This window comes from Pseudarthrobacter quantipunctorum, from assembly GCF_045291495.1.
Lineage (GTDB): Bacteria > Actinomycetota > Actinomycetes > Actinomycetales > Micrococcaceae > Arthrobacter > Arthrobacter quantipunctorum.
The window spans coordinates 1-115343 of the sequence record NZ_CP148033.1 but is presented as its reverse complement, the minus strand read 5'-3'; the positions used below and the strand labels follow the sequence as shown (position 1 = coordinate 115343).

Here is a 115343-nt window from a genome sequence, read left to right as displayed (position 1 = left end):
CCCTGCTTTCCGGGGTTCTTGCCGATGCTTACGGCATCCCGGCGGCGGTGCTTGTGGTTGCCGCCATCACCGCAGCATCCGGCGTGCTGGTGGCCGTCCGGATGCGCCGGACGGACCATCACCGGCGCACCTAAGCCCAGTGCAGCTCATCCGGCAGGGAGCTGTCACAGCGCCGAAAGGATCCCGGCGATATCGTCCATGACGCCGGGCACCAGTGAGTAGTAGGCCCACGTGCCGCGTTTTTCCCGGTGCAGGATCCCGGCTTCCACCAGGATCTTCAGGTGGTGGGAAACAGTGGGCTGCCCCAGGTCCAAAGGCTCCGTCAGATCGCAGACGCAGGACTCCCCCGATTCCTCCGCCTTGACGATGGACAGCAGGCGCAGGCGGTTGGGATCGGCCAGGGCCTTGAAGACCAGCGCCTTCCGCTGGGCCTCTTCAACGCCCAGCGCCGGCTTGTCCGAGGGAACGCAGCATGACGCGTCGACGGCGGGAGCAGCAGTCTGCAGGAGGTTCATGACACCCATTATGCACATAGATTGACATCCATCGATATAGCTGGCAATACTTCCTATATCGACTTTCATCAATCTATTGCCGAGCAGCGCAGGAGACCCGTGAGCACCCGGACCCAGTTACCGCCCACCTCAGGGGAAGAGGCCGTCGTCGGCAAACTTTCCACCCTGGACCGTTTCCTCCCTGTATGGATCATCGCCGCCATGGCCCTCGGCCTGCTGCTCGGCAACCTGATCCCGGGCCTCAACACAGCCCTGGAAGCGGTGAAGGTAGGCGAAGTGTCGCTGCCCATCGCCGTCGGCCTGCTGGTCATGATGTACCCGGTCCTGGCGAAGGTCCGCTACGACCAGACCCGCCGCGTGATCGGTGACAAGAAACTCATGGTCTCCTCCCTGGTGGTCAACTGGCTCCTGGCCCCCGCTTTCATGTTCGTCCTGGCCTGGGTCTTCCTCGCGGACCTTCCCGAGTACCGGACCGGCCTGATCATCGTGGGCCTGGCCCGCTGCATCGCCATGGTGATGATCTGGAACGACCTTGCCTGCGGGGACAGGGAATCCGCCGCGGTCCTGGTGGCCATCAACTCCGTTTTCCAGGTGGTGGCCTTCGGTGCACTGGGCTGGTTCTACCTGCAGCTCCTGCCGTCTTGGCTTGGCCTGCCCACCACCAGCGCGGATTTCTCCTTCTGGGCCATCACGCTCTCGGTGCTGATCTTCCTGGGCATCCCGCTGCTCGCCGGCTTCCTCACCCGCACCCTCGGCGAAAAGGCCAAGGGCCGCGACTGGTACGAGGGCACCTTCCTCCCCAGGCTGGGCCCGTGGGCACTCTACGGCCTGCTGTTCACCATCACCCTCCTCTTCGCCCTGCAGGGCGAAACCATTACCGCCCGCCCGCTGGACGTAGCCCGGATCGCGCTTCCGCTGCTGGTCTACTTCGTGGTGGTGTTTGGTGCCGGCATGCTGATCGGCAAGTGGCTGGATCTTGGCTACGCCAAGACCACCACGCTGGCCTTCACGGCCGCGGGCAACAACTTCGAACTGGCCATCGCCGTGGCGATTGGCACCTTCGGTGTGACGTCCGGCCAAGCCCTGGCCGGCGTCGTCGGCCCCTTGATTGAAGTGCCGGCACTTGTTGCACTTGTATACGCCGCACTGTGGGCGCGAAAGCGTTTCTTCAGCCCCGCCACCGCTTCCCTCTGACCACCATACCCCGGGAGAACACCATGACCACCGAATCTGCCAAGAAGCCCTCCGTCCTGTTTGTCTGCGTCCACAACGCCGGCCGCTCGCAGATGGCCGCCGCCTTCCTCACCAGCCTCTCCAAGGGCGCCATCGAGGTACGCTCCGCAGGCTCCCAGCCCGCGGACAAGATCAACCCCTCCGCCGTCGAGGCGATGGCTGAGGTGGGCATCGACATGTCCGCTGAGGTTCCGAAGGTCCTGACCACGGAGGCCGTGAAGGAATCGGACGTCGTCATCACCATGGGCTGCGGCGACGAATGCCCGTATTTCCCGGGCAAGCGCTACGAGGACTGGGTCCTGGAGGACCCGGCCGGCAAGGGCGTGGAGTCCGTCCGCCCCATCCGTGACGAGATCAGGGGCCGGATCGAGGACCTGATCGCCTCCCTGACCCCCGCCGCCAAGTAACTTCCCAAGAGCATCAGGAGACTCCCGTGAGTGAGACCGCGAACGCAGAGAGCATGACGGCAGAGAGCGTGAACAAGGAACAGCTGATCATCATCGGCTCCGGCCCTGCCGGCTACACGGCCGCCATCTACGCCGCCCGGGCAGGGCTGCAGCCCCTGGTCCTGGCAGGTTCGGTCACCGCCGGCGGCGCCCTCATGAACACCACGGAAGTGGAAAACTTCCCCGGCTTCCCGGGCGGCATCCAGGGCCCCGAACTGATGGACGGGCTGCAGCAGCAGGCGGAAAAGTTCGGCGCCAAGGTAGTGTTCGACGACGTCACGGAGGTGGCGCTGGCGGGTCACCTCAAGCGCGTGGTCACCGGCGCCGGCGATGTGCACGAGGCGCCCGCCGTCATCCTCGCCACCGGTTCCGCCTACAAGGAGCTCGGACTGCAGGAAGAGAAGAAACTCAGCGGCCACGGCGTGTCCTGGTGTGCCACCTGCGACGGGTTCTTCTTCCGCGAGCAGGACATCATCGTGGTTGGCGGCGGCGATTCGGCCATGGAGGAAGCGATGTTCCTGACCCGCTTCGGCAAGTCCGTCACCGTCGTCGTGCGCAAGGGCGAACTGCGCGCCTCCCGCATCATGGCGCAGCGCGCCAAGGACAATCCCAAGATCAGCTTCGCCTGGAACTCAGCCATCACCGCCATCCACGGTGACAGCAAAGTCACCGGCGTCACGCTCACCGACACCCGCACCGGGGAGAGCCGGGAACAGTCGGCCACTGGTATTTTCGTGGCGATCGGCCACGTCCCGCGCACCGAACTGGTTGCCGGGCAGGTGGACCTGGACGACGAGGGCTACATCAAGGTGGACGCCCCCACCACCGTCACCAACCTCTCGGGCGTCTTTGCCTGCGGGGATGCCGTGGACCACCGCTACCGGCAGGCCATCACCGCTGCCGGCACCGGCTGCGCCGCAGCGCTCGACGCCGAACGCTACCTCGCGGCCCTCGAGGACGCGGACAGCATCGCCACCGCACTGGTGGAAGAACCAACCCACGCCTAGAAACACTGCCAGGGGAGGGGGTGAGCTGAATGGATACAGGATGCTGCGGCGATTCCGGTTGCTGCGACGACGGTTCCTGCACTGACCAGGACTGCTGCTAATCACAGCCCCCTCCCCCAACCAGGTAGCAGCAAGTGTCGTTATGAGCCCCCAAAACGACATCTGCTGCTACCTGGTTGGGCCGCCCAAGAGTAAACCTACGGATGAAACAGAGGACACCATGGATGCAGCACAGAATCTTGCAGCACAAGCTCTTCCCGTTGCCGTGATCGGCGCCGGTCCCGTGGGGCTGGCCGCGGCGGCCCACCTGCTGGAGCGCGGCCTCGAGCCGCTCATCTTCGAGGCAGGCACGACGGCGGGAGCGGCCATTGAGCAATGGCGGCACATCCGGCTGTTCTCCCCTTGGCGGTTCAACCTTGACGCCGCCACGGTGCGCCTCCTGGAGTCCGCCGGGTGGGAAGCCCCCCGGCCCACCGCGCTGCCCTACGGCGGGGAACTCGTGGACAACTACCTTGCGCCGCTGGCTGCGCTGCCCGCCATAGCCTCCCGGCTGCAGACCGGCGCCCGGGTCACCGCCGTGACCCGGGCGGGGCTGGACAAGACCCACACCCGCAACCGGGACACCACGCCCTTTACTGTCCGGGCAGAGCACGCGGACGGGGAAACCCGGGACCATACCGTTGCCGCCGTCATCGACGCATCCGGCACCTGGTCCCGCCGCAACCCCCTGGGCACCTCGGGCCTTCCCGCCATCGGCGAGGACACCGCCGCGGAGCGGATCTCCGCGCCGCTGCCGGACGTTACCGGCCGCGACCGGGCAGCCTTCGCAGGCCGCCGCGTCCTGGTTGTCGGTGCCGGCCACTCCGCCGCCAACACGCTGACCGGCCTCGCAGACCTCGCCAAGGACGAGCCCGACACCCGGATCCTTTGGGCCGTCCGCGGCGCCTCGGCTGCCAAAGTCTACGGCGGAGGGGACCTGGACGGGCTGCCCGCCCGGGGACAGCTCGGCGGCCGTGTCCGCCGCCTGGTGGAGGCGGGAAAAATCGAGCTCCACACCGGCTTTGGCATCAGCTCACTGAAGGCCCTCGATTCCCATGTCACAGTCGAAGCCGCCGATGGCCGCACCCTTGATGCCGACGTTGTGGTCCCCTGCACCGGGTTCCGTCCCGACCTTGACATCCTGCGCGAGCTCCGGCTGGAGCTCGATCCCGCCGTCGAAGCTCCCCGTGAGCTCGGCCCGCTGATCGACCCGGAGTTCCACTCCTGCGGCACCGTCCCTCCGCACGGCGCCAGGCTCCTTGCCCACCCGGACAAGGACTTCTATATCGTGGGCATGAAGTCCTACGGCCGGGCACCCACGTTCCTCCTGGCCACTGGCTATGAGCAGGTCCGCTCGGTGGTGGCCGCCCTGGCCGGGGACCGCGAGGCGGCTGACACCGTCCAGCTGGAACTGCCCGAGACCGGCGTCTGCTCCACGGACGCCGGCACCAGCTGCGACGTCCCGGCCGCATCCGCCGCCCAGTCCGATGCCGGCTGCTGTGCATCCCCCGAGCCCGTCCTGGTGGGCTTTCCCACGGGGCTTTCCCACGGCCGCTCCGGCAGCAACTAGATCCAGACCCTGAACACCGACCTCCGGAGCAACACCATGTCCAACCCCAGCCACCAGCCACCCGCGTCCAAGAAGCCGGCCGTCCTTTTTGTCTGCAGCAAGAACGGCGGCAAATCCCAGCTAGCCGCCGGCCTGATGAACCAGCTGGCCAACGGGAACGTCACCGTGTACTCGGCCGGCACCAAACCCGGGAAGTCCCTGAACCCCCAGGCCGTGGAGTCGCTTACCGAACTGGGCATCGACATCAGCAGCGAACACCCCAAGCCGGTCACGGAGGACGTCCTGGACGTTGTGGATGCGGTGATCGTGCTGGGAACGGAAGCGAAGCTCGAGCCCCGCGAGGGAACGCGCTTTGAGGTGTGGGAGACCGACGAGCCCTCCGAGCGCGGCATTGAGGGCATGGAGCGCATGCGCCTGGTGCGGGACGACATCAGGTCCCGTGTCCGGGACCTTTATGAGGATCTTTCCCGCGGTTAGCCGCCGCCTACCCCATCGCAGGAGCGGTGGAGGTGCGGCCGGCAAACTGCCGGCGCGCCCAGCGGGCCAACTTCTTGCCCTTGCCCTTCCACCAGTTGTCCTCGTCCTTGTCGTGGTGGAGGCGGAAGATGATGGCCACCAGCACGAACATGCCCATGACCACATCGATCCAGGACCACAGCACCAGGGCGATGAGCACCGTCAGGCCGTTCACCACGATGGACGGAATGGCCAGGGTGCGGAACACCGTGCTGGCCAGGTAGCGCCGGTGGGACCTCGGGACGGACAGTGCCCGCACCATGTCGAAGCAGACGCACACCACCACCACCGTTTGTCCGAGTGCCAGCAGCATCTGGCCGGGAAGCGAGCCGCTGAACGCTGCCACCGACTCCATCCCCGGGCTCATCGGTGAACCCCAACGGCAGGGCGGCTAAAAGCGAAACCACACATGGAAAAACCCCCAGAAACTTTGGAACCACTGCTGCTGATCCAGCAATGGTTCCATTGAAGTTTCCGGGGGCTCCGGGGGTCACGAGTAGTGGGTACTCTATTTCCTGCCCGTACCCGTGGCGTTGTACTTACCTGCCGATGGCGCGAGGCCGCCACAGGACCACAGCCTGCGACCGCGGGCGAGGACGCTGGCCGCGTGCCAGGCTCACGACGTCGCCCGCAGCGCCCGCAGCGAAGATCCGGGCATCCAGCGGCTGCCGGCGCCGGCCGAGTTCCTCGGTCAGTTCCGCAACCCTGCTCTGCAGCGCGGCCACCTGGTTCTCCAGTTCCAGGATCCGCTTGATCCCCTCCAGCGAGACGCCTTCCTGGGACAACCGCTGCACCTCACGGAGCATGTTGATGTCCCGCTGGGAGTAGCGGCGGGACTTGCCGGGGGCACGGCTGGGCGAGACGATGCCCAGGCGGTCGTACTGCCGGAGCGTCTGGGGGTGCATGTCCGCGAGTTCAGCCGCGACCGAAATCACGAAGATAGGCTGGTCAGCACTGACGTCCACAGCACACCTCCCCTGCTACAACCGGGCCTTGGCGGCCAGGCCCTCACGGACATCGGCTCCGGCCGTGGCCTCGGCAAATGCTTTGACCGCGGCTTCGGCTTCCTTGTTCAGGTTCTTGGGGACGGCGACGTCGATGGTCACCAGCAGGTCGCCGGTTCCCTTGGACGTCTTCACGCCTTTGCCTTTGACCCTCAGGGTGCGGCCCGACGGCGTACCGGCAGGAACACGGACCCGCACCTTTTCGCCGTCGATGGTGGGCACCTCGATGTCTGCTCCCAAAGCAGCTTCGGGGAAGGTGACGGGGACGTGGATCCGGAGGTTGTCGCCGTCGCGCGTGTAGAACGCATGCGGCTGGACAGCGACGGACACCACCAGGTCCCCGTAGCCGGCGGCGCCAGGCTGGCCCTTCCCCCGCACGCGGACCTTCTGGCCGTCCTTGATGCCGGCGGGCACCCGGACGTCAATCACTTCGCCGCTGGGCTCCCGAAGGCCGATGGTGGTGCCGCGGATGGCACCGGCGAAGGAAATACTCGTCGAAGCTGTACGGTCCGCACCCTTCTGCGGGGTCCGCTGGAATCCGCTCTGGCCGAAGCCGCCGCCGAAGAGGTCGGCGAACTCCGGCGGGATGCCGCCGGCGGAGGGGTTGAATCCGCCCGCATGCCGCCCGGTGTTGCCCGTGAACAGGCCGCCGAACATGTCCTCGAAGCCGGCGCTGCCCGCCCCGGCTCCGCCAGGTGCGAACCGGGCACCGCCGCCCATGGCCCGGATGGCGTCATACTGCTGGCGCTCATCGGGGTCCGAGAGCACGGAGTAGGCCTCGGAGATGTCCTTGAACTTCTTCTCCGAGGCAGCGTTCCCCGCATTGGTATCCGGGTGGTGCTGCCGCGCGAGCTTCCGGTACGCCTTCTTGATGTCGGCGTCGGAAGCGTCCTTGGCGATACCAAGGATCGCGTAAAAGTCCTTGTCCACCCAATCCTGGCTAGCCAATGGCGTTTCCTTTCAAGAATTTGTGCCGAGATGACAGTTCGCGCCAATGTTCTGTCGAATCACTGCCGCGAACTGTCATCTCGATGGGAGTAATGCTAAGCCGGAACCGCCACGATGACCTGCGCTGCGCGGAGGACCCGGTCGCCTGACTTGTAGCCGGAGCGGAGCACCTGGCTGACGGTGTCAACCTCGATGTCCTCGCCGGGCTGCTGGATCAGGGCCTCGTGGATCGTGGGATCGAACTCCACGCCGGTCTGGTCGATGCGGACCAAACCGTAGGTCTTCAGCGCGTTCTCCAGCTTGGTGGCGATCGCGGCGAACGGTCCGTCGGTGAGGTCGCCGTGCTGGCGTGCCGCGTCCACGTCGTCCAGGACCGGCAGCAGGGAGTTCAGGACGCCGATGACGGCCATCTCCCCTGCCACGGCGCGGTCCCGTTCAACGCGCTTGCGGTAGTTGACGTACTCGGCCTGCAGCCGGAGGAGGTCGTTCCGCAGCTCGGCGGCCTCGGCGTTGGCCGAGCCCGTTGCGGCAGCACCCTGCGCCACGGATTCCTCCGCCGGCACCTCCACGCCGTTGAGGATTTCCTCAGCCTGGGCCAGGGCGTCGCCGTCGGAATCCTGCCCAGCGGAAGCCGAACTTGCGCCGTGGGCGCCTTCGTGGTGGCCGCCCTCAGGGTGCCGGGCCTGCCCGGTCACCGGGTCAACCTTGCGGTTGTCCCGGATGACCGGCTCGCGGCTGTCGCCCTGCTGGCCCGCGCGATCGTGGTCGGTGGAAGCGTTGTGCTCTTCCTCGTTACCGTGATGGGGCATGGCTACTTCTTCGCTTCGTCTTCGTCGATGATCTCGGCGTCAACGATGTCCTCATCGCCAGCCTTGTCACCGGCAGCGGAACCCGCTGCGCCTTCAGCACCTGCAGCGCCGGTGGCGCCGTCGGGTGAGCCGGCCTGGGAGTAGATGGCCTCGCCCAGCTTGCCCTGGGAAGCCTGCAGCTTCTCGAAGGCTGCCTTCACCGCGGCGTCATCGGTGCCTTCGAGTGCCTTCTTAAGGTCGTCGACGTCGGCCTGGACCTCGGTCTTGACCTCTTCAGGCAGCTTGTCGGCGTTGTCCGCGATCAGCTTGTCCACGGAGTATGCGAGCTGCTCGGCGGTGTTGCGGGTGTCGGTTGCCTCGCGGCGGGCCTTGTCCTCGGCTGCGTGCTCCTCGGCATCCTTGACCATGCGGTCGATGTCTTCCTTGGAGAGGCTGGAGCCGCCGGTGATGGTCATGGACTGTTCCTTGCCGGTGCCCTTGTCCTTCGCGGAGACGTGGACGATGCCGTTGGCGTCGATGTCGAAGGTGACCTCAACCTGCGGGACGCCGCGCGGAGCCGGAGCAATACCGGTCAGCTCGAACGTGCCCAGCGGCTTGTTGTCGCGGGTGAACTCGCGCTCGCCCTGGAAGACCTGGATGGCCACGGAGGGCTGGTTGTCGTCCGCCGTGGTGAAGGTCTCGGACCGCTTGGTGGGGATGGCGGTGTTGCGCTCGATCAGGTGCGTCATCACGCCACCCTTGGTTTCGATGCCGAGGGACAGCGGGGTGACGTCGATCAGCAGGACGTCCTTGCGCTCACCCTTCAGCACACCGGCCTGCAGGGCGGCACCAACGGCCACAACCTCATCCGGGTTCACGCCCTTGTTGGGCTCCTTGCCGCCGGCCAGTTCCTTGACCAGTTCGGAGACGGCGGGCATACGGGTGGAACCGCCGACGAGCACGATGTGGTCGATGTCGGAGAGCTTGATGCCGGCTTCCTTGATGACGTCGTGGAACGGCTTCTTGGTGCGCTCCAGCAGGTCCTTGGTGAGGTCCTGGAACTTGGCGCGGGTCAGCTGCTCGTCCAGGTGGACCGGGCCGTCGGGGGTGACGGACAGGTACTGGAGGGAGACGTTGGTGCTGGAGGAGGAGGAGAGTTCCTTCTTGGCCTGCTCAGCTGCCTCGCGGAGGCGCTGCAGGGCGATCTTGTCCTTGGAGAGATCGATGCCCTTCACCTTGAGCTGGTTGAGCAGGTAGTCAACGACGCGCTGGTCCCAGTCGTCGCCGCCCAGGCGGTTGTCACCGGCGGTGGCGCGGACCTGGATGGTGGAGAAGTTGTCTTCGTCCTTGCCGACTTCCAGCAGCGAGACGTCGAAGGTGCCGCCACCGAGGTCGAAGACCAGGATGAGTTCGTCTTCCTTGCCCTTGTCCAGGCCGTAGGCCAGGGCTGCTGCGGTGGGCTCGTTGACGATGCGCAGGACGTTCAGGCCTGCGATCTCGCCGGCTTCCTTGGTTGCCTGGCGCTCGGCGTCGTTGAAGTACGCCGGAACGGTGATCACAGCGTCGGTGACCTTTTCACCCAGGTAGGACTCGGCGTCGTTCTTCAGCTTCATGAGGATACGCGCGGAGATTTCCTGCGGGGTGTACTTCTTCTCGTCAATGTTGACGGTCCAGTCCGTGCCCATGTGGCGCTTGACCGAGGCGATGGTGCGGTCGATGTTGTTGACGGCCTGGCGCTTGGCGATTTCGCCCACCAGGACTTCGCCGGACTTGGAGAATGCAACGACGGACGGCGTGGTGCGGCCACCCTCGGCGTTGGCAATAACGGTGGGCTCGCCACCTTCGAGAACGGAGACGACGGAGTTGGTGGTTCCGAGGTCGATACCTACTGCACGTGACATGTGTTGCTTCCTTCTTTCCTTGGAAACTGGTTGGCGCCCGCTATTGAGCGTTCTGCACTCAACTTTACTCAGCACGCTATTGATGTCAATCCGAAGTTGAGCGAAGTACGCTCAACTTCGGACGTGAACCACTTCCAGCGTCCGCCCGGATGCCAGCACTGGCGCGGGTGAGCACGCTTAAACGCGGACGACGGCGGCTCTCCGTTTTCGCTGTTGGAGAACCTGCCGCCGTACTGCCTTGTGTTGAGGTGCTACCGCTCGCTGTCGCGCCGGCTGTGGAGGGGATCCCGCTCGTCCCGGACTGCATCGGCTTCGCGGGCTGCGCCGGATGTACCGGCTTCGCCGTAGTCCCCGTCCGGGTATTCGCCGTCCTCAAGGTTCCCGGCCGGCTCTCCCACGGCCCCGGCATCGCCGTAGTCGCCGTCCACGTACTGGCCGCCCTCACCTTCCAGTCCGGGGGCGGTGCTTCCCTTGCGGGGCTGCTCGGCCGGGGATTCCTGGTTCTCGGTCATGGTGCATCTCTCCTTTGAGTTCCGCGTCCATGCGGGCGCATGTGCAGCAGTCTATCCAGCAGTCGTTTTGGCCAACAGGGTTTGATCCCGGTCCGGCCGTTCCACCACCTCCTGCCGCCCCAGCTTGCTGGGCCACCAGATGCGGGGGCCGATGTCGTACGCCAGGGCAGGCACCAGCAGGGACCTCACCAGCACGGTGTCCAGCAGCACACCGAAGGCCACAATGAACGCCAGTTGCACCAGGAACATAATGGGGATGACGCCCAGGGCGGCGAAGGTGGCGGCCAGGACCACGCCGGCGGAGGTGATCACGCCGCCGGTGACGCCCAGGCCGCGAAGGATGCCGGGCCGGGTGCCGTGCTTCAGCGATTCCTCGCGGACCCGGCTCATCAGGAAGATGTTGTAGTCCACCCCGAGTGCCACCAGGAACACGAAGCCGAACAACGGAACGGTGGCATCAGCGCCGGGGAAGCCCAGGATGTTGTTGAACACGAACGCCGAAACCCCCATGGCTGCCGCGTAGGACAGCACCACGGAGAGCACCAGCAGCACCGGCGCCAGGACGGAGCGGAGCAGCAGCATCAGGATGAAGAGGATGACCACCAGGACCACGGGGATGATGATCACCAGGTCACGCTGGGCAGTGGTGTTGGTATCCAGCGCCGTCGCGGTCACGCCGCCCACCAGGGCGTCCGGGTCCACGGCCTTCACGTCCTCTCGCAGGGCCTTGACCGCTTCCTCGGCTTCCAGGGAGTCCGCGGCAGAGTTCAGGGTGGCGTTGATGAGCACCCTGCCGTCGCGGACGTCAGGGGCGCTGGGAGCGCCGGGGGCTCCGGTGATGGGCACGGAACCCTGGGCAAGCAGGTAAGCCTCGCCCACGCCGTCGGCCGCTTTCACGGTGTCCAGCACCTCCTGCGCCTTGCCTTGGTCCGCAACCACGACGGCGGGGCTGCCGCTGCCGGCGTCGAAGTGGCGGGCCAGGGCGTCCTGGCCGTCGACGGCGTTGGAGGCTGTGAGGATCACGTCGGTTTGCGGGACGCCGTTGGCCTTGAGCTGCAGGACGCCTGCGGACGCCACCAGCAACAGGAGGACCGAGGCGATCCAGACTGCACGCGGACGCCGGGAGACCAGGGATCCGGTGGCGCGCCACAGGCCCTTCTGCCCCTCCAGCCCGGTCACCAGTTCGGGCTCGCGCTCGTCCTCCGGGACCAGCTTGGGGCGGAACGGCCAGAAGGCCGCCCGGCCCAGAAGCGCCATCAGTGCCGGAAGCAGCGTGAGCGCCGCGAACAGGGAGCAGAGAATTCCGGCAGCAGCCACGGGGCCCAGGGCCTTGTTGGAGTTCAGGTCGGAGAAAAGCAGGCACAGCAGGGCAATGATCACGGTGGCGCCGGAGGCCAGGATCGGCTCGAACGATGCCTTCCACGCGGTCAGGACGGCTGCGGTGCGGTTGGTGGTGTGGGTCAGGGCCTCGCGGAACCGCGCCACATAGAGCAGGGCGTAGTCCGTTGCGGCACCAATCACCAGGATGGACAGGATTCCCTGGCTTTGGCCGTTCAGTTGGATCCACCCGGCCTTTGCCATGCCGAAGACCAGCAGGATGGCCGCGCACAACGCAAAGACGGACGTCAGGAGCACCATGATGGGCAGCAGGAGGGAGCGGTAAACAATCAGGAGGATCACAAATACTGCGGCGAGGGCCACCAGGAGGAGGATTCCGTCAATGCCGGCGAAGGCGGCCGTGAGGTCCGCGGCGAGTCCGGCAGGCCCGGTCACAAAGGTCTGCATTCCTTCCGGGGCGGCCTCGGCAACGGTGTCCCTCAGCTCCTGGACAGCCTCTTTGACCTCAGCGGACGAGTCGATCGGCGCGATGAACTGGACCGCCTTGCCATCCTCGGAGGGGATCGGTCCGATGACCGCACTGCCAAGCTGCAGCCCCTCCAGCTCTGCCTTCAGGCCCGCCACTTCACCCAGCTGCGCGGGAGTGAAGGCTTCACTGCTCTCGATCACGATGACGCCGGGCACTTCGTCTGAATCCCGGAACTTCGCCTGCCAGTCCTGCGCGGCCGTAGCCTCGGCGCTGGCGGGCAGGAAGGAAGCCTGGTCATTGGATGAGACTTCTTCGAGACGGCCGAAAGTGGGGCCTCCGACGCCGGCGAGCGCCAGCCACGTCAGGACCAGGATGACGGGGACCAGCCAGCGTAGCCAGAACGGCACGCGTTCCGTTCTTTCGGATTTGTGTTTCATGACGCCTTCCGGACGACGGGCGGGAGTAACATTGTTTCCATATTAGAGTATCTCCACCATGGAGATAAGCGTCTGGCTAGCTTTTTCTGGATTTCCCGGATACTGGGGCGCGTGGGCCGCTCAAGTAATATCCGTCAGTACGCACCGCGCAAATTGCACTGCAGGCGGCCAAGCATCAGGAGGACCAGGAGGTGGACATGGCAGACGGCACCGACCCGGCACCGCAGGGAGGACCTCCTGAGCCTGCCGGCGGACCCCATCCCCTGGTGCGCCTCCTGCAGGAGTTCACGCTGGAGGCCAACCGCTATGTGGACACGGCAGGCGGCCGCAAGGACATGCACCGGACAGACCTCAACGCCCTGGCCGTGATTATGCGCCACACCGCCAAGGGAAATGTGGTTACCCCCGGGCTCCTGCGGAAGGAACTGCACCTCAGCTCCCCCGCTACTACTGCCCTGATCGACCGGCTGGACCATTCGGGGCACGTGACCCGTGAGCGGCACGGCTCGGACCGCCGGCAGGTCCAGCTCAGGATGACGCCCAAGGCTTTCCAGGAGGGGGGCGCAATTTTCGCTCCGCTGGCCCGCCAGATGGGCAGTGCCATGGCCGGATTCTCGGCCGAGGAGCTGGATACCGTCAGCCGGTTCATGACTGCCATGGTGGAGGCCACGGTTGCTGCGCGTGAAGAGTCCTCCGCCACCCAACCGGGCAACCCTGCCTGACCCGCTTGGCCCAACCGGCCCGTGCCCAACGCCCCCACCTCGCCCGGCAATCCCCACCACCCAACTCAGTAGCAGCAAGTGTCGTTTTGAGCCCTCAAAACGACACTTGCTGCTACCCAGTTGGGGGTAGCGTTTGGTTATGAGTGCGCAGCAGCCTGAAGACGACGTTTACACGCACGGCCACCATGAATCCGTGGTCCGCGCCCATGCCGCCAGGACCGCCGAGAATTCGGCAGCGTTCGTCCTGCCGCACCTCACACCGGGGGCCGGCGTGCTCGACGTCGGCTGCGGACCGGGCACCATCACATGCGACTTCGCCGCCCTGGTGGCGCCGGGAAAGGTGACGGGGCTGGACCGGTCCCCGGACATCATCGCGCAGGCAAAGGCGCTCGCCATGGAGCGCGAGGTTCCCAACGTGGAGTTCGTGGCCGGCAACATCTATGACCTGGACTTTGAGGATGAGACGTTCGACGTCGTCCACGCCCACCAGGTGCTCCAGCACCTCACGGATCCCGTGGAGGCGCTGCGGGAGATGCGGCGGGTGGCCAAGCCCGGCGGCATCGTCGCCGTGCGCGACGCCGATTTCCACGGCATGAGCTGGTACCCCGCCATTCCGGAACTGGACGAGTGGATGGAGCTCTACCAGCACATCGCCCGTCGGAACGGGGCGGAACCGGACGCCGGCCGGCGGCTGGTGAGCTGGGCGCAGGCGGCTGGGTTTACCGACGTGGCGCCCTCCAGCAGCAACTGGCTCTACGCCACCAGCCAGCAGCGCCGGTGGCAGGCGCGCGTATGGGGCGAACGCGTGCTTCATTCCGCGTTCGCGGAGCAGGCGCTGGAGTATGGCTTCGCCAACCCTGCGGACCTTGCCCGGATCTCGGCCGGGTGGCACCGCTGGGGGTCCACCGACGACGGGTGGTTCCTGATCCCCAACGGAGAGGTCATCGCCCGGGCCTGACCTTATGGCGCTTTGAGATGTGGTTTGTCCACCATGGACCACTGGGTGCACTCGCAGTACGGCAGTCGCGGCCCGCCAGCAGGGCAAACAGGTGATTAGGTGGCGCCAACGGCCACTAAACTCGAATGGTGCAATTCTCCCTTTGGCTCGCCCTGGTGGGCGCCGGAACCCTGATCAGCTTCACGCCCGGCGCCGGAGCCATCAACACGATGAGCAACTCCCTGAACGCCGGGTTCCGCCGGTCCATCTGGGGCATCCTGGGACAACAGGCAGCCCTGGTGATCCACGTGGTGATCGTGGCGCTCGGCGTCGGAGTGCTGGTGGCAAGCTCTCCCGTCGCCTTCAACGTCATCCGCTTCGCAGGAGCCGCCTACCTGGTGTACCTGGGCATCAGGCAGTTCCTGAGCAAGCCCGTTCTCGAAGAGCAGCAAACCGCCGCCCTCCGGAATGAACCTGCCTGGTCCATCTTCCGCCGGGGACTGTGGGTTAATCTGCTCAACCCCAAGGCCATCATCTTCTTCCTGGCGTTCATGCCCCAGTTCATCAGGCCCGAACAGCCGCTGCTCCCCCAGTACCTTGTGCTGACTGCCACGATTATTGCCATTGACATCCTGGTGATGTGGTTCTTCTTTGCGGCAGCCGCCCGGTCCTTCCACCGCTTTACGCGCTCCGCCCGTGGGCAGCTGGTCCTCAGCAAGGTTTTTGGCGTGCTCTTCATCGGCGTGGGCATCCTCCTCGCCGTCCTTCACTAGACCCAGCCATCCAGCGTTCGTGACGCGGAAAGAAAGTTTCTTTACAAGCTTGTCAAGCAATGTGAATGACTTCTCTGGCCAATCCGTCCAATAGCGCGCATGCTTAGTTTCATGAACTCAGCGTCGAGCCCATACCGCGTCATCGCCGTCTGCACCGGAAACATCTGCCGGTCCCCCATGGCTGAGCTCATGCTCGCCGCGGCCCTTGAACGCGAAGGCCTGGACGACCTGGTGGCGGTGGACTCCGCAGGAACCACCGGCTACGAGGCCGGACGCCCCATTGACCCCCGGGCCGCCCGCCGGCTCGCCACCACCCAGCTTGGCTCAGAGCAGCACGTGGCACGCGAGTGGGAGCTGGACTGGTTCCATTCAAGGGACCTGATCCTTGCCCTGGACATCGACCACTATGCCTGGCTCAGCCAAGCCGCTCCGGACCAGGAGTCACTGGACAAGATCCGTATGCTCCGCAGCTTCGATCCCGCAACGGCAGGCCTGGACCTGCTGGACCAGGGCATCGAGGACCCCTGGTACGGCGGCCACGCGGACTTCGACGCCGTCTGGCATCAGATCCACGCTGCACTCCCGGGGATCGTGGAGCACATCAAGTCGGCCGTACTCCGGGGCGCGGAACTGCAACGGCAGGCCCGTTAGCCCCCTGCCCGTTGTGCAAGGCCGGCGGCCGTAAAGGTACGCTCTACTCCATGAGCCCAGCCCCCGTCATCATCGCCATTGACGGACGCTCCGGCGCTGGGAAGACGACCCTCGCCGTCGAACTGGCCGCCAGGCTGCGCGCGCACCACAGGGTGTCGCTGTTCCACCTTGAGGACATATACCCCGGCTGGAATGGGCTGGCGGCGGGCATCGAGAGGTATGTCTCCACGGTGCTCGCTCCCCTGAGCCGCGGGGAGGCAGCCTCCTGGGTCTGCTGGGACTGGGAGAAGCATTACGACGGCGAATCCCGGGTGACGCTTCCGGCCGAGATCGTCCTTGTGGAGGGCGTCGGGGCCGCCGCTGCAGAGGCCCGGCCGCTGCTGAACGCGGTGATCTGGGCCGAAGCGCCGGATGACGTGCGCCGGACCCGGGCCCTGGACCGGGACGGCGAAACCTACGAGCCGTTCTGGGACCAGTGGGCAGCGCAGGAAGAGGCATGGCTCGTCGCCGACAACGTCCCATGCATTGCCGATATCCGCGTCCGGAACCCCGCGGACGGGTCAGCACCAGCGGACGTGCTGCAAGTCCTCCCCTACCTTCCGGCGCTGGCCCCGGCCCTGGCACCGGAACTGTCAGCACGGCGGGGGCTGCGCCTCCGCGCGGAACGGCTTGACATCCGCCCGGATGCACCAGGACTTTTCCGTTCCCTCTACGGCCGCTCGGCCAACGCCGTCTGGCTTGACTCCTCCAACGCGGGGGCCCTGCCGGAGCAGGACGGAGGGGAAGCGGCGGCTGCGCAGCGCAGCCGGTTCAGCATCATGGCGGACGACGGCGGCACCTTCGGCCAATCTGTAACGCACCGTTCGGGCCAGAGCCTGATGAGCGCGGGCTGCGCCACCGCCACCGTGCAGGGCGCCTTTTTCCGTTGGCTGGACACCGTGTGGGGCCTCCCCGCCGTTGAGAGCCCCGAAGGGTACCCCGGCGGGTTTACGCTCGGCTGGCTCGGCTGCCTGGGGTACGAACTCAAGCGCGAGACCGGCGGCACCGACGTTCCCTCCCCCACTCCCGACGCCGCGCTCATCTTCGCCGGCAGGGCCGTGGTCCTGGACCATGCGGAAGGAACCGCCTGGCTCCTGGCACTGGCCGCTCCCGACGCGGACGACTGGCTGGACCTGGCGCGGGCCGCCGTGGAAAACGCAGGGCCGGCCGCCCAGGCCGGCGGCAGCACCGGCGTCGTGCTCCCGGCAGCGCCGGAATTCCGCAGCCGGGACACCCGCGCTGAATACCTGGCGAAAATCTCTGCAGCACAGCACCAGATCGCGGAGGGGAACTCCTACGAGGTCTGCCTGACCACCGCACTTTCAGCGGACATTCCGGCGGATGCCCTGGATCCGTGGACCACCTACCTGGCGCTGCGCCGCAGGAATCCCGCCCCCTTTGCCAGTTACCTGCGCTTTGGCAGCCTCACGGTGGCCAGCACCTCACCTGAGCGGTTCCTGAAAATCGCGGCCGACGGCGGCATGCGGGCAGAGCCTATTAAGGGAACCCGCCGCCGGGGTGCAGACGCCGCCGAGGACGCCAAACTTCGAACCGACCTTGCCACGGCGCTGAAGGACCGTGCCGAAAACATCATGATCGTGGACCTGCTGCGCAACGACCTCAGCCATTTTGCCGTCCCCGGCTCGGTGACCGTCAGCAGGCTCTGCGCCATCGAAAGCTACGCCACGGTGCACCAGATGGTGAGCACCATCGATGCGCAGCTGAAGCCCGGTTCACCCCGGGCCGAAGCCGTGGCCGCCTGCTTCCCCGCCGGCTCCATGACCGGCGCCCCCAAAATCAGCACCATGGCCATCCTGGACAGGCTGGAAGGCGGACCCCGCGGGGTCTACTCGGGAGCCATCGGTTACTTTTCGTTGAACGGTGCCACGGACCTCGCCGTCGCCATCCGGACCCTGGTGACCAGCACCCGCGGCGACGGAACGGCGGAACTGACGCTCGGCGTCGGCGGTGCCATCACCGCGGACTCGGATCCGGAGGACGAATACGAGGAAATCCGCACCAAGGCGTTCGGCGTCCTCTCAACGCTCGGTGCGGACTTCCCCCACACCTGACACTTGGAGTTTTTGTCTAGATATGCAGGCTTCGCCACCGGCAAACCCTGCATAAGTGGACGAAAACTCCGGGGGTTTTACTGGACCGTTGCCGTCAGCCTCGCCACGTTGTCCACGTAGCGGGCCGCCAGGGGCCGGTTGATCCAGTCCGTCAGCTTGAGCTCGTGGGAGATGTCCCGGTAAGTGTCCTCCACGGCGCGCATCTTGGTGACGATGTCTTCGCCCAGCAGCATGACGGAGACCTCCATGTTCAGGGAGAAGGAGCGCATGTCCATGTTGCTGGAGCCGAGGACCGCCACCTCGTCGTCGATGGTGAAGTGCTTGGCGTGGAGCACAAACGGGGCCTTGTAGAGGTAGATCCGGACGCCGGCCTCCAGCAGGGCCTCATAGTAGGACCGCTGGGCGTGGTGCACCAGGAACTGGTCGCCCTTCTCGGACACGAACAGCTCCACCTCCACCCCGCGCTGGGCGGCTGTGGTGATGGCATAGAGAAGGGAGTCGTCCGGAACAAAGTAGGGGCTGCAGATGGAAATCCGGTGCTGGGCCGAGTAGATCAGGGTGTTGAACAGCCGCAGGTTGTTCTCGGTGATGAACCCGGGGCCGCTGGGAACCACCTGGGCGGTGACGTTCCCCGGTTCCGGATTGGCCGGAAGCTGCAGCTGGTGCTCCAGCGATTCATCGGTTTCGCTGAGCCAGTCGGTGGCAAAAACAACGTTCAGCGTGGTGACGATGGGCCCGCGGAGGCAGGCCATCAGCTCCACCCATTCGCGGCCTGCCTTGCGGTGCCGGGGGTTGTTGTAGGAGGGCTCGATCAGGTTCTGTGAACCCGTGAAGGCGATTTCGCCGTCGATCACCATGATCTTGCGGTGGTTGCGCAGGTCCGGCCGGCGCCACTGGCCGTGGATGGGCAGCAGCGGCAGCATCCGCTTCCATTGGATCTTGCCGGCGCGCAGCCGCTTCAGCAGTTTCCGGTAGCCCTGCACCCGGAGCGTGCCGATGTGGTCGAACAGCACGCGCACTTCCACGCCGCGCTCGGCTGCTTCCTCCATGGCCGTGAGGAGGTCGTCGGTGATGTGGTCCGTGCTCATGATGTAGAACTCGGCGTTGACGAACTTCTTCGCCTTGCGGACCGCGTTTGTCATCTCCAGCAGGGAGTCCGGGTAGCCGGGGATCAGGTCCACGGAGTTGCCGTCCACCATGGGCAGGGACCCCAGCCTGCGGTTCAGTTCCCCGGCGGACTTGACCCATTCGGGTCCCGGGTAGTCGCTTTCGACGTCGGCAAGCGACGAGATCCCGGCCCGCACCCGTTCGTTGACCTGCTGCTGCTGCTCCCGACGGCGGCTGGAGAGCTTGAAGTTGCCGAACAGGAGGAACAGGATGATGCCCACGAACGGAACGAAGAAGATGCCCAGCAGCCAGGCCATGGCCGTAGTGGGCCGCCTGTTGCCGGGAATGATGCCCACAGCCAGCACCCTGATCACCAGGTCGGCGATGCCCAGCACCACAACCACCCACCCTGGAGCGGTGCCGGCAAGCGAAAATGGCCACAACACGTGAGATGAACCCCCGGAAAATGAGCTCCCGGCGGACGGTTTCCAGCCAGGGCACTTCGCCCAGCTTATCGGTGGGACGCCGCACTAAGCTGGAGCCATGACCTCTCCAGCGCCCGTGGTTCTCGTTTTCCTCGACCCCACTTACCCTGACGGCCGGCTGGCCGACGCTTCCCAGCCGCAGCTGATGGTGACAGACCAGGGGGCCACCCGGGGTGACGGTGTCTTCGAGACCATGCTGGCCGTGGGCGGAAACGTCCGGAAAATCCAGGCCCACCTGGACCGTCTTGCCGGCTCCGCAGACGCGCTTGACCTCGCCATCCCCGGCCCGGACGAGTGGCGCCGCGCCATTGCCACCGCACTGTCCGAGCACCGGGTCCAGAACCCTCCCGCCGCCGGGGCCGGGGACGAACTGGTGGTGAAGCTTGTGGTGACCCGCGGTGTGGAGGGCGCGGCTGCCCCCACCTGCTGGGTGCAGGTCTCGCCCGTGGGCGCAGGCGCCCGGCGCCAGCGCGAAACCGGGATCGACGTCATCCTCCTTGACCGCGGCTATGACAGCGACGCCGCCGAGCGCGCACCGTGGCTGCTGCTCGGCGCCAAGACACTCTCCTACGCCGTCAACATGGCTGCCCTGCGGCACGGCCACAAACAGGGCGCGGACGACGTCATCTTCATTTCCACGGACGGCCGGGTCCTGGAGGGTCCCACCTCCACTGTGCTGCTGGCCCACGTGGAAAAGACCGACGACGGCACATCCGTGAAGCGGCTGATCACGCCCCAGCTGGACAGCGGGATCCTGCCCGGAACGTCGCAAGGGGCGCTGTTCACCGCCGCCAAGGCAGCAGGATGGGAACTGGGCTACGGCCCGCTGGAGCCGCAGGACCTGCTGGACGCCGATGCTGTGTGGTTGATCTCCAGTGTCCGGCTGCTGGCCCCGGTCAACCACATCGACGGTAAGCAGGTGGGCACGCCGTCAGTCCAGAAGGAACTCACCGCGGAACTGAACGAACTGTTTGCTGGCATCCAGTAGCCCGGCCTGCGATTCGGGCCGTTGCACTCTAGGTTCCGCAGGGACAGTGGCCGTAAGGTGTGGTTCATGGACTCGCAGACGCAGCCGGATGGCACCCTGACCTTTGACGAATGCTGGGACCTCCTGGCTAATGACACTGTCGGCCGCCTTGCCGTGGTGGTGGACGGCCACCCGGAGATCTTCCCGATCAACTACGTGGTGCACCGCCGAAGCATCGCGTTCCGGACGGCCGGCGTCACCAAACTCTGGAGCGCACTCTCCGAACGGCCTGCGGCCCTGGAAATCGACGGCTACGATCCCCACACCGAAGAGGCGTGGAGCGTGGTGCTGCGCGGGGATACCCAGCTCATCGAGGACCAGGCGGATAAGGATGCCGTGGACAGCCTGGGACTTGAACCGTGGCAGCCGGGCGAGAAGGCGAACTACATCCGGCTGTCGGCCCGGGCGCTGACTGGCCGCCGCTTCAAGGTGAACCGCCCGGACGTCTGGGCCACGCGCGCTCAGGACAGGCGCCGAGCTTCCTTCGAATAATTTCATCCCTGGCCCTGCGTCCGCAGGGAGCTTTCGACGACGTCTTGGCGGCTGGGGACGACGGCTAGCCCGTGGGGTTTCCCAGGCGGAGTGAGAGCTGCGCCTCGAGCCCGGACAGCAGGATGGTGACGCCCTGGTCCAGCTCGGCCGCGCCGTCGTACTCCGCCAGGGCGGGGGCCAGCGCCCGAAGCCGCGGGAACTCCTTGGCTGGCAACCGGTGCAGGCCAAGCCGCAGCAGGGCTTCGTTCTCCTCCGGGTCCACCACGAATTCCTGCAGTTCGTTGAGGATATGGCCGTAGAGGAAGCCGTAGTAGGCGCGGTAGACGTGGAGGGCATCGGCCGGGCTGAATCCTGCCCCGATCAGCAGGGAGAGGATCTGCTCAAGGGGACGCAGGGTGCCCAGCGGCCGCAGCCCCAGCGGGGTGGAAAGCGGCCTGGTCACGAGCAGTGGCACCACATTGGGGTGCTGCAGGGCCAGGCGGCGAAGATCGTGTGCGATCTGGCGCAGCTGGGCTTTCCAGTCGGGATCCCGGGGGTGGATGGTGAGTTCATTGAGCACCAGTTCGGTGACCCCGTCCAGCAGCGCCGCGCGGTTCTCCGCATAGCGGTAGAGGCTCATGGGGTCCCGGCCCAGTTCCTGGCCGAGGCGGCGCATCGTCAGCGCGTCCAGGCCGTCCGCATCAACCACTTCGAGCGCTTTCGTCAGCACGAGCTCCCGGCTCAGACGCTGCTTTTGGATCGGCCCGGTGATGGTTGCGGGGACTTTCGCGGAGGCCATGGTTTCCGTCCTGGATGGCGGCAAGCCCCTCAATATGGAGGGAAATTTCCTGCGCTTGCCTGATTGGTTGTCTACGGCTAAAGTCTACAGTGTAGATGCGGCAGTGACACCGCCCGGAACCAATAATTCGGTAGTCAGCAAATTCGTAGTGCCGCTGATCCAGCAGCCCACCTGTTTTGCGGCTTCATCCACACTCCATTGCCCTGTGCACGGCATTGAGGTTCGCTGCTGTAGCCGAACGGCAGTACCACCGCACTTAGCGAAGGGAAGCCGTCATGGCACATTCGCAGTTCGACCTCTTTCTCAAAGAAGCCACCTACCTCGACCAGGCCTCGGAATCCACGCTGGACCGTGACCGCCTGTACGGCCTGTACACCAGCTGGTGCTTTATCAACCAGCAGAAACCGGGACCTGAATCGGACTTCTGGGCAGCCATGAGCCACCGCAGGATTGCCTCCGGCCACAACGGGCTGCGCATGAAGGGCCCCGCTGCCGCCGATTACATCCTGGCGAGCTACCCCGGCCTCGTATAACAAGCCGCAGCAGACGGACAACGGCGTGGACCACGTGCTTTCGGGCACGGGGTCCACGCCATTCCTGCTTCTGCAGAGCTCCGCACCCCTGAGTCCCGCTAAGGCTCCTCGGAAGGGCCGTTCAGGCTCAGGTAGGGACGATCTTGAAGAGGAACCGCGTCCGCACCATCACCCAGAGGAGCCCCAGCACCACCGCGTAGGCCAGGGTGTTGATCAGGATGTTCCCCTGCTGCAGGGCAGGGATGTTGGCAACGACGGCTATGAGCACCACATGCATGATGAACACATAGAGGGTGGCGCGGCCCAGGGGGACCAGGAACCAGCCCAGGGCGCGCTGCACGGGTTTCCAGTACGCGGTGAGGAAGGCATAGGCCGCCACCACCAGGACCAGGACGTTCAGCAGCCGGCCCGGGGCAAGGTACGTGCGCCCGAAGAACAGGTCATACATGGTCCGGTACGCGGTATCCGGGATGATCGCCAGGCGGACGTCAAACCCGTTGGCCAGGTACGGATTGCCCCAGGACAGGAAGGCAAACGCGAAAGCCAGCGCGGTGCAGGCCGCCACCATCAAGGTATGCGCTGAAAGCCAGGCCACGATTCTCCGCCGGTGGAACCCGGCCGCCAGGCCAATGACGAACAGCACCTGCCACACCAGCAGGGGGAATGAATCCTCGAACTGCGACGGCAGGATCCGGAAGCGTGTCACCGTACCCACCGCGTACACAGCCACCGATGCCGCCAGCACCCACAGAGCTTTGCCGCGGTTCAGGGCGGCGAGGATCACCGGGCTGGCCAGCAGCAGCACCACGTACAAGCCCATCACGTTGAACTGCCACGGCCCGAACTGGAGCAGCAGGATGGCGGGAAGCACCTCTGGCGGCACGGGGAACTGGAACAGCGTTTCCATGCCCGCGTAGAGATCGTAGGTGCGGCCGGCGCCTTCGTGCCCTGCGCCGCCGGTGCCCTGGTCCACGAAGGTTGTGAGCGCATCTGTCCGGAAAACCGGCAGCAGCGACAGGAGGAAAACGCCCACCAGCACCACGAGCGCCGTGACGTAGAGCTTGCCTGCCCGGCGCGAGGTAAGGTCTACCACCGTCCCAAAATCATCTTTCGCCCTGGGCCCGTAGACCATGCCCACCACCAGGCCGGAGAACAGAACGAACAGCTCGGCGCCCGAAACAAAGCCCACCGCCTCCTGGGTCAGGAGCTGGAAGAGCGACACCATGCCCAGGTGGTTCACCACCACGAACACGATGGCCAGGCCGCGGAGCAGGTCCACGCGGGAGTCCCTGCTGGACGGGTCGCTGTAGCCCCACGCCGTGACTGCACTGACTTTGGCGGGGACTTGCCACAGCGCCACCAGGAGGAGGATGAGCGCCGCCCCCACGCTCCAGGCGGCCGCACCGGACAGTGTGTTGGACCTGACGAACGATGGACCTGCGGTGACCTCGGTAACCGGGCCCGTCACCACCGGGGATCCCTCAAGCCGGGTGCGGGCAGCGTCCGCAATTCCGGCGTTTCCGGTGAGGCGCCAGTCGATGCTGGCCACCCCCGTGTCCCGTGTACTGGTGCGTTCGTCCCAGACCACTGCGCCCGTCATTCCAAAGCCGGCTGACCCCGCAACGACCAGGACCTGGTCCCACCAGCTGTTCTTGATTTCCGATTCCGCAGCACCTCCGGCGGACGGGCTGTAAAAGGCCGAAGTCTGCAGCATCAGGGGCTTGTCCCGCCCCGAAGCATATGTCCCGTAGAAGTTTTCCCCGCCGGAGGCCGTCAGCATCTCCTGCAGCTCACCGGCGCGGGGAACGGTGTTAACTGCGGAGCCCCCTGCAGTGTCATCGTGGTAGGCCGTCAGGCCCACCCAGTCCACGGCGTCGTCCCCCGGGTAGTAGGGTTCGTAGGCTTTATCCAAGCCGTTCCAAACGCCGTCGCCATTGGTGTCCAGCAGGGAGAACCCTTCGCTTCCGGGCCCGGGCGCATTCCGGTTCCGGTCAAACGGATAGTCCTTGCCCAGGTACGGCTCCCACACCATGGCATAACCCCCGCCGGTCCCGGCATCCCGGAATGCCGCTGCCACCGCCTGGAACGACTGCCGGTAGGCGGCCGGCTGCTGGCCCCACTCCACCCAGCTGGCATTCATGTCCGGCGCAAAGCGGATGAGCAGCTGGCCCTTGAAATCCCCCTGCAACCGGCGCACTTCCCCGGCAAAGGCTGCAGCGGCGTCAGGGGTGACCTGGTCGAACGGCACAACAGGCCTTACCGTGAGCATCGCGTGGGCGCCCTGTCCGGCGGATTGCTCCAGGAAGCCCCGGATGTCGCTCTCTTCCGAGGCGCGGAACGGGAAGGCGATGTCGTGTCCGAAGATCGCGGGGGATGCCCCGAGCCGCTCGGAGAAACCCCCAGCGGTGTCCTCTCCCCATTCGAGGACTGCGCCCAGCAGCGGCTTGCCTTCCTCCGGGAGGTTTCGGGCCGCCTGCGCTGGCCCGGCGGACACCACCACAGCCAGGACGGCCATCAGCACGGCGGTGAGGACGGCAGCCATCCAATGAAGGGGCCGCGGGCGGCCGCTCGGGGCGGGACGTGCGGGAGCGGCGGCGGATGGCGTGCTGATGAAGACCCCCAGGGACTTATTCCTCAAGTGACAGGGCGGCGCCCATGGACAAACTTTATCCGGGCTGGCTCTGGTGGCAGGCACCTGGCACGTGCACGCCCAAGGTGGCGCCGCCGTCGTACGTTAAACCGAGGTGGCCGACGCACCTTTGGTGCCGCGCCTCCGCGCAGCATCCTTCAGTTACGCAACATGACGACGACGGCGGTGCGGCGCCGCGCGGCAAGTGTTACGTTTTTGGGGAGTAATGAGTACCGGCGCCAAGCCCTGACTGGCCGGTCGGCAACCCTCCTTCCACGGCGGGGTGCCTCAGGTGAATACTCGGCATATCGACCATTCGAGCTGCAAGCGTGAGAGAAGGAGATCCGTCGTGTCTGACGCACCTGCCCCTGAAGAAAAACTGTCCTACCGCCTCATCAGCGGCCCGGACAACCGTGAATTCTGCGAGCGGATCTCAAACGCCCTGGCAGAAGGCTATGTGCTGCACGGCAGCCCGGCGGCAACCTTCAACGGCACCAGCGTGATTGTGGCACAGGCCGTGGTCTTGCCGGCAGCCATCGCCTCCGCGGACGCGGCAGTGGCGGATGCCGTGGATGACCTCGAGTCCGCAGGCGACGACCTTGAGTTCGACGGCGAGGGCCACGCATGAGCTACGCAGGAGACCTGACGCCGCAGGAGGCCTGGGACAAGCTGGCACAAGGCGCCATCCTGGTGGATGTGCGCACCGAGGGGGAATGGGCCCACATCGGAATCCCGGACACCAAGGCAACAGAGAACGATCCGCTGTTCATCCAGTGGACCTTCCCCGGGGGCATTCCAAACCCTGATTTCATCAACGACCTCAACCAGCAGGCGCCCGAAGACCGCGCAACTGAACTGGTGTTCCTGTGCCGCTCCGGCCAGCGGTCCATCGCGGCGGCCATAGCGGCCACCCAGGCCGGCTTCACCTCCTACAACGTGCTGGAGGGCTTTGAAGGCGACCCCGACCGCTTCGGCGAACGCACCGTCAACGGCTGGAAAAACCGCGGCCTGCCAACAAACCTGGGAAAGATCTAAGTGACCTTCAACGAAGACGCCGCCGGCTGGAGCCCCGACACCCAGGCCGTGCGCGGCGGCCTGGACCGGACCAACTTCCAGGAAACCAGCGAAGCCATTTTCCTGAACTCAGGGTTCGTGTACGAATCTGCCGCTGCCGCCGAGCGCGCCTTCACGGGCGAGGACGAGCGCTTTGTGTATTCCCGCTACGGCAACCCCTCCGTTGCCACGTTCCAGGAGCGGCTCCGCCTCCTCGAGGGAACCGAGGCGTGCTTTGCGACGGCGTCCGGCATGTCCGCCGTGTTCACCGCCCTGGGTGCCCTGCTCGGTGCCGGGGACCGCGTGGTGGCCGCCCGTTCGCTGTTCGGGTCCTGCTTCGTGATCCTGAACGAGATCCTGCCGCGGTGGGGCGTGGAGACGGTCTTCGTTGACGGACCGGACCTGGATCAGTGGCGCGAGGCCCTGTCCCAGCCCACCACCGCTGTCTTCTTCGAATCGCCGTCCAACCCCATGCAGGAGATTGTGGACATCGCCGCGGTCAGCGAACTGGCGCACGCGGCCGGGGCGACCGTCGTCGTCGACAACGTTTTTGCCACTCCCCTGCTGCAGCGCTGCGGGCAGTTTGGCGCAGACGTTATTGTCTACTCCGGCACCAAGCACATCGACGGCCAGGGCAGGGTGCTCGGCGGGGCAATCCTGGGCACCAAGGAGTTCATCGAAGGCCCCGTGAAGCAGCTGATGCGGCACACCGGCCCGGCATTGTCCGCCTTCAATGCGTGGGTCCTCACCAAGGGCCTGGAGACCATGGCGCTGCGCGTCAACCATTCCTCGGCCACCGCGCTGCGGCTCGCGGAGTGGCTGGAGGAACAGCCGGCTGTCAGCTGGGTGAAGTACCCGCTGCTGAAATCCCACCCGCAGTATGAGCTGGCGGCAAAGCAGATGAGCGCCGGCGGCACGGTCCTCACCCTGGAGCTTGCTCCTTCCGGGGGCCGCTCGGGGAAGGAAGCCGCCTTCGCGCTGCTGGACGGCCTGCGGATCATCGACATCTCCAACAACCTCGGCGACGCCAAATCCCTTATCACCCACCCGGCCACCACCACGCACCGCGCCATGGGGCCGGAGGGGCGGGCCGCCATTGGACTGAGCGACGGCGTTGTGCGGCTTTCCGTTGGCCTGGAGGATGTGGACGACCTCATCGGCGACCTGGAGCAGGCGCTCAAGCAGATCTAGGGTGCCTGGCGCTGGGCCTCAGGCGCCTTGAACGGACAGGTGGACTTCCACCGCATCCCCTTCGCTGATCCGTGCTTTGGTTCTGATAGCCTTCTTGACCGGCAGGAGGTACGTCCCTGTTTTGGTGTCCGGGAAGAGCGAAGTCTGCCAGGTCTGGCCGGCAATTTCCGCACTCACCTGGACTGAGCCAAACGCCTTGCTGCGCCCTGCGTTTTGTGCGCGGACATCGTCCGCGACGTCCGGCGGCAGGGTGAGGAAATGCCAGCCGGCCTCGCCCGGGTACAGCCAGAGTTCCGCTTTGAACGAGTACGACGACGTCACGCGCCGAGTATGGCACGCCTGCGGTGGTGCCGCCAGGGCTGTGGATATCCAGCAGGCCACTAGTTATCCACAGCCCCTGCCGCATGGTCCTTTTTGTCAGACCCCGGCAGGATGATGTCTGTATGGAAACGGACCCGGCGGTTGACCAGGCGGAGGCAGCCGTTGTGGCTGCCGTCGCTGCGTTAGCTGCTGTACTGGATGGCAGGGACGCTGCGGTTGGCGCTGCTGAAGGGAACGCTGCCGACGCCGGCCCCGGTGTTGTTTCCGGCCCGGCTGGAGGGCAGGATCCCGCTGATGGGCCTGCCGCAGAAACGGGCCCAAGTCCTGCTGCTGGTTTGGATGATCCGTTGCAGCGGGTTGCTGACCGGGCGCTGTGGGTTCTGGCGGGAGTGGCACGGTCGGAGGCGAGGCTGGCGGCGTTGAAGGCGCAGGCGGTTCAGGTGCTCGCTGCCGCCACGAGCCTGCTGGACGGTCCGCCGTCCTCACCGCATGAGGCACGGCGCAGGAGCGGAGCCTGGTGGCGGAGGTGGGGTGTGCTCTGGTGATCGGTGACCGTGCCGCCGGTGCCCTGTTGGCTGAGTCCCATGCCCTGACCACGTCGCTGCCCCGGACCCACGCCGCGTTGGGGTCCGGGACGATTTCCTGGGCTCATGCCCGGGAAATGGTGAACCAGACAGTCGGTCTTGACCGGGCCGGGGCAGCGGCCCTGGAGGCCCACTTCCTGGACCCGGACACACCGAGGCCCGCCGGAGCGGCCATGATCGGGGAGATGGCCGCCTACCGGTTCAAGGCCAAGGCCAGGACCTGGCGCGAACGCCACCACCCCGAATCGATCGAGAAGCGCCACGCCAGGGGCGTAGCCGACCGGCGGCTCGAGTACCGGCCGGACCAGGACGGCATGGCCTGGCTTTCGGCCTACCTCCCCGCGCACCAGGCCATGGCGGGCTGGAACCGGCTCAACGCCCTCGCCCGGGCCGCACAGGGACCCGACGAGCCCCGCACCCTCACCCAGACCCGGGCCGACGAGTTCGCCGAAGCGATCCTCACCAGCGGCAGCAGCCGCGGCACCGGTCGCGGTAATGGAGACACTTCCAGCCTCCATGCAGGCAACAGCGACTGGGTGAGTACAGGCAACGGCGACGGGTTGGGTACCAGCGACGGGGCGGGTGCAGGGATGGGTCCCGCCGAGCTGTCGTCGGCGGTCCGGGCGCAGGTGCTCGTCACGGTCCCGATAGTCGCCCTGATGGGAGTGACCGATGAGCCGGCCATGCTCGACGGCTTCGGGCCGATCCCGCCGTCCATGGCACGGGACCTGGTCGCGAACGGTGCCGATTCCTTCCACCGCGTCCTCGTCGATCCGCGGGACGGGGCGCCGCTGGAGATCGGGCGGACCAGCTACCGGGTCACCAAAGCGATGCGGAACTGGCTAAGGATGAGGGACGGCAAATGCCCCTTCCCCGGCTGCAACAACCCGTCACTGGACAACGAGGCAGACCACCTCCTGGCCTGGCAGCACGGCGGAACCACCGGCATCAGCAACCTCGGACAACCCTGCCCGAAACACCACAAACTTCGACACAGCAGCGGGTGGATACCAACACCGGCCACCAAGGACGCACCCCCTGGCTGGACCTCACCCACCGGGCGGCACTACAAGAGCGAACACCAGGACTGGGAACCACCCCATTGGCCAGACTGGGTTACTAAAACGTGGAGTACGGCAACGAAATCGGAAGGACAACCGAGTTTGTCTGCGCTCGGAGGCCCGACCCTCCAGGGCTTTGTTGAGCGCTTTGGGATGCCCCAGGATCTGGACCTGCCCGATGACTTCGATCCGCCAGACGTGGACGTGCCGGAAGACCCCGGACCCACTGAGGATGAACTCCCCAAGGACCCGTTCCCGGGGTGGCACCTATGGCTGGAAGCGTCCCTTGCTGTCCTATAGGAGAGCAAGATCGCTGGACACCAAGGACTGCCCAGCGCCACCGAACACCATAATTGACGAGCTGCCCGAAGCGTATGACTTGGCGTAAGCGCAGGATCCTCGTATACCCAGGATTGCCTATGACTGCCGGACGCGCAGCAGGTCCGGGGCCGCTTCCACTTCCGAGAGGTCCAGGGCACCCCGCATGGTGATATTCACTGCGTGGTTTACTACGGCGCCCAGGCCGAGGTCCTCGGGCGGAGAGCCTGCCATAGCCTTGTCCCGGACCCGGCGTTGCTCAGCTGCCCCGGTGCCACGGGCGATGATGTCCTCCACACCCTGGCGAACGATCGAAAGCTCTCCCTGTTCGTCCAGGACTGGCGCGAGGTAGTCCACCAGCGAACGCACCACATCCGTGGCCCGGGCCGGCCGGAACGTGCCAAAATCCAAAAGCTCCCCGCTGAGCCCGCTGCTGCTTGCCTGCCATGCAGCCATGCGCAACAGCACAGTGGGCACCGGCGCAGGGTCCACACCGTCCCGCCACTCCCGGCTGGCTGACTCCACCAGTGCACGGACCAGGAGTGCGATGAGCGCAGCGTCCTCGGCCCGAAGGCAGACATCGGCAACGCGCACTTCCACAGTGGGGTGGTTCCGGGAAAGCCTGGCGTCGAAGTACAGCATCCCCTCGTCCAGCATCACCCCGCTGTCCAGCAACCTCGTGACAACCCGCCGGTACGCGGGGTAGGTGCCGTAGATGCCGGCGGGTCCGGACGTGGGCCAGCGGTTCCAGGCCTGCGTCCGGTAACTCTCGAAGCCCGTCGGCATACCGTTCCAAAACGGGGAGTTCGCGCTCAATGCGGTCAGCACGGCAAGCTTGTCCCGGATCCGGTCCAGGACCGCCACGCCCTCCTCCGGCGATTCGATATACGTGTGCACATGGAAGCCACACGTGAGCTGCTCCTGCGCCGTGAGGCCGAAGCGCTCCAGCATCAGGGCATACCGGGGGTCCGGCGTCGTATGGCTGGTGGAGGCCAAGGGCGAGGTGGCAAGCGCCGCCACCCGGGCACCGTTCTTTTGGGCAGCCCGGTCAGCAAGCGTCCGGCCGGCACGGATCTGGTCCAGCAGGACGCCGTACTCCAGGCAGGGCCGTGTCTGGGTCTCGATCTGCTCAAGCTTAAGCTCGGCACTCAAGCCCATCTCGTCGTCGTCGTAAACGGTCTTGTCTTCGGTTTCCAGCGCACGGGCATCCGGTGCATCATCGGCGGCCATCCTGTGCCCGGACAGCAGGGCATCGGCCAGTGCAAGCGGCTCCCCTGTTGCCGGGTCAACAATCAGGAGCTCTTCCTCGACGCCGAATGTACGCATACTGTCATTCTGCGGCAGGCAGGAAGATTTTGGAGAGACTCCGGCTTTCATGACGAACCGTGAAAGGTCAGTCCTGGAAGTACTCCACCTTCGCGCCGATAGTGTTCAGCCGCTCCGCCAGGTCCTCATAGCCGCGCTCAATGACATAGATGTTCCGCAGCTCTGACACTCCCCGCGCGGCAAGCATCGCCAGCAGCAGGCAGGCAGCCGGACGCAGCGCAGGCGGGCAGCCAACCTCGGCCGCACGCCATTTTGTGGGTCCGTTGACATAGATCCTGTGCGGGTCGAGCAGCTGCACCTGGGCGCCCAGCCGGTTGAGTTCCGTAAGGTAGATGGCCCGGTTCTCGTAGACCCAGTCGTGGATCATGGTCTGGCCCTGGGCGTTGGCTGCGATGACGGCGAAGAAGGGCAGGTTATCGATGTTGAGCCCGGGGAACGGCATGGGGTGGATCTTGTCCTCCGGAGCGTGCAGCTCCGAAGGCTTGGTGGTGACGTCCACCAGGCGCGTCCGGCCGTTCCGGGCCATGTACTCGCCTGAGATCTCCAACTGCTGGCCCATCTGGCCCAGCGTTGCGAGCTCAATTTCCATGAACTCAATGGGCACGCGCCGGATGGTCACCTCGGAATTGGTGACAATGCCCGCGGTGATCAGGCTCATGGCCTCGATGGGGTCCTCCGACGGGAAGTATTCGATCTCGGCGTCGATGGACAGGCGCCCCGTGATCTTAAGGGTGGTGGTGCCTACGCCCTCGATCTCCACGCCCAGCATCTGCAGGTAGAAGCAAAGGTCCTGCACCATGTAGTTGGGGCTGGCGTTCCGGATGACGGTGGTACCTTCACGGTGGGCTGCTGCCATGATCGCGTTTTCGGTGACAGTATCGCCGCGCTCTGTAAGCACGAACGAGCGGTCCCGGCTGTCTGCGGGCGGGGCCTGCACACTGTAGAAGCCCGAGGTGGCCTCCACTGAGAGGCCGAACTGCCGCAGTGCCTGCATGTGCGGCTCAACCGTACGGGTGCCGAGGTCGCAGCCGCCCGCATACGGAAGGCGGTATTTTGCCGACTCGTCCAGGAGCGGGCCCAGAAGCATGATCACGCTCCGCGTGCGGCGCGCGGCGTCAACATCCATGGCGTCCAGGTTCAGCACGGCCGGCCGCCGGAGCTGCAGGTCGGTGTCGTTAAGCCAGGTGCACTCCACGCCGATGCTGGTCAGGACCTCAACAATCCGGTTCACTTCTTCGATCCGCGCCAGGCGGCGAAGGATGGTGGTTCCCCGATTGATCAGGCTGGCACAAAGCAGTGCCACCCCGGCATTCTTGCTGCTGTTGACATCCACGGAACCGGAAAGGGTGTGGCCGCCCTCAACCCGCAGGTGGGTCATCTGCGGCTTGCCCACGTTTACGATGCTCCTGTCGAAGATCGCCTCGAGGCGCTGGATCATCTTGAGGCTCAGGTTCTGCTTGCCCTGCTCCATCCGGGCAACGGCGCTCTGGCTCGTGCCCAGTTCGGAAGCCAACTGGCCCTGGGTCCAGCCCTTCTCACTGCGGGCGTCCCTCAACATGGCGGCAACGTGTTCGGCGGTTTCCTGCGTCATAGTCAATTTTATATCATAGATGAGCTAGAAGGGAGGACTCGCAAGCAACTGACCGGAGCAAGGCCGGACTCGTACCCGTTCCATGCGATAGGAGCGGATGTCTGGCCAGCTTGACCTCCCCTGCCCCCGGCGGGACACTGGAGAAGATCCCTTCGTCCAGCGGCAACGGAGGCAACATGCGCCGCAGACCAGCCAGCGAGGCGTCGCCAAGCAGAAGACTGCGGGGCAGGGCACAGCCGCACTCGGCATCATCCGCCAGGAACACACGGCCCGTGCCGGGCATGTTGGGCTTCCTTCTGGCCGCGATGCTCTTGATGGCCGGCACCCCCGCCCTCGCCGCGCCCTCGCCCGGCGAGGGGCAGCAGTCGCTTCTGGGGAATGACATCTCCTGGCCGCAGTGCAACGGGTATTTTCCAATGGACCAGGCTTTCGCCATTGTGGGCGTCAACAACGGCCTGGCCAACACCACGAATCCCTGCCTGTCCGAGCAGCTCCGGTGGGCAGAGGATTCCGCCGGCCACCCCGGCCAGCCCACCGTCTCCCTGTACGTCAATACCGCCAACCCCGGCGCCGCCGGCTCCTGGTGGCCCGAAAACGACGAATACCCGTCCGGGCAGGCGGTCCACAACCCTTACGGCCCCTGCGAAGACGGGGATTACGGCAAGGCCTGCGCCTACATGTACGGCTATGCCAAGGCCTACGACGACGCGTACCTCCGCGGGATCAGCCACCCCGCCAGTTACTTCTGGTGGCTGGACGTCGAAACGGAGAACAGCTGGTCCCGCACCGACAAAGACGCCAACCGGACAGTCCTGGAGGGCATGACGGACTTCTTCCACAGCATCGGGGCCGAGGTGGGAATCTACTCCACCGGCCAGCAGTGGGAGCGGATTGTTGGAACAGTCAGCAGCTCGAGCAACCTCTATGCGCTGCCCAGCTGGCTGGCGGGATCGCTCAACGCCTCCGGCGCGGCGGACGCCTGCTCCAAGGAGCCCCTGACCGCCGGGGGCAGGGTGGTGCTGGCCCAATTCGTGTCCAGGGGATTCGACTACAACTATTCCTGCCAGTAGGCCCGCGCTGGTGTCAGTTTCCCAGCCACACCATGTTCCACGTTCCAAGGGACACGGCTGCAATCACCGCTGTTCCCGCCATCACCACGCCCCCGGCAAGCACCCAGGCATCCAGCGCGCTGAAGGTGGATTCGCGCGCCCACGTCCGGTGTCCGCCGCCGAAACCACGCGCCTCCATGGTCACTGCGAGCCGTGACGCCCGGCGGATTGCCTGGACCAGGAGCCCGAAGCTCTGCCCCAGCGTCGCCTTTAACCGCTGCACGGCGCTGCCGCGGGAACCCACACCCCGGGCCCGCCGGGCCATCCCGATGGTCTGCCATTCTTCCGCCATCAGGCCCACCAGCCGCATGGCCGCGAGCGTGCCCAGCACGAAGCGGTGCGGAAGGCGCGCCTTCTGCGCCAGGGCATCGGCGAGGTCCGTGGGGTCGGTGCAGCTCATCAGCAGCACGGCCGGAAGGGCGATCGCCAGCCCACGCAGGGTGAAGCCCGCCCCCAGCTCCAGCGAGCCTTCGCTCATGGTCCAGATGCCGACGTCGATCAGCGTCCTTCCGCTGTCCGGAGCCAGGATGGAGGTACTCCAGCCCCCCACGGCCGCGGCGAGGATCAGCGGCCAGCCGCGCTGCCACAGCAGGGTCAGCGTCAGCCCCGCGAGCGGAAACAGCAGGATTTCGAAAGCCAGGGCCACCGATGCGGAAACCCAGTCGATCGAAAGCGCCAGTACGGCGGTGATGAGGAAGACAGCGGCGAACTTGCTCAGGGGATTGGCCCGGGCCAGCAGGGCCTGGTTGCCGCGCAGGTTCAGCTCCTGCCTCATGGCGCCACCGGTTCCGCCGCAGCCATCCGCAGCTCAGTTCCACCCAGCGCGGCAGTGAACTCGGCGTCATGGGTTACGGACACCACGGCGGTGCCGGCATCCAAAAGCTCGGACAGGAACGAGGCCAGCTCCGCCCAGGTGTTCGCATCCTGGCCGAACGTCGGCTCGTCCAGCACCAGCACCTGGGGATGCGCTGCCAGGACGGTGGCCACGGATAGGCGCCGTTTCTCCCCGCCGGAGAGCGTATAGGGGTTTGCGTCCACGAGGTGCGTCAGCCGCAAACGCTCCAGCAGCTCGTCAACGCGTTCCTCACCATGGCCAAGGTGCCGCGGGCCGAAGAGCAGCTCATCCAGCACTTTCCCGGTGACGAACTGGTGCTCGGGTTCCTGGAACACAGTGCCGATCCGCTCTATGAGCGCCTCGGCTTTCCACGCGTAAGGGTCAATCCCGGCGCCGCGGCTGAGGTCCAGGGTTGCGGAAACCTTGCCTGCCACCGGCTCCAGGAGTCCACCGAGGGTCAGCGCAAACGTTGACTTGCCCGCACCGTTGGGACCCGTAATGGCCAGCGCCTGCCCGGCCCGGACCTGCGCGGAAATGTCCTGCTGGACGGGCACAGGGGGTATTTTCCGAAAGCCGCTGCGCCGGGCGCGTTGGCGGGAAACCGCAAGTTTCTCGGCCGCCAGCAGCAGGGCTCCGGAGCCGGGGGCCGGGCTTGCCGACCGGGCACGCGTCTGCGGAACGTACCCGGGCACCCACACGCCTGCCGCCGCCAGCATGGTACGGGCTTCGGCGAGCACCTGGTCCGGAGGGCCGTCAAGCAGCACGGCATTATCGGTGGCGCTGCCCGGCTGCAGCACCACGATCCGGTCCACCAGGTCCTTCCACACGGACACCCGGTGCTCCACCACAACCAGCGTGGCACCGGTTTTGTCCAGGCAGCGGCCCACGGCGTCGCGGACTTCCAGCACACCTGCCGGGTCCAGGTTTGCAGTGGGCTCGTCAAGCAGGATCAGGCCCGGACGCATGGCGAGGATCCCTGCCAGCGCCAGGCGCTGTTTTTGCCCGCCGGAGAGGGCAGACGTCGGATGGTCCAGCGGCAGGTGGGAGAGCCCGACGTCGTCCAGCGCCTCGTGCACGCGGGCCCAAATGGCGTCGCGGGGCACGGCGAGGTTTTCGGCGCCGAAGGCGACGTCATCGCCAACGCGGGAGAGGACCACCTGCGTCTCCGGGTCCTGCTGCATCAGTCCGGCCCGGCCGCGCTGCTCCCGGGGCACGGCGCCGTCAACCAGCAGCGAGCCCGTCTCGTCGGAGTCCCCGGCGTCGCCGCCGTCGTCGTTTATGTCCCCCAGCACCCCTGCCAGGGCGTGGAGGAGCGTGGACTTGCCGGCACCGGAAGGTCCCAGGAGAAGCACCCGCTCCCCCGGGCGGATCTCCAGGTCGAGGGCACGCACGGCCGGTTTGGTGCGCCCTGCATGGCGCCAGCCCCAGCCGCGGGCCGTGACGGCAGCCGGACGCACCGCGACGGATGCCTCATGCCGCGAAAGGGCGCCCATCAGGAAAAGACGGGCTCCGTTGCCGCCTTGCGTGATGCAAAGGAGCTCAGCACACCGGTCCTGGCCAGGCCGCGGGTGGCAACCCAGGACAGTGCCCCGGCGATGATGGCGCCGGAGATGGCGGTGAAGATGATGTACGCCAGCTTGTCGCCGGCGGCGTAGGCGATGTTCCAGCCCCACGGTGCGAACGAGTCGTTCAGGCCGCAGAAAAGACCGGCGGCAGCGCCTGCCAGCAGGGCTACGGGCAGGTTGAACTTCCGGTACACGAAGATGGCGAAGATGATCTCCGCGCCAAGGCCCTGCACGAACCCGGAGAACAGTACGGACGCCCCGTACTGGGAGCCCATGAGCAGTTCACCGGTGGCGGCCACCGTCTCGCAGAAGAGCGCAGCGCCGGGCTTGCGGATAATAAGCATGCCCAGAACGGCCGGAATCATCCAGCCGCCGGCGATCAGGCCGGTCAGGGGCGGGTAGACGGCGTTCATGGGTCCGGAGACTGCGGCGGCCCCCTGGGACCAGGCCCAGAAGATGACGCCGCCGGCGACGGCGATGAGGGCCGCCACCACGATGTCCACGACGCGCCAGGACTTGCCGGCGGTTTTCTTGACTGCTGTTGTTGCCATGTGGTCCTCCTGAGGAACAGGAGGGGAAAGTGGGCGCGGTTTCCGGCACTGCTGCCGCTGCGCGCACTTCGAGAACTCGACTCCCTTGCGCCGGTACTAACCGGATCAGGTTCGAGGGTCTGCGGCTGTCCGCACTCTCAGCGCCCACCTGCGGTCCCTGGCATGGCCAGTGATGCCGACGGCGGCGCTCCCCTGTCGTTGAATGATTCTGTTGGTGAAATATTCGCCCTGTTGGGCGTGGTTCAGTTTACCGCAGGGAGGGGTAGATTGTGGGCCATGACTGCGAATCCACCAGATATGACCGGGTACGATCCGGATTCCCATGCTGCCCAGCCGGAGGGATCCCTGGAAGCACTGATCGCCCGGATTGAGGCGGAGGTCCGGGAGCTGCAGTTTCCCGGCTTCTCCATGGACGACGCCCTGAACCTGGGGCTGCTCCTGGTGGAGTTGGGCAAGGAGCGCGGGCTGCCCATCGCCATCGACATCAGCAAGGGCGAGCAGGTCCTCTTCCACGCTGCCCTGCCGGGGGCAACGCCGGACAACGGGCACTGGATCGGGGCCAAGAAGCGGACCGCCGCCCGTTACGAGGTCCCTTCCCTGCTGGTGGGGCTGCGCGCCAGGGTTCAAGGAGGACGGATCGAGGACAACGCCTGGTTCGACCAAACCCGCTATGCCGCGCACGGCGGCTCCTTCCCGCTCTACGTCACCGGAGTGGGTGCCGTGGCAACCGTCACCGTGTCCGGTTTACCGCAGGTGCAGGACCATGACCTGGTGGTCGAGGCCCTCCGTGACATCCTCAGGCAGGCAAGCGCGGACTGACGCGGGGACGCCGTGGGCGCATGGCGTCCCCGGCATGGACACCCCCGAGGCGGCGGGAGTACATTCGAGCCGAGTGGCGGGAATTCCATCCAGGAGGGCGTCGTGACCGGTCCAGCACCCGAGAACCAGGTCCGGGCGGCGCTGGACAAAGCCTCGGACGAGATGCTTTTCATCGGCCCGGACCACCCCTACTATCCGCTGCTTGCGGAACTGGTGTCCGCCGTCGGGAATTCCTGGCAGCAAGGCTACGAGCACGGCCGCCGCGGAGGTCCGCACACAAACCCTTACGCCTGGACCGGCGCGGGAGGCTAGCAGGCTGCGTGCAGGGCCCCGGCGCTTAGCTCCAGCAGAATACAAAGGCTGCTTAGCATTTATTAGTAATCATGCTTACTATGTTGTCTCCAGCGTTTGAGGAGAACAGCACATGGCAGCCAGCATCCGCATGAAAGGCGCCCGGACAGGCCTGCAGAATGCTGCCCTCGGAACGGGCACCGTTTTCTGCCTGGCCGGCATCCTGGGATTCATTCCCGGCATCACCTCCAATTATGACTCGCTCCGCCTGGCCGGCCACGCATCGGAAGCGCTTCTGCTCGGGGTCTTCCAGGTGTCCGTCCTCCACAACACGGTCCACCTGCTCTTCGGGGCTGCCGGCATCCTGATGTCGCGCTCGCACCCACAGGCACGGAACTTCCTCGTCTACGGCGGCGTCATCTACCTGGTCCTCTGGCTGTACGGCCTCCTGGTGGGCGATCCCATCCCTGCGAACTTCATCCCCGCAAACCATGCGGACAACTGGCTCCATCTGGTTCTTGGCCTGGCCATGATTGCCCTGGCCATCATGCTCGCCCGCGGACCCGCCCCCGCAGCGGACACCGGCAGCACCGCCAACTCTTCAGTGCCCGGCACGCGCCGCCGCTGACCACCATCTCGTACCGGGCCCCCAGCGCCGGGGGCACGGAACCGCTACACGCCAGACCCGAAGGAGCATCATGAAAGTCCCAGCAGCAAGGGGTCCCGTCAGCACCGCTTTGTTCAACGCCCTCGCGGAGCGGCCGGGCACTAACGAGGACGCCCTGGAGGCGCTGCAGCGGACGTTGGCCGGCCACCTTCCGGCAACCCTGGACATCATTGGCGACGACGACCTCCAGCTGACGCTCTTCTGCCTCTACGAGCTCCACTACTCCGGCCTCGAGGGCGTAAGCGACGACTGGGAGTGGGCGCCGGAACTGGTCCGGGTGCGCCAGCTCCTTGAAAAGCCGTTCGAAGCCGCGCTCCGGGAAGCTGCCGCGGAGGCCGCCGGGGATCTGGAACTCCCTGCCCAGTCCCGTGTCACCAGCGACGAAGTGGCAGACATCCTGTTCGGCCTGGCCGCGCAGGACAGTGGCCCCAGCCTCTCCCGGTATGTGGCCAAGCAGGCCAGCCTTGGCCAGCTCAAGGAATTCCTGATCCACAAGTCCATCTACCAGCTGAAGGAAGCGGACCCGCACACCTTCGCCATCCCGAGGCTCTCGGGGCGGGCCAAAGCGGCACTGGTGGAAATCCAGGCGGACGAGTACGGCGGCGGACGGCCCGAGCGTATGCACAGCGCCCTTTTTGCCCGTACCATGCGGGGCCTGGGAATGGATGACGGGTACGGGTCCTACGTGGACGCCGTCCCCGCGGTCTCCCTCGCCGCCGTGAACCTGATGTCGCTGTTCGGCCTGAACCGCCGGCTGCGCGGTGCCATCACAGGACACCTGGCCATCTATGAGATGACCTCCTCCCAGCCCAACCGCCTGTACGGCAGGGGCTTCCGCCGGCATGGTTTCGATACGGACGTCACCCATTACTTCGATGAGCATGTGGAGGCCGACGCCGTCCACGAGCAGATCGCCGGCCGGGACCTTGCGGGCGGGCTGGTTGAGGCTGAACCCCACCTCCTGTCGGATGTCCTGTTCGGCGCCACCGCGGTCATGGCCGTAGACGGCAGGTTGTCGGCGCACATCCTGCAATCCTGGGAAAACGGCGTGTCCTCGCTGAGGGCGGAAGTGCTGGATGCGGCATGAGCACCCCGGCCACAGGCAAGACGGCTGAGTACATCCTGCCCCTGCGGTGGACTGATGATTCGGACCTGCCGGACCTGGCTGCCTACCTCCGCCGCCTCACGGACTGGATTGCCGTCACGGTGGTGGACGGCTCCGCCCCGGACCTGTTCGAGCACCACTGCAGGGTGTTTCCGCCCGCCGTCGGGCATCTCCGGCCCATGGCCGAAAGCGGCAGTGACCGCCCAGGTAGAGCCGGCGTTGGCCGCGCCGGCAACGGCAAGGTGGCCGGGGTGATGACCGGCGTGCGGGCCTCGACGGCGGACCTGCTGGTCATTGCCGACGACGACGTCCGCTACACGCGCGAGTCCCTTGCCGCCGTCGTCCAGCACCTCAGTTCAGCAGACGTGGTGAGGCCGCAGAACTACTACGACCGCCTGCCATGGCACGCGCGGTGGGATACGGCGAGGACCCTCATCAACCGCGCCTGGTCCGCAGACTTTCCCGGTACCCTGGCCCTGCGCCGCAGCACCCTTGTGGCGGCGCAGGGGTACGACGGGGTCCTGTTCGAAAACCTCGAGCTGATCCGGACCATCAAGGCCGCGGGAGGCTGCGAGAAGGTTGTCCCGGACCTGTTCGTGGCACGGAGGCCGCCCAACGCCCGGCATTTCCTGAAGCAACGCGTCCGCCACGCCTACGACGATTTCGCCCAGCCGCGCAGGCTCGGCGCGGAACTGGCGCTGCTTCCGGCAATTCTCGCCGCTGCGCGCATGCCCGGGCGGCTCCGCGTGTCCGCCTTTCTTTCGCTGGCAGCTGCATCCGCCGTTGCCGCCGGGATCGGACGGCGGCGGAACAGGGGCGCAGCAGTCTTCCCCTTCAACACGGTGTGGTTTGCCCCGCTGTGGACCGTTGAGCGCGCGGCCTGCATCTGGATCGCGCTCGGTCTCCGGCTGAGCGGGGGCATGCCCTACGCAGGAAGCCGCATCAAAACAGCCGCGCATTCCGAGGCCGAACTTCGGCTGCGGCACAGCAGGATTGCCGGAACCCGGCACCAGGATTGTATGGATCTCCACAGCAACGCAGAGCAGGAGCAAAAATGAACCAGGAACCAGCCGAGAGCTCCATTGTGGTTTGCCCCGACGGGCCGCTCATTGTGCGCGGCGACTTCGAGCTCGTTACGCCGTCCGGCGAACCGGTGCCCCGGGACCGCAAAACAGTGGCACTGTGCCGGTGCGGCGCCTCAGCCATCAAGCCCTATTGCGACGGCACCCACAAGATGATCAAGTTCCGCACCGAACCCCCGTCCAACTGAGCAGGGGACCCGGCAAACGCCAGATAGGCTAGGGACAGCCCGTTTTCCGCCCGCAAGGAGTATCAAGGAATGAACCTTTTCATTAAGCTGCTCGGCACCGGCGTGAGCCTCGGCGCCGGCTTCGTCGGCACCAAGCTGGTCAACACCATCTGGGAAAAGTCCACCGGGCGCAAGCCGCCCACCGGCAAGGACGAGGACGTTCCCACGAGCCTGCAGTCCGCGCTGACGTTCGCGCTGATCTCAGCCTCGGTCAGCACCATCATCCAGGTCCTGGCCAACCGCGGCACCCAGCGGGCCATCACCCGGTTCGCCAAGAGCCAGGACATCGTCTAGCCGCGTCCCCGCCAGCACTCAGCCGTCGCCGGAACCGTCCTCACGGGCGGCTTTGGCGGCGGCTTTTTGCACCACTGCCTCCAGCTCATCCGAGGTGAGGAGTTCGCGGTGCAGGTGCTTGGTGCGGTAGCCGGCGCGGCCCACCATGTGCGCGGAGACCGGCACGGTAAGCAGTTGGAAGATCCAGGCCACCAGCAGCACGGGCCACACCCACCAGGTGCGCATCTGCAGTCCGATGGACGCCAGGAGCAGGAACAGCCCCAGAACCTGGGGTTTGGTGGCGGAATGCATGCGGCTCAGGAGATCGGGGAACCGCAGCAGGCCGATGGCCGCTCCCAGGGACATGGTGGCCCCAACAATCATGAACACCGCGGACAGCACGTCCACCCAGGCATCCAGGGCAGTGGAATCAGGACTCATTGGGCTGTTCCCTCCGGTCTGCCACGAACCTTGCTACGGTCACGGAGCCGATGAAGCCGATGATCGAGATGGCCACCACCAGCATCAGGTTGTTCAGGTGCCTGTTGACGGCCATGTCCACGCACAGGGCCCCGCCCAGGATCGCCAGAAGGACGTCCGTGGCCAGCACCCGGTCCAGGAGTGACGGTCCGCGGGAGATCCTGATGATGGCGCCGACGGCCGCGAGCGAAAAGATCACGGCGGTAACTGCCAGGACGATCTGCATCATGCGGCCGCCTCCGTCCGCAGAATTTCGAGTTCTTCGGTGGTACCCATGATCCTGATCAGCCCGGCTTCGATGGACAGCACCTCGTTCTTCAGGTTTTCGACGTCCTCCGGAGAGCTGATGTTCAGCGCGTGGAGGTAGAGGGTGGATGTTGACCGGTCCACCTCAACCACCAGCGACCCGGGGATCAGTGAAATCACGTGGCCCGTGGCCGTGACCAGGAGGTCCTGGTGGCTGCGCAGGGTCACGGCCACAACGGCGTTCTTCACCTTGGGACCCCGGGCTACGGCGAGGTACAGGAGCTGCAGGCTGGCCATCACCACCTTGGCCAGGAACACCAGTGCGAACGGAACGGCGTACAGGATGTTGAAGCGTCCGCTGAGCTCCACCGGCGGAAGATAGAACAGGCGTGCCACGGCCACCGACAGCAGGGCTCCGAACAGCAGGTTGCCCGGGCTGAAGTCCTGCCACAGGGCACCCCAGACGATGACCAGCCACACCAGGAGCGGAAGCTCCTGGCGCAGCGAGATGCGCCGGCGGCTCATTTTCCTCCCCCTGCGGTAAGGACCAGTGGAACGTCCGTGTCCTCTCCCAGGACAGCCTGGATGTAGGAGGACCTGTCCAGCATGTCGTGCGCGGCCTGGTCCGAAACCGTGAACAGCGGTCCCGCAAACACGGTCAGGCCCACGCCCAAGACCACCAGTCCGACCGTGGAGCCCACCATGGTGCGCGGCAGCAGGGTGACGGTGTTGGGTTTGGCTCCCGGCCCGGTAACGCGGGCGGCAGGCGTGGCCAGCAGCACGGGATCCGGATGTTCGGCGTCCGAAGGCCTGCGCCAGAACGCGCGGTTCCACACCCTGGCAACGGCCAGGAGGGTCAGCAGGCTGGTCAGCACGCCGCCGATCACCAGCACGTAGGCCAGCGGTGTTCCGAGTTCAACACCCGCCTGCATGAGCCCCACCTTGCCCAAAAACCCGGAGAATGGCGGGATGCCGGCCAGGTTCATGGCGGGCACGAAGAAGAGCAAAGCCAGCAGCGGAGACAGCTTGGCCAGGCCGCCCAGCCGGTCCACGGACGAACTGCCGCCCCGGCGTTCGATCAGTCCCGTCACCAGGAACAGGGAGGTCTGGATGGTGATGTGGTGCACCACGTAGAAGACCGCCGCGCCAAGCCCCGCCACGGAGGACATGGCCAGGCCGAATACCATGTAGCCGATGTGGCTCACCAGGGTAAACGAGAGCAGACGCTTGATGTCGCTCTGCGCCAGGGCGCCCAGGATTCCCACCACCATGGTCAGTAACGCGGCGACCATCAGCGGGGTGTTCAGCGAGTCCCCGGGAAACAGGAGCGTCTCGGTGCGCACCATGGCGTAGACACCCACTTTGGTGAGCAGCCCCGCGAACACGGCAGTGACCGGCGCTGGCGCCGTGGGATAGGAGTCCGGCAGCCAGAAGGACAGCGGGAAAACGGCGGCCTTGATGCCGAAAGCCACCAGCAGCATCACGTGCAGCAGCGTCCTGGTGCCCTGGTCCAGCTCCCCAAGCTTGATGGCCAGGTCCGCCATGGTGATTGTTCCGGTGGCGCCGTAGACCATGGCGATCGAGATGAGGAACAGCACCGAGGACACCACCGACACCACCACATAGGTGACGCCTGCCCGGATGCGGGGTCCGGTGCCGCCCAGCGTCATCAGCACGTAGCTTGCCGTCAGCAGGATCTCGAACCCGACGTAAAGATTGAAGAGGTCCCCGGAGAGGAACGCATTGGAGACGCCGGCCACCAGGATCAGGTACGTGGGGTGGAAGATCGAGACGGGCGCGTCCTGGTCGCCGTCGGCCATGCCCTGCCCTGTGGCGTACACCAGCACGGCAAGGCTCACCGCCGAGGAAACCACCAGCATCAGGGACGAGAACTGGTCCACCACCAGCACGATGCCCCACGGCGGCAGCCAGCCGCCCAGGGTTACGGCGAACGTGCCGCCGTCCCAGACGGAGGCCAGCAGGAGGCACTCCAGCAGGAGCGTGAGGGACAGCAGGGCGATGCTCACCGCGCGCTGGGCCAGTGAATGCCGGATCAGCATGAAGGTCAGGGCGGCTCCCAGGATGGGAAGTACGACGGCGAGCGGGGCAAGGCTTGCGAGGTTCACTTTCCGCCTCCTTCCGGGCCAGGGGCCACATTGCTGGAGCCGGGTTTTTCTTCAGAGGCTGCCTGCTCGACGGGAATCTCGCGGCCGCCGGCCACAAGCGTTGTCCCGGGAGCGCCGTCATTCGAGGTGGACCCGCCGGGGCCGCCATGGCCCGTGCCGCCGTCGTTGGAGACGCTGTGGTTGGAGACGCTGTGGCCGTCCGTGCCCAGCATGGTGAGCGGAAACTCCGAGGTCTCGGCAGGGACCTCGGCGTCGTCCTCGGCGTCGAAGCTTGGCGTTACTGCAACACGAAGGTCTTCCACGTCGTCCTGGATCTCGTCCCGGCGGGCCAGCACCCAGGTGCGGTAGATGATGCCGAGCATAAAGGCGGTGACGGCAAAGGAAATAACGATGGACGTCAGGATCAGGGCCTGGGGAAGGGGATCGTTGTAATCCCCGGCCGCAGTGTCCTTCGAGTACAGGGGCGCGAGCCCCGCGTACCCGCCGGTGGCCAGGATCAGCAGGTTGGTTGCATTGGCCAGGAGCATCAGCCCCAGCAGGACGCGCGTGAGGCTGCGTTCCAGCACCAGGTAGATGCCACACGCGTACAGTGCCCCCATGACGATGAGGAGGGTCAGGTTTACGCTCATGCTTGGCCCTTTGCGGTGGTCTCGGAAGCTACGCCTTCAGGCTCCTGCTCAGGCGCGGACGTTGTGGCGGAGTCTTCGCCCGCAAATTCCTGCTCCTCGCCGGGAGTCCGGCCACCCACAGCTGAACGCTCCTCGAAGTGCTCGTCGATTTCGGCGCCGAGGCTCCGCAGGACGTCCAGCACCAGGCCCACCACCACGATGTACACGCCGATGTCGAAGATGGTGGAGGTGACGAACTTGATGTCCCCGAACACCGGGAGCCACAGTTCGATGATCGCGCTCTGGAACACCTGGCCGCCCAGCAGCAGCGGCACTGCGCCGGAGGTTGCGGCCACAGCCAGCCCGATTCCCAGCAGGGCGCCGGCGCTGACAGGTGTGGCCTCGCGGAGTTCAAACCGGCCTCCGGCCAGGTAGCGGATGGTCAGGGCCAGGCCGGCTGTCAGGCCGCCGGCGAAGCCGCCGCCGGGCAGGTTGTGGCCTGCCAGCAGGAGGTACAGCGAGAACATGATCATGGAGTGGAAGATCAGCCGGGTGACCACCTCGAAAATGATGGACCGGCGTTCGGGGGCCAGTGTCCGGCCGGCCACGATCCACGCATCCCGGGCAGAAGCCGCGAACTTCCGGCTGACGGCCAGCGCCGCTGCGTCCCGGCTGCCGGGGTCGACCCCCCGGTGGCGGCCAACGGTCCCCTCCGCCACAGTGGCGGAGTTCAGGATCTTGTCACCGCGGCCGCGGACGAAGATGAGGCTTGCCACGCCCGTTGCTGCCAGCGCCAGGACGGTGATTTCGCCGAAGGTGTCCCAGGCGCGGATGTCCACGAGCGTCACGTTGACGATGTTCAGTCCCCCGCCGCCCTCATACGCGAGCCTCGGAAATTCCAGCGAAACCGGCGTTGCTATCCGTGCTCCCATGGCGTAAATCGCGGCGAACACCATGGTGACGCCGAAGCCCAGGCCGATGATCACGCGCACCACCCGGTATTTGCCGCCGGTCCGGTCGCGGAGCTCGGGCGGCAGGCTGCGCATCGCCAGCACGAAAGCCACCAGGATGATGGTTTCCACCAGCATCTGCGTCAGTGCCAGGTCCGGGGCACCCTGGAGCGCGAACATCAGGGCAATGCCGTAACCGGTGACGGAAACCATCAGGACAGCCAGGAACCGCTTGTTGGCTTTGACGGCCGCCAGGGCGCCGATCACGATGCCGGCACCCACGACGAGTTGGAGCGGGGATCCGGGGTCCACCAGGTAGATCCCGTCCGGAAGCGGCTTGCCGGCCACCAGGATGACGGACAGGGGCAGCACAAAGGCCACGCTCAGGATGACAGCCAGGTAGTAGTACAGGGAACCGCGCTGCGTGCGTCCGGTAATCCACACCGCTGCGTCATCCAGCCCGCCGATGGTGTACTGGTACGCCTTGTCCCCGTCCACCCACGGCGGCACCAGGGACTGGACCCGCGCCACCGCGTCGCGGCCAAAGTACATCGCCAGGCCCAGCGCGAACGTGAGGGCCGTCAGGCCCAGCGCCGGCGTGAAGCCGTGCCACAGCGCAAGGTAACCGGCCTGCTCGGCGGCTGTTCCGGCGTCGGGCGCGTTGGACGCGAACAGTGCGGCGTAAGGCTGGATCCACGCGTCAACAGGGGCTGGCCACAGCCCGTACACGATGGTCAGGAGGCTGAGGATGGCGGGCGCGGCGAGGAAGGAGGGCCTGATGGCCTTGAACGGGGTGGGCTCCACGCCGGGCTTGACGGCAAAGGCGCCCCACATGAAGCGCGCACTGTAGGCGAAGGTGAGGATGGATCCCAGGACCAGCCCGGCCAGGACCACCATGCCCCACGGGCCGGCTTCATCGGCACCTGCGTGGTGGACGAAGGACTCCAGCACGGATTCCTTGGCCACGAACCCGGCCAGCGGGGGAACTCCGGCCATGGACGCGGCGCCGATGGCGGCAACCACTCCGAGCGCGCGGGAGGAGCGGAACACGCCGGAAAGCTTGCGGACGTCGCGCGTTCCTGACTGGTGGTCGATGATGCCCACCACCAGGAACAGGGTGGCCTTGAACAGTCCGTGGGCCAGGAGCATCGCGAGCCCTGCGAGCGCCGCGTCCGGCGTGCCCAGGCCCACCACCATGGTGAGGAAGCCCAGCTGGCTGACGGTGCCGTAGGCGAGGATGAGCTTGATGTCGGTCTGGCGCAGCGCCCGGTAGCCGCCCACCAGCATGGTGGCCAGGCCAAGGCCCAGCACCACCGGCTGCCAATACGCCGTTTCGGAGAACCCGGGCGCCAGCCTGGCAACCAGGTAGATACCGGCTTTGACCATCGCAGCGGCATGCAGGTAGGCGCTGACCGGCGTGGGTGCGGCCATGGCGCCGGGGAGCCAGAAGTGGAACGGGACCAGGGCGGACTTGGTGATGGCGCCCACCAGGATGAGTACGACGGCGGCGCTCACCATGGAGCCGGAGGCTCCGCCTGCCAGGGCGGGCGCCTGCTCCAGGATGCTGGAGATGCGGTAGGTGCCGGCCGTGTGGCCCAGCATGATGAGGCCCACCAGCATGGCCAGCCCGCCCGCGGTGGTGACCATCAGGGCCTGCAACGCGGACCGCCGCGCAGCCAGCCTGGTGCGGGCGAATCCGATCAGGAGGTAGGAGAGGATGGTGGTGAGTTCCCAGAAGATGAACAGCAGCAGCAGGTCATCGGCCACCACCAGCCCGAACATGGCGCCCGCAAAGGCCAGCAGCTGGGCACCGAAGGCACCGAGGTCCTGGTCTTTTTTCTTGAAATACCTGGCGCAGTAGACCAGAACCAGCGAGCCGACGCCCAGCACCAGCAGGGACATGACCCAGGCGAGCGCGTCCATGCGGAAGGCAAGTTCGAGTTGGAGCCCGGGAATCCAGGGCACTGTTTCGCTGACGGATCCCGCTCCGGTGTACACCGGACCGTGCTGCAGCAGCAGCCAGATGAAGGATGCGCCGGGAACAGCAGCCAGTGCATAGAACGCGTTGCGGCCCCAGGCCCTGAAGAGGAACGGCGCCAGGACAGCCACCGAAAAGTGCACGGCAAGGACTGTTATCACTGGTATCTCCGCGTCGTCAGGGATTCGATTGTCAAAAGTTGGAGCAGGCGGTTCATTCGTTAGGTCCGGGAGGGTCCAGTTTATCAAGGCTTAGGCGGCCGCCCCTCCGTCCCTACGCCCTGCCAGGCGCGCGGCCCGGTATCCCGGGGGGTTCGCTCCGGCCCCTGTTCGCCACGGGCGGATACGATGCATCCTATGAACAGCGCCAGCGCTCCAGGGGCAACGCAGCCGTCCTCGGAACTTGAGTCCGGGAACCAGCGCACCAGCAAGGGCCGCATCCTGGCGTGGGCTTCATGGGACTGGGGGTCCGCAGCCTTCAACGCCGTGATGACCACGTTCGTCTTCACCGTCTACCTCACTTCCGACGCCTTCGGCGGCGAAGACCAGGCCTCGGCGGTCCTGGGAGGTGCGCTGGCAGTTGCCGGCCTGGCGATTGCCCTGCTGGCCCCGGTCACCGGCCAGCGCTCCGACGCGGGCGGCCGGCGGAAGCTGTGGCTGGGGGTCAACACGGGGGCGGTCGCCCTCCTCACCGCGCTGTGCTTCTTCGTCTTCCCGCGGCCTGAGTTCCTGCTGCTCGGAGTGTCCCTGATAGCCCTGGGCAATGTGTTTTTCGAGTTCGCGGGTGTCAACTACAACGCCATGCTCGCCCAGATCTCCACGCCGTGGAACATCGGCAAGGTCAGCGGATTCGGCTGGGGGGCCGGCTACCTTGGCGGCATCGTTGCCCTGCTGATCGTCCTCCAGCTGTTCGTCCAGCCCAGCTTCGACTGGTTTGGGGCGTCCACCGAGGACAGCCTGAACATCCGGCTGGTGGCGGTTTTCTCGGCCCTGTGGTTCCTTGTTTTCGCCCTTCCCGTGCTGTTCGCCGTGCCCGAGCTTCCCGGCGCCGCCCAGGCGAAGCGGCTGGGCCTCCTGGCCAGCTACGGCCTGCTTGTCCGGCGGATCAAGGCCATCTACGCCACCAGCCCCCACACCATCTACTTCCTGCTGGCCAGTGCTGTCTTCCGGGACGGGCTGGCCGCCGTCTTTACCTTCGGCGGGATCATCGCTGCGGGAACCTTTGGCTTTGAGCTGTCCCAGGTTATTTTCTTTGCCATTTTCGGCAACGTCGTGGCCGCAGTGGGTGCAGTCCTTGGCGGCCTGCTGGACGACCGGATAGGCCCCAAGCGGGTGATTATCGGCTCGCTGGTGGGCCTCCTGGTTGCAGGGAGCGTCATACTGGTGCTCGGCAACGGGGACTACACCTTCCTCGGGATGGCCTGGGCTGGCAGCACCACTTTCTGGGTGTTCGGGCTTTTCCTGTGCCTGTTCGTGGGGCCCGCCCAGGCCTCATCGCGCGCCTACCTGGCCAGGCTGGCCCCGCACGGCGAGTCGGGCGAACTCTTCGGCCTCTATGCCACCACCGGCCGCGCCGTCAGTTTCCTGGCGCCAGCGCTCTTTACCCTCAGCATCACCCTCGCGGCTCCGCTGGTGGCACCGGGCGAGGCCCAGCGCTGGGGCATCCTGGGCATCATGGTGGTACTGCTGGCGGGACTGTTGGTCCTGCTGCCGGTGAAGTCCCCTGACAAGGCCGCCATCGCCACGGTTCCGGCTGCCTGACGCCCTGCAGCTTTTCCCTCGGGTTCTGCCAGACACCTCTTGACGCCGTATGTTATCGATCACATAATTGTGATCGATAACATGAATCCTTTCAATGACGAGGAGCACCATGACGAACTCCCCACAGCGGCCCCGGGCGGGAATCATCGGCACGGGCGGCATCGCCCACGCGCACGCAGAAGCCCTGAAGCTGGCGGGCGCCGAGCTCGTAGCGGCCGTGGATATCGACCCCGACAGGGCAACGGACTTTGCGCAAAAGGTGGGTGTTGCCCAGACCGCTTCCACCCTGGCAGCGGCAGCGGAAGCCGGACTGGACCTTGTTGCCGTCTGCACTCCGCCGTCGTCGCACGCCCCGTTGGCACGGGAAGCCCTGGCACTGGGCATGGACGTGGTCCTGGAGAAGCCCCCCGCACTGTCGCTCCGGCAGCTGCGGGAGCTGCAGGAAGCGGAACGTGCCACCGGCAAACGGGTTAGCTGCATCTTCCAGCACCGCTTCGGCACGGGCGCCCGGAAGCTTGCGGACCTTCAGGAGTCCGGAGCCCTGGGCAGCCCGCTCACCGGGTTCTGCAACACCCTTTGGTTCCGGGACCAGGCATACTTCGACGTTCCGTGGCGCGGACAGTGGGACGTTGAGGGCGGCGGTCCCACCATGGGGCACGGCATCCACCAGTTCGACCTCCTCCTCCACCTCTGGGGGCCGTGGCAGGAAGTGACGGCTTTCGCCGGAAGGCTGGCCCGCCGGACCGAGACGGAGGACGTCTCCACTGCCATCGTGCGGTTCGACTCAGGTGCCCTCAGCACCGTCATCAACTCCGTGATCTCGCCCCGGGAAACCTCCCAGCTGCGCTTCGACTATGAGAATGCCACCGTGGAACTGGAGCACCTCTACGGCTACGACGATTCGAACTGGCGCTTCACCCCGGCACCCGGCCAGGAGCGCCTTGCCGCGATGTGGGCGGATGGCCAGGCCTGCACAGCCAGCGGCCATCCCGCGCAATATGCCCGGATCATCGAGGCCGTCCGCGCCGGGACCGTTCCGCCGGTCACGCTTGCCGACGCCTACCCCACCATGGAGCTCGCCGCCGCCCTCTACGCCTCCGCCATCACCGGCAAGACCGTCCGCCGCGGTGAAATCACTGAAGGAAACCCGTTCTTCGACCGCGCCGATGGCCGGCTGGAACCCTGGAAACTGGAAAAGAGCCACGCATGAGCACCGCCGCCGGAACAACCACCCAAGCCCCCGCACGCCAGCTCGGCTGGACGGACGATGGCGCCGCCGTCGAAATCTCACTGGACGGCGTGTCCGTCCTTACCTACACCTACGCCGCAGACGATCCCCAGGCCGAATCGCCACGGCCGTACTTCCATCCGGTCCGCACGCCGGGAGGCGACCTGGTGAGCGCCTACCGCCCGCACGACCACGTGTGGCACAAAGGCATCGCCTGGTCCCTGCCGCACCTTGGGCCGGACAACTTCTGGGGCGGCCCAAGCTACCGGCGCGGCAAGGACTACCAATGGCTTCCCAACAACGGCGCCATGCAGCACCGGGAAACCACCAAGGCAACGGACGACGACGGCACGTTCAGTTTCGCGCACAGGCTGCAGTGGATCACCCAGCAGGGATCGCCCGTGGTGGAGGAGGAGAGGTCCTTCCGGGTAGTTCCGGGGACGGACGCCAGCTACACGCTGGTGTTCGACTCCGCCATGACCAACGTTTCCGGAGACGACATCCACATCGGCTCCCCCACCACGGAGGGCCGTGAGAACGCAGGATACGGCGGGTTGTTTTGGCGCGGCCCCCGGTCCTTTGCGGGCGGAACCATCATGGGACCCGGCGGCGCTACCGGCGAGGAGCTCCGCGGCCAGCGGGCCCCCTGGCTTTCCTTCGTGGGGCAGCATGATGGCACATGCCGCTTCTCAACGCTGGTGATGGTTGACGATCCCGGCAGCCCGCATCCGGAGCCGGAGTGGTTCGCGCGGTCCGAACCGTTTGCCTGCATGGGCCCCGCCCCGTTCTTCAGCAAGGAGGTCCTGTTCCAGGCAGGAGCCACGCTGCGTTTCCGGTACGGCGTTGTGGTTGCGGACGGCCCGTCGGACCAAAGCCGGGCGGAAGCCCTGGCAACGGCCGCCCGCAGCGTCCTTGCGGCTGCGCCGGCGTCCCCGGCCGGGAAATGAACGGCCAGCCGGTGAGCAGCCAGCTCCCTTCGGCTCCGGGCTTTCCCGGCGGCACCGCAGTGACCGGGCTGCGGGTGTATGACTGGGAGTCCGGCGACGGGCTGTGCGGCGGCTCGCCACACCTCCACACCGTCTCTTCCGAGGCATACGTGGTCACGGCCGGCACAGGGGAGGTGCACACCATCTCGATGGCAGGCGTCCAGGTGCACGGCCTGGCAGCCGGATCGCTGGTGTGGTTCAGCCCCGGTACCGTCCACCGCCTGGTGAACACCGGCGGGCTCACCCTCAACGTGATCATGTCCAACGCGGGCCTGCCCGAGGCCGGGGACGCCGTCCTGACCTTTCCGCACCGCCTCCTCCAGGAACCGGAGCTCTACGCCGAGCATGCCGTCCTGCCCCGGGAAGTAGGGGAAAGCGAAGTTGCGGCGGCAGCGCGGAGGCGGCGCGACCTCGCCCTGGAAGGATACGCCGAACTGCATGCATCCGTGCTGCGGGAGGGCACCGCGGCGCTCCAGGAGTTCCACCGCGCGGCGGCCCGGCTGGTCCGCCCGCGCGTCGGGCACTGGAAAGAACTCTGGGCAGCCAACGTCCAGAAGCAGGTGACGGCAACGGAGCAAGCACTCCGTGAACTGGCGGAGGGCTCAGCAGCTTCCCTGTCGGGCGCAGCGGTAGCCAGCGCCGAACAGCGCGCTGGTGAGGGGTTCGGCATGTGCGGACGCCTCACCACCTGGGAGGATTCCAGGCTGTGACGCAAACCCCCGCCGATGCTCCGCAGCCTGCCCGTGCAGCCACGATCTACGAGGTGGCGCGGATGGCCGGCGTCTCCCACCAGACCGTCTCCCGATACATGGCTGACCCGTCCAGGCTGAAGGCCACCACCTCGGAGAAGGTGGAACGGGCCATGGCGGAGCTGAACTACTCGCCCAACCTCACCGCACGCTCGCTGCGGACCAAGGCTGCGTACCGGCTCCTGGCCCTGGTCCCCGGATCCTCGCCGTACTTTCCGTCCCGGATGCTCAACGGTGCGGCCGCAACAGCCCGGGAGGCCGGCTACCACCTGGACGTCGTCGCCTTGGAGGGGGCCGGCCCGGAGCGGACGGAGCGGCTGCGCCGGATCCTGGACGGCGGGCCCTTCGCGGGGGCACTGTCCTTCGTCCCCATTTCCGGGACGGACCTCCTGCGGGCGCAGGAACGGATTCCCGTGGTAGTGGCGGGTGAGTATGACGACAAGATGCGCGGCCAGGGCCGTATTTCGGATGGTTCCGCGGCGCAGGCCATCGTGGCGCACCTCGCTTCCCTCGGCCACCGGCGGATCGCCCACATCGCCGGGCCCCAGGAATGGCCCGCAGCCCGCAACCGCCTGGACGTTTACCGCAAAGCCGTCCACGACGCCGGACTGGAGGACGGCGGGGTGGCCGAGGCCGACTGGAGTGCAGCCTCCGGATACCACGCCACACAGGCCCTCCTGGCCAATCCCACCTTCACCGCCGTCTTTGCCGCGAACGACCAGCTGGCCATCGGTGCCATCCGGGCGCTCCACGACCATGGACTACGGGTTCCCGCCGATATCAGCGTGGTTGGCTGGGACGACCATCCGGAATCGGCGTTCCTGGTCCCGTCCCTGACCACCGTCCACATGGACCTGGAGGCGCAGGGCAGCAGCGCCATGGAGCAGCTGCTCGCAGCGTTGAACCCGGGCAGCACGCCGCCTCCGGAGCCCGGTCCCACCGGCATGCGGCTGGTGCTGCGGGAATCCTCGGGACCCGCACCCAACCAAGGCCAGGCAGACTAGTCTGGAACTATGAACGTGGACGAAACCAACCTTCCCGGTCTGGGCCGGCGCAAGGATTTCATGACCGCCTCAGGCCGCCGGATCGGCGTGGTGGAGCGGCGCGAGGGCCAGACCGAACTCATCGTCTCGGCCTGGGATGATCCGGACACCTGCCAGGCGTCCATACCCCTCACCACCGAGGAAGCAGCCACCCTTGGCAATCTCCTTGGCGGGCAGCACCTGGCCATGAAACTTACAGAGGAGCACAAGGACGTCCCGGGAATCGTCACCCGGCAGTTTTCCATCGCTCCGGACTCCCCCTTCCAGAACCAGCCCATGGGCAAGGCGTGCATCCGTACCCGGTGCGGCGTCTCCATCGTGGCCATCATGCGCGAAGGCGAGGTGCTCCCGTCGCCGGGACCCGACGTCGTGCTCCACTCCGGCGACCTGCTGGTGGCAGTGGGTACCCAGGAAGGCCTCGACGCGGCGGCCGACATCCTGCGTCGCGGATAAGACGGCATGGACCCGCTGGCCCTGACCCTCATTGAACTGGGGGCCGTTGTGTTCTGCCTTGGCCTGCTGGCCAGGCTGGCCGGACGGGTCGGAATGTCACCTATCCCGCTCTACCTCCTGGGCGGACTCGCTTTCGGCGCCGGCGGCATCGTCAAGCTCGACGGCATGAAGGAATTTGCGCACGTCTCCGGTGAAATCGGGGTCATCCTGCTGCTGCTTATGCTCGGACTGGAATATACGGCGACCGAGCTCTTCACCGGCCTGCGCAGATCCTGGCAAGGTGGCGTGCTGGACCTGGTCCTGAACTTCCTGCCAGGGGCCGCACTTGCCTACCTGCTGGGCTGGGGCGGGGTGGGAGCCATGGTTTTGGGCGGCGTCACGTACATTTCCTCATCGGGAATCGCGGCCAAGGTCATCACCGACCTCGGCCGGATAGGCAACCGGGAAACACCGGTGGTGCTGTCCATCCTGGTCTTCGAGGACCTTGCCATGGCTGTCTATCTCCCCGTACTAACCACCATCCTGGCCGGGGTCAGTTTCCTGGGCGGCCTCACCAGTGTGGGCATCGCCCTGGCAGTGGTGAGTGTGGTGCTGATGGTGGCGCTGCGGCACGGCCATCACGTGTCCAAGGCCGTTCACAGCGAAAACTCGGAAGTGTTCCTCCTGAACGTGCTGGGCGCCGCGCTCCTGGTGGCCGGGATCGCCTCCGCCATGCAGGTATCCGCCGCGGTGGGAGCATTCCTGCTCGGCATCGCAATTTCAGGAGCCACCGCCCACAACGCGACCCGCATCCTGGAGCCGCTGCGGGACCTGTTTGCCGCCATCTTCTTTGTGGCGTTTGGGCTCAACACAGACCCCACATCCATCCCGCCTGTCCTGGGCTGGGCCCTGGTGCTGGCCGTCATCACGGCCGCCACCAAGATGGCCACCGGCATGTGGGCGGCCAAGCGCGCAGGGATTGCCCGGCCCGGCCGCCTACGTGCGGGAGCCACGCTGATCGCGCGCGGGGAATTCTCCATCGTCATTGCGGGACTGGCAGTGGCTTCCGGGGCGGTCCCCGGCGAACTGGCCGCCCTTGCCACCGCCTATGTGCTGTTGATGGCGGTCATCGGTCCGCTCGCGGCCCGGTTTGCAGGACCCCTGACGGCAGCACTGCCGCCGGCAGGAGTGGCCGCCAAAGCCTGAAGTTACCCCCTGCGTGAGCCCAAGGGCGGGCGCTGCACTGCCTGCTACATCTCCGTGCGGTGGAAGTTCAGGTGGCTGCGGCTGGCGGTGGGACCGCGCTGGCCCTGGTAGCGGTTGCCGTACTCGCCCGAGCCGTAAGGATGTTCCGCAGCGGATGTCAGCCGGAAGAAGCACAGCTGGCCGATCTTCATGCCCGGCCACAGCTTGATGGGCAGGGTGGCCATGTTGGACAGTTCCAGCGTGACGTGGCCTGAGAAGCCGGGGTCGATAAAGCCGGCGGTGGAGTGGGTCAGGAGGCCCAGCCGGCCCAGGGAGGACTTGCCTTCCAGGCGCGCAGCGATATCGTCCGGCAGCGTGACGGTCTCGTACGTGGACCCCAGGACGAACTCGCCCGGGTGCAGGATGAACGGCTCGTTCGGCTCCACTTCCACAAGGCGCGTGAGCTCAGGCTGTTCCTCGGCCGGGTCGATGTGGGCGTACTTGTGGTTATCAAACAGGCGGAAGAACTTGTCGATCCGGACATCAACGGATGATGGCTGGACCATCGCCGGATCGTACGGATCGAGCACGATCCGCTGGGAGTCTATTTCGGCACGTATATCGCGGTCAGAGATCAGCACCGTCCCAAATTACCGTATGGCCACTGCTGAGCAGTTATCCACAGGAACATTTTTTCGTTGTTGCAGAGCGCTCGTGGGGCTACTGTTACAGCAGTGATTCAGGCGCCGGATGGTCTCCCGGATGGCCCAACAGAGCTGGGGATGTTGTGAATAGATTGGCCGCGCCCTCTTTTATCGGGGCGCTCTTGGCTTTAGCGCTGCTCTCCTCATCGGCGGGCACGCCGCCGGTGCCGGCCGCAGGGCCGCCAGTGGGCGCAACGGGGCCCAGCAGCGTCAGCCTGGGCGCTCCGGCCGTATCCGACGGCGCGGGGTCCCCCTCCGGCGCGGGCTCCGGCGGGTCCCTGCTCGCCCCCGCGGTTGAACCGGACATCCGGCCGGCCTCACCCACGGAACCCCTGGCGACAAACCCGCCGCCGGAACCTGTGGCAACGGAACCTTTGGCACCCGCGCCCGCAACCAGCCCGTCCGCCGGCACCCTTGAGGATCCGGTGGAGCCCGCGGCACCGGCACCCGTTCCGCCCTCCGAAGAACCTGCCCCCGAGGTTCCTTCCATTCCTCCCCTCTGGGCGCCGGACGCGGAACTTTCCCCACCTTCGGCGTCCCGCCTGGCCGCCCCGGAATCCCTGGCTGCTCCGGCACCGGAAGCCCTCATTCCGGACAGCAACGCAGCCGCCATCCTCACGGTGTTCAACCGGATCAACGAGTACCGGGCGTCCAAGGGCCTGAACCCCGTGAAGTACCACGCAACAGTGGCAGCACTGGCACAGGAGTGGTCGGACAGCATCGCCTCCCGCGAGGTCATCGAGCACCGCGCCAGTTTCTGGACCGATCAGCGCGCCCTGAGTCCCAACAACGGCGCCGGTGAGGTCATCGCCATCCGCACGGACCGGGACGCGGCCCTGCTGGTGGAATGGTGGAAAGGCTCCCCCGGCCACAACGCCATGCTGCTCGATCCGCGCTTCAACGTCATGGGGGCCGGGATCAGCTACACGGACCGCACGTACAAGATCTGGGGCGTGGTGAACTTCTTCGGCTACACCACCCTTCCCGCCGGCACTACCGACTCCCCCGGCGGAACCGCGTCGGGCACACCTTTCCCGGCGCCGCCGCCCACCATGTGCGACGCCCCGGTACGGCACATGCCGCCCACGCTGGACCTCTCGGCCGCGGCCATCAAGGGGCCCGCAGACCTGGTGACCGTCGATTCTTCCGGGCAGCTCCTGGCACGCGCAGCGACGGGCGCGCGTACCTTTGCCGCTGCCAAGGTCATCGGCTCGGGTTTTGCCGGCGCCAAGGAAGTGTTTACCACCGACTGGGACCGGGACGGCGCCTATGACCTCCTCACGCAGTGGAGCAGCGGTTCCCTGACCCTGCATCGCGGCATTGCCGCCGGCGGATTCCAGCCGCCCGCCACCCTCGGAAGCGGGGGGTGGGAAACCCTTACCCTCGCCGTGGGCGGCTGGTGTGCCAACAACAGGCTCCCCCAGATCCTTGCCCTGGACGGGGCGGGAAACCTCTACCTGTACCCCAACAAGGGCCTGGGCGACCTCTCCGCACGGACCTTCGTAGCTTCCATCGGTGCCGCCCGGAAGCTGTCCATGGTGGATTACGACGCCGACGGGTTCCAGGACGTCCTGGCGCTCCGGGCTGACGGCTCAGTCCAACTGCACCGCGGCTGGGGCACCACCGCACTGCGCGCCGAAGCCAGGGCCACCGTGGCTACCGGCTGGGGTGACGTCACGGGCATCAGGCCGCTGCGCAACGTAACCGGCCTGAACTCCACCGGGCTGGCCCTGCGGCGGGCATCCGACGTTGTGCAGTACTGGGACCTGACCTCGGGAACCCTTGCGTCGCCGTCGAACATCCCCGGCCCGTGGGCCGGGCAACGCCTGGCACAGTAGGCGCACCGCCGCGGTGGACCCGGTACGCGCATCGCGCAGCGAAACCTGCCCGCAGGCGCGGGTGGCGGGGCTGGCGCGGTGGTGGGACCAACGGGGCTGGCGCGGCTAGCGGGGCAGGCGCGGGTGGCGGGGCAGGCGCGCTTGGCGGGGCTGGCAGAACGGCGCTACATGGCCGGCTGGAGTTCCAATACGTCCTTGAGCCGTTCCAGCTGTGCCACCTCGGAGCAGAGGCTCCGCTGAAGCATCCTGTTGAGGAATCCGATCCGGTTGAGGAACCTGAGCCTGTGCAGGATGCCGGCCGCCCCCTCGGCCCGGGCTTCAAGGGCAAACCTGACGCGTGTTCCCCCCGCCTCCGTACTGAGGTAGTAACCTCCCGAACGGTGGGCAGGGCCGGAGATGGCCTGGAACCGGATTTCGGCGCCGGGCCTGGCATGGGTGATCTCGAGCTCCGCCGGGATGCTCAGCCCGGAGCGGCCGGCCACCATCTTCCGGTACACCGCTCCCTTGGATGCCGAGGCGCCCTGCAGCAGTTTGACGCTGCGCACAGAATCGCTCCACACGGGCAGGTTGGTCGCATCAAGAAGGTACTGATAGACGGCCATGGCATCCCGCCGGATAAGGACCTCGTGTTCTGCGAATGCCATGGGGATCTTCCTGTGGTTGACGTCAGCGTGGCTCATAGCTGCAATCCCCCCCGGCCCCGCAGCTACCCGGAACAGGTTAGCCAGCGCCCGGCAGCCGCACCTAGCTACGGCAGGCGGCGTTATTGAAGAGTTACTGGATGACGCGCCTGCAACCGGGACACGCGCGGCGTGCAGGCCGGGTGGGCAGAGCAGGCAAACTTCTGCGCTAAGCTATGTTCTGCCCCTCCACGGCGGGGCAGCGCGGCTGTAGCTCAATGGTAGAGCGCTAGCTTCCCAAGCTTGATACGCGGGTTCGATTCCCGTCAGCCGCTCCACGCTCGCAGCGGGACAGAAGACAAACCACCCCGGGACCATTAGGTACCGGCGTGTATCGTCAGAAGCCAGGAACCTCTTCGGTTCCGCTACAGGAGCAATTCATGGCTGACAAGTCCCCGCGTCAAACAGCATCCAAAAAATCCGGCAAGTCCATCAAGGAAAAGCGGGCCGACAAAAAAGCCGCTTCCGCCCCGGCCAGCTCCCTGGACGTGACGTCCAGCAAGGCCGCCAAAAAGAAGTGACAGGGCCGCAGAACAGACTCACCCTCGGCGTAATGGCATCAACAAAGAAGCCTGATGAGCGCCGGCTCCCCATTCACCCGCTGCACTTCGAGCGCATCGCGCCCGAAATCCGCGAGCACATCATCCTCGAAACCGGCTACGGCGAGCGGCTGGGCGTCTCGGACGAACACCTCTCACCCTTGGTGGGCAGGATGGCCGGCAGGGAGTCGCTGCTGGCGGAGGCCGACGTCGTCCTCCTGCCCAAGCCGCAGCCGGAAGACCTTTCCGACATGCGGGACGGCCAGGTCCTCTGGGGCTGGCCGCACTGCGTCCAGGACCGCGCCATCACCCAGCTGGCCATCGACAAGAAGCTGACGCTGATCGCCTTTGAGGCCATGAACCACTGGGCCAGCGATGGCGGCTTCGGGCTGCACGTGTTCCACAAGAACAACGAACTCGCGGGGTACTGCTCCGTGCTGCATGCCCTCGCGCTGACCGGGTCCACCGGCGACTACGGCCGGAGGCTCAGCGCCACGGTCATCGGCTTCGGCGCAACAGCCCGGGGCGCCGTCACTGCCTTGAACGCCCACGGGATCCATGACGTCCAGGTGCTGACCAACCGGGGCGTGGCCGCTGTCGGGGCGCCCATCCACTCGGTGAACATCGTCCAGTTTGACCACGACGACGAAGCCCCCTTCCTGAGCCAGGTCATCAGCGAGCGCGGCCGGGTACCGCTGGCACCGTTCCTGGCCGAGAGCGACATCGTGGTCAACTGCACCCTGCAGGACCCCAACAACCCCCTGACGTACCTTCGGACGGAGGACCTGGCGGCGTTCAGTCCCGGGAGCCTCATTGTGGATGTTTCGTGCGACGAAGGCATGGGCTTCAGCTGGGCCCGGTCCACCACCTTCGCCGACCCCATGTTCACGGTGGGCGACCACATCAACTACTACGCCGTGGACCACAGCCCGTCCTACCTCTGGAACTCCGCCAGCTGGGAAATCAGCCAGGCCCTGCTGCCGTTCCTGGAAACCGTGGTCAGCGGCCCCGGGGCGTGGGAAGGCAACGACACCATCTCCCGTGCCATCGAGATCCGCGACGGCGTCATCCGCAACAGGGATGTCCTGGAGTTCCAGAAGCGCGAAGAGGCATACCCGCACCTCGCGCTGTAGTCCTGGCTAAGCGGCGGCCCGCCGGACAATCCGCACGGGCTGCCGCCGGTCCTTGAAGTCCACCCTCAGCAACAGCGAACCCTTGCGCGCCAGGATCACCGCGACGGTCAAAGCCGCGAGGGCGGGCACGCCGCCGGACACCAGCAGTGCCACATGCGGGTCGGCGTGCTCGGCGATCCAGCCCAGCATGGGCCCGCCGATTGCCTGGCCGCCGATCAGGACCATGATGTACAGGCTCATGACCCGGCCCCTGATCCCCATGTTGGAGCTGATTTGGACCAGCTGGTTGGACCCGGTGAGGAACATCAGGCACCAGAACCCCGAGAGCACCATCACCGCGCCGAACACCGGCATGGATGGTGCCAGCGCGGCCAGGCACAGCATGGCCCCGTACATTCCCGCGCAGAAGACCACCGAGCGCAGCCGGAGCCGGCGGCGCCGGGTCGACGCCACCGCGCCGGCCAGCGCGCCAAGCGCCACCAGGGCGTTCAGGAGCCCGTAACCGGCGGCACCCGCGTTGAACACATTGTCCGCGAAGGCGGCGAGCACCACGGGCAGGCTCATGGCGAAAACCGCGATGAAGCCTGCCATCAGCCAGGGCCAATAGATGGTGGGCTTGCCCAACGCGTAACGCAGCCCCTCGCGCAGCATCCCCTTGGCCTTCGGAGCGGGCTCACTCACGAACAACTGGTCCTTGCGCAAAAGAAGCAGCATGGCCACCGTGGAACAGCACGCGAGCGCGTTGCCGGCGAAGGCCCACCCCGCTCCCACGGCAGTAAGCATCCACCCGGCCAGGGCCGGACCGATGAGGCCGCCCAGCTGGAAGGTTGTGGAGTTGACGCTGATGGCGTTGCGCAGGTATTTGGGCCCAACGAGTTCATTAACGAATACCTGCCGGGCCGGCTGGTCAAGGACCGTCACCAGGCCAAGCACCAGCGCGATGACGTAGACATGCCACACTTCAACGGCCCCGGTCAGCGCGAGGACCGCGAGCGCGGCCGCCAGGACCGCCGCCATGCCCTGGCAAAGAATCAGGATCTTCCGCTTGGCGAACCTGTCGGCGATCATCCCGCCCCACGGCCCCAAAAGCAGGGATGGCAGGAACTGCAGCGCCACGGTGATGCCCACGGCGGTGACGGAACCGGACAGTTCCAGCACCATCCAGTCCTGGGCGATCCGCTGCATCCAGATGGCCACGACGGCGATGAAGTGGCCTGCTGCGAAAATACGGAAGTTGGGGACGCGCAGGGAGATGAAGGTGTGCTTCCAGGGCAGGCGTTCGCTGACGACGGCGAGCGGCTGGGTCTGGTGGTCCGGGGGCGCCGGGTTGGCGGTATCGATGATGGGCTGGGTGACGGTTGCCGATGACGGCGGTGGGGGTGCCACAGGTGTGTCCTCAAGTGCGTGCGGTCCGGGATGCCCTTAACGCTAGGCTGGGACTCGGGATTATGGAGGCGTATCGTCCCTATAACTCGTATTGCAAACCGCAATGTCCTCGTTGTCCGCACCGATGCCCCCGGAGTCCATTGTGTTCGAACCGGCCCAGCTGCGCTCCTTCCTTGCCGTCGCAGAAACACTGAGCTTCACCAAGGCAGCCGAGCGGCTGGGCCTGGCCCAGCCGACGGTCAGCCAGCACGTCCGCAAGCTGGAGGCTGCTGCCAAGAGGGTCCTGGTCAGCCGTGATACCCGGGATGTCAGGCTCACGGACAACGGGGACGCCATGGCAGGCTTCGCCCGGAACATCCTGGCAGCCCACGACTCAGCCTCCCGCTACTTTTCCGGCTCCGCCATGCGCGGACGGCTGCGCTTCGGCACCGCTGATGACCTCGCCATCACCGGCCTGCCGCGGATCCTGCGCGAGTTCCGGCAGATCTATCCGCAGATCAACCTGGAGCTGACGGTGGGCCAAAGCGACCAGCTGTACCGGAAGCTCAACGCGGGGCAACTGGACCTGGTTTTCGTGAAGTGGGTGGCGGGCGCCAAGGACGGAACGGTGGTCCAGCACGATTCCTTTTCCTGGGTGGGGCTGGAGCAGACCACGCTGGACCCGGCAGCACCGGTCCCGCTCATCGCCTACCCGTCCCCCAGCCTGAGCCGGAAACTGGCCATCGACGCCCTCGAGTCCCATGGCAGGACCTGGCGGATCACCTGCACCACGCGGCAGATCAGTGGGGTGCTGGCGGCCGTGAGGGCAGGAATCGGCGTGGCTGTCATGCCGTCGTCGCTCGTTCCCGAGGACCTGAAAATCATCACCCGGCGGTTCGACCTGCCCGCGGTGGGCGACGTGGACTTCACGCTGATCCGCAACCCACTGGCTAACGCAGAGGTCATCGACGCGCTGACGCAGTCCATTGTGGGCAGGACAATTAACCGGCAAGCATAACGCCGGTGCCGCCCCTTTGGGCGCAACCATTCACCCGTTTCCATTGATTGCTGAAGGTTGCATCCCCTATGCTGACTTTCTAGGTCAAGCAGCTGGCCGGTTCTCAAGTACGGGGGGCTCCTGCATGCCAGGAATTCCGCCCGGGACAGGCAGCCAATGACGACAGCCAGGAACACCCATGCCAGTTCGGCCCATGCGCGGCCGCTCAACACTGCGCGGACGCCGGCCACCCGCCGCTCCAACCTCGGCGCCGGGATCGCAACAACCGATTCCGGCTACGTAGGAAAACCTACCTGCGACACCTGCCGGACGGACGAATTCGTCTATCTGGAGTCCTACATCCCGCCAACCTACCGGCGTGATGGAACGGTCGCTTCCCTGGGTGAGGTCGCGTACACGTGCACCCGGTGCGAGGAATTCTCCGCCCACAGCGTTCCAATGACATGGACGCCGCCCGGGTGGTACCTGGGCTAGCTACCGCGAGGTCTCCACCCGCGCAACAGGCGCGGACACCCGGCATCTAAAGGCTGGCCGGCCACCTATTGGTGGTCGACCAGCCTTTTCTTGCCTCAGGGCCTGCAGGACTTCTAGATCAGCGCGTCCGAGAGATGGTTCGGGGTGCCGAAGCGGTGGGCGGTGATGCTGACGGCCTGCTCGTGCAGGAAGGGCAGCAGTTCAACGCGGCCCGCCTCGGTGACCGGGTGGGCGTAGATTGCCACGTCAGGACGTCCTCCCGTGGCTTTCGCCAGGGCCGCCGGGGTGCCGCCGATCAGGCGGACGCGGCCATTGGACAGCTTGCCCGCCGCCGCGAGCCGGCCCATGGAAGCCAGCCAGTCGGCGTCGGACTCCACCGTCACCTCGATGTCCAGTGCGATCAGTACCGGGCGCAGCTGGGCGGGAAGCTCGACGGCGGTGGACACCGTCAGTTCCGAGCCGGCCAGCACGCCGGCCGCCACGGTCCGCACCAGGTGCGCCAGCGGTGCACCCTCGGACAGCCGCACCGTCACGGGAAGGCTGCGGTAGCGGAAGATGTTGCGTTCCGCGCTGAGTCCGGAGACGTCCTTGGCGGTACCGAATTCATCGGCCCAGGCCTGCGCGTCGGAGGCCAGTGCGCGCCGGACCGACGCGAGGCCTGCAGGTTCCAGCGCGGCTTCGGCTGCATCGATGATGCGGCGGACACCTGGGTGGGTGATCTCAGCGTTCGCGGCGCTCTTGGCTGGGGTCCAATTGCCCAGGCCGGCCAGGTAATTGGGTCCGCCGGCCTTGGTGCCTGCGCCAACGGCTGACTTCTTCCAGCCGCCGAACGGCTGGCGCTGCACGATGGCGCCGGTGATGCCGCGGTTCACGTAGAGGTTTCCGGCCTGGATGGAGTCCAGCCAGGTACCGAGTTCCTCGGAGTTCAGGGAGTGCAGGCCGGCGGTGAGGCCGTACTCGATCTGGTTCTGGATGGCGATGGCCTCTTCCAGGGTCTCTGCGGTCATCACGCCCAGGACCGGCCCGAAGAATTCAGTCAGGTGGAAGTAGGAGCCGCGCTTGACGCCGTAGCGCACGCCCGGACTCCAGAGCCGCCCGGTGTTGTCCAGCTTCTTCGGTTCCACGGCCCAGTTCTCGCCCTCGCCGAGGGTGGTGAGGGCGTTGAGGAGCTTGCCGTTGGCGGGCTCGATGATCGGTCCCATCTGGCTGGTGGGATCCTCGGGGTAGCCCACCTTCAGGGAGGTGACGGCGTCGATCAGCTGGTTGTGGAACCGCTTGGACTTGGCCACGGAACCCACCAGGATCACCAGGGACGCGGCGGAGCACTTCTGGCCTGCGTGGCCAAACGCGGAGTACGCCACGTCCTTGGCTGCCAGGTCCAGGTCCGCGCTGGGAGTGACGATGATGGCGTTCTTGCCGCTGGTTTCGGCCAGCAGCGGCAGGTCCTGGCGGAAGGAGCGGAACAGCTCGGCGGTCTCGTAACCGCCGGTGAGGATGACCCGGTCAACGGCGGAGTGGCTGATGAGCTGCTTGCCGAGCTCCCGCTCACCCAGTTGCACCATGGTCAGCACGTCGCGGGGCACGCCGGCTTCCCACAGCGCTTCGACCATCACGGCGCCGCTGCGGGCGGCCTGCCTGGCAGGCTTGATGACGACGGCGGAGCCGGCGGCGAGTGCCGCGAGGGTGGACCCGGCCGGAATGGCGACCGGGAAGTTCCATGGCGGAGTGACAACGGTGAGCTTGGCAGGGACGAAGGTGGCGCCGTCGACCTTGTCCAGCTTTCGCGCGGACTCGGCGTAGTAGTGGGCGAAGTCAACGGCTTCGCTGACCTCGGGGTCGCCCTGGTCGATGGTCTTGCCGGTTTCGCTGGCCATGACCTCGAGCAGGTCGGCACGGCGGGCTTCGAGGACGTCGCCGGCGCGGTGCAGGATCTCGGCACGCTCGGCACCGGACAGGGCACCCCAGGCCTTGCCCTTTTCGACGGCGGTGCTGATGGCGTCGTTCAGCTTTGCTTCGTCGTTGATGAAGGCAGCTTTCACGGCGGCGTTGCCCAGGCTGGAGGAGGGGACGCGCTCCAGGATGGCCCGGCCCCAGTCACGGTTGGCAGGGAGGGACGGGTCCGTGTCCGGGGTGTCCTTGAACGAATCGTGCGGCAGGGACTGCGGCGGGAGGTTGCGGTTCTGCTGCCGGTTGGGCGCCGGAACGCTGTTGTCCAGTGCCTCCAGTGAGGCAAGGAAACGCTGCTTCTCGCGCTCGAAGAGCGTTTCGTTTTCGCTCAGTTCGAACACGGCGGACATGAAGTTGTCCTGGCTGGCGCCCTCTTCGAGGCGGCGGATCAGGTAGGCGATCGCGACGTCGAACTCGGCAGGGTGCACCACCGGGGTGTAGAGCAGGAGCGAGCCCACGTCCTTCTTGACCGCTTCGGCCTGGCCCTGCGCCATGCCCAGCAGCATCTCAAATTCGATGCCGGACTCAACGCCGCGCTGCTTGGCCAGGAGCCAGGCAAAGGCGATGTCGAACAGGTTGTGGCCGGCAACGCCGATCCGGATGTTCTTGATCCGCTCCGGGTGCAGGGAATAGTTGATGACGCTCTTGTAGCTGGTGTCCGAGTCCTGCTTGGTTCCCCACGTGGCAAGCGGCCAGTCGTGCAGCGAGGACTCCACCTGCTCCATGGGGAGGTTGGCGCCCTTCACCACGCGAACCTTGATGGCGGCTCCGCCGCCGGCGCGCCGCTCAGCGGCCCAGTCCTGCAGGCGGATCATGGCGGAGAGTGCGTCCGGGAGGTAGGCCTGGAGCACGATGCCGGCCTCGAGGTTCTTGAACTGGGGCTTGTCCAGGATCCTGGTGAAGACCGCAATGGTCATGTCCAGGTCCTTGTACTCCTCCATGTCCAGGTTGATGAACTTGGCCTTGGGAAATGAAGCTGCGCGCTCGAACAGCGGGGTGAGCTTCTCGACGACGTGCTCAACGGCTTCGTCGAAGGCCCACGGCGAGTGCGGGGCCACGGTGGAGGAGACCTTGATGGAGACGTAATCGACGTCGGGACGCGCCAGCAGCGTGTGCGTGCCTTCGAGCCGGCGTGAGGCCTCGTGCTCACCCAGGACTGCTTCGCCGAGGAGGTTGACGTTGAGCTTGATGCCGTCCTTGCGGATCTTCGCGATGGCGGGGCCCAGCTTGGCGTCGGTGGCGTCAACGATCAGGTGGCCCACCATCTCGCGCAGGACCTTGCGGGCGATGGGGATGACAACCTGCGGCATCACCGGGGCCATCGTCCCGCCGAGCGCCACGGCGCTGCGCATGTACCAGGGCAGGAAGGCAGGAACTTTGGGGGCCAGTGCGGCGAGGTTGCGGGCGGCGACGTTCAGATCCTCGGGGCGGACCACGCCGTCCACGAAGCCAACGGTGAATTCCAGGCCGTTGGGGTCCTTCAGGACACCGGCAAGCTGCTGGGCGGAAGCATCCACGGGAACCTTGGACGCCTCGGTCAGCCAGTGGCGGACCAGTGCCACCGCTTCGCTGGCCAATGCCTTGGCCTGGGGCACGTCAACGTCGACAGTCCGGGGCGCAGTTCCGGTGGCGGCTGCCGGTTCCATTGCAATGTGGGTCATGGCGTTTCTCGTTCTTTCCTGGGGTTTCAAGGAGGTCTTATCCACCAGTATGAGCTTCCACTCACATAAGATAAAGCGATCTTTTCTAAGCAATACAGGTTAGAAAAGATGAAGCTTTGCACGCCCGCCCCGCACCCCTCCACCCACATACGCTCTCGCACTTAATGCGGCAATTTTCCGGACGCTCTCCCACTTGATGCGGGAAAAAAGGAAACGCTCTATCACCCTGAACTGCTCCCCGGAAGTTGGACTGGCTAAATAGGATCCTAAGCTGCGAGGGCCTGGGCACGGTATTGGACCGGGCTCAGGCCCTTGAGCTTTGTTGAGATTCTTTTGGTGTTGTACCAGTGGATGTATTCCTCGACGGCGGCGGCCAGTGCGTCGGTGTTGAGGAATCGGACGCGGTGGAAGAGTTCTTCCTTGAGGTGGCCGAAGAAGTTTTCCATGACGGCGTTGTCGTAGCAGTTGCCCTTGCGGGACATTGACTGGACCGCACCGGCGCCCGCGATCAGGGCGCACCAGGAGGGGTGGCGGTATTGGAAACCTTGGTCCGAATGCACCAGCGGTTGCTCGCCGGGCTGCAGGCAGGTCAGGGCCTCACGCAGGGAATCGTTGGTGAGCGCCAGGTTCGGGGATGAGCCCAGCGAGTAGGAAATGATCTGCCGGTCAAAGAGGTCCATGACCGGTGAGAGGTAAAGTTTCCGGTCCCCGACGCTGAACTCCGTCACATCGGTAACCCACTTCTGGTTCGGTGCATCGGCGTCGAGCTCCCGGTTCAGCACGTTGGGCGCTACCGCGCCCTGTTCGCCCTGGTAGGAGTTGTAGCGCTTCCGGCGCCGGACTCTGCAGACCAGCCCGAGTTCCTGCATCAGCTTCAGCACAGTCTTCTTCGCGACCGTCCACCCTTGCTTGGACAGCTCAGTATGGACCCGCCGGTGCCCGTACCGGCCATGGTTCGTTTCGAAGATCTCCGTGACCGCGGCTTTGAGTTTCTCTTCCGGGTCCGGCGCCTGCAGCCGGGGCTGGTGATAGAAGAACGTCGACCTGGCCAGCCCGGCGACGTTCAACAGGACACCAAGCGGATAGTCAGCCTTGAGGGAAACGACGGCTTGAACCTTTACCGTCGTCCCTGTTCCCTCAAGGCCCGCAGTTTTCCCAGGTACGCCACCTCAGCGCGCAGCCGTTCGTTCTCCCGCCGCAACCGCTCAAGCGCAGGCGGCGGCGAATCGGGTTTCCGCGGCCGGCCTTTGGGCTTGGGCCGCAACCCGTCCTCGCCTTCGCGCCGGTACGCCCGGACCCACTTTTGCAGCAGCTCACGCGAGGCCAGACCTGCCTCGACTGCCAGATCCGGGCCGGACTCGCCCGCGAGGAACCGCTCGACCAGGGCACGCTTGAACTCAAACGAGTACGACCTCACCGGCCTGGCCACCAGCACTCCTTGCCCATGAATCCTCCACCGCCCATACAGCGCCCTGACCGGCACACGAGGCGCATCCAGCGACCGAGCCGCCGACCCATACCCGACACCCTTCTCAAACAACGCTACAGCCGCCTCGCGCTGCGCCTCAGACAATGAACTACGTGTATGCATAAAAACTGCTCCCCGGAAGTCGGAACTGAATTTCTCAGTCCAACTTCCGGGGAGCAGTTCACCCTCCACAGGAAGGTGATAGAGCGTCCGGGGTAAAGCGACGTTAGGTGATAGAGCGTCCGGGTATAAGCGACATCAAGTGAGAGAGCGTCCCGGGGGCGGGTCAGACGAGGGGGCGGTGCATCTCCACGATCTCGTCATGCCGGGGGCTGTTGGGATTCATCAGCGAGTGCTTCTTTCCGTAGAAGAAGTAGATGGCCAGGCCAACAAGGAGCCAGACGCCGAACCGGGCCCAGGTTTCCCAGTGCAGCTGGAACATCAGGAATGCCGATGCCAGCACGCCGAACGCCGGGATGAACGGCATGAACGGGAGGCGGAAGGTCCGGGGTGCGTCCGGCTTCTTGTAGCGGAACACGATCACCGAGAAGCAGACGACGACGAACGCGGCCAGGATGCCGATGTTGGTCAGGTCGGCGACGGCCTTGATGGGGAACACCCCGGCAAGCAGGGCGGAGGCGACGCCGGCGATCCACGTGACGCGCTGCGGGGTGCCGTGGCGGTCTGTCTTGGAGAACCAGCCGGGCAGCAGGCCATCTCGGCTCATGGAGAACCAGACGCGGGTGACACCCAGGAGGAAGGTCAGCATCACGGTAAGGATGGACAGGACGGCGAACACCGAGATGATGGTGGCGATCACCGGCAGGCCAACACCCGTGAAGGCCGAGGCAAAGCCCGCCGTGGGGTCAATGTCCTTGTAGTTCTGCATGCCGGTCAGCACCAGGGTGGCCGCCACGTAGAGGATCATCGCAATGATCAGCGAGAGGATGATGGCCTTGGGCATGTGCTTCTTGCCGTCCTTCGCCTCTTCCGCCGCGGTGCTCATGGCGTCATAGCCGAAGACGGCGAAGAAGACAGTGGCTGCGCCGGCCAGGACTGGACCGAAGCCGCTGGGCATGAACGGGTTGTAGTTGTTGGTGTCGATGTAGAAGACGCCCAGCCCGATGATGAAGAGGATCAGGATGACCTTGATGGCAACGGCTACGAGTTCGAACCGGCCGAAGGCCTTGGTGCCGCGGGACAGGATCCAGGTCACGATCAGGCAGACCGCGATGGCCGGGATGTTGACGACGCCGCCCCTGCCCTCGTCCGCGGTGGACGTCATCCAGATGGGCATGTTGATGCCGATTCCCGAGAGGAAGGCATCGAAGTAGCCGGAGATGCCGATGGCAACCACCGCCACGATGGCGATGTACTCCAGCAGGAGGTCCCAGCCGATGAACCAGCCGATGATCTCGCCGAGTGCTACGTATCCGTAGGTGTAGGCGGACCCGGCGCGGGGAATCATGCCCGCGAATTCCGCATAGGACAAAGCAGCGGCGGCGGACGCAAGGCCAGCCACCAGGAAGGAGATCAGTACCGCGGGCCCCACCCCGGGTGCGCTCTCGCTGCCGGCGGCCACCAGTCCCGCGAGGGAAAAGATGCCGACGCCGATGATGCCGCCTACGCCGATCGCCGTAAGCTGCCAAAGCCCGAGTGACTTAAAGAGGCCACTATGTTTGTTCTCTTCCTCAATGTCGTCAATGGGCTTGCGCCGCATGATCGACTGGGTCATATCTCTAGTGCTCATCAGGAACTCCTGCTTGGGGTGCGACCCCGTCACGGCGCGCGAAGAATCGCTTGTGACGGGGGTAACTCGGTCCCAACAGTATGCAAGCGTGCTTGCGTTAGATAAAGTGACTACTTCTAACCTATATTCGTTAGTTTCGGTAAGGATTTCCTCATGCTTGATGTCCGCCGGCTGCGTCTCCTCCGTGAACTCAGCATCCGGGGCACGCTCGCGGAGGTGGCAGAGGCGCTACAGTACAGCCCGTCGTCGGTATCCCAGCAGCTTGCCCTGCTTGAAAAGGAAGTGGGCGTCGAGCTGCTCCGCAAGACGGGGCGCCGGGTTCAGCTCACACCGCAGGCCGAAGTCCTGGTGGCGCACACCGCGAGCCTGCTGGAGACCATGGAGCAGGCTGAGGCGGACCTGGCCGCATCGTTGACGACGGTCACCGGCACCGTCCGGATCGCCGTCTTCCAGTCGGCAGCCCTTGCCCTCATGCCGGAAACGCTCACGCGCATGTCCCGCACCTACCCTGAGGTCCGCATCGAGATGATCCAGCGCGAGCCTGAGACCGCCCTGCACGAGACCTGGGCCCGCGATTTTGACCTCGTCATTGCCGAGCAGTATCCGGGCCATGCCGCCCCCCGCTATCCCGAGCTGGACAGGGTCAAGCTGACCACCGATGCCATCCGGCTGGCCATTCCGCCGGCGTCCGACGGCGGCCCCGCCATCTCCTCGATCGAGGACACTGCGGAACTCGCCTGGGTGATGGAGCCGCGGGGTGCCGCATCAAGGCACTGGGCTGAACAGGCCTGCCGGAGCGCCGGGTTCGAGCCCGACGTGCGCTTTGAGACCGCCGACCTCCAGGCCCAGATCCGGCTGATCGAATCGGGCAACGCCGTGGCGCTGATGCCGGACCTCGTGTGGACCGGCCGCGGCACCACGGCGCGGCTCCTGGACCTGCCGGGGAAGCCGCGGCGGACAGTCTTCACCTCGGTCCGCCGCTCAAGTGCCAAGCGGCCTGCCATCCTGGCCGCCCGGGAAACCCTGGCGGCCACGGCAGAAGCCGTAGCGGAGAATGTCGCCGGGTGACCAGCCGCCGTCGGACATGTCCACCACCCGGGGACTGCGCTCCTCCCCGCGCCATGACGCGGTGCGTCGCCGCGCCGGTACCGCTCCTGCGTAACTGTTTCCTGCGTCACTGCGCCGCAGGGCCCCCGCCGCTAGACTGAAGCCGTTATGAATCGAACAATGTTCAAGTCCAAAATCCACCGGGCCACCGTCACGCACGCTGACCTGCACTACGTAGGTTCGGTCACTGTTGACCTGGACCTGCTCGAGGCTGCCGACATCCTGCCGGGTGAGCTGGTGTCCATCGTGGACGTGACCAACGGCTCGCGCCTGGAGACGTACACGATCGCCGGCGAGCGCGGCTCCGGCGTGATCGGCATCAATGGGGCAGCGGCCCACCTGATGCAGGAAAACGACATTGTCATCCTGATTACCTACGCACAGATGACCACCGAGGAAGCGAAGAGCTACGAGCCCAGGGTGGTCCACGTGGACGAGAACAACCGCGTGATCCAGCTTGGCAACGACCCCGCCGAGGGCCTTACCCCGGGTTTGCTGCGCCCCCCTTTCGCGCTTAACAACGCCGCACTCTAACCGGAGCGTGAGCCCCGGTCCCCTGCCCCGCCGCGCCCTGCGGGCCGTCCCGTGCTAGGCGTGCTGGCGGGCTTCTTTGTGGTGTGGTGCATCATCCTGGTGGGCTGGTTCGTGGGCCGGCAGAAAATCCTGGGTGACAACGCCCGGCAGGTGCTGAGCTCCCTCACGTTTTTTGTGGCCAGCCCGGCCCTGCTCTTTGAGACCCTCAGCAAAGCGCGCCTCGCCGAAGTCTTCGCGGCTCCCCTCCTGGTGGCCGCGGTGTCGGCCGTCGCCACCGCCGCCATATTTTTCGTCATTGCCAAGTTCTGGCTCAGGCGTTCGCTTCCGGAATCACTGATGTCCTCCATGGCGGCGTCGCTGGTCAACTCGGCGAACCTGGGCATTCCCATCGCGGTCTATGTCCTGGGCGATGCCAGTTACGTGGCGCCGCTGCTGATCTTCCAGCTCGCCTTCTTCACGCCGCTGTTCCTGATGCTCCTGGACTCGAGCACCAGCAACCACCGCACCACGCCGCTGAACTTCGCTGTGATGATCCTGCGGAACCCCATGATCGTAGGCTCCGCGCTGGGCCTGCTGGTGGCGGGCACCGGATGGAAGGTCCCGGAACTGGTCATGGAGCCGATCCACCTGATCGGCGGCGCAGCGATTCCCGCCATGCTGATTGCGTTCGGCATGAGCCTGAACGGCACCCGCCCGCTCCAGGCCTCCGCGGCCCGCCGCGTGGACACGCTGCTGGCGAGCGCGTTCAAACTCGCGGTCCAGCCGGCGCTTGCCTATCTCTTTGCCCGCTTCCTGCTGGGGCTGGACGGCCATGTCCTGTTCGCCGTCGTCGTGACCGCTGCGCTGCCAACCGCGCAGAATGTCTTTGTGGCCGCCAGCCGCTACAAGACCGGCCTCACCGTGGCCAAGGACACCGTTCTGATTACCACCGTGGTGGCTGTGCCGGCCATGATCGGCGTGGCACTGCTGCTGACCTGAGCCTGGAGGGCTGCATGAATACTGTTCTGGACACCGTGGTGATCGGCGGCGGAGCGATGGGCTCGGCCGCCGCGTGGGCTTTGTCGCGCCGCGGCCGGCAGGTGACGCTGGTGGAGCAGTTCGGACCCGGGCACCGGATCGGGGCCTCGCACGGCACCACCCGCAACCTCAACCCGGGCTACCACCGGCCCGAATACGTGGCCATGCTGGCCGAGGGGCTGGCCCTGTGGGATGAGCTGGAGCAGGAAAGCGGCGAACAGCTGCTGGCGCGCACGGGCGTGGTCAACCACGGGCCGGAGCCACTGTTTGCCGATGTTGCCGCCGCCCTGGAGCAGGCCGGGATCCGCGCGGAATTCCTGCACCCCGCAGAAGCCGCCGAGCGCTGGCGCGGCATCCGCTTCGACCAGCAGGTGCTCCACCTGCCCGACGGCGGCCAGCTCAACCCTGACGTTGCCCTCCCCGCCATGCAGCGGCTGGCCATAGCCCGCGGCGCCGAGATGCGGCACCACACCAAAGTGGTGGACTTCCAGGTGATGGACGACGGCGTCCGGCTGGTTTTGGAGTCCGCTGCCGGCACGGAGGTGGTCACCGCTGCACAGGCTGTTGTCACGGCCGGCGGCTGGACGGAGAAGCTCCTCGGCGGAGCGCTTGGCAACAGCGCCGGTTCAGGGCTGCGGATTCCACAACTGCGCGTCACCCAGGAGCAGCCGGTGCACTTCAGGGTCACGGACCCGGGGGCAGAATGGCCCGGCTTCAACCACTACCCGGGGGCGGGCGCGGACTACAAGGGCTGGTATTCCCCTGTGTACGGGATGCAGACACCGGGCGAGGGGATTAAGGCCGGCTGGCACGGAGTGGGCCCAGTTGTGGATCCGGACCGGCGGTCCTTCCTGCCGGAGCCGGTGCAGCTCGCCGCCCTGCAGGAGTACGCCCGGACCTGGCTGCCCGGGGTGGACGCTGACTCTTTCGAGGCGGTCAGCTGCACCTACACCACCACCCCGGATGAGGACTTCGTCCTGGACCGGATCGGTCCCGTGGTGATCGGCGCCGGATTCTCGGGGCACGGCTTCAAGTTCACGCCGGTCATCGGGCGGATCCTTGCGGACCTGGCTACCGGCACCAGGCCCGCCCCGGAGATCTTCCGCGCCGGCCGCTGATTGCCGGCCGTCATCTGATTGCCCGCCATCATCCAGGGGCGGTTACCGGGAGCTGTCCTCCGCGTCGGTAAGGACCGGTTCCCCGCCGTCCTCGCCGTCCCCACTCGCGGCGTCCACGTTGGCCGCCCGCACAGCAGGCATGGCCAGGACCGCCGCCACCGTGAGGACCCCCGCGGCAAGGGCGGCCACGAAGACTGCGCCGGAAGCGGCCACTACTGCGGGTCCGTTGCCGCCTCCTCCGGCGGCTCCCCCATAAATGGCGTTGGCCACCGCACCGAAAACGGCCACGCCCAGTGCGCTCCCGATGGACCGGGCGAACATGTTGGTGCTGGTGACCACGCCCCGCTCATTCCAGGAAACGCTGGACTGGGCGGCGATCAGCGTGGGGGTGGCAACCAGCCCCAGGCCGAGTCCGACGACGAAGCAGCTGACGGCGACCAGCGTTACGCTGGGAGCGGCTGAGGTAAGTGCAAGGACCGCGAGGCCGGCCACGGTGATGGAGATGCCGATGAGCGCTGTGGCCTTGAACCCGATCCGCAGGTAGAAGCGCCCGGCCTGCGAGGCGCTGATCGGCCAGCCCACGGTGAGTGCCGCCAAGGCCAGCCCGGCGACCAGCGGTGAGCTGGCCAGCGCGCCTTCCAGGAACGTGGGCACATAGGACGTCAGCCCGATCATGACGGCACCAACGCCGAAGGACACAAGGGCTGTGGTTCCGAGGAGACGGCGCGAAACCACCCAGGACGGCAGCACGGGCTCCGCCGCGCGCCTTTCCACCATGAGGAACAGGGCCAGCAGCACCCCGCCCACGGCAAAAATGCCAATACTGACCGGTGAATTCCAGGCCCAGCCCTGGCCGCCTTCGAGGGCGCCAAGGATCAGCAGGCCAAGCGAAGCCGCCAGGAGGGCTGCACCGGCGTAGTCCACCCGGTGCTTGGCCCGGTCCACGTTCTCGTGCAGCGTCCGGACCAGCATCCATCCCGCCAGCAGGCACAGCGGGATGTTGACCAGGAAGATCCCCCGCCAAAACCCCAGGGCGGCAAAAATGCCGCCGAGGCTTGGTCCCACCACGGAGGAGACCGCCCACACGCTCGCGAGGTAGCCCTGGACCTTGGCGCGTTCCTCCAGTGAGTAGATGTCGCCTGCGATGGTGATGGAGACAGGAAGCACTGCGCCGGCGCCGAGGCCCTGCAGGGCACGGAAGGCGATCAGGGCGGGCATGCTCCACGCAATGCCGCAGAGCACGGACCCGAGGAGGAACAGCCCGATGCCCGCAAGGATGATGGGTTTCCGGCCCACCATGTCGGAGAGTTTGCCGTAGATGGGGACGGAGACGGCCTGCGCCAGCAGGTACGCCGAAAACAGCCACGGGAATGACTCGAACCCGCCGATGTCGCGGACGATCGACGGGACGGCCGTGGCCACGATGGTGGAATCGATCGCCACCAGCCCGGTGGCGAGCATCAGGGCTATGAGGATGGGGCCCCGTTCAGAACGGAAGCCCACTCCCTGGGCGCGGGCGGTTGGCATGGGTCTCGTTTCGGTTTCCGGGTGGTGTCACCTCCACTCTAGGTACCCAGTAAGAATGCCGACTACCGTTTGCCCTGGTGTTCGTCCAGGATCCGGGCGCAGCGGATGAAGCCAAGGTGGGAGTAGGCCTGCGGGTGGTTCCCCAGGTGGGTTTCCGTGCCGGGGTCGTACTCCTCCGGCAGCAGCCCGGTAGGCCCGAAGAGGTTTACCAGCTGGTCGAAGAGGTCCCAGGCCTCCTCGATCCGGCCCGTGGCAACGTACGCCTCGATCAGCCAGGTGGTGCAAATGTGGAAGCCGCCCTCCAGCCCCGGCAGGCCGTCGTCGTACCGGTACCTGAACACGGTGGGACCCACTCGGAGTTCCCGCTCCACGGCGGTGACGGTATCCAGGAACCGCTGGTCCGTGACGTCCAGCAGCCCGGAGAGCCCGATGTGCAGGACGGCGGCGTCCAGGTCCGCGCTGTCATAGGCCACCGTGTAGGACTTTGCGGACTCGTCCCAGCCCTCCCGCAGGACTTCCTCCCTGATGGTGGCGGCCACCGGCGCCCAGGCCGCCCCGGGAGTCCGGCCGTGGCGGGACGCCGTGCGGAGTGCCCGGTCAAGGGTGACCCAGCACATCACTTTCGTGTAGATGTGGTGCCGCGGAGCCCGCCGGGCCTCCCAGATGCCATGGTCGGGTTCGTGCCAGCGGGCCAGGACGGCTGACGCCATCTGGACCATCAGTTCCCAATGGTCCTCGGCCAGTGCCCCTTCCCGTTCGCTCAGGCTATGGATCAGCTCGGCAATGGGACCAAAGACGTCCAGCTGGACCTGGTGGTCAGCGGCGTTTCCGATCCTCACCGGGCGGGAGCCGGCATACCCGGGCAGGCTGTCGATGACGGCTTCAGTGGAGAGCGGCGCACCCGTCACCGAATACAGGGGATGCAGCCATTCGGGGCCGGGGGCATGTTCAAGGATCCGTCCCAGCCAGGCCAGGAAGCCGGTTGCCTCGCCGGTGGAGCCCAGGTCCACCAGCGCATTGACAGTCATGGAGCCGTCCCGCAGCCAGCAATAGCGGTAATCCCAGTTCCTCGTCCCGCCGACCCCTTCGGGCAGGGAGGTGGTGGGCGCCGCCAGGACCGCGCCGGTGGGCTCGTGCACCAGGGCGCGCAGCACCAGGGCAGACCGCCGGACCAGGGAAGGCTTGACGCCCGGCAGCGCGAGGCCCTGAACCCATTGCCGCGAGTGCAGCGCCACCGCGGAGCGCCTCTCCGCCTCATTTTCGGGAACCGCGGGCCGGTGTTCCGTGTCGCCGCAGCGCAGGTTGAGCACCACCGGGCCGTCCTGCAGGTTGACGGCGGCGGTGGCCGTGGCATGGCGCCCGTCCGAGGTGATGCTGAAGGTGACACCGGGCGCGAGCAGGATAAAGGGCTCCGAGGTGCCCATGACGTGCAGTTCATCGCCGCGGGCCTCCATGCTGAACGGGGCGTTGGCGTAGTCCGGGCGCGGGGCGAAGGTGATCCTGGCCGCCCCGTTGCCGGAGAGCACCCGGACCAGGCTGGTGATGCCGTCCGGGGCGGGCTCCAGGTAGTCAGTTACCGTCACGTCCGCCCACCGGGTTTCAACGATCATGGTGCTGTCCACGTAACGCTGCCCCAGCACCTGCGAGGCCTTGACCGGCTCCACCGAGAAGTGGCCCGCGGCGTCACCGCCCAGGATGTGCGCAAACAGCGAGCCGGAGTCCGGCAGCGGGTGGCTCATCCAGCAGATCTTCGCGTCCGGCGTCACGAGGGCAGTGGAGGTTCCATTGCCGATCAGGCTGTGCCGCTCCAGGCCCACGGCGTCCTCGCCGAACAGCCAGGCACGGCGCAGCTCGAACAGGATGGCCAGCACCCGGGCGAACGATTCCGGGTCGCGGAGCCGGTAGGAGGCAGAGCTCTCCCCCGGGCCCACCCGCAGCCCCATGTCCGGGCCGCGCAAGGTGGCCATGGCCAGTTCATCGCTGTCAGCGTCGCCAGCATACATGGCCGCACTGGCTCCCAGCCGGGACCGCAGGCTTTCCAGGGCCTCCGCCTTTGACGGTTCCACGACGGACAGGTCCAGCACGGAGCCGTCCACAATGAAGTGCAGTCCGTGGGTGCGCGCCACCTCCCTTGCGGTGTCCGTCACCGCCGCCACGATGTCCGGCGCCGCGGGCCGGGTATGCACCGAAACGGCTACGGGTTTGCGTTCTATCCAGATGCCCTTCTGGAACCCCACGGCCTCGTTGAGCGCGGCATGGACTTTTTGCAGGACGGACTCGGTGGCAAGGGTCTGCTGGTGCGCGAACCCCATGTCGAACTCGGCGCCGTGCGAGCCCACCAGGTGCACCTCCGCCGGCAGGCGCGATACTGCGGCAAGGTCACGCAGGGAACGGCCGGAGATGACGGCCGCGTGGGTGTTGGGCAGCGCCGCCAGGGCACGCAGCGCGATGGCGGCACTGCCCAGCGGGAGCGTCTCCGTGGAAATTCCCTCGGCGTCGCACAGGGTTCCGCCGTAATTGCAGGCCACCAGCAGCCCCGGCACCCGGGCCAGCACCTTCAGTTCCGCAAGGAGCGCAGGCGTGAGCCCTTCGTCGGCGGCGTCCGACTGGACGAATGCCCGGAGCATGCCCAGGGGGAGGGACCTGGTGAGCAGTGCGGAATCCGCGACGCTTTGGTTCAACGGCGTTGGCATCCATGTACCCCTTTGAGGCAGGACCGGGCCGGGACTACAGCCGCTGGATCTCCTGCGGGCTACCGGATGGTGCCCCTCCCCGGGGTTCACGGAACTCCGGAGGGGGCACTCCCATGGTCAGCCTCCGGGGTTTCCCCCGAAAGTCCCCTGTATTGCGTATGTGTAAAAGTCCGGCAGCACGGTTCCGGCTGTGTCCGCGCCCGTGTCACGCACGGCAGCCTTTTGGACCACGACGGCGGCGCCCGCGTCATGAAACCGGGGAACCCGCCGTCGTGCTTTCCGAAGAGGGTGCCAGGCGTGGTGCCCGGACCGCGGCACCTAGACCCGAGCGAGCCCCGCGACTTCAGCCAGGAGCTCCACGGAGCGCAGCCGGGCGTCCGTGCCGGTGCTCTGGTGCGCCACAATCAGTTCGTCGGCGTCAGCGTGCCGGCCGAAACTGTCCAGGTAATCCATCACCACGTCAGGCGTGCCCACCGCGGAGTAGGTCATCATCTGCGAGACGTGCTGGCCCTGCGGCGAATCGAGGATCATGTCCGCCTCATCGTCGGTGAACTCGCGGCCGCCGCCGAAGAACAGCGACACCCGCGCACGCTTGGTGGCCTGCATCATGGCCTGCGCTTCGGAGGCCGAATCCGCGGCAATGACGTTCACGCCGGCGATGACGTGCGGGGCATCCAGCTGCGCCGAGGGCTTGAACTCCCGGCGGTAGAGGGCCACGGCATCCTGCAGGGCGTTGGGGGCGAAATGGGAGGCAAACGCGTACGGCAGCCCCAGCTGGGCGGCCAGGCGTGCGCCGAACAGGGACGAGCCCAGGATGTAGAGCGGCACGTTCGTGCCCTTGCCCGGGGTGGCTTCCACGCCCTGGATGCGCGTGGGCCCGGTGAGGTAGCCCTGCAACTCCAGGACGTCCTGCGGGAAGCTGTCCGCGGACATCGGGTCCCGCCGCAAGGCACGCATGGTGTTCTGGTCACTGCCCGGCGCGCGGCCCAGGCCAAGATCGATGCGGCCCGGGTGAAGGGTTTCCAGGGTGCCGAACTGCTCGGCGATGGTCAGCGGTGAGTGGTTGGGCAGCATCACGCCGCCGGCGCCGAGCCGGATGCTCTCGGTATGGGCGGCGACATGGGCGATGAGCACACTGGTGGCTGAGGACGCGATGGAGGACATGTTGTGGTGCTCGGCGTACCAGACGCGACGGTACCCCAGCTTTTCCGCGCTCTGTGCCATGGCCACGCTGCCCGCGAAGCTCTCCGCCGCCGTCTGGCCCTTGCCGATGGTTGCCAGGTCAAGGATGGAGAGGGGGAGAGTCACGTCGGGTGCCGGCCTTTCAAAGCTGTTCATAGGATTCCGGCCCGCCGGATCACGGCAGGCACTTGAGGCATAACGACGGCGGGGGCCGGCTTATTTCAGGGCGTCCAGGAATACTCAGCAAACTTATGATGTTGCCGCCCCTATGAGCCTAAATACGTCGAACCAGTTGGAACTGTCCGCAACGATTGACCTGAAAGACCTGGGAACCGTGCACCGGCTTGGCTTTGGTGCCATGCGCATCGTGGGTGACGGTGTGTGGGGCGAGCCTGCCGACCGGCACGCCGCAGTCCAGGTGGTGCGCCGCGCCGTCGAACTCGGGGTGGACTTCATCGATACGGCGGACTCCTACGGCCCCAACATCAGCGAGGAAATCCTGGCCGAGGCCCTGCACCCCTACAAGGACGGACTGAAGATCGCCACGAAGGTGGGCTTCACCCGCACCGGGCCCAACCAGTGGATTCCCGTGGGCCGCCCGGAGTACCTGCGCCAGCAGACCGAGCTGAGCCTGCGCAAGCTCAAGGTGGACACCCTGGACCTGCTGCAGCTCCACCGGATCGACCCCAAGGTTGACGCCGAGGAGCAGTTCGGCGTTCTGCGCGAGCTCCAGGACGAGGGCAAGGTCAAGGCCCTGGGACTTTCGCAGGTCAGTGTGGAAGAGCTCGAGGCCGCCGGAAAGCACTTCACCGTGTCCACGGTCCAGAACCGGTACAACCTGACGGACCGCAGCTCTGAGGACGTCCTGCGCTACTCCGAGGAAAACGGCATCGGATTCATTCCGTGGGCCCCGATTTCCGCCGGCGAACTTGCCCGGCCGGGCGGGCCGCTGGACGAAGCCGCCAAGCGCCTGGGCGCCACCACCTCCCAGGTGGCGCTGGCGTGGCTGCTGCGCCGCTCCCCCGTGATGATGCCGATTCCCGGCACCGGTTCAGTGAAGCACCTGGAAGAAAACCTGGCCGCGGCCGGAGTCAGCCTGGACGAGGACACCTACGCTGAACTTGAAGCCGCGGCCGGATAACCGGCCCCTCAAGAAGCAGCCCGAAAGACATCAACAACGACAGGAGCAACACCATGGCAAACATTCTGATGGTTGTATCAGCAGCCGATTCCCTCACCATGAAGGACGGCAGCGAACACCCCACCGGCTTCTGGGCCGAGGAGCTGGTGGTGGCGCACCAGACCCTGCTCGGCGCCGGCCACACCGTCCACCTCGCCACCCCCGGCGGGGCGAAACCCACAGTGGACCAGGTCAGCCTGGCGGCGGAATCCGCGGGCGGCGAGGACCGCGCGAAAGGCTTCCAGGACTACCTTGCGTCCATCAACGGCGAGCTCTCCAACCCGCTGGTGCTTGCCGACGTCGACCCTTCCGCCTATGACGCCGTGGTGATGCCGGGCGGGCACGGACCCATGGCCGACCTGTACAAGGACGCCGACCTGGGCCCGCTGCTGGCGGCGGCGGACACAGCGGGCAAGGTCATTGCCCCCTTCTGCCACGGCCCCGCCGGGCTGCTCAGCGCAACGGACGACGACGGCTCGTTCGTTTTCACCGGACGCCGCCTCACCGTGTTCACCAACGAGGAAGAGCTGGGTGGCGGCACGGGCGAGAACACCCCGTGGCTGGTGGAGGACGCGCTGAAGGAGAAGGGCGCTGTGATCGAGAACGGGGCTGCCTGGACCTCCAACGTGGTCCGGGACGGCAACCTCATCACCGGCCAGAACCCGCAGTCCAGCGAGGACGTGGCCAAGGAAGTCATCAAGGCACTGGGCTGATTCTGGCCACACGCTGCTGACACGCAGAGGGGCCAGGTCATGATGACCTGGCCCCTCCGCTGTGCCATCAGATGGCGCAGCCTCCGAGCGCGATCGTCCCGTCGATGGCCTTTATCTGCAGCTGGACCTCGCCCAGTTTGGCTGTCAAGGCCGTGACCGTCGACTTCTGTGCGGTGATCACGTCCTTGTTCTGCTTCTTTTGGGCCTCCAGCGTACGCAGCGTTTCCTGGGCCGCGGTCAACTTTCCGTCGAGGGCGGTCAGTTGGGACTGCAGGTCCTTGAGGGCTGCTTCGGTAGTGCTGATTTCATCATTCAGCTGGTTGAGCTGCTCCAGGAGAGGCGCCACCCTGGTCTGGAGGGAAACGATGTCAGCCTCCGTGGCCTTGATATCCGCGTTCAGCACGCCCAGCCGGGCGACGAAACCATCCATGATCAGGTGGAGGGTGACGATCTGGCTGGTCTTTCCCGCAACCGCCTCGTTGGCTGCATCGACGTTGGCCTGCAGGGCGGGAAGCTGGCCCTGCAGGGTGGAAAGTTCAGCTTTCTTGTCCTCCACCGCGGCGGCGGCCAACACCTCCGCCGCCTGGGCGCTCTCCAGGGTTGTCCTCTTCCGCTCCAGGTCGGCCCGCTGCTCTGTGACAGCCTGCTGCGCATCTTCGACACCCTGTGTAAGCCCGGGCAACTCCGCCTCAAGGCCGGCTACAACTGTCACCTGGGCAGCGACGTCGGCCGCAGCCCCGGCAGCTGCCTCCCGGGCTGCCGTCAGTTCCTGCTGCAGCCCATCCAGGACCGCCTGCTGGCCGGCCACGGCACTGTTGGCCTCGGTGAGGGCATCCCCAAGTGCCGGGAGTTCGGCCTTCAGGGCTGCAATCTCGGCCTCCTTCAAGGCAACCGCTGTATTCGCCGCGGTGAGTGTCGCCTGCAGGGGTGCCGCCTGCTGTTGCAGCGAGCTGCTTTCCTGTTGCTTCGCCAGCAGTTGGGTGTTCAAAGCCGAGACCTGGTTGTTCAGGGCCGCCAGGTCACCCTGGAGCGCCGAGATCACCACATTTTGGTCGGTAATCTGCGTATCGACGGCAGCGAGCAGTGCTTGCTTCTCATTCCGCTGGGTAATGAGGCCGTTGGCAGCGCCATTGTTCTTCTCAATCTTCGCTGTCAGCACTGCGATTTCCCCTTCGAGGGCCGCTTTGTTGGCTTGAAGAGCAGTCAGTTGGTTCCGTGCCGTGGTCAGCTCGCCCTGCTTGGCAGCGATGGCAGCGTTGGCGGCAATGATCTGCCCTGTGATCGTCGTGATCTGCCCGGCGACAACGGCGGCGGCGTCGATGTTGGCCGTCACGGCCTCAGCTGCCGTCAGCGCGTCGGCCCGGAGGCCTTCGAGGCTCTCCTCCGCAGATGCAATTTCAGCGTTCTTGGCGGTAAGAGCAGCGGCCGCTGTGCCGGCCGCCGTCTGGAGCACCTCCAGCTGGTCCTGGGCCGCGGCCACCTCAGTTGCCTTTGCCGTGGCAGCCTCTGCTGCCTCCGCGGAGATGTCTTGGAGCCCATCAAGGATAAGATTTTCAGCATTCACGAGGTCCTGCTGCTTCTGCAGGGCGTCCCCGGCTGTCAAACCCGCCGCTTCGAGGCGGTCGAGCTCCACCTCCGCTGCTTCGACGGCTTCCCGGGCGGCATCCACGTCGTCTGCAGCTTCTGCGGCCGCCGTTTCGAGGGCGGTGAGCTGGTCTTGGGCAACTGCAATCCCGGCCTCTTTGTCCGCGAGCGCGGCGGCGGCCCCGGCTGCCGCCTGCTCCAGCGCGAGGAGCTCGGTCTTCGCTGCGTCAATGCTGTCCTGGGTGGCAGCGATGTCTTGTGCAACGGCGGCGGCCTCGACCCTGAGGTCCTCGGCTGCCGCCTCTGCGGCAGCTTTTTCCTCCTGCAGCGGCGTGAGTTTGGCGACGAGGTTCGCCTTGTCTTCCTGCAGCTTGGCGAGGGTTGCTTCAGTCGCGGTTTCTGCCGCTGACGTGGCCTCATAAGCGGCGGTTAACTTTGCGATGTCCGACTCGGCTGTCTTAATGTCGTCCTCGAGCGTAACTACCTCCGCCGCCAGCCTGTCAGACTCCCCCTCCAGGGCGGCGATCTCAGCGCTCAGCCTATCCTTCTCCTCCTGGAGCGGTGCCCGCTCTGCCAGGAGCCTGGCGATGACGTCAGCATTCTTCTTCGCGGCTGCCTTCAGGAGGTTCTCCTGGACGGTGCCGCGGTGCGCCAACTGGTTTACCACCCCGTTGCAGATCCCGGCGTTGGCTCCGGTACCTGCGGCAGCCGGCGGGATCAGCACAAGGCTGCTGGTGAGCAGACCCGGCAGGACGACGGCCGCCGCGAGCCGGCGTGAGAGGACAGACGTGGACGGGGAAGTGCGCATGCGAGCTCCTGTTGAGACCATCGGGCGGCCCACTCTGGCCGCTGCCTGGACTAACCGTAGGTGGAGGCAGGGGCGGAGCACACGCGTAGTCCCCCACCCGTCTTTCCGCTTAAGTACTCGTTTTCCCAAGCCGGCCAAAACCGCCACTACTTGGTGTACCTGGCCGGTCGGACTCCGGAATGTGACCGCTCCGGTCGCCCGGTTAACCGCCATTACTCCCTGTATCTCCCGGTGTCGCGGCCTTTGATTCCCTCGCCGCGGCTGCCGGATAGTGGCTGCAACGAGACTCTCCGTTGCATCCGCTACCAACTTCCAGGAGGAAAATTGGCCCCCACCAAGGCAACTGCGGCAGCCGCCATGGCCTTCACCATCACGGCACTCATGGGACTTTCTGCGTGCGCGGATCCCGGCGCGACGGCGGCGGCAGCACCGTCGTCGGAATCTTCCACAACGGCGGCAGGCAAGTCCTTCAACCTGTCCCCCGGGCAGGACCGGTTCAAGGTCTCCGAGGACCCGGCCGCGGCGGCGCTGGTCCCCGAAGCCGTCAAGGCGGACGGCAAACTGACGGTGGTGACCACTGGCGGCACCGCCCCGCTCAGCCTTTTCGCCACCGACAACAAGACCCTGATCGGCAGCGAAGTGGACATCGCCTACGCTGTGGGCGGGACCCTGGGGCTGGAGGTGGAAGTCCTTCCGGTCGCGTGGGCCGACTGGCCGCTGGGCATCGAATCCGCAAAGTACGAGGCCGTCCTCTCCAACGTGACCGTCACCGAGGCACGGAAGGAAAAGTTCGACTTCGCCACCTACCGCAACGACCTGTTGGGCTTCTATGCCAAGAGCGATTCGGAGATCGGAGAGATCAAGGAGGCCAGGGACGTCGCAGGAAAACGGATCATCGTGGGCTCCGGCACCAACCAGGAGGCCATCCTGGTGCGCTGGGACGAGGAGAACAGGAAGAACGGCCTGCAGCCGGTCGAGTTCCAGTATTACGACGACGATTCCGCCTCCACGCTGGCCCTGCAGTCCGGACGTGCGGACCTGACGTTCGGGCCCAACGCCGCCGCTGCCTACAAGGCCGCGAAAGACGGAAAGACCAAGGAGGTGGGCACCCTCAACGGCGGCTGGCCGCTGACCGCCGAAATCGCGTTCACCACCAAGAAGGGCAACGGCCTGGCCGTCGCCGCGCAGGCCGCCCTGAACGGGCTGATCGAAGACGGCACGTACGCCAGGATCCTGGACCGCTGGGGGCTGTCATCCGAAGCCATCCCGAAGTCCGAACTGAACCCGGCGGGGCTGCCCAGCAAGTAGCTGCTCCTGCCGACGAAGGAATCCCCGCCCCGCTCCCGCAGGGCGGGGATTCTCCTGCGTAAAGTGCACTCCTCCGGCTTTGGCAATAGTGTGGCCGGATGGGGATAAATACGGTGAACTCCGGCGAACAGGTCGACAGGCAGTCGCGCATTCTCGAAGCGGCACTGGACCTGCTCTCGCGCCACGGTATCTCGGGCGTCAGCATGCGGGCCGTGGCCCGTGAAGCCGGCGTCGCTCTGGGCCTCGTCAATTACTATTTCGACGACAAGATGAGCCTGATCCGGGCGGCACTGCACAGCGTGGACGAGCACGACCTGGGGCTGGTGGCACCGGACCCGTCGCTGACCCCGGAGGAGCAGCTCCGCAAAGCACTGCACCGGGTGGCCGGCGCGGATCTGCTGACCACCCGGTACCTGTCCCTCCGCCTGCACCTCTGGGCCCTCGCACAGGCCCACGAGGACTTTGCCCGGATCAACGCCGCAGCCTTCGACCGGTACCTCGACGGGCTGGCGGCGCTGGTGTCCACTGCCCACCCCGCGCTGCCCCCGAAGGAATGCAGGGACCGTGCGGCGGACATCGTCGTGGTCCAAAACGGCATGTGGCTGACAGCCCTTCTTGGGATAGACAAGGCCGCCATCCAACGGAGCATCGCCCGCACCGAGCAGATAGCCTTCGCCCCGCCGCGGGACAACTGACTTCAGGCCGGACCCCCAGCGCCAGGCACCACACGTCAGGGCCAGCCGGCCGCATCCCGACGCTTCACATTGAACACTTGTTCAAGAAATGTATTGAACGTCCGTTCAACCTCGGTTACTCTCCTTCGTATGACATACGCCACACCACGCCACGGCGTCGCTCGCAGCCCTTGGGCTCCCGCTCCCCTCACCGGTCCCCGATAAAGCGTCCGGACAGCACGGCGGCCCCCCGTGCCGCCTCTTCCTGCCCACGCCAAGCTCTTTCCCCCGCGCCGCTGTGCGGCAGCACAACCTGCAGCACAGCGGCCGCAGCGGTCCCGGCCCTGCCCGAAGCCGCCACAGTCCTACACCCCAGGAGACAGCATGACCGAAACAGCCTCCACCCTTTTCATCAACGGCGCATGGGAGCCGGCGGCATCCGGCGCCGTACGCCACATCCGCAACCCGGCCGACGGCGAACTGGCGGCCACAGTGTCCGAGGCCGGCCGTGAAGATGCCGGGCGGGCCATCGCCGCAGCCCGCGCGGCCTTCGACTCCGGCACCTGGTCCTCGGTCCCGGCCCCCGAGCGCGGAACCTTCCTGCTCAAGGTCGCAGCGGAACTGCGCGAACGCCGCGAAAAGTTCGCCCGCGCCGAGTCGCTGGACACCGGAAAGCGCATGGTGGAAAGCCGCATCGACATGGACGACGTCGCCGCCTGCTTTGAATATTTCGGCAGGCTCGCCGGGCAGCAGTCCGGCCGCGTGGTGGACGCCGGGGACCCCGCCGTCGTGAGCAAAATCGTCTACGAGCCCGTGGGGGTCTGCGGCCTGATCACACCCTGGAACTATCCCCTGCTCCAGGCCGCGTGGAAGATCGCCCCGGCGCTGGCCGCCGGCTGCACCTTCGTCCTCAAGCCGTCCGAGCTGACGCCGTCCACCGCCATCCTGGCCATGCAGCTGCTCCAGGATCTCGGCCTGCCGGCGGGCGTGGCCAACCTGGTGACCGGACCGGGAGCGGAGGCGGGTGCACCGCTCTCGGAACACCCCGCCGTCGACCTCGTCTCCTTCACCGGCGGGCTCGAAACCGGCAAGCGCATTGCCGCGGCCGCCGCTGGCACCGTCAAGAAGGTGGCGCTGGAGCTGGGCGGCAAGAACCCCAACGTGGTGTTCGCCGACGCGGACTTCGACGCCGCCGTCGACAACGCCCTGAACGGTGCGTTCGTCCACTCCGGGCAGGTCTGCTCCGCCGGGGCGCGGCTGGTGCTGGAGGAATCGATCGCCGAATGCTTCGTGAACGAGCTGGTCCGGCGCGCGCAGGACATCCGCCTCGGCGGCCCGTTTGATGACGACGCCGAAACGGGCCCGCTGATCTCCGCCGCCCATCGGGACAAGGTCCACGCCTACGTCCAGCGCGGCATCCAGGAGGGTGCGCGGCTGCGGACCGGCGGCTCCGCACCTGCCGGGGAGAAGTACGACGGCGGTTTCTACTACCAGCCCACCGTCCTTGACCAGGTGCAACGCGGCATGTCCGTGGTCATCGACGAGGCCTTCGGCCCCGTGGTGACCGTCGAAACCTTCCGTACCGAGGACGAGGCCGTGGCCACGGCCAACGACACCATCTACGGACTGGCCGGCGCGGTCTGGACCCAGGACGCCGGCAAGGCGCAGCGCGTGGCTGGCCGGCTGCGGCACGGCACGGTCTGGATCAACGACTACCACCCCTACCTGCCCCAGGCCGAGTGGGGCGGCTTCGGCCAGTCCGGCGTCGGCCGCGAGCTCGGCCCCACCGGACTGGCGGAATACCAGGAAGCCAAGCACATCTACCAGAACACCAGCCCGCAGGTAACCGGCTGGTTTGCTGACCACGCCAAGGAGAACTAGATGCACTTCGACAACATCGAGGACCTCAGCGAGCGCTCGTTCGATTACCTCGTCATCGGTGGCGGATCCGCCGGAGCCGCCGTGGCCGCGAGGCTGAGCGAGGATCCGGACGTGACCGTGGCCCTGGTGGAAGCCGGGCCCGATGACCGGAACCTTCCCGAGATCCTGCAGCTGGACCGCTGGATGGAGCTGCTCGAATCCGGCTACGACTGGGACTACCCGGTGGAACCGCAGGAGAACGGCAACTCGTTTATGCGGCACGCCCGGGCCAGGGTGATGGGCGGGTGCTCCAGCCACAACTCCTGCATCGCCTTCTGGGCACCGCGCGAAGACCTGGATGAGTGGGAGTCCAAGTACGGCGCCACCGGCTGGAACGCCGACGCCGCATGGCCGCTCTACCAGCGGCTGGAGACCAATGAGGACGCCGGCCCGGACGCACCTCACCACGGAGACTCCGGCCCCGTGCACCTGATGAACGTGCCCCCGGCGGATCCTGCCGGCGTCGCACTCCTGGACGCCTGCGAACAGGCCGGCATCCCCCGCGCCAAGTTCAACTCCGGCACCACCGTGATCAACGGCGCCAACTTCTTCCAGATCAACCGCCGCGCGGACGGTACCCGGTCCTCCAGCTCGGTCTCCTACATCCACCCGATCATCGACCGCGAAAACTTCACCCTGCTGACCGGCCTCCGGGCCCGCCAGCTGGTGTTCGACGCGGACAAGCGCTGCACCGGCGTCGACGTGGTGGACTCCGCGTTCGGCCGGACCCACCGGCTTTCCGCGGGCCGCGAGGTCATCCTGTCAACCGGCGCCATCGACTCCCCCAAGCTGCTCATGCTCTCCGGCATCGGCCCGGCAGCGCACCTCGCCCAGCACGGGATCGAGGTGCTGGTGGACTCCCCCGGCGTGGGCGAGCACCTGCAGGACCACCCCGAAGGCGTGGTCCAGTTCGAGGCCAGGCAGCCCATGGTCCAGACCTCAACCCAGTGGTGGGAGATCGGCATCTTCGCCCCCACGGAGGAGGGCCTGGACCGCCCGGACCTGATGATGCACTACGGCTCCGTCCCGTTCGACATGAACACCCTGCGGCACGGCTACCCCACCACGGAGAACGGCTTCAGCCTCACCCCGAACGTCACGCACGCCCGCTCCCGCGGCACCGTGCGGCTGCGCAGCCGCGACTTCCGCGACAAGCCCATGGTGGACCCGCGCTACTTCACGGATCCGGACGGCCACGACATGCGCGTCATGGTGGCAGGTATCCGCAAGGCCCGCGAAATCGCGGCCCAGCCGGCCATGGCGGAATGGACCGGCCGGGAGCTTTCACCCGGCGTCGAGGCGCAGACGGACGAGGAACTGCGGGACTACATCCGCAAGACCCACAACACGGTGTACCACCCTGTGGGCACCGTCCGGATGGGACCGTCCGACGACGACATGTCGCCGCTGGACCCCGAGCTGCGGGTCAAGGGCGTCACCGGCCTGCGCGTCGCCGATGCGTCCGTCATGCCGGAGCACGTCACCGTCAACCCCAACATCACCGTGATGATGATCGGCGAGCGCTGTGCGGATTTGATCCGTACCGGCCGGAGCAGCGAAACCACGACGGCGGAGTGGGAACTCGCCGCCTCCCCCGCCTGAATTTCAGGCCACCGACCTTCCGTGCGCCGCAGTGCGGACGGTCATCACTATCGTGCTTTTTTGATTGAGGAGTCCACATGGCGGAACCCAGCAAGAGTATTGATTCAAGCGGCATGGACGAGTTTGGCTACGCGCAGACCCTGGACCGGAGCATCGGCAAGTTCGCCAGCTTCGCGGCAGGTGTCAGCTACATCTCCATCCTCACCGGTGTTTTCCAACTGTTCTACTTTGGTTTTTCCATGGCCGGCCCCGCCTACGCGTGGTCCTGGCCCCTTGTCTTCGCCGGCCAGCTGATGGTGGCCCTGTGCTTTGCCGAACTGGCGGGCCGCTACCCCGTGGCGGGATCGGTGTACAACTGGGCCAAACGGCTCGCGTCGGGCACCTCGGCCTGGCTGGCCGGATGGCTGCTGATGCTCTCCTCCATCGTGGCACTGGGCTCCGTGGCACTGGCCCTGCAGCTCACCCTGCCCCAGCTCTGGTCCGGCTTCCAGTTCGTCGGTGACGGCACCGGCCCCTACGATTTCGCCATGAACGGCGTGGTGCTGGCCAGCATCATGATCACCATCTCCACACTCATTAATGCGTTCGGCGTGAAGCTCATGACCCGGATCAACAGCATCGGCGTTTTCGTGGAGCTGAGCGCAGCCGTGCTCCTCATCCTCGCGCTGGGCTGGCACGTGGTGCGCGGGCCCGAGGTCCTCTTTGATACCGCCGGTTTCGGCGAAGGCCATGACCTCGGCTTCTTCGGCGTTTTCCTTATCGGCGCCATGGCATCGGGCTACGTCATGTACGGCTTTGACACCGCCAGCTCGCTCGGGGAGGAAACGAAAGACCCCAAGCGCACGGCACCCAAGGCCATCTTGCGGGCCATCACGGCTTCGTTTGTGCTGGGTGGGCTGATCCTGCTGTTCGGCATCCTGGCCGCACCGGACCTGGCGGACCCCAAGGTGGGATCGGCCGACGGCGGGCTGCAGTACATCGTGCTGTCCGTCCTGGGCGGACCGTTCGGCAAGGCCTTCCTTGCGTGCATCGTTGTGGCCGTGGTGGTCTGCACCCTGGCCGTCCATGCCGCCGCCATCCGCATGATGTTCGCCATGGCCCGGGACAACAACCTGCCGTTCAGCCGGCAGCTCAGCAAAGTGGACCCGGTCCGCAGGACCCCGACTGTTGCGGCGATCGTGATCGGCATCCTGGCCGTGATGCCACTGCTCATCAACGTTACGCAGCCCGCAATTTTCACGATCATGTCCAGCATCAGCATCGTCCTGATCTACCTCTCCTACCTCCTGGTCACCGTGCCCATGCTGCGCAACCGCCTCCTGAAGAAGTGGCCGCTAGCCGCAGACGGCTCCGAGCCCGGGTTTTCCCTGGGCAGGTGGGGGCTGCCGGTGAACATCCTGGCAGTCCTGTGGGGCGGTGCCATGACGCTGAACTTGGTGTGGCCGCGCCAGGAGATCTACAACTCGGTGCCGCCATTCGAGTGGTACCTGCAATGGGGCGGCGTGATCTTCGTTGCCGCCGTCACCGTTGGCGGGGCCCTGCTCTACCGGCTGAAGATCCGCCACCAGACGGGCGTGCTCGCCGAGCACGCCGCGGCCGTCGCGGCCCATCCGTCCTCGGGCGGCGCCCCGCAGGCCGCCCCCGCTGAGCAGGACGTGGTGGACGCCAAGGTGTCCTAGGAACGCCCGCAAGAAGGGCCGACGACGGCAGTTTCCACGCCGTCGTCGGCCCTTCTGCGTTAGCCGGCAGGTCCCTTGCGACTACGATGCCGGCTTGCCGGCTTCCGCCGGAGTCCAGCCCAGGGCGGGGCCAAGTTTGCCTGCGATGTCCGTAAGGATCTGGACATAGTCCTCGTGGTCGAAGCTGAAGGGCAGTGCGAACGCCACCTCGTCCACCTCCTGGAACCCTGCGTGTGCGTACAGCTGCCCAGCGATCTGCTCGCTGCTGCCGATCAGGTCCCGGGCGAACATCATGCCCCTCGGCCCCTGCGGCGCCGTGGTGCGTGGCGTGCGTTCGTCGACGTACCGCTGGTATTTCTCCCGCTGGGCCGGCGTCGCCGAATCGGTGGGGATCACCACCAGGCCCTGCGAAACCCGCGCCCGGGAGTGTCCTGACGCTGCTGCCGCTTCGCGGAAGGCCCGGATCTGCGACTGCTGGACGAGGGCAAAATCCGGGTCCTGGTCCTCGCCAGGGAAGACCACGCTGCTGGAGAGCAGGTTGAACCCGTTGGCCCCCGCCCAGACAGCTGACGCCGTGCTGCCGGCCCCGTACCAAAGGCGCCCGCGCAACCCGGGAGAGTGCGGCTCGACGCGGTTGGAGAACTCCTCCACCACCCCTTGCCTGCCGGAAAATTCGCGCACCGGCTCCCCTGCAACCAAGTGCGCAAACCGCTCCACCCGGCCGTAGCTGAAGTCCTCCTGCTCCCCGGAATCCGGGTACAGCTCATGCTTTACAGTGTCGTAGTGCATCGGCTCGCCCACACTGACGCCGGGATTGATGCGTCCTCCGGCAAGCAGGTCCACGGTGGCCAGGTCCTCTGCCAGGCGCAGCGGGTTCTCCCAACCCAGCGGCGTCACGGCCGTCCCAAGCTCAATGCGCGAGGTGCGCTGGCTCGCGGCGGCCATCACCGCCACCGGGGAAGAGATGCCGAACTGCAGATGCCGGTGGCGCAGCCAGGCGCTGTCGAATCCCAGCCGTTCGCCCAGTTCGATAATCCGCAAGGTGGATTCGTGTCCCGCGGCAGGATCCGCAGGATCAAACAGCCCGATGGTGAGGAATCCAAGTTTCCGCAGGGGACGGGTGGGGTGGGGCATCGGCTTCCTTAGATCGGGATGCGGTTACGTCCTACGAGTATGCGCCGGGAAGATGGCGGTTCTCCTACAGCCACTGCTCCCACACCGTCAGTTGCAGCGTGACGGTCCCCAGCGAAGCAGCCCCGACGGAATGGTCGACGACGGCACCCACCCCGCCGCCGTCGTCGGCCTTTCCAGCCATCTCAGCCAGGTGCATCAGGCCCGTACCGCCTGGGCGGCGTCATCCGCGGTCCGTACCGGCGTTTCCAGCCCAAGGTTCCCGCGGAGCGTGCTGCCGCGGTATCCGGTGGGGTACACCCCGCGTTCCTGGAGCTCCGGAACCAGGTGGTTCACAATGTCGTCCAGGCCGGTGGGAACCAGCCACGGCGAGATGTTGAACCCGTCCACGGCGCCCACCCGCGCATACTCAGCCAGCCGGTCCGCCACATCGGCGTACGAGCCGGTAAAGGTGGCGTCCACGCGTGCGGTGCGGGACGTGACGAACTGCCGGATGGACAGGCCCTTGTCCTTGGCCTCGGCCCGCCACTGGTCCGCCAGCTGCCGGGCCTTCGCGCCGTGGAAGCCGCTGCCGCGGGTCTCGGAGGTCTCGTCCACCACCGGGTCGATTCCAGGCAGCGGCCCCTCAGGATCGTAGGCGGACAGCTCGCGGCCCCAGAACTGCTCCAGGTAGGCGATGGCCTGCTGCGGGCCGATCTGCAGGCTGCGCACCCACTCCTTCTTTTCAGCTGCTTCCGCGGCGGTGGGCGCAAGGATGAATTCGCTGGCCGGCATGATCTGCACCGCGTTCGCACCGCGGCCGGCGGCCACGGACCGCGCCACGAGGTCCTTGCGGAACTCCACGGCGGCATCGAACTTCGGGTGGGCGGAGAAGATCACGTCCGCCTGGCGTGCGGCGAAGTTGCGGCCCTCCGGGGAGTCGCCGGCCTGGAAGAGCACGGGCCGGTATTGGGCGCTGCGCGGCAGCCGCGGCGTGACATCCACCGTGTAGTGCTGGCCCTCGTGGAGCACCCGGCGTGCCGGCCCCTCAGGCGTTTCCCACGAATCCCAGATCCGCTTGGCCGTCTCCACGAACGCTTCCGCGTGCTTGTAGCGGTCCGCGTGGTCCAGGTAGCCGCCGCGCCGGAAATTCGCCCCGGTCCAGGCGTTGTCCGTGGTCACGATGTTCCACGCGGCCCGCCCGCCGGAGACCAGGTCCAGGGACGCGAGCCGGTGCGCCAGGTCCGCGGGATCGTTGTAGGTAGTGTTCTGGGTGGCCACCAGGCCGATGTTCTTGGTCACCGACGCCAGTGCGGCCAGCATGGTCTGCGCGTCGGGGCGGCCCACCACATCCAGGGCGTGCGGGCGGCCCAGGTGCTCCCGCAGGCGGAGTCCCTCGCCCAGGAAGAAGGCCGCGAACAGTCCCCGCTCGGCGGTCTGCGCAATGCGGCGGAAGGACTCGAAGTCAGTCTGGGAGCCGGATTCGGCAGCCTTCCAGATGGTGCCGGAGTTCACGCCCTGGAAGAAGACCCCGAACTGGATCTGTCCGGTGGGAGTGAACACGTCGGATTTAGCACGCGTGTGCTGCGTCATGGTTTTCCCTTACTTTCCTGCGCCGGCGGGAGCAACGGCGTTGGTTGCGGCGGCGGCGTTGGATGCGGCGGTGGCGTAGCGGCTCACCGGGCGTGAAAGCCCCAAAAGGTCGCGGAAGGTGGCGTCCTGCACCACCGGGCGAAGGACTCCACGGCGGCGCAGTTCCGGCAGGACCAGGCGGCCCAGTTCCTCCAGGTCGACAAAGAGCGACGCCGGGTGCAGGCGCACGCCGTCGGCCTCCTTCAGGAGTTCCGCAAGGAAGTCCGTGAGACCGGCAGCGGAACCGGCGTAGGCAGCACGGCCGGAGTCAAAGCCAGCCACCCGCCCCGCCGCAGCCTGCCCGCGGGAGTCCAGGACGACGTCGAGCTCGGCGATCACCGCCACGGACGCACCCAGCCGGGCACGGACATCGCGCACCTCGGCGGCGAGCAGTTCGGGCGTGGGGGCAGACACCAGGACGGCGTCAACAGCGCCGGCCGGCACCTGCCCCTCGCCCACCAGGGACGCTGCGGCCAGCACCGGCAGCTGGCCCTGCAGCGGCCGCGGAATGATGGACGGGCCCTTGACCGAGTACCCGGGTCCGGCAAACCCGGCCGGAGTTTCGAAATCGGCATAGTGGAGCTTGTCCACGTCGATGTACCGGCCGGTGGCGACGTCACGGATCACGGCGTCGTCCTCCCACGAATCCCACAGGCGCCGGGACACCTCAACGGACGCGGCGGCTTCCTGGGCCAGGGCGGCGCCACTCACGGAGGGACGGCCGACGGCGGCTGCCGCCTCGGGCGCTTCGGCCGCCGTGGCGATCCATCCGGCCCGGCCGCCGGAGACGTAGTCGAGGCTCGCCAGCTGGGTGGAGACGTGGAACGGCTCGGTGTACACGGTGTCCACCTCAGGGACCAGGGCGATGGTGCGCGTCACCGGTCCCGCGAAGGCCGCGCGCTGCAGGGCATTGGTGCGGCCGGACGCCGGCGCATCGGTGAACGTGGCCACATGGAACCCGGCGGATTCGGCGGCCAGCACGGCCCGGGAAAGGTCCACGCCGTCCCAGCCGGCGCCGTCGAGTTCGATGGCAAGGAATCCCGCCTGGGGCGTCTTAGAGGTGCTCACTGCTTGTCCTGACGTTCGTAGGGGATCTTCTCGCCGGCTTCAATAGCCACCGGCAGCCGGTTTTCGGCCGGCGGCAGCGGGCAGGTGGCAAGGTCGGTGTAGGCGCAGGGCAGGTTGACGGCCCGGTTGAAGTCGAGCTCCACGGCGCCATCCGGGGCAGGCACAACGGAGAGCGAGCGGTTGGCCGGGTAGGTTGTCCTGCCGGAGGTCTGGTCCGTGAACAGCACGGACAGCGATCCTGGCGCGTGGCCGTTGAACGCGGTCAGCGCCAGGTCCTCCCCCGCCAGGCGGAAGCGGATCTCGCCCGGCGCCTCGTAGACGTGCTGGATTCCTTCGACGGCGGCCCCCACCGTGGTGGGCCGCGGCGCCTCGAACGGGACGTAGGTCCCGCGGACGGCGTAGGCGGCGTCCGGTGAGTATGCCGGCGTGCCCTGGTAATTCCGCAGCAATCCGTTCTCCGGATTCCGGGGCCGCACAATGTACTCGCCGCCGCGCTTGGCCACCTCAATGACCGTGTTGCCGGAGAGCAGGTTGATGCCGCCGCGCTCCTCGATGGGGCCGAACGTAACAGTCGTGCCCGCTTCGGTGTTCAGTTCCCTGCCGTCCCGCTGCAGGCTTTCGCCCGGCTCCAAAACCACGCGGACGACGTCGGCCTCCACCCTCCAGATGCCCGGCGCACCTTCCAGCCGGGCGGCTTCGCTGCCCAGCCAGTGCAGGTGGGTCACGGCCAGGAAACCGTGCGGGTGCGCCCGCTGCTTTTCGTGTGCGGCGTGCCATTCCTGCCAGTCTGCGTCAAAGGACTCCAGGGCTGTTCCGGTGGACAGTGCGTTCATGATGCCTTCCCTGAAGGGGCCGTGCTGGCCGATGCCTGCGTGGCCGCGAAGTTCTCTTCCGTGATGGTCCTGGATTCGGGCAGGGCTTCCTCGGACAGGCCCCAGCGCTCCAGCACCTTGCCGTAGGACCCGTCGTCGATCGCGGAGTTAAGGGCCTCGGAAATGACCGGGGCCAGGCCGTTGCCCCGCAGTGTGGTGGCGGCCACCAGGGTCTCGGACGGCCAGCCGGCGTTGACCTTGCCCACCACCTTCAGGTCGTCGCGGGTGTTCTCCCGGTACACCGTGGACGGGTAGGGCGCGATGTTCAGGTCGGTGCGGCCGGAGGACAGCGCCAGGATGGTGTCTGCGTCGGAGGAGTAGTACTGGAGGGTGGCCGGCGCCTTGCCCTTGCTTTCGAGTTCCTTGTTCCACGCCAGCAGGATCTTTTCCTGGTTGGTTCCGGAACCCACGGACACCTTCAGGCCGGAGATGTCGTCTGCGCCCTTGATGTCATTGCTGGCGGATTTCTTGGCTTCGAAGCCCATGAAGGCCGCGCGGTAGCTGGCGAAGTCGAACAGCTTCACCCGGTCCTTGTTGACTCCCACGTTGGAGAACACGGCCTCGAAGTCGCCGGACTGGGTTTTCAGCGGCCAGTTCTCCCAGGACGTCACCTGGACGTCCAGCTCCAGGCCCAGCTTGTCCGCCACGAGCTGCGCGATGTCCAGCTCGGAACCGATGGCCGTCTGGTCATCCGTGGCGTGGAAGGACAGCGGGATGGACCCGGCCGTGGTGGCGACGGTCAGCTTGCCGTCCCTGCCGATCAGTTCGGGGACCTTGGCGGCGAGCGCCGCCTCTTTCTCCGCACGGATGCGCTGCTGGTCCGGCGCGGTGTTGTACACGACGCCGTTGCGGGCCGCCGTTGTCTGCGCCCCGCCCGTGGAGGTTCCTGCAGCCGAGGCGCCGGGATCAGCGCAGCCGGCCAGGGCGGCAGTTCCAAGAAGTACGACGGCGGGCAGCGCAGCGAGTGCGCGGCTGCGGCGTGGGCCGCGGGAAAGGCCAGTGGGAGGTGTCATGGGGAAGTCCTTAGATGTTGAAAGCCGGTTCGAGCACCTTGGAGAAGAAGCTCCGGGTGCGCGGTTCCTGGGGGTTGGTGAAAATGTGTTCCGGGCTGCCTTGTTCCACGATCTGCCCCTGGTCCATGAACACCACGGTGTCCGCCACGTCGCGGGCGAAGCCCATCTCGTGGGTGACGATGAGCAGCGTGGTGCCGGATTTCGCGAGTTCGCGGATGACGTCCAGCACTTCGTTGACGAGTTCCGGGTCCAGTGCGGACGTGGGCTCGTCGAACAGCAGGATTTTGGGGTCCAGGGCCAGGGCGCGGGCGATGGCCACCCGCTGCTGCTGGCCGCCGGAGAGCTGGCGCGGGTAGGCGTCCGCACGGTCCTTCAGTCCCACCCGGTCCAGGAGTTCCAGGCCGCGGCGCCGCGCCTCGTCTTTGGAGCGTCCCTGTGCGACGACGGGGGCTTCGCTCACATTTTCCAGGGCCGTGAGGTGCGGGAACAGGTTGAAGTTCTGGAACACCATTCCGATTTCGGTCCGCTGCTTGAGGATTTCCTTCCCGCGCAGCTCGTGCAGCCGGTTGCCCCGGACTTCATATCCCACCAGGTTGCCGTCAATGGAGATGAAGCCCCCGTCCACCTTTTCCAGGTGGTTGATGGTGCGCAGCAGTGTGGACTTGCCGGATCCGGAGGGGCCCACGATGACAGCCACCCCGCCCGGTTCCACCGTGAGGCTGACCCCTTTGAGGACCTCGGTGGCCCCGAAGGACTTGCGGACCTTGGTGATTTCCACCAGGCCGCGGGTGGATGGCGTGGTGACTGGGTCGGTGGCAGTTGCCGGGGCAAAGGTAGTTGCGGTGCTCATCGGGCGTTCCTTGCGGTGTTGGCCACAGCGTGGGTGGCGAAGAATTTGCGGGCCTTCTGCAGGGGCGTCAGCGGCAGGTTCCGCACCGCGCCTTTGGAGTAGTGCCGTTCGATGTAGTACTGGAAGACGCTGAGCACGGACGTGATCACCACGTACCAAAGAGTGGCCACCAGCAGCAGCGGCAGGACCTGCTGCGTGCGGTTGTAGATCACCTGAACTGTGTAGAACAGCTCGGAGTAGGCCAGGACGTACACAATGGACGTGCCCTTGACCAGGCCGATGATCTCGTTGAAGGCGGTGGGCAGGATGGCCCGCATGGCCTGCGGCAGGACAATCCGCGTGGACCTGCGCCAGGCCGGGATGCCCAGGGCGGCCGCGGCTTCGAGCTGGCCCTGGTCCACGGAGAGGATGCCGCCGCGGATGATCTCGGCCGAGTAGGCAGCCTGGTTGAGGGTCAGGCCCAGCACTGCTGCCGCGAACTGGCTGATCAGTGTGGTGGTCTGGACCTCGAAGAACCGGACGTCCGTGAAGGGGATGCCCAAGCTGATCTTTTCGTACAGGTAACCCAGGTTGTACCAGAGCAGCATCTGCACCAGGAGGGGTGTGGACCGGAAGATCCAGGAGAACGTCCAGGACACCGAGACCAGCAGCGGCGAGGCGGACAGCCGCATGAGCGACAGGATGAATCCCAGCACAAAGCCGAGGATGCCCGAGATGGCCGTCAGCTTGAGCGTCTCCAGCAGGCCGTTGATGACGGACTGTGCGGTGAACCACTGGGCCACCACTCCCCACTCCCAGCGCGGGTTAGTGGCCAACGACCACGCAAGCGCGAAGACCCCGAGGGCGACGACGGCTGTCCCCACCCAGCGCCAGGGGTGCCTGGCGGCCACCACCCGGTAGGAGGAGTAATCGGTGGCCACGCGGGCCGTCCCGACTTCCGGCGGGACACCGCCGGACCCGGAAGAAACCGCCCCGGCCGCAGTTGCCCGGCTATCCGCGGCAGCCGGCGCCCGGCCGGCAGTTGACTGTGCTGGCTGTGCTGACGTTGTTGACTGCGCCGCGGTAGTTGCTGCTGAACTCATGCGCCACCCCGCTTCTTTGTTAGGTCCGATAGATCGGATTGTTGAGGCCGGAGCTGTTTGCCCCGGATGCTGGCTGCAAATCTAGGACCCGCCTGGAGGGGCCAGCAAGGCGCCGGGTTGCATAACTTCACCGGGGTTCGCACGGCGTCATGAGTCGGATTCTTGCGTTGCTTGACGCGGTGTGACGCGCAGTTAACGGCCGTGACAAAGCGCTCGACCGCCGTCGGAAACGCTGCCTAGCATGGGCACTCCCAGCCGCCCTTCCCCTCCATAGCCAGGAGCGCCATGCCAGCGAACATTCCCGCCGTCGTCTTCATCGGCGGCGGTCCCCGGACGGCCGGCGTGCTCGAACGGATCGCCGCCAACCGTTCGGAGCTCTTCACCGGGCCGCTGGACATCCACGTTGTGGAGCCGTACGTCCCTGGTTCTGGACGCATCTGGCGCTACGACCAGCATCCGGGCCTTCTGCTGAACTCCACTGCCGCTGACGTCACGATGTTCACGGACGGGTCCGTGGAATGCCTGGGTCCTGCGGTCCCGGGTCCGGGCCTCGCCGAATGGGCTGCCGGCGTAGTGGACGGTTCGATTACCGACGTGCCGGACTTTCCGCAGCTTCTGTGGGTGCAGCTCAGGCAGCTCAACCGCGCCAGCTTTCCCACCCGCCAGCTGCAAAGCCAGTACCTGGAGTGGTTCTTCCGCCGGGCCGCGAAGTCCCTGGGGCGCAGCGTGACGGTGCACCGGACCATGGTTGTAGACGTCACCGCGCTTGAAGGCGGTGGCCATGCCGTAGAGCTTGCGAACGGGCGGACCCTGCGCGCGGACATCCTGGTGAACGCGCTCGGGCATACCGATTCGCGCCCCGATGCCGCTTCTGCTGCCTGGTCCGGTTTTGCCAGGCGTCACGGCGGTTTCCATGCGGCACCCGGCTACACCACCGACGTCGACTACTCCCCCATAGCCCCCGGACAGGACGTCATTGTGTCCGGCATGGGCCTCGCCTTTGTGGACCTGCTGGTCCTCCTGACGGAGGGACGCGGGGGCCGGTTTGAGGAAACATCCGACGGCGGCCTCCGGTATGTCGCGTCGGGCAGGGAACCCCGGCTTTGGGCTGGGTCCCGCCGGGGAGTGCCGTACCACTCGAAGATCTCCGCAACGCTCCGCGGTGAAGCCCCCGGACCGCTGCGTTTCTTCACCGCCGCGGCGGTGGAGGCCCTGCTGGAGCGGCACGGGGAACTGGACTTCCGCAGGGACCTGTGGCCGCTGATCGCCAAGGAGGCGGGCTACGGCTACTACCGGGAGCTGCTGACGGGCAGCCCCGCCCGGGCCGCCATGGACTGGGACGAGTTCGCGGCCCGCTACGCGGCGCTGGACTGGTACAGCGCCCGCCGGGAGGAACTCGTGGCCGCTGCCGTACCGGATAGCGCCCTGCATCTGGACCTGGAACGGCTGGACCGGCCCCTGGAAGGGCGCCTGTTCACGGACCGGCAGGACGTGCAGGACGCCGTGGCCGGTTACATCGAGCATGACCTGGCACTCCGGGACAGCCCCGACCATCCCGAAACGCTCGCGCTGTTCCTCGCGCTGCTGCACGTCTACATGGAGGTGGGCCGCGTGGTCCCACTGGAGCGGCTCAGCGCCCGCTCCCAGCAGGCCGTCCACGGCTGGTGGCACGGCTTCTTCAGCTTTGTGGATTCCGGGCCGCCGCCCCACAGGCTCCGGCAGATGCTCGCCCTGCACCGGGCCGGGCTGCTGCAGTTCCTCGGGCCCAACCTCGAGATCTCCACCGACGAGGCCGACGGCACCTTCCGGGCCAGTTCGCCGCAGTTCCCCGGCACCCTTGCAGCCACGGCCTTCATCGAAGCACGGCTCCCTGGCACCTCCGTGGCCCGCTCGCTCAACCCGGCTCTTGAGTCCCTGCACCGCAGCGGCTTGGGCACGGAGCAGCAGCTGCTCACGGCGGACGGCATCCATTCCACCGGGAAACTGCTGGTCACCTCCCGGCACCAGCTGGTGGATGCCCAGGGGCAGCCGCAGGCCACGGTGTTTGCCGTCGGGCCTGGGACCTCGGGCTGGGGAGCAGGAGCATTCGCCCGGCCGGGCACCAACGCCGCACCCTTCCGCGAGAACGATGCCCTGGCCCGGACCATCCTCTCCGTTGCCCGCGGCCTCACGGCGGAACCTTCCGCCGCCTTGTCCACCGCGCCCGCCGTCGTCGGAAAGAACTGAACCATGACCGCTGAACCTTCCCTCAGGCACCCGTCCCGCAGCGCCGGATCCCTGGACGGTGCACGCCCGCTTGACCCGGCCGCGCTGGAAGTCCTCAACCTCCCCATGGACGATCTGCGGGTCCGGCCGCTCCTGGACGAACTCGCCGTCGAGTACGACACCCGGTACGGCGACCTCTTCGGCAGGAAAGCCGCCGCGGAGGAACTGAACCGCTACCCCGCCGCGGAGTTCGCGGCGCCGGGAGGGGCACTCCTGATGATCCTGGAGGATGCTAAATCCATTGCCGGCGGCGCCTTCCGCCGCTATGACGCCAGCACGGCGGAGCTGAAGCGAATCTGGACGCACTCGGGACACCGCCGCCGGGGCCTGGGAAGGCTGGTGCTGGCCGAGCTGGAAGCACTGGCGGCCCGGCGGGGCTACACGCGCATCTACCTCACCACCGGGCCCCGCCAGCCCGAAGCCAGGAACCTGTACCTCAAGGCCGGCTACCGGCCGCAGTTCGACCTGGATGCCGACCCTGAAACACTCAAGTTCCTGGCGTTCACCAAGGAACTTCCCGAGGGCCCACGGAAGTGAGGGCATACCGGCCACGGAGGCGCAGCCGCCGCTAAGCTAGCGCCATGGCCAACAAAACCACAGCAGAAAAGCTCGCCACCCTCCAGAAGGGCTACACGCTGGAAGGCGCCACCATCGAATTGGGGGCCGCCATCATCGACGGCGAACTCCACAAGGACGCGCCGGTGCGGCTGCCGCTATCGATGATGAACCGGCACGGACTCGTCGCCGGCGCCACCGGCACGGGCAAAACCGTCACGCTGCACATGATGGCCGAGCAGCTTTCCACCGCCGGGGTGCCGGTCTTCCTGGCCGACATCAAGGGCGACCTGTCCGGCCTGGCCACCGCCGCCACCGGCAGTGAAAAGCTGACCGCACGTACCGAGGGCATCGGGCAGGCCTGGCAGGGCCGGACGTTCCCGGTGGAGTTCCTGGCCCTGGGCGGCGACGGCAACGGCGTCCCGGTACGCGCGACCGTATCCTCGTTCGGCCCCATCCTGCTCTCCAGGATCATGGAGCTGAACGACACGCAGGAATCCAGCCTGCAGCTGGTGTTCTACTTCGCAGATAAGAACGGCCTGGAGCTCATCGACCTGAAGGACCTTCGCGCGGTGATCCAGTTCCTCACCTCAGCCGAAGGCAAGGACCAGCTGGAGGAACTCGGCGGACTGTCCAAGGCCACGGCCGGCGTCATTCTGCGGGAACTGGTGAGTCTCGAGGCGCAGGGACTGGAGAAGTTCTTCGGCGAGCCGGAGTTCGACACCGCGGAGCTGCTTCGGACCGCCCCGGACGGACGAGGGGTGATCACCTGCCTGGAGCTGCCCACCCTGCAGACAAAGCCCATGCTGTTCTCCACCTTCCTGATGTGGCTGCTGGCCGACCTTTTCGAGGACCTGCCCGAGGCCGGCGACCTGGACAAGCCCAAGCTGGTGTTCTTCCTCGACGAAGCCCACCTCCTCTTCAACGACGCCTCCAAAGCCTTCCTGGAGGCCATCACCACCACGGTCCGGCTCATCCGGTCCAAGGGCGTGGGGATCTTCTTCGTCACCCAGACTCCCAAGGACGTCCCGGCGGAGGTCCTCGGCCAGCTGGCCAACCGGGTGCAGCATGCCCTCCGCGCGTTCACCCCCGAGGACGCCAAGGCCCTCAAGGCCACGGTGTCCACATTCCCCATGAGCGACTACGACCTCGAGGAGACGCTCACGTCTGCCGGCATTGGCGAGGCCGTCATCACGGTGATGAACGAGAAGGGCGCCCCTACGCCTGTCGCGCTCACCAGGCTCCGCGCCCCCGAGTCCGTCATGGGCCCCAGCGACGAAGCCCTGGTGCGCAGCACCGTTGCGGGCTCGGCCCTGCTGGCAAAGTACGGGACGGCCGTGGACAAGCACTCGGCTTTCGAAAAACTGTCAGGGAAGGCGGCAGCGCCCGCCGGATCGGGTTCGGGCGGGTCGGCGCCGGGCGGGACTGTTCCGGGCGGGGCAAGCCAGGACGATGTCGACGCCGAGGCGCGCCGGATCGAGGAGGAGATCCTTGGGCGGCCCAGCAGCAGGCCCGCCCCGTCCGCCACAGCGGGGCGGCGCATGCCGGCCGAAAACGCCCCTGCCCCGCGGCCGGGTGCGGGGGACTCGATGGCTGGCGACATCGGCGGGATGCTCGGCGGCGCCCTGGGCGGCGGGCTGAAAAGCATGGCCAGGTCCATCGGCACCCAGCTCGGGCGGGAGCTGCTGCGCGGCGTGTTCGGCACCTCCTCCCGGCGCCGCCGCCGCTGAAAGGTACCGCATCCGGCTGACTCAACTGCCGCCGTCGGACGCATGGCAGGTAACGTATGGAACGTGCAGATGAGTCAAGCGTTGGTGAGGATCGCGGCCGGATGGCTGCTGGGACTCATGCTTGCCGTCGCCGGCGCCGTGGTTGCGGTGAACCTGGTCAACAACACAGTGGCCAGCCCGCAGCAGCCCGTGCGCGAATATCTGGACGCGCTGCAAAGCGGTGACGGCGGCAAGGCACTGGGGCTCCTGCGGGCTACGGTCCCGCCCAGCAACGCCGCCATGCTCGACGGAACGGCCCTGCAAACCGCTACGTCCCGGTTCACGAATGTGGAGATCGGCGAGCCGGAGGAACGCCCGGACAACCAGGTCATGGTGCCCCTGGAGTACACCATTGACGGCAGCAGGCTCCGCACCGAGTTCCTGCTGCGAAAGACCGGAACAGAGTGGATCTTCTTCAACACATGGGCTTTCGTTCCGTCCAGGCTGCCCACGGTGGACATCACGGTGGTCAATTCCAGTGAGGCCACCGTCAACGGCGTACCCGTCAACATGCCCAACGGCCGGAACTCCTTTGCGGTCTTCTACCCCGGCGAATACGAGGCATCCGTGAACGGGGAGTACTTCTCGGCGGCCCCCACACGGGCCACGGTCACGGCACGGGACGCCCCGGTGGCCCCGCTCAACCTCCTCACCCAGGCCACGGACGACCTGAAGAAGGACGTGTCCGCGAAGGTTCGGGAATTCCTGGACGGCTGCGCCGCTGTTGCAGCCAAGGAACAGAAACTCCAGCCGGACTGCCCCTTTTACTACGCCAGCAACAACACGGTGCAGGACGGCAGCATCAAGTGGACCGTGACGGAATACCCCAACGTGTCCATTGAGCCCTTCGACGGGCGCTGGGTGGTGGCTCCGCTCGACGGAAAAGCCAAGGTGGAAGCCCTCCAGCAGAACCTGTTCACCGGCGCCTGGTACCCGCTCAGCGAGGAAGTGGACTTCAGTTTCACCACCCGCCTGGACGTCAGCGGGGACACGGTCAAGGTCACGCCGGTACTGAGCTTCTAGGGCCGGATTCCGCCACACGGGCCCGGCTTTGGTGGCCAAACAGCAGGTTTACCAGCCGTTGTGGCGCCAGCCGGGCGAATAACCGGGCCGGTTTGGTTGCGGCCACCGCAGCGAGCCCCGGGCAAGAACCTCGCGGACCTGCGCCAGGACAGCTTCGGGTGAATGAACCACGTCGTCGTAGAAGAATCGCAGCACGGGAAGGCCCTGCAGTATTGCGGAGTTGTCCCTGCGGCGGTCCTTCTTGAACTGCCTGGCTTCAAGATGGAAGGCCAGCCCGTCAATCTCCACGATGAGGAACCCCTCCAGCAGGAAGTCAGCACGGCCGATGCCATCGATCCACACTTGGGTTTCGGTAAGAATGCCTGCGTCCCGGAAGAGCACCCGGGCCAGGGTCTCCAGGAGGGAATCCGCGCCCCGGTCAACCTTGGACACTACATTCCGCGCTTTGCCGCACCGGGGTCCGTCCAAGTGGCGGAGCAGGTATGGCGGATCGATGTCTCCGCGGTTGTACGCACACTCCACCATCACCAGGGACTCGAGTTCCGGCAGGCACAGCAGGGCATGAAGCAGGACATCAGGTAGTGCGGCAAGCGTCCGGTGGCGAGGCGGCTGCGTCAAGTCGGTACGGTGGCTGATACACCTTACTGCGCTTCGGCCGTTGCCCTGCCAGTAGTGGGGCCTTGCAGGAGGCCGAAGCTGCCACAGGCCGTATGTCGGAGCAGCAGAAACGCACGTAATCAGACCGCGGGCGCGCCCCGCAGCCACCAGTTCACGGTCTGCGTCAGCCACGGCCAGGAGTCCCCGATCCAGCCGAAGCACCTGGCCGCTGCGGACCGCACGGCGAAGCTCCGTATCCGTGGCACCGGCGGCCACCACATCCCGCCGCAGCAACACTCCACCAGCTGATCTAAGGATTTCCGTTGGGTCCATCAGGCCAGAATGTCTGCCATCCTGGCCCCGCGTCAGCCTCGAGCGGTGCTATGTGAACAAGACGGCCCCAAGTTGGCCCACTTTTTGGGGGGAAGCAGCAACAAACAGCCCGGTTCCCACTCCTCATGGGGTGGAAAACCGGGCCACTCTGGTCATCAAGGTGCGGCGCGTCAGTCCATCCCGCGCAGGTCCAGCACCAGCTCGGTATCGCCGTCGCCCTGCAGCACCACGGGGATGCCCCAGTCCTGCTGGTAGAGGTGGCAGGCGGCGTGGTCCGGGATCTCGCCGTCCTCGGTCTCGGGCCCGTCGCAGGCGGCAGCCCGGGCGGTGATGTGCAGGATGCCCTCCGGGACGTCCGGTGAGAGCTCCAGCGTTCGGAGGAGCCCCACCGAGGTTCCGCCGCCGGACGCCAGCAGCTCCGGCGGCGTGGAGGAGATCTTCAGCTGGGTGGGATCACCCCAGCGGTCATCCAGCTTCTGCCCCGTGGGGGCGGTGAAGCGGACCGTCAGGTCCAGGGGACCGGGTGCAACGGGGCTCTTGGGCCGGTGCGTCTGGACCGCGCCTTCGTCCACCTGCTGGGCTTCCTTGGGGATGGGAACGAACACCACCTGGTGCTTGTTCGCCTCCACCACCACCAGCAGCGGCTCGGACCCGGCGGAGTGCGTGTGGTCCACAATCACGTCGGACGGCTCCAGGAGGCCGCGCGCCAGGGTGGACACTGTGCGGTTGGCGGGGTCATACCGCCGCACGGCGCCGTTATAGGTGTCGGCCACCGCAACGGACCCGTCCGGCAGGACGGTAACGCCCAGGGGGTGCTGCAGGCGTGCCTCTGCAGCCTCTCCGTCCCGGAAGCCGAAGTCGAACAGCCCCTTGCCGATCGCGGACTCCACGGTAACCGTACCGGCGTCGTCAATGGCCAGCTTGCGGAGGGCTGACGTTTCGGAATCAGCCACCCAGATGTTGCCCTCGGCGTCCTCGGCCAGGCCGGAAGGCTGGGCAAACCACGCCTCGTGCGCGGGGCCGTCAAGCAGGCCTTCAAGACCGTTGCCCGCCACGATGGCTACAGCCCCGGTGACGGGGTCGAAACTGAAGATCTGGTGCACGCCGGCCATGGCAACCACCACGGCGTTGAGCTTCCTGGACCATACGACGTCCCAGGGCGAGCTCAGGGCCACGTCCAGCGGGTGCCCGCCGAGCTGGCCCGTGAATCCCGCTGCGTCCTCGTCCACGCGCGCCGGACCGGACTCCAGCAGGCGCTGGACGCCGCTGCCGGCAAGGGTGGAGGCCTTACCATCCGCGAGGGACAGCCCACGGAGCCGGTGGTTGACGGAGTCGGCAATCACAACGTCGTAACCCGCCTTGGCTGCCACGTCTTCCGGCAGCAGGACCAGGCCTTGGGGCTCGTTGAACTGGGCCACGGCGGAATCCCCGGCAGCGGGGCCATCCGCGTGGCCCCTTACACCGGAACCGAAGGTGCCCAGGACGGTATGGAAGTCCGTGCCGAGCTCCACCAGCCGGTGGTGTCCCGTGTCGGTGACCAGCCACGAACCCTTGCCGGCAGCACCGTTTCCTGCGGCACCTGCCGCTGCGCCGCCGTCGGACGTTCCATTCCCGGCGGTGGATCCGCGGCCCGGCGGCAGGAAGAGGGCCTTGCCGGGGAAGCGCAGGGTGCCGGAGGTGGGCTCCGGGGCGACGTACGGGCCGGAACCGCGGTGAAGCGTGCCCTTGGCCTCATGTTCGGCGATGAGCTCGGGAATCAGCACGGCCAAGCCGTCCGCGTGGCCTTCGCCGGAGAGGTGCGCCACGATGTAGCCCTCGGGGTCGATGACCACAAGGGTGGGCCAGGCGCGGGCGGTGTACGCCTTCCAGGTCTCCAGCTCGGGATCGTCCAGGACCGGGTGGTGGATCTCGTAGCGCTCAACGGCGGCGGCCAGCGCCACCGGATCTGCCTCGTGCTCGAACTTGGGCGAGTGGACGCCCACCGTGACGAGGACGTCGGAGTACTGTTCCTCCAGCGGCCGGAGTTCGTCCAGCACATGCAGGCAATTGATGCAGCAGAAGGTCCAGAAATCCAGCAGCACGATCTTGCCGCGCAGGGCTTCCAGGTCCAGCGTCTTGCCGCCCGTGTTCAACCAGTTGCGGCCCACCAGTTCGGAGGCCCGGACCCGGGCATGCGTGCGTACGGTTTCGCTCATCAGCGTCCTTCCAGCTTGTTGCGTTCAGCCAGCCTGGCGTCGCGTTCGGCCAATTTGGCAAACATATCGTTGTAAGCGGTGAGATCGGCGTCGTTATTCCTGTCCGCCGCCCTGTCCACGCGTTTGGTCTCCCGCTGGTCCGAGCGGGACCACATGATGGCCACACCGATGGCCACCAGCAGGGTGGGCACCTCGCCGATGCCCCAGGCCACTGCGCCGCCCATCTGCTGGTCCAGGAGGGCCGAGGGGCCCCACTCCCTGCCCAGGTTGCCGAAGTAGTCCGCGGCGAGGAGGTTGGTCCCGCCCATAATGGCGACGCCGAAGAAGGCGTGGAAGCCCATGGTGGCCAGGAGCAGCAGGAGCCGCATGGGGTACGGCGCCCGGCGCGGAAGCGGGTCGGTGCCGATCATGGTCAGCACAAAGATGTACCCCGTGAGCAGGAAGTGCACAATCATCAGCTCGTGGCCTACGTGTTCCCGCATGGCGAAGCCGAACAGGTCCGAGTAGTAGAAGAGCACAATGGACCCGGCAAAGTTGGCTGCCGCGAAAAGCGGGTGGGTGACCAGCTGCGAGAACTTGGAGTGGATGAACACCAGCAGCCACTCCCGGGTTCCACGGGAGCCGTCACCCCGGGCGGGCAGGGCCCGCAGGGCGAGCGTCACCGGCGCCCCGAGCACCAGGAAGATCGGGGCCACCATGGTCAGTGCCATGTGGTCCACCATGTGCGCCGAGAACAGTATGCGGCCATAGACCGACGGCGGGCCGGACGTGATGTAGGTCAGCACCAGGAGTCCAATGACCCAGTTCACGGAGCGGAACCACTTCCACTTGTCACCGCGCCGGTGGACCTTGGCCACGCCCAGGAAGTAGGCGACGAGGCCGAACAGCGCTGCGGCGATCCAGAGCCAGTCCAGGCGCCACTCGGTGAGCCAGCGCTCCGGTGTGAGCACAGGCGGAAGCTCGTAGCCTGTGAGGATGAAGGCGGGCGAAACGTCGGGGGCGAAGGTGGTGGGCTCCGGCGGGGCGGAACGGCCCAGGGCGACGGCGACACCAGAGGTTGCGCCCATCACCAGGAATTCCGCCAGGACCAGCTGCCAGAGCACACGCCGCGAGGACAGGGTTGAGCCCTTGCGGCCCAGCTGCGGGATCACCCACTGCCGGTGCATGAATCCAATCCCTCCCAGGACCACGGTGGCCGCGGACTTGGCCAGGATCAGCTGGCCGTAGGGGGAGCCGAAGAGGTCCCCCCAGTTGGTGATCCTGATGCTCGCGTTGATGACACCGGAGGCGAACACCAAGACGAAGGCGAAGCCGGCGAGGGACGAGAACCGGCGGAGCGTGGGTTCCGTAATGTCGGCCGAAGCTGCGGCTTTGGGGCCGGTCAGGATTCCGGAGAGCAGGGCCAGCATGATGATGCCGCCCACCCAGGTGCTGACACCCACCAGGTGCAGGCCCAGGGAGTTGATGGCGCCTTCGTGGTCTGCGGAACTCGACGAGTGGCCGATCAGGGCGGTGGGCACCAGCCCCACCAGGGCCAGGACCAGCGTCAGAGCGAGTCCCCCGAGGGACCTCACGCCGAACAACGCAGTCGTCACGATTGCCGCGATGATGGTGACGGTCAGCCAGGCGCGCCCGGTCTCGATGTCCGTCATGAAGAAGACCAGGGCCTGGGTAAACTCAGCGTCGCCGGAGAGTGCCTGCCCTGCGACATCGGAGTAGGTAAGGACCAGGACGGCAATTGCGGACAGTGTCCACGCGGCACCTGCCACGGACGCCACGGCCAGGGCGCGGCTGAAGGCGGGATGCTCAGGTGCCTCACTGCCGGCAGCGTCTTTGGCCCGGCTGCGGGGGCCCGCACCCCGGGGGAGGATCCCGACGGCGAAGAGCAGCCCGCCGATGACGGTCGCCAACGAGACGTTGTGGATGGCCTTGCTGACGGGGAGGCCCCAGCGGACAAACGCCCCGGGGTCGGAGACCGCCCGGGCGCCAGCAGCGCCGGAGAAGATCAGCGCCGCTGCAAGGCCCAGGAACAGGGCAGCCAGCCCGGCCACCTGCCAGCCCCGGGGAATGCCCAGGGAGCCGCTGTCCTTGCCCGGCGCACCCTTGCCCGGCGCTCCCTTGGCAGGAACGGACTGGGGGTGGGTGGAACGTGGTTTTGCGGCAGAAGACACCATTCCATTGTCCGCTACGCCTGCCCGGCCCGCGAATCGGGCTTAAAAGCAAAAGGAGCGGCAACCTTGTGGTTGCCGCTCCTTTTCCGCGCCGGCTCAGTGCCGGGGAGGAAGAAGCTTACTTCTTGTTGGAGACTGCAGCCTTCAGCTTGGAGCCGGCGGTCAGCTTGACGCTGTGGCCTGCGGCGATCTGGATGGTCTCGCCGGTCTGCGGGTTGCGGCCGGTGCGTGCTGCACGGTCGGTGCGCTCGACGGCGAGCCAGCCCGGGATGGTGATCTTCTCGCCCGCGGCGACAGAAGTCTCGAAAACCTCGAACAGTGCGTCGAGGACGGAGTTGACGGCTGCCTGGCTGGTGCCGGCCTTGCCTGCTACCTCTGCAACAAGTTCACTACGGTTCTTAGCCATTTATGTCCTCCTGGACGGTCATGATTCTGGAGCCTGAACGCGGCATGCGTACAAGCCACTGTTCGAAAACTTACCAGCTTGGGCCCCTCCGTTCCGCAAATTCCGCGTGTTTCCGCCACTTTTTGAGGTTAATCACCGGGTTTGCGGGGTTTTCACTCCCGGATTCAGCCACCAGCGGACGCTCCTTGACGCAATGCCGGCCCACCCTGCGACGCTCTCTCACTTGATGTGGGGTTCTGCGGGACGCTCTATCAGATGATGTGGGGTTCCCCCGGGATCCTCCATCAGTCGATGCGGGGTTCCCCGGGACGCTCTCTCAGATGATGTGGGGTTCCCCGGGATCCTCTATCAGTAGATGCGGGATTCCCCGGGACGCTCTCTCAGTTGATGTCGGCTTTCCAGGGGCGCTCTCTCACTCGATGTGGGGTTCTTGTGGATCCTCTCTCACTCGATGTGGTGTTGGGGGTTTGTTGCCGGCAGTGAGGTGAGAGACGATCCCCCGGGAAAGCCCCATTAAGTGCGAGAGCATCGAGGGGGAAAGCCCCATGAGGTGAGAGAGCGTCCCCCGGGAAGCGGCATCAGGTGAGAGAGCGTCCGGGGGGTGGGTCCTCGGGAGGGTCTCTGGGGTTGGGTTTTGGGGGTGGTTCCTGTGGTGTGTGTGTTAAATGTGGGAGGCCCCAACCACGTATGTGGTTGGGGCCTCGACCGTTAATGTGTGTCCGGCGGTGACCTACTCTCCCACACCCTCCCGGGTGCAGTACCATCGGCGCTGTGGGTCTTAGCTTCCGGGTTCGGAATGGGACCGGGCGTTTCCCCCACGCTATGACCGCCGTAACCCTGTTACCCGCCACCTGTGTGTCCGTAAGGGACGTTCGGGTGTGGGAAATCTGTGTGGTTACAACATTGTGGTGTTGTTATGTAGTTGTTGGTTCCTTGCCAGCAAACGGGTGGGTTTGTTGGTTGGGAACCACATAGTGGACGCAAGCAGTCTTGTTATCTTCTTACCCTTTCCTGGTGTGAACGTCTTTTGAATCCGTTCACGGAAGAGGGTGTGTGGTGTAAGTTATCGGCCTATTAGTACCGGTCAGCTTCACGAGTCGTTAGTCCTCGCTTCCACATCCGGCCTATCAACCCAGTGGTCTGGCTGGGGGCCTCTCACACACAAGGTGTATGGAAATCTCATCTTGAAGCGAGCTTCCCGCTTAGATGCTTTCAGCGGTTATCCCATCCGAACGTAGCTAATCAGCGGTGCACTTGGCAGTACAACTGACACACCAGAGGTTCGTCCGTCCCGGTCCTCTCGTACTAAGGACAGCCCTTCTCAAATTTCCTGCGCGCGCAGCGGATAGGGACCGAACTGTCTCACGACGTTCTAAACCCAGCTCGCGTACCGCTTTAATGGGCGAACAGCCCAACCCTTGGGACCTACTCCAGCCCCAGGATGCGACGAGCCGACATCGAGGTGCCAAACCATGCCGTCGATATGGACTCTTGGGCAAGATCAGCCTGTTATCCCCGAGGTACCTTTTATCCGTTGAGCGACGGCCATTCCACAATGTACCGCCGGATCACTAGTCCCGACTTTCGTCCCTGCTCGAGATGTCTCTCTCACAGTCAAGCTCCCTTGTGCACTTACACTCGACACCTGATTGCCAACCAGGCTGAGGGAACCTTTGGGCGCCTCCGTTACTTTTTAGGAGGCAACCGCCCCAGTTAAACTACCCATCAGGCACTGTCCCTGACCCGGATTACGGGCCGAAGTTAGATGTCCAAAGTGACCAGAGTGGTATTTCAACGATGACTCCACCCGAACTGGCGTCCGGGCTTCAACGTCTCCCACCTATCCTACACAAGCCACTCCGAACACCAATACCAAACTATAGTAAAGGTCTCGGGGTCTTTCCGTCCTGCTGCGCGTAACGAGCATCTTTACTCGTACTGCAATTTCGCCGAGTTTATGGTTGAGACAGCGGGGAAGTCGTTACTCCATTCGTGCAGGTCGGAACTTACCCGACAAGGAATTTCGCTACCTTAGGATGGTTATAGTTACCACCGCCGTTTACTGGGGCTTAAATTCTCAGCTTCGCCTTGCGGCTAACCGGTCCTCTTAACCTTCCAGCACCGGGCAGGAGTCAGTCCGTATACATCGTCTTGCGACTTCGCACGGACCTGTGTTTTTAGTAAACAGTCGCTTCCCCCTGGTCTCTGCGGCCCCGATCCCCTCCGGACAGCAAGTGTCCATCAAGGTTGGGGCCCCCCTTCTCCCGAAGTTACGGGGGCATTTTGCCGAGTTCCTTAACCATAATTCTCTCGATCGCCTTAGTATTCTCTACCTGATCACCTGTGTCGGTTTGGGGTACGGGCGGCTAAAACCTCGCGTCGATGCTTTTCTCGGCAGCATAGGATCACCAAATCCCCCCAAACGGGGGTCCCATCAGATCTCAGGCATCATGAACAGCGGATTTGCCTACCGTTCGCCCTACATCCTTAGACCGGGACAACCATCGCCCGGCTTGGCTACCTTCCTGCGTCACACCTGTTAATACGCTTGCCTCCCAGGATCAGGTCCTGCGCTCCACCAAAACCCTCACACCACAAGGGCGATCGGGCAGGTCTCGGGCAGTTAGTATCCCCTGTTCAGCATGGGCGGTTTTTCGCCGGTACGGGAATATCAACCCGTTGTCCATCGACTACGCCTGTCGGCCTCGCCTTAGGTCCCGACTTACCCAGGGCAGATTAGCTTGACCCTGGAACCCTTGATCATTCGGCGGACGGGTTTCTCACCCGTCTTTCGCTACTCATGCCTGCATTCTCACTCGTGTAGGCTCCACCGCTGGTTTACACCGCGACTTCACCGCCCACACGACGCTCCCCTACCCATCCAGACGCCTGAACCACAAGGGCTTAGCTAATATCTGAATGCCACAACTTCGGCGGTGTACTTGAGCCCCGCTACATTGTCGGCGCGGAATCACTTGACCAGTGAGCTATTACGCACTCTTTTAAGGATGGCTGCTTCTAAGCCAACCTCCTGGTTGTCTTCGCAACTCCACATCCTTTCCCACTTAGCACACGCTTAGGGGCCTTAGTTGGTGGTCTGGGCTGTTTCCCTCTCGACTATGAAGCTTATCCCCCACAGTCTCACTGCTGCGCTCTCACTTACCGGCATTCGGAGTTTGGCTGACGTCAGTAACCTTGTAGGGCCCATTAGCCATCCAGTAGCTCTACCTCCAGCAAGAAACACGCAACGCTGCACCTAAATGCATTTCGGGGAGAACCAGCTATCACGAAGTTTGATTGGCCTTTCACCCCTACCCACAGCTCATCCCCTCCATTTTCAACTGAAGTGGGTTCGGTCCTCCACGACGTCTTACCGTCGCTTCAACCTGGCCATGGGTAGATCACTTCGCTTCGGGTCTAGATCACGCCACTGCAACGCCCTATTCAGACTCGCTTTCGCTACGGCTGCCCCACACGGGTTAACCTCGCGACGTAACACTAACTCGCAGGCTCATTCTTCAAAAGGCACGCCGTCACCAGAATCAGACTGGCTCCGACGGATTGTAAGCACACGGTTTCAGGTACTGTTTCACTCCCCTCCCGGGGTACTTTTCACCTTTCCCTCACGGTACTGGTCCGCTATCGGTCATTAGGGAGTATTTAGGCTTATCAGGTGGTCCTGACAGATTCGCACGGGATTTCTCGGGCCCCGTACTACTTGGGATACTCATCCGGGCGGTACACAACATTACGGTTACGGGGCTAACACCCTCTCTGGCCGGCCTTTCAAAACCGTTCACCTATGCCTGCACATCACACCCCACCAGTCCGGCAGAACTGGTATGGAAAGTCCCACAACCCCGACCATGCAACGCCCGCCGGCTATCACACATGGAACGGTTTAGCCTGATCCGCGTTCGCTCGCCACTACTAACGGAATCACTATTGTTTTCTCTTCCTGCGGGTACTGAGATGTTTCACTTCCCCGCGTTCCCTCCACGCACCCTATGTGTTCAGATGCGGGTCACCAGGCAACTCGCGCCCCTGGCGGGGTTTCCCCATTCGGACACCCTGGGATCACAGTCCGGTTATCGACTCCCCCAGGCTTATCGCAGATTCCTACGTCCTTCTTCGGCTCCTAATGCCAAGGCATCCACCGTGTGCTCTTAAAAACTTGACCACAAAAGATCAAAAACGCTAATTTTCGAGAAAACCATGGAACCGGACCGCAAACCAACCACACCAAAGTGCAGCAAGCCACGGACAGATCCAGGTTCATATTCTTGGAAATTGCTTCTTATAAAAGATGCTCGCGTCCACTATGTAGTTCTCAAACAACAACCCCGTACCACACACCCCACACACACAACATGCATGATCGGTGCAGCCAGGAAACCAGAAACAAACAAACCCGCACCCCTCCCCCAAAGGGAAGAACCACGGCCCTGTTGCCTCAGGACCCAACAGTGTGCCAAACACTACCCCACAACCCGCACCAGCCGCGTTCCTGAACACCCGCCCTTCCCAAAGGAAAAGAGAACATCCGTACTAACAACCGGTCCGTGCCACCAGGCACCTATTTGTTGATATTCCACCCTTGAGCACCCGCCGCAGAACAAACGTCTGCGCAACGGGCCTTTACTCCTGACAACCCCCACACCCCGCATACACAGGACATGGGAACTGTAGGTGCTCCTTAGAAAGGAGGTGATCCAGCCGCACCTTCCGGTACGGCTACCTTGTTACGACTTAGTCCCAATCGCCAGTCCCACCTTCGACAGCTCCCTCCCACAAGGGGTTAGGCCACCGGCTTCGGGTGTTACCAACTTTCGTGACTTGACGGGCGGTGTGTACAAGGCCCGGGAACGTATTCACCGCAGCGTTGCTGATCTGCGATTACTAGCGACTCCGACTTCATGGGGTCGAGTTGCAGACCCCAATCCGAACTGAGACCGGCTTTTTGGGATTAGCTCCACCTCACAGTATCGCAACCCTTTGTACCGGCCATTGTAGCATGCGTGAAGCCCAAGACATAAGGGGCATGATGATTTGACGTCGTCCCCACCTTCCTCCGAGTTGACCCCGGCAGTCTCCTATGAGTCCCCACCATCACGTGCTGGCAACATAGAACGAGGGTTGCGCTCGTTGCGGGACTTAACCCAACATCTCACGACACGAGCTGACGACAACCATGCACCACCTGTAAACCGACCGCAAGCGGGGCACCTGTCTCCAGGTATTTCCGGTTCATGTCAAGCCTTGGTAAGGTTCTTCGCGTTGCATCGAATTAATCCGCATGCTCCGCCGCTTGTGCGGGCCCCCGTCAATTCCTTTGAGTTTTAGCCTTGCGGCCGTACTCCCCAGGCGGGGCACTTAATGCGTTAGCTACGGCGCGGAAAACGTGGAATGTCCCCCACACCTAGTGCCCAACGTTTACGGCATGGACTACCAGGGTATCTAATCCTGTTCGCTCCCCATGCTTTCGCTCCTCAGCGTCAGTTAATGCCCAGAGACCTGCCTTCGCCATCGGTGTTCCTCCTGATATCTGCGCATTTCACCGCTACACCAGGAATTCCAGTCTCCCCTACATCACTCTAGTCTGCCCGTACCCACCGCAGATCCGGAGTTGAGCCCCGGACTTTCACGGCAGACGCGACAAACCGCCTACGAGCTCTTTACGCCCAATAATTCCGGATAACGCTTGCGCCCTACGTATTACCGCGGCTGCTGGCACGTAGTTAGCCGGCGCTTCTTCTGCAGGTACCGTCACTTTCGCTTCTTCCCTACTGAAAGAGGTTTACAACCCGAAGGCCGTCATCCCTCACGCGGCGTCGCTGCATCAGGCTTGCGCCCATTGTGCAATATTCCCCACTGCTGCCTCCCGTAGGAGTCTGGGCCGTGTCTCAGTCCCAGTGTGGCCGGTCACCCTCTCAGGCCGGCTACCCGTCGTCGCCTTGGTAAGCCATTACCTCACCAACAAGCTGATAGGCCGCGAGTCCATCCAAAACCACAAAAAGCTTTCCACCCCCCACCATGCGATGAGGAGTCATATCCGGTATTAGACCCAGTTTCCCAGGCTTATCCCAGAGTTAAGGGCAGGTTACTCACGTGTTACTCACCCGTTCGCCACTAATCCAGGAGCAAGCTCCCTTCATCGTTCGACTTGCATGTGTTAAGCACGCCGCCAGCGTTCATCCTGAGCCAGGATCAAACTCTCCGTTGAAGAAAAACAGACACAACCCCAAGCCCCGGGAAAACGGGACCACCAAGGCTGCACAAAATTTGAAACCAGCTGTAAAAACCAGACCACACCACGGGGTGGCGGACCTGGCCAAAACAACCAATCAATAAAACAATTGGTATCAACAAACTTGGCACACTATTGAGTTCTCAAACAACAGACACACCCGGCACCACCACCAGCACTTCTCAGCCGTGGATCGCTCCGGAGCAACTTCTCAAACTTACCGG

Annotated in this window: 96 protein-coding genes, 1 tRNA gene, 3 rRNA genes, 3 pseudogenes and 2 riboswitches (1 of these 105 running past the window's edge); of the genes and pseudogenes, 54 read left to right on the top strand and 49 right to left on the bottom strand. The window is 65.9% G+C overall.

What is annotated here, in order from left to right:
• Window positions 1–134: the final stretch of an MFS transporter gene (locus WHH00_RS00515; protein ID WP_406635567.1), read on the top strand. It extends 1147 nt beyond the left edge of the window; the window shows 134 of its 1281 coding nt (coding positions 1148–1281); its start codon lies off the left edge, out of view; its stop codon occupies window positions 132–134.
• 30 nt (window positions 135–164) lie between these two features.
• Here the strand turns inward: WHH00_RS00515 and WHH00_RS00510 are convergent, their stop codons facing one another.
• A complete protein-coding gene (locus WHH00_RS00510; RefSeq protein WP_231455292.1) occupies window positions 165–515 on the bottom strand; it encodes a metalloregulator ArsR/SmtB family transcription factor in 351 nt (116 codons plus the stop codon).
• Between the two features lie 99 nt (window positions 516–614).
• Between WHH00_RS00510 and arsB the strand changes: the two genes are divergently transcribed.
• The 5 genes from arsB (at window position 615) to WHH00_RS00485 (ending at window position 5287) form a co-directional block, all read left to right on the top strand.
• Complete coding sequence (gene arsB, locus WHH00_RS00505; RefSeq protein WP_406635564.1) at window positions 615–1709, top strand: ACR3 family arsenite efflux transporter; 1095 nt, start codon at window positions 615–617, stop codon at window positions 1707–1709.
• A 23-nt stretch (window positions 1710–1732) separates the two neighbouring features.
• A complete protein-coding gene (locus tag WHH00_RS00500; RefSeq protein ID WP_231455293.1) occupies window positions 1733–2155 on the top strand; it encodes an arsenate reductase ArsC in 423 nt (140 codons plus the stop codon).
• Window positions 2156–2223: 68 nt separating this feature from the next.
• Entirely contained in the window at window positions 2224–3201 is a 978-nt protein-coding gene (gene trxB, locus WHH00_RS00495) for a thioredoxin-disulfide reductase (RefSeq protein WP_406638451.1), read from the top strand.
• A 220-nt stretch (window positions 3202–3421) separates the two neighbouring features.
• Window positions 3422–4810, top strand: coding sequence for an FAD-dependent oxidoreductase (locus WHH00_RS00490; RefSeq protein WP_406635562.1), 1389 nt, complete (start codon window positions 3422–3424; stop codon window positions 4808–4810).
• Window positions 4811–4846: 36 nt separating this feature from the next.
• Entirely contained in the window at window positions 4847–5287 is a 441-nt protein-coding gene (locus WHH00_RS00485) for a low molecular weight phosphatase family protein (RefSeq protein WP_350004060.1), read from the top strand.
• Between the two features lie 7 nt (window positions 5288–5294).
• On the opposite strand, the gene WHH00_RS00480 is transcribed toward WHH00_RS00485, so the two are convergent.
• The 7 genes from WHH00_RS00480 to WHH00_RS00450 form a co-directional block, all read right to left on the bottom strand.
• The gene (locus WHH00_RS00480) at window positions 5295–5681 is read right to left on the bottom strand and encodes a hypothetical protein (protein ID WP_406638449.1); all 387 of its coding nucleotides are present in this window, start codon (window positions 5679–5681) and stop codon (window positions 5295–5297) included.
• A gap of 184 nt (window positions 5682–5865) precedes the next feature.
• Entirely contained in the window at window positions 5866–6291 is a 426-nt protein-coding gene (locus WHH00_RS00475; RefSeq protein ID WP_308192096.1) for a heat shock protein transcriptional repressor HspR, read from the bottom strand.
• 15 nt (window positions 6292–6306) lie between these two features.
• The gene (locus tag WHH00_RS00470) at window positions 6307–7278 is read right to left on the bottom strand and encodes a DnaJ C-terminal domain-containing protein (RefSeq protein ID WP_231455296.1); all 972 of its coding nucleotides are present in this window, start codon (window positions 7276–7278) and stop codon (window positions 6307–6309) included.
• A 95-nt stretch (window positions 7279–7373) separates the two neighbouring features.
• Window positions 7374–8087 carry a nucleotide exchange factor GrpE gene (locus WHH00_RS00465; protein WP_406635559.1) on the bottom strand — a complete coding sequence of 238 codons (714 nt, stop codon included), beginning with the start codon at window positions 8085–8087 and terminating at the stop codon, window positions 7374–7376.
• A gap of 2 nt (window positions 8088–8089) precedes the next feature.
• The gene (dnaK, locus tag WHH00_RS00460) at window positions 8090–9967 is read right to left on the bottom strand and encodes a molecular chaperone DnaK (protein WP_231455298.1); all 1878 of its coding nucleotides are present in this window, start codon (window positions 9965–9967) and stop codon (window positions 8090–8092) included.
• 251 nt (window positions 9968–10218) lie between these two features.
• The gene (locus tag WHH00_RS00455) at window positions 10219–10479 is read right to left on the bottom strand and encodes a hypothetical protein (RefSeq protein ID WP_406635557.1); all 261 of its coding nucleotides are present in this window, start codon (window positions 10477–10479) and stop codon (window positions 10219–10221) included.
• 51 nt (window positions 10480–10530) lie between these two features.
• Window positions 10531–12723, bottom strand: a complete 2193-nt coding sequence (locus WHH00_RS00450; protein ID WP_406635555.1) for an MMPL family transporter — start codon at window positions 12721–12723, stop codon at window positions 10531–10533.
• Window positions 12724–12920: 197 nt separating this feature from the next.
• Between WHH00_RS00450 and WHH00_RS00445 the strand changes: the two genes are divergently transcribed.
• The 5 genes from WHH00_RS00445 to pabB all read left to right on the top strand — a co-directional run bounded on the left by WHH00_RS00445 (window position 12921) and on the right by pabB (window position 17917).
• Window positions 12921–13445 (top strand): MarR family winged helix-turn-helix transcriptional regulator, encoded by a 525-nt coding sequence (locus WHH00_RS00445; RefSeq protein ID WP_231455301.1) that lies wholly within the window; start codon window positions 12921–12923, stop codon window positions 13443–13445.
• Window positions 13446–13584: 139 nt separating this feature from the next.
• On the top strand, window positions 13585–14403 hold the full coding sequence (locus WHH00_RS00440; protein ID WP_406635553.1) for a methyltransferase domain-containing protein: 819 nt from the start codon (window positions 13585–13587) through the stop codon (window positions 14401–14403).
• A gap of 128 nt (window positions 14404–14531) precedes the next feature.
• A complete protein-coding gene (locus WHH00_RS00435; RefSeq protein ID WP_231455174.1) occupies window positions 14532–15155 on the top strand; it encodes a LysE family transporter in 624 nt (207 codons plus the stop codon).
• A 111-nt stretch (window positions 15156–15266) separates the two neighbouring features.
• A complete protein-coding gene (locus WHH00_RS00430) occupies window positions 15267–15806 on the top strand; it encodes a low molecular weight protein-tyrosine-phosphatase (RefSeq protein ID WP_406635551.1) in 540 nt (179 codons plus the stop codon).
• 50 nt (window positions 15807–15856) lie between these two features.
• A complete protein-coding gene (gene pabB / locus WHH00_RS00425; RefSeq protein WP_406635549.1) occupies window positions 15857–17917 on the top strand; it encodes an aminodeoxychorismate synthase component I in 2061 nt (686 codons plus the stop codon).
• A 77-nt stretch (window positions 17918–17994) separates the two neighbouring features.
• On the opposite strand, the gene cls is transcribed toward pabB, so the two are convergent.
• Window positions 17995–19467, bottom strand: coding sequence for a cardiolipin synthase (gene cls / locus WHH00_RS00420; protein ID WP_406638446.1), 1473 nt, complete (start codon window positions 19465–19467; stop codon window positions 17995–17997).
• A 100-nt stretch (window positions 19468–19567) separates the two neighbouring features.
• Here cls and WHH00_RS00415 point away from each other — a divergent pair, with 100 nt between their 5' ends.
• On the top strand, window positions 19568–20497 hold the full coding sequence (locus WHH00_RS00415) for an aminodeoxychorismate lyase (protein WP_406635547.1): 930 nt from the start codon (window positions 19568–19570) through the stop codon (window positions 20495–20497).
• 66 nt (window positions 20498–20563) lie between these two features.
• Window positions 20564–21028, top strand: coding sequence for a pyridoxamine 5'-phosphate oxidase family protein (locus WHH00_RS00410; RefSeq protein WP_406635545.1), 465 nt, complete (start codon window positions 20564–20566; stop codon window positions 21026–21028).
• 64 nt (window positions 21029–21092) lie between these two features.
• Here the strand turns inward: WHH00_RS00410 and WHH00_RS00405 are convergent, their stop codons facing one another.
• The gene (locus WHH00_RS00405) at window positions 21093–21806 is read right to left on the bottom strand and encodes a TetR/AcrR family transcriptional regulator C-terminal domain-containing protein (protein WP_406635543.1); all 714 of its coding nucleotides are present in this window, start codon (window positions 21804–21806) and stop codon (window positions 21093–21095) included.
• A gap of 275 nt (window positions 21807–22081) precedes the next feature.
• Here WHH00_RS00405 and WHH00_RS00400 point away from each other — a divergent pair, with 275 nt between their 5' ends.
• Window positions 22082–22339 carry a hypothetical protein gene (locus WHH00_RS00400; RefSeq protein ID WP_231455181.1) on the top strand — a complete coding sequence of 86 codons (258 nt, stop codon included), beginning with the start codon at window positions 22082–22084 and terminating at the stop codon, window positions 22337–22339.
• Between the two features lie 127 nt (window positions 22340–22466).
• On the opposite strand, the gene opgC is transcribed toward WHH00_RS00400, so the two are convergent.
• On the bottom strand, window positions 22467–24881 hold the full coding sequence (gene opgC / locus WHH00_RS00395; protein WP_406635541.1) for an OpgC domain-containing protein: 2415 nt from the start codon (window positions 24879–24881) through the stop codon (window positions 22467–22469).
• 309 nt (window positions 24882–25190) lie between these two features.
• Window positions 25191–25304, top strand: a riboswitch (SAM riboswitch).
• 13 nt (window positions 25305–25317) lie between these two features.
• On the opposite strand from opgC, the gene WHH00_RS00390 reads away from it, so the two are divergent.
• Genes WHH00_RS00390 through WHH00_RS00380 form a run of 3 tightly spaced genes read left to right on the top strand, consistent with a single transcriptional unit; the run spans window position 25318 to window position 27212 of the window.
• Complete coding sequence (locus WHH00_RS00390) at window positions 25318–25596, top strand: DUF1737 domain-containing protein (protein WP_188812037.1); 279 nt, start codon at window positions 25318–25320, stop codon at window positions 25594–25596.
• Window positions 25593–26003 (top strand): rhodanese-like domain-containing protein, encoded by a 411-nt coding sequence (locus tag WHH00_RS00385; protein WP_400515960.1) that lies wholly within the window; start codon window positions 25593–25595, stop codon window positions 26001–26003. Before WHH00_RS00390 ends, WHH00_RS00385 begins: the two co-directional genes overlap by 4 nt.
• Window positions 26004–27212 (top strand): O-succinylhomoserine sulfhydrylase, encoded by a 1209-nt coding sequence (locus tag WHH00_RS00380; protein WP_406635539.1) that lies wholly within the window; start codon window positions 26004–26006, stop codon window positions 27210–27212.
• An 18-nt stretch (window positions 27213–27230) separates the two neighbouring features.
• Here the strand turns inward: WHH00_RS00380 and WHH00_RS00375 are convergent, their stop codons facing one another.
• The gene (locus WHH00_RS00375) at window positions 27231–27533 is read right to left on the bottom strand and encodes a DUF1905 domain-containing protein (protein ID WP_406635537.1); all 303 of its coding nucleotides are present in this window, start codon (window positions 27531–27533) and stop codon (window positions 27231–27233) included.
• 122 nt (window positions 27534–27655) lie between these two features.
• On the opposite strand from WHH00_RS00375, the pseudogene WHH00_RS00370 reads away from it, so the two are divergent.
• Window positions 27656–29478: pseudogene (locus tag WHH00_RS00370) on the top strand (DUF222 domain-containing protein).
• Window positions 29479–29595: 117 nt separating this feature from the next.
• On the opposite strand, the gene WHH00_RS00365 reads toward WHH00_RS00370, so the two are convergent.
• Both WHH00_RS00365 and WHH00_RS00360 read right to left on the bottom strand, forming a co-directional pair.
• On the bottom strand, window positions 29596–30822 hold the full coding sequence (locus WHH00_RS00365) for a glutamate--cysteine ligase (RefSeq protein ID WP_406635535.1): 1227 nt from the start codon (window positions 30820–30822) through the stop codon (window positions 29596–29598).
• 67 nt (window positions 30823–30889) lie between these two features.
• A complete protein-coding gene (locus WHH00_RS00360; RefSeq protein WP_406635533.1) occupies window positions 30890–32413 on the bottom strand; it encodes a UDP-N-acetylglucosamine 1-carboxyvinyltransferase in 1524 nt (507 codons plus the stop codon).
• Between the two features lie 281 nt (window positions 32414–32694).
• Between WHH00_RS00360 and WHH00_RS00355 the strand changes: the two genes are divergently transcribed.
• The gene (locus WHH00_RS00355) at window positions 32695–33483 is read left to right on the top strand and encodes a hypothetical protein (protein WP_406638444.1); all 789 of its coding nucleotides are present in this window, start codon (window positions 32695–32697) and stop codon (window positions 33481–33483) included.
• Window positions 33484–33496: 13 nt separating this feature from the next.
• Here WHH00_RS00355 and WHH00_RS00350 read toward each other — a convergent pair whose 3' ends face one another.
• Genes WHH00_RS00350 through WHH00_RS00340 form a run of 3 tightly spaced genes read right to left on the bottom strand, consistent with a single transcriptional unit; the run spans window position 33497 to window position 36473 of the window.
• Entirely contained in the window at window positions 33497–34297 is an 801-nt protein-coding gene (locus WHH00_RS00350) for an energy-coupling factor transporter transmembrane component T family protein (RefSeq protein ID WP_406635531.1), read from the bottom strand.
• Complete coding sequence (locus WHH00_RS00345) at window positions 34294–35850, bottom strand: ABC transporter ATP-binding protein (RefSeq protein WP_406635529.1); 1557 nt, start codon at window positions 35848–35850, stop codon at window positions 34294–34296. The genes WHH00_RS00350 and WHH00_RS00345 overlap by 4 nt, the downstream gene beginning before the upstream one ends.
• Window positions 35850–36473, bottom strand: coding sequence for an ECF transporter S component (locus tag WHH00_RS00340; RefSeq protein ID WP_406635527.1), 624 nt, complete (start codon window positions 36471–36473; stop codon window positions 35850–35852). The genes WHH00_RS00345 and WHH00_RS00340 overlap by 1 nt, the downstream gene beginning before the upstream one ends.
• 64 nt (window positions 36474–36537) lie before the next feature.
• Window positions 36538–36677, bottom strand: a riboswitch (TPP riboswitch).
• Window positions 36678–36749: 72 nt separating this feature from the next.
• Between WHH00_RS00340 and WHH00_RS00335 the strand changes: the two genes are divergently transcribed.
• The 7 genes from WHH00_RS00335 to WHH00_RS00305 all read left to right on the top strand — a co-directional run bounded on the left by WHH00_RS00335 (window position 36750) and on the right by WHH00_RS00305 (window position 40958).
• Entirely contained in the window at window positions 36750–37292 is a 543-nt protein-coding gene (locus WHH00_RS00335) for a heme-degrading domain-containing protein (RefSeq protein ID WP_406635525.1), read from the top strand.
• Between the two features lie 102 nt (window positions 37293–37394).
• Window positions 37395–37604, top strand: a complete 210-nt coding sequence (locus WHH00_RS00330) for a hypothetical protein (protein WP_406635523.1) — start codon at window positions 37395–37397, stop codon at window positions 37602–37604.
• A 112-nt stretch (window positions 37605–37716) separates the two neighbouring features.
• The gene (locus WHH00_RS00325) at window positions 37717–38211 is read left to right on the top strand and encodes a DUF4383 domain-containing protein (protein ID WP_406635521.1); all 495 of its coding nucleotides are present in this window, start codon (window positions 37717–37719) and stop codon (window positions 38209–38211) included.
• Between the two features lie 70 nt (window positions 38212–38281).
• On the top strand, window positions 38282–39337 hold the full coding sequence (locus WHH00_RS00320; protein ID WP_406635519.1) for an iron-containing redox enzyme family protein: 1056 nt from the start codon (window positions 38282–38284) through the stop codon (window positions 39335–39337).
• On the top strand, window positions 39334–40413 hold the full coding sequence (locus WHH00_RS00315) for a glycosyltransferase (RefSeq protein WP_406635517.1): 1080 nt from the start codon (window positions 39334–39336) through the stop codon (window positions 40411–40413). The genes WHH00_RS00320 and WHH00_RS00315 overlap by 4 nt, the downstream gene beginning before the upstream one ends.
• A complete protein-coding gene (locus WHH00_RS00310) occupies window positions 40410–40625 on the top strand; it encodes a CDGSH iron-sulfur domain-containing protein (RefSeq protein WP_406635515.1) in 216 nt (71 codons plus the stop codon). The genes WHH00_RS00315 and WHH00_RS00310 overlap by 4 nt, the downstream gene beginning before the upstream one ends.
• Before the next feature lie 69 nt (window positions 40626–40694).
• Window positions 40695–40958, top strand: a complete 264-nt coding sequence (locus WHH00_RS00305; RefSeq protein ID WP_066279890.1) for a DUF4235 domain-containing protein — start codon at window positions 40695–40697, stop codon at window positions 40956–40958.
• Between the two features lie 18 nt (window positions 40959–40976).
• On the opposite strand, the gene mnhG is transcribed toward WHH00_RS00305, so the two are convergent.
• From mnhG to WHH00_RS00275, 6 genes are read right to left on the bottom strand one after another with little or no spacing between them, the layout of a single operon-like run.
• Window positions 40977–41378, bottom strand: a complete 402-nt coding sequence (gene mnhG, locus WHH00_RS00300) for a monovalent cation/H(+) antiporter subunit G (protein ID WP_406635513.1) — start codon at window positions 41376–41378, stop codon at window positions 40977–40979.
• Entirely contained in the window at window positions 41368–41646 is a 279-nt protein-coding gene (locus tag WHH00_RS00295; RefSeq protein WP_066279895.1) for a monovalent cation/H+ antiporter complex subunit F, read from the bottom strand. The genes mnhG and WHH00_RS00295 overlap by 11 nt, the downstream gene beginning before the upstream one ends.
• The gene (locus WHH00_RS00290; protein WP_406635511.1) at window positions 41643–42188 is read right to left on the bottom strand and encodes a Na+/H+ antiporter subunit E; all 546 of its coding nucleotides are present in this window, start codon (window positions 42186–42188) and stop codon (window positions 41643–41645) included. The genes WHH00_RS00295 and WHH00_RS00290 overlap by 4 nt, the downstream gene beginning before the upstream one ends.
• A complete protein-coding gene (locus WHH00_RS00285) occupies window positions 42185–43789 on the bottom strand; it encodes a Na+/H+ antiporter subunit D (protein ID WP_406635509.1) in 1605 nt (534 codons plus the stop codon). The genes WHH00_RS00290 and WHH00_RS00285 overlap by 4 nt, the downstream gene beginning before the upstream one ends.
• Entirely contained in the window at window positions 43786–44418 is a 633-nt protein-coding gene (locus tag WHH00_RS00280; RefSeq protein WP_406635507.1) for a Na(+)/H(+) antiporter subunit C, read from the bottom strand. Before WHH00_RS00280 ends, WHH00_RS00285 begins: the two co-directional genes overlap by 4 nt.
• Window positions 44415–47486, bottom strand: coding sequence for a Na+/H+ antiporter subunit A (locus WHH00_RS00275; RefSeq protein ID WP_406635505.1), 3072 nt, complete (start codon window positions 47484–47486; stop codon window positions 44415–44417). Before WHH00_RS00275 ends, WHH00_RS00280 begins: the two co-directional genes overlap by 4 nt.
• A 195-nt stretch (window positions 47487–47681) precedes the next feature.
• On the opposite strand from WHH00_RS00275, the gene WHH00_RS00270 reads away from it, so the two are divergent.
• From WHH00_RS00270 to WHH00_RS00240, 7 genes are all read left to right on the top strand, one after another.
• Complete coding sequence (locus WHH00_RS00270) at window positions 47682–49085, top strand: MFS transporter (protein ID WP_406635503.1); 1404 nt, start codon at window positions 47682–47684, stop codon at window positions 49083–49085.
• 109 nt (window positions 49086–49194) lie between these two features.
• Window positions 49195–50295, top strand: a complete 1101-nt coding sequence (locus WHH00_RS00265; RefSeq protein WP_406635501.1) for a Gfo/Idh/MocA family protein — start codon at window positions 49195–49197, stop codon at window positions 50293–50295.
• Window positions 50292–51260, top strand: a complete 969-nt coding sequence (locus WHH00_RS00260) for a PmoA family protein (protein WP_406635499.1) — start codon at window positions 50292–50294, stop codon at window positions 51258–51260. Before WHH00_RS00265 ends, WHH00_RS00260 begins: the two co-directional genes overlap by 4 nt.
• Window positions 51261–51271: 11 nt before the next feature.
• Window positions 51272–52009 carry a cupin domain-containing protein gene (locus tag WHH00_RS00255; RefSeq protein ID WP_406635497.1) on the top strand — a complete coding sequence of 246 codons (738 nt, stop codon included), beginning with the start codon at window positions 51272–51274 and terminating at the stop codon, window positions 52007–52009.
• The gene (locus tag WHH00_RS00250) at window positions 52006–53052 is read left to right on the top strand and encodes a LacI family DNA-binding transcriptional regulator (protein ID WP_406635495.1); all 1047 of its coding nucleotides are present in this window, start codon (window positions 52006–52008) and stop codon (window positions 53050–53052) included. The genes WHH00_RS00255 and WHH00_RS00250 overlap by 4 nt, the downstream gene beginning before the upstream one ends.
• 9 nt (window positions 53053–53061) lie before the next feature.
• Window positions 53062–53544 (top strand): cation:proton antiporter regulatory subunit, encoded by a 483-nt coding sequence (locus WHH00_RS00245; RefSeq protein WP_231455209.1) that lies wholly within the window; start codon window positions 53062–53064, stop codon window positions 53542–53544.
• A 6-nt stretch (window positions 53545–53550) separates the two neighbouring features.
• Window positions 53551–54729, top strand: a complete 1179-nt coding sequence (locus WHH00_RS00240) for a cation:proton antiporter (protein ID WP_350004103.1) — start codon at window positions 53551–53553, stop codon at window positions 54727–54729.
• Window positions 54730–54773: 44 nt separating this feature from the next.
• Here the strand turns inward: WHH00_RS00240 and dcd are convergent, their stop codons facing one another.
• A complete protein-coding gene (dcd, locus tag WHH00_RS00235) occupies window positions 54774–55349 on the bottom strand; it encodes a dCTP deaminase (RefSeq protein ID WP_406635493.1) in 576 nt (191 codons plus the stop codon).
• Between the two features lie 248 nt (window positions 55350–55597).
• On the opposite strand from dcd, the gene WHH00_RS00230 reads away from it, so the two are divergent.
• Window positions 55598–57250, top strand: coding sequence for a CAP domain-containing protein (locus WHH00_RS00230; RefSeq protein WP_406635491.1), 1653 nt, complete (start codon window positions 55598–55600; stop codon window positions 57248–57250).
• 164 nt (window positions 57251–57414) lie between these two features.
• On the opposite strand, the gene WHH00_RS00225 is transcribed toward WHH00_RS00230, so the two are convergent.
• Window positions 57415–57894: an SRPBCC family protein gene (locus WHH00_RS00225; protein ID WP_406635489.1), complete on the bottom strand. Its 480-nt coding sequence runs from the start codon at window positions 57892–57894 to the stop codon at window positions 57415–57417.
• Window positions 57895–58134: 240 nt separating this feature from the next.
• On the opposite strand from WHH00_RS00225, the gene WHH00_RS00220 reads away from it, so the two are divergent.
• The 3 genes from WHH00_RS00220 (at window position 58135) to WHH00_RS00210 (ending at window position 59602) form a co-directional block, all read left to right on the top strand.
• Window positions 58135–58208: transfer RNA gene (locus tag WHH00_RS00220), tRNA-Gly, on the top strand.
• Between the two features lie 102 nt (window positions 58209–58310).
• The gene (locus tag WHH00_RS00215; protein ID WP_406635487.1) at window positions 58311–58451 is read left to right on the top strand and encodes a hypothetical protein; all 141 of its coding nucleotides are present in this window, start codon (window positions 58311–58313) and stop codon (window positions 58449–58451) included.
• Between the two features lie 32 nt (window positions 58452–58483).
• Window positions 58484–59602 (top strand): N(5)-(carboxyethyl)ornithine synthase, encoded by a 1119-nt coding sequence (locus WHH00_RS00210; RefSeq protein WP_406635485.1) that lies wholly within the window; start codon window positions 58484–58486, stop codon window positions 59600–59602.
• A gap of 6 nt (window positions 59603–59608) precedes the next feature.
• On the opposite strand, the gene WHH00_RS00205 is transcribed toward WHH00_RS00210, so the two are convergent.
• On the bottom strand, window positions 59609–60988 hold the full coding sequence (locus WHH00_RS00205) for an MFS transporter (RefSeq protein ID WP_406635483.1): 1380 nt from the start codon (window positions 60986–60988) through the stop codon (window positions 59609–59611).
• 142 nt (window positions 60989–61130) lie between these two features.
• Here WHH00_RS00205 and WHH00_RS00200 point away from each other — a divergent pair, with 142 nt between their 5' ends.
• Both WHH00_RS00200 and WHH00_RS00195 read left to right on the top strand, forming a co-directional pair.
• Window positions 61131–61985: a LysR family transcriptional regulator gene (locus WHH00_RS00200; RefSeq protein ID WP_066279926.1), complete on the top strand. Its 855-nt coding sequence runs from the start codon at window positions 61131–61133 to the stop codon at window positions 61983–61985.
• Window positions 61986–62141: 156 nt separating this feature from the next.
• Entirely contained in the window at window positions 62142–62459 is a 318-nt protein-coding gene (locus WHH00_RS00195) for a hypothetical protein (protein WP_406635481.1), read from the top strand.
• A 113-nt stretch (window positions 62460–62572) separates the two neighbouring features.
• Here WHH00_RS00195 and WHH00_RS00190 read toward each other — a convergent pair whose 3' ends face one another.
• The 3 genes and pseudogenes from WHH00_RS00190 to WHH00_RS00180 form a co-directional block, all read right to left on the bottom strand.
• Entirely contained in the window at window positions 62573–66067 is a 3495-nt protein-coding gene (locus tag WHH00_RS00190; protein ID WP_406635479.1) for a bifunctional proline dehydrogenase/L-glutamate gamma-semialdehyde dehydrogenase, read from the bottom strand.
• 266 nt (window positions 66068–66333) lie between these two features.
• Window positions 66334–67484 (bottom strand): annotated as a pseudogene (locus tag WHH00_RS00185) (IS3 family transposase).
• Window positions 67485–67821: 337 nt separating this feature from the next.
• Window positions 67822–69285, bottom strand: a complete 1464-nt coding sequence (locus tag WHH00_RS00180; protein ID WP_406635477.1) for an amino acid permease — start codon at window positions 69283–69285, stop codon at window positions 67822–67824.
• 153 nt (window positions 69286–69438) lie between these two features.
• On the opposite strand from WHH00_RS00180, the gene WHH00_RS00175 reads away from it, so the two are divergent.
• From WHH00_RS00175 to WHH00_RS00160, 4 genes are all read left to right on the top strand, one after another.
• Entirely contained in the window at window positions 69439–70353 is a 915-nt protein-coding gene (locus WHH00_RS00175) for a LysR substrate-binding domain-containing protein (protein WP_406635475.1), read from the top strand.
• 147 nt (window positions 70354–70500) lie between these two features.
• Complete coding sequence (gene panD, locus WHH00_RS00170; RefSeq protein WP_172801470.1) at window positions 70501–70926, top strand: aspartate 1-decarboxylase; 426 nt, start codon at window positions 70501–70503, stop codon at window positions 70924–70926.
• Between the two features lie 51 nt (window positions 70927–70977).
• Window positions 70978–71904 (top strand): AEC family transporter, encoded by a 927-nt coding sequence (locus tag WHH00_RS00165; protein WP_406635472.1) that lies wholly within the window; start codon window positions 70978–70980, stop codon window positions 71902–71904.
• A gap of 14 nt (window positions 71905–71918) precedes the next feature.
• The gene (locus WHH00_RS00160; RefSeq protein WP_406635470.1) at window positions 71919–73061 is read left to right on the top strand and encodes an FAD-dependent oxidoreductase; all 1143 of its coding nucleotides are present in this window, start codon (window positions 71919–71921) and stop codon (window positions 73059–73061) included.
• Between the two features lie 42 nt (window positions 73062–73103).
• Here WHH00_RS00160 and WHH00_RS00155 read toward each other — a convergent pair whose 3' ends face one another.
• The 3 genes from WHH00_RS00155 to WHH00_RS00145 form a co-directional block, all read right to left on the bottom strand.
• Entirely contained in the window at window positions 73104–74588 is a 1485-nt protein-coding gene (locus WHH00_RS00155) for an MFS transporter (RefSeq protein WP_406635468.1), read from the bottom strand.
• A 62-nt stretch (window positions 74589–74650) separates the two neighbouring features.
• Complete coding sequence (locus WHH00_RS00150; protein ID WP_406635466.1) at window positions 74651–77281, bottom strand: trehalase-like domain-containing protein; 2631 nt, start codon at window positions 77279–77281, stop codon at window positions 74651–74653.
• Between the two features lie 318 nt (window positions 77282–77599).
• Window positions 77600–78589: an LLM class flavin-dependent oxidoreductase gene (locus WHH00_RS00145; RefSeq protein WP_406635464.1), complete on the bottom strand. Its 990-nt coding sequence runs from the start codon at window positions 78587–78589 to the stop codon at window positions 77600–77602.
• Window positions 78590–78731: 142 nt separating this feature from the next.
• Here WHH00_RS00145 and WHH00_RS00140 point away from each other — a divergent pair, with 142 nt between their 5' ends.
• Together WHH00_RS00140 and WHH00_RS00135 are read left to right on the top strand one after the other, a co-directional pair.
• On the top strand, window positions 78732–79604 hold the full coding sequence (locus WHH00_RS00140; RefSeq protein ID WP_406635462.1) for an aldo/keto reductase: 873 nt from the start codon (window positions 78732–78734) through the stop codon (window positions 79602–79604).
• A gap of 53 nt (window positions 79605–79657) precedes the next feature.
• Window positions 79658–80356, top strand: coding sequence for a type 1 glutamine amidotransferase domain-containing protein (locus tag WHH00_RS00135; protein WP_406635460.1), 699 nt, complete (start codon window positions 79658–79660; stop codon window positions 80354–80356).
• A gap of 67 nt (window positions 80357–80423) precedes the next feature.
• Here the strand turns inward: WHH00_RS00135 and WHH00_RS00130 are convergent, their stop codons facing one another.
• Window positions 80424–82748, bottom strand: a complete 2325-nt coding sequence (locus WHH00_RS00130) for a chromosome segregation ATPase (RefSeq protein WP_406635458.1) — start codon at window positions 82746–82748, stop codon at window positions 80424–80426.
• Between the two features lie 357 nt (window positions 82749–83105).
• Between WHH00_RS00130 and WHH00_RS00125 the strand changes: the two genes are divergently transcribed.
• From WHH00_RS00125 to WHH00_RS00105, 5 genes are all read left to right on the top strand, one after another.
• Window positions 83106–84056, top strand: coding sequence for an ABC transporter substrate-binding protein (locus WHH00_RS00125; protein ID WP_364319312.1), 951 nt, complete (start codon window positions 83106–83108; stop codon window positions 84054–84056).
• A gap of 98 nt (window positions 84057–84154) precedes the next feature.
• Window positions 84155–84751: a TetR/AcrR family transcriptional regulator gene (locus WHH00_RS00120; RefSeq protein WP_364319096.1), complete on the top strand. Its 597-nt coding sequence runs from the start codon at window positions 84155–84157 to the stop codon at window positions 84749–84751.
• A gap of 363 nt (window positions 84752–85114) precedes the next feature.
• The gene (locus tag WHH00_RS00115) at window positions 85115–86611 is read left to right on the top strand and encodes an aldehyde dehydrogenase family protein (RefSeq protein WP_406635456.1); all 1497 of its coding nucleotides are present in this window, start codon (window positions 85115–85117) and stop codon (window positions 86609–86611) included.
• A complete protein-coding gene (locus WHH00_RS00110) occupies window positions 86612–88252 on the top strand; it encodes a GMC family oxidoreductase (protein WP_406635454.1) in 1641 nt (546 codons plus the stop codon).
• 77 nt (window positions 88253–88329) lie between these two features.
• Window positions 88330–89931, top strand: coding sequence for an APC family permease (locus WHH00_RS00105; protein ID WP_174176086.1), 1602 nt, complete (start codon window positions 88330–88332; stop codon window positions 89929–89931).
• 81 nt (window positions 89932–90012) lie between these two features.
• On the opposite strand, the gene WHH00_RS00100 is transcribed toward WHH00_RS00105, so the two are convergent.
• The 8 genes from WHH00_RS00100 to WHH00_RS00065 form a co-directional block, all read right to left on the bottom strand.
• Window positions 90013–91065, bottom strand: coding sequence for an LLM class flavin-dependent oxidoreductase (locus tag WHH00_RS00100; protein WP_364275518.1), 1053 nt, complete (start codon window positions 91063–91065; stop codon window positions 90013–90015).
• Window positions 91066–91129: 64 nt separating this feature from the next.
• Window positions 91130–91261 carry a hypothetical protein gene (locus WHH00_RS00095; protein WP_377193025.1) on the bottom strand — a complete coding sequence of 44 codons (132 nt, stop codon included), beginning with the start codon at window positions 91259–91261 and terminating at the stop codon, window positions 91130–91132.
• A complete protein-coding gene (locus WHH00_RS00090) occupies window positions 91261–92634 on the bottom strand; it encodes an NtaA/DmoA family FMN-dependent monooxygenase (protein WP_406635451.1) in 1374 nt (457 codons plus the stop codon). Before WHH00_RS00090 ends, WHH00_RS00095 begins: the two co-directional genes overlap by 1 nt.
• 9 nt (window positions 92635–92643) lie before the next feature.
• On the bottom strand, window positions 92644–93741 hold the full coding sequence (locus WHH00_RS00085) for an LLM class flavin-dependent oxidoreductase (RefSeq protein ID WP_406635449.1): 1098 nt from the start codon (window positions 93739–93741) through the stop codon (window positions 92644–92646).
• Window positions 93738–94574 (bottom strand): DUF1684 domain-containing protein, encoded by an 837-nt coding sequence (locus WHH00_RS00080; protein ID WP_251424061.1) that lies wholly within the window; start codon window positions 94572–94574, stop codon window positions 93738–93740. Before WHH00_RS00080 ends, WHH00_RS00085 begins: the two co-directional genes overlap by 4 nt.
• A complete protein-coding gene (locus WHH00_RS00075; protein WP_406635446.1) occupies window positions 94571–95626 on the bottom strand; it encodes a transporter substrate-binding domain-containing protein in 1056 nt (351 codons plus the stop codon). Before WHH00_RS00075 ends, WHH00_RS00080 begins: the two co-directional genes overlap by 4 nt.
• A gap of 10 nt (window positions 95627–95636) precedes the next feature.
• Window positions 95637–96476, bottom strand: a complete 840-nt coding sequence (locus WHH00_RS00070) for an amino acid ABC transporter ATP-binding protein (RefSeq protein WP_400621272.1) — start codon at window positions 96474–96476, stop codon at window positions 95637–95639.
• Window positions 96473–97558 (bottom strand): amino acid ABC transporter permease, encoded by a 1086-nt coding sequence (locus tag WHH00_RS00065; protein WP_406635444.1) that lies wholly within the window; start codon window positions 97556–97558, stop codon window positions 96473–96475. Before WHH00_RS00065 ends, WHH00_RS00070 begins: the two co-directional genes overlap by 4 nt.
• A gap of 285 nt (window positions 97559–97843) precedes the next feature.
• On the opposite strand from WHH00_RS00065, the gene WHH00_RS00060 reads away from it, so the two are divergent.
• The 4 genes from WHH00_RS00060 to WHH00_RS00045 all read left to right on the top strand — a co-directional run bounded on the left by WHH00_RS00060 (window position 97844) and on the right by WHH00_RS00045 (window position 103170).
• Window positions 97844–99784: an FAD/NAD(P)-binding protein gene (locus WHH00_RS00060; protein WP_406635442.1), complete on the top strand. Its 1941-nt coding sequence runs from the start codon at window positions 97844–97846 to the stop codon at window positions 99782–99784.
• 3 nt (window positions 99785–99787) lie between these two features.
• Window positions 99788–100360 (top strand): GNAT family N-acetyltransferase, encoded by a 573-nt coding sequence (locus tag WHH00_RS00055; protein ID WP_400634378.1) that lies wholly within the window; start codon window positions 99788–99790, stop codon window positions 100358–100360.
• A 44-nt stretch (window positions 100361–100404) separates the two neighbouring features.
• Entirely contained in the window at window positions 100405–102108 is a 1704-nt protein-coding gene (locus tag WHH00_RS00050) for a helicase HerA-like domain-containing protein (RefSeq protein ID WP_406635440.1), read from the top strand.
• Between the two features lie 69 nt (window positions 102109–102177).
• Window positions 102178–103170 (top strand): hypothetical protein, encoded by a 993-nt coding sequence (locus WHH00_RS00045; RefSeq protein ID WP_406635438.1) that lies wholly within the window; start codon window positions 102178–102180, stop codon window positions 103168–103170.
• A gap of 48 nt (window positions 103171–103218) precedes the next feature.
• Here WHH00_RS00045 and WHH00_RS00040 read toward each other — a convergent pair whose 3' ends face one another.
• The 8 genes and pseudogenes from WHH00_RS00040 to WHH00_RS00005 form a co-directional block, all read right to left on the bottom strand.
• Complete coding sequence (locus WHH00_RS00040) at window positions 103219–103788, bottom strand: endonuclease domain-containing protein (RefSeq protein WP_406638440.1); 570 nt, start codon at window positions 103786–103788, stop codon at window positions 103219–103221.
• Between the two features lie 180 nt (window positions 103789–103968).
• Window positions 103969–104100 (bottom strand): annotated as a pseudogene (locus WHH00_RS00035) (type IV toxin-antitoxin system AbiEi family antitoxin domain-containing protein); the annotation flags it as partial.
• A gap of 170 nt (window positions 104101–104270) precedes the next feature.
• A complete protein-coding gene (locus WHH00_RS00030) occupies window positions 104271–106295 on the bottom strand; it encodes an NHL domain-containing thioredoxin family protein (RefSeq protein WP_406635436.1) in 2025 nt (674 codons plus the stop codon).
• Window positions 106295–108469 carry a cytochrome c oxidase assembly protein gene (locus WHH00_RS00025; RefSeq protein ID WP_406635435.1) on the bottom strand — a complete coding sequence of 725 codons (2175 nt, stop codon included), beginning with the start codon at window positions 108467–108469 and terminating at the stop codon, window positions 106295–106297. The genes WHH00_RS00030 and WHH00_RS00025 overlap by 1 nt, the downstream gene beginning before the upstream one ends.
• Before the next feature lie 115 nt (window positions 108470–108584).
• Window positions 108585–108872: an HU family DNA-binding protein gene (locus tag WHH00_RS00020; RefSeq protein WP_009358243.1), complete on the bottom strand. Its 288-nt coding sequence runs from the start codon at window positions 108870–108872 to the stop codon at window positions 108585–108587.
• A gap of 717 nt (window positions 108873–109589) precedes the next feature.
• Window positions 109590–109706, bottom strand: a 5S ribosomal RNA gene (gene rrf, locus WHH00_RS00015).
• Between the two features lie 219 nt (window positions 109707–109925).
• Window positions 109926–113052, bottom strand: a 23S ribosomal RNA gene (locus tag WHH00_RS00010).
• A 520-nt stretch (window positions 113053–113572) separates the two neighbouring features.
• Window positions 113573–115095: ribosomal RNA gene (locus WHH00_RS00005) — 16S ribosomal RNA — on the bottom strand.
• The 16S, 23S and 5S rRNA genes sit together here, the layout of an rRNA operon.
• Window positions 115096–115343 lie beyond the last annotated feature (248 nt).

Coding starts and splice junctions, on each gene's coding strand:
- WHH00_RS00510 (WP_231455292.1), bottom strand. CDS start 515: ATGAACCTCCTGCAGACTGCTGCTCCCGCCGTCGACGCGTCATGCTGC.
- WHH00_RS00500 (WP_231455293.1), top strand. CDS start 1,733: ATGACCACCGAATCTGCCAAGAAGCCCTCCGTCCTGTTTGTCTGCGTC.
- WHH00_RS00490 (WP_406635562.1), top strand. CDS start 3,422: ATGGATGCAGCACAGAATCTTGCAGCACAAGCTCTTCCCGTTGCCGTG.
- WHH00_RS00485 (WP_350004060.1), top strand. CDS start 4,847: ATGTCCAACCCCAGCCACCAGCCACCCGCGTCCAAGAAGCCGGCCGTC.
- WHH00_RS00480 (WP_406638449.1), bottom strand. CDS start 5,681: ATGGAGTCGGTGGCAGCGTTCAGCGGCTCGCTTCCCGGCCAGATGCTG.
- WHH00_RS00465 (WP_406635559.1), bottom strand. CDS start 8,087: ATGCCCCATCACGGTAACGAGGAAGAGCACAACGCTTCCACCGACCAC.
- dnaK (WP_231455298.1), bottom strand. CDS start 9,967: ATGTCACGTGCAGTAGGTATCGACCTCGGAACCACCAACTCCGTCGTC.
- WHH00_RS00455 (WP_406635557.1), bottom strand. CDS start 10,479: ATGACCGAGAACCAGGAATCCCCGGCCGAGCAGCCCCGCAAGGGAAGC.
- WHH00_RS00450 (WP_406635555.1), bottom strand. CDS start 12,723: ATGAAACACAAATCCGAAAGAACGGAACGCGTGCCGTTCTGGCTACGC.
- WHH00_RS00445 (WP_231455301.1), top strand. CDS start 12,921: ATGGCAGACGGCACCGACCCGGCACCGCAGGGAGGACCTCCTGAGCCT.
- WHH00_RS00440 (WP_406635553.1), top strand. CDS start 13,585: ATGAGTGCGCAGCAGCCTGAAGACGACGTTTACACGCACGGCCACCAT.
- WHH00_RS00430 (WP_406635551.1), top strand. CDS start 15,267: ATGAACTCAGCGTCGAGCCCATACCGCGTCATCGCCGTCTGCACCGGA.
- pabB (WP_406635549.1), top strand. CDS start 15,857: ATGAGCCCAGCCCCCGTCATCATCGCCATTGACGGACGCTCCGGCGCT.
- WHH00_RS00415 (WP_406635547.1), top strand. CDS start 19,568: ATGACCTCTCCAGCGCCCGTGGTTCTCGTTTTCCTCGACCCCACTTAC.
- WHH00_RS00410 (WP_406635545.1), top strand. CDS start 20,564: ATGGACTCGCAGACGCAGCCGGATGGCACCCTGACCTTTGACGAATGC.
- WHH00_RS00405 (WP_406635543.1), bottom strand. CDS start 21,806: ATGGCCTCCGCGAAAGTCCCCGCAACCATCACCGGGCCGATCCAAAAG.
- WHH00_RS00400 (WP_231455181.1), top strand. CDS start 22,082: ATGGCACATTCGCAGTTCGACCTCTTTCTCAAAGAAGCCACCTACCTC.
- opgC (WP_406635541.1), bottom strand. CDS start 24,881: ATGGCTGCCGTCCTCACCGCCGTGCTGATGGCCGTCCTGGCTGTGGTG.
- WHH00_RS00385 (WP_400515960.1), top strand. CDS start 25,593: ATGAGCTACGCAGGAGACCTGACGCCGCAGGAGGCCTGGGACAAGCTG.
- WHH00_RS00365 (WP_406635535.1), bottom strand. CDS start 30,822: ATGCGTACATTCGGCGTCGAGGAAGAGCTCCTGATTGTTGACCCGGCA.
- WHH00_RS00360 (WP_406635533.1), bottom strand. CDS start 32,413: ATGACGCAGGAAACCGCCGAACACGTTGCCGCCATGTTGAGGGACGCC.
- WHH00_RS00355 (WP_406638444.1), top strand. CDS start 32,695: ATGTTGGGCTTCCTTCTGGCCGCGATGCTCTTGATGGCCGGCACCCCC.
- WHH00_RS00350 (WP_406635531.1), bottom strand. CDS start 34,297: ATGAGGCAGGAGCTGAACCTGCGCGGCAACCAGGCCCTGCTGGCCCGG.
- WHH00_RS00345 (WP_406635529.1), bottom strand. CDS start 35,850: ATGGGCGCCCTTTCGCGGCATGAGGCATCCGTCGCGGTGCGTCCGGCT.
- WHH00_RS00340 (WP_406635527.1), bottom strand. CDS start 36,473: ATGGCAACAACAGCAGTCAAGAAAACCGCCGGCAAGTCCTGGCGCGTC.
- WHH00_RS00335 (WP_406635525.1), top strand. CDS start 36,750: ATGACTGCGAATCCACCAGATATGACCGGGTACGATCCGGATTCCCAT.
- WHH00_RS00325 (WP_406635521.1), top strand. CDS start 37,717: ATGGCAGCCAGCATCCGCATGAAAGGCGCCCGGACAGGCCTGCAGAAT.
- WHH00_RS00320 (WP_406635519.1), top strand. CDS start 38,282: ATGAAAGTCCCAGCAGCAAGGGGTCCCGTCAGCACCGCTTTGTTCAAC.
- WHH00_RS00315 (WP_406635517.1), top strand. CDS start 39,334: ATGAGCACCCCGGCCACAGGCAAGACGGCTGAGTACATCCTGCCCCTG.
- WHH00_RS00310 (WP_406635515.1), top strand. CDS start 40,410: ATGAACCAGGAACCAGCCGAGAGCTCCATTGTGGTTTGCCCCGACGGG.
- WHH00_RS00305 (WP_066279890.1), top strand. CDS start 40,695: ATGAACCTTTTCATTAAGCTGCTCGGCACCGGCGTGAGCCTCGGCGCC.
- mnhG (WP_406635513.1), bottom strand. CDS start 41,378: ATGAGTCCTGATTCCACTGCCCTGGATGCCTGGGTGGACGTGCTGTCC.
- WHH00_RS00295 (WP_066279895.1), bottom strand. CDS start 41,646: ATGATGCAGATCGTCCTGGCAGTTACCGCCGTGATCTTTTCGCTCGCG.
- WHH00_RS00290 (WP_406635511.1), bottom strand. CDS start 42,188: ATGAGCCGCCGGCGCATCTCGCTGCGCCAGGAGCTTCCGCTCCTGGTG.
- WHH00_RS00280 (WP_406635507.1), bottom strand. CDS start 44,418: ATGAGCGTAAACCTGACCCTCCTCATCGTCATGGGGGCACTGTACGCG.
- WHH00_RS00270 (WP_406635503.1), top strand. CDS start 47,682: ATGAACAGCGCCAGCGCTCCAGGGGCAACGCAGCCGTCCTCGGAACTT.
- WHH00_RS00265 (WP_406635501.1), top strand. CDS start 49,195: ATGACGAACTCCCCACAGCGGCCCCGGGCGGGAATCATCGGCACGGGC.
- WHH00_RS00260 (WP_406635499.1), top strand. CDS start 50,292: ATGAGCACCGCCGCCGGAACAACCACCCAAGCCCCCGCACGCCAGCTC.
- WHH00_RS00245 (WP_231455209.1), top strand. CDS start 53,062: ATGAACGTGGACGAAACCAACCTTCCCGGTCTGGGCCGGCGCAAGGAT.
- WHH00_RS00240 (WP_350004103.1), top strand. CDS start 53,551: ATGGACCCGCTGGCCCTGACCCTCATTGAACTGGGGGCCGTTGTGTTC.
- WHH00_RS00225 (WP_406635489.1), bottom strand. CDS start 57,894: ATGGCATTCGCAGAACACGAGGTCCTTATCCGGCGGGATGCCATGGCC.
- WHH00_RS00215 (WP_406635487.1), top strand. CDS start 58,311: ATGGCTGACAAGTCCCCGCGTCAAACAGCATCCAAAAAATCCGGCAAG.
- WHH00_RS00210 (WP_406635485.1), top strand. CDS start 58,484: ATGGCATCAACAAAGAAGCCTGATGAGCGCCGGCTCCCCATTCACCCG.
- WHH00_RS00195 (WP_406635481.1), top strand. CDS start 62,142: ATGACGACAGCCAGGAACACCCATGCCAGTTCGGCCCATGCGCGGCCG.
- WHH00_RS00190 (WP_406635479.1), bottom strand. CDS start 66,067: ATGACCCACATTGCAATGGAACCGGCAGCCGCCACCGGAACTGCGCCC.
- WHH00_RS00180 (WP_406635477.1), bottom strand. CDS start 69,285: ATGAGCACTAGAGATATGACCCAGTCGATCATGCGGCGCAAGCCCATT.
- WHH00_RS00175 (WP_406635475.1), top strand. CDS start 69,439: ATGCTTGATGTCCGCCGGCTGCGTCTCCTCCGTGAACTCAGCATCCGG.
- panD (WP_172801470.1), top strand. CDS start 70,501: ATGAATCGAACAATGTTCAAGTCCAAAATCCACCGGGCCACCGTCACG.
- WHH00_RS00160 (WP_406635470.1), top strand. CDS start 71,919: ATGAATACTGTTCTGGACACCGTGGTGATCGGCGGCGGAGCGATGGGC.
- WHH00_RS00155 (WP_406635468.1), bottom strand. CDS start 74,588: ATGCCAACCGCCCGCGCCCAGGGAGTGGGCTTCCGTTCTGAACGGGGC.
- WHH00_RS00150 (WP_406635466.1), bottom strand. CDS start 77,281: ATGCCAACGCCGTTGAACCAAAGCGTCGCGGATTCCGCACTGCTCACC.
- WHH00_RS00140 (WP_406635462.1), top strand. CDS start 78,732: ATGAGCCTAAATACGTCGAACCAGTTGGAACTGTCCGCAACGATTGAC.
- WHH00_RS00135 (WP_406635460.1), top strand. CDS start 79,658: ATGGCAAACATTCTGATGGTTGTATCAGCAGCCGATTCCCTCACCATG.
- WHH00_RS00130 (WP_406635458.1), bottom strand. CDS start 82,748: ATGCGCACTTCCCCGTCCACGTCTGTCCTCTCACGCCGGCTCGCGGCG.
- WHH00_RS00125 (WP_364319312.1), top strand. CDS start 83,106: ATGGCCTTCACCATCACGGCACTCATGGGACTTTCTGCGTGCGCGGAT.
- WHH00_RS00120 (WP_364319096.1), top strand. CDS start 84,155: ATGGGGATAAATACGGTGAACTCCGGCGAACAGGTCGACAGGCAGTCG.
- WHH00_RS00115 (WP_406635456.1), top strand. CDS start 85,115: ATGACCGAAACAGCCTCCACCCTTTTCATCAACGGCGCATGGGAGCCG.
- WHH00_RS00110 (WP_406635454.1), top strand. CDS start 86,612: ATGCACTTCGACAACATCGAGGACCTCAGCGAGCGCTCGTTCGATTAC.
- WHH00_RS00105 (WP_174176086.1), top strand. CDS start 88,330: ATGGCGGAACCCAGCAAGAGTATTGATTCAAGCGGCATGGACGAGTTT.
- WHH00_RS00100 (WP_364275518.1), bottom strand. CDS start 91,065: ATGCCCCACCCCACCCGTCCCCTGCGGAAACTTGGATTCCTCACCATC.
- WHH00_RS00095 (WP_377193025.1), bottom strand. CDS start 91,261: ATGCACCTGGCTGAGATGGCTGGAAAGGCCGACGACGGCGGCGGGGTG.
- WHH00_RS00090 (WP_406635451.1), bottom strand. CDS start 92,634: ATGACGCAGCACACGCGTGCTAAATCCGACGTGTTCACTCCCACCGGA.
- WHH00_RS00080 (WP_251424061.1), bottom strand. CDS start 94,574: ATGAACGCACTGTCCACCGGAACAGCCCTGGAGTCCTTTGACGCAGAC.
- WHH00_RS00075 (WP_406635446.1), bottom strand. CDS start 95,626: ATGACACCTCCCACTGGCCTTTCCCGCGGCCCACGCCGCAGCCGCGCA.
- WHH00_RS00070 (WP_400621272.1), bottom strand. CDS start 96,476: ATGAGCACCGCAACTACCTTTGCCCCGGCAACTGCCACCGACCCAGTC.
- WHH00_RS00065 (WP_406635444.1), bottom strand. CDS start 97,558: ATGAGTTCAGCAGCAACTACCGCGGCGCAGTCAACAACGTCAGCACAG.
- WHH00_RS00060 (WP_406635442.1), top strand. CDS start 97,844: ATGCCAGCGAACATTCCCGCCGTCGTCTTCATCGGCGGCGGTCCCCGG.
- WHH00_RS00055 (WP_400634378.1), top strand. CDS start 99,788: ATGACCGCTGAACCTTCCCTCAGGCACCCGTCCCGCAGCGCCGGATCC.
- WHH00_RS00050 (WP_406635440.1), top strand. CDS start 100,405: ATGGCCAACAAAACCACAGCAGAAAAGCTCGCCACCCTCCAGAAGGGC.
- WHH00_RS00045 (WP_406635438.1), top strand. CDS start 102,178: ATGAGTCAAGCGTTGGTGAGGATCGCGGCCGGATGGCTGCTGGGACTC.
- WHH00_RS00030 (WP_406635436.1), bottom strand. CDS start 106,295: ATGAGCGAAACCGTACGCACGCATGCCCGGGTCCGGGCCTCCGAACTG.
- WHH00_RS00025 (WP_406635435.1), bottom strand. CDS start 108,469: ATGGTGTCTTCTGCCGCAAAACCACGTTCCACCCACCCCCAGTCCGTT.
- WHH00_RS00020 (WP_009358243.1), bottom strand. CDS start 108,872: ATGGCTAAGAACCGTAGTGAACTTGTTGCAGAGGTAGCAGGCAAGGCC.